This window comes from Ralstonia pickettii (assembly GCF_000607165.1).
Lineage (GTDB): Bacteria > Pseudomonadota > Gammaproteobacteria > Burkholderiales > Burkholderiaceae > Ralstonia > Ralstonia holmesii.
Genome location: NZ_JFZG01000020.1, coordinates 1 through 112,920 on the forward strand (window position 1 = coordinate 1; position 112,920 = coordinate 112,920).

The 112,920-nt window shown below is 64.0% G+C and carries 112 protein-coding genes and 1 tRNA gene (1 of these 113 only partly in view); 44 read left to right on the forward strand and 69 right to left on the reverse strand.

Going from position 1 to position 112,920, the window contains the following annotated elements:
* Positions 1 to 321 precede the first annotated feature (321 nt).
* On the reverse strand, positions 322 to 1,098 hold the full coding sequence (locus BG83_RS0116590) for an enoyl-CoA hydratase (RefSeq protein WP_024977763.1): 777 nt from the start codon (positions 1,096 to 1,098) through the stop codon (positions 322 to 324).
* 83 nt (positions 1,099 to 1,181) lie between these two features.
* Between BG83_RS0116590 and paaG the strand changes: the two genes are divergently transcribed.
* The 3 genes from paaG (at position 1,182) to paaK (ending at position 3,824) form a co-directional block, all read left to right on the forward strand.
* Positions 1,182 to 1,970: a 2-(1,2-epoxy-1,2-dihydrophenyl)acetyl-CoA isomerase PaaG gene (paaG, locus tag BG83_RS0116595; protein WP_024977764.1), complete on the forward strand. Its 789-nt coding sequence runs from the start codon at positions 1,182 to 1,184 to the stop codon at positions 1,968 to 1,970.
* Between the two features lie 10 nt (positions 1,971 to 1,980).
* Positions 1,981 to 2,442: a hydroxyphenylacetyl-CoA thioesterase PaaI gene (gene paaI, locus BG83_RS0116600; protein WP_024977765.1), complete on the forward strand. Its 462-nt coding sequence runs from the start codon at positions 1,981 to 1,983 to the stop codon at positions 2,440 to 2,442.
* Between the two features lie 77 nt (positions 2,443 to 2,519).
* A complete protein-coding gene (paaK, locus tag BG83_RS0116605; RefSeq protein WP_024977766.1) occupies positions 2,520 to 3,824 on the forward strand; it encodes a phenylacetate--CoA ligase PaaK in 1,305 nt (434 codons plus the stop codon).
* 9 nt (positions 3,825 to 3,833) lie between these two features.
* On the opposite strand, the gene BG83_RS0116610 is transcribed toward paaK, so the two are convergent.
* Positions 3,834 to 4,988 carry a murein transglycosylase A gene (locus tag BG83_RS0116610; RefSeq protein WP_024977767.1) on the reverse strand — a complete coding sequence of 385 codons (1,155 nt, stop codon included), beginning with the start codon at positions 4,986 to 4,988 and terminating at the stop codon, positions 3,834 to 3,836.
* Between the two features lie 74 nt (positions 4,989 to 5,062).
* Here BG83_RS0116610 and BG83_RS0116615 point away from each other — a divergent pair, with 74 nt between their 5' ends.
* Complete coding sequence (locus tag BG83_RS0116615) at positions 5,063 to 5,296, forward strand: hypothetical protein (RefSeq protein WP_024977768.1); 234 nt, start codon at positions 5,063 to 5,065, stop codon at positions 5,294 to 5,296.
* A gap of 7 nt (positions 5,297 to 5,303) precedes the next feature.
* Here BG83_RS0116615 and apaG read toward each other — a convergent pair whose 3' ends face one another.
* Entirely contained in the window at positions 5,304 to 5,678 is a 375-nt protein-coding gene (gene apaG / locus BG83_RS0116620; protein WP_024977769.1) for a Co2+/Mg2+ efflux protein ApaG, read from the reverse strand.
* 131 nt (positions 5,679 to 5,809) lie between these two features.
* On the opposite strand from apaG, the gene rpe reads away from it, so the two are divergent.
* From rpe to BG83_RS0116665, 9 genes are all read left to right on the forward strand, one after another.
* Positions 5,810 to 6,535 carry a ribulose-phosphate 3-epimerase gene (gene rpe, locus BG83_RS0116625; protein ID WP_024977770.1) on the forward strand — a complete coding sequence of 242 codons (726 nt, stop codon included), beginning with the start codon at positions 5,810 to 5,812 and terminating at the stop codon, positions 6,533 to 6,535.
* Positions 6,532 to 7,263, forward strand: coding sequence for a phosphoglycolate phosphatase (locus BG83_RS0116630; RefSeq protein ID WP_024977771.1), 732 nt, complete (start codon positions 6,532 to 6,534; stop codon positions 7,261 to 7,263). Before rpe ends, BG83_RS0116630 begins: the two co-directional genes overlap by 4 nt.
* 401 nt (positions 7,264 to 7,664) lie before the next feature.
* Positions 7,665 to 9,197, forward strand: coding sequence for an anthranilate synthase component I (gene trpE / locus BG83_RS0116635; protein WP_024977772.1), 1,533 nt, complete (start codon positions 7,665 to 7,667; stop codon positions 9,195 to 9,197).
* A 16-nt stretch (positions 9,198 to 9,213) separates the two neighbouring features.
* Positions 9,214 to 9,783, forward strand: a complete 570-nt coding sequence (locus BG83_RS0116640; RefSeq protein ID WP_024977773.1) for an aminodeoxychorismate/anthranilate synthase component II — start codon at positions 9,214 to 9,216, stop codon at positions 9,781 to 9,783.
* Positions 9,780 to 10,214, forward strand: coding sequence for a lysozyme inhibitor LprI family protein (locus BG83_RS0116645; RefSeq protein WP_419177609.1), 435 nt, complete (start codon positions 9,780 to 9,782; stop codon positions 10,212 to 10,214). The genes BG83_RS0116640 and BG83_RS0116645 overlap by 4 nt, the downstream gene beginning before the upstream one ends.
* Before the next feature lie 13 nt (positions 10,215 to 10,227).
* Complete coding sequence (gene trpD, locus BG83_RS0116650; protein ID WP_024977775.1) at positions 10,228 to 11,265, forward strand: anthranilate phosphoribosyltransferase; 1,038 nt, start codon at positions 10,228 to 10,230, stop codon at positions 11,263 to 11,265.
* A gap of 1 nt (position 11,266) precedes the next feature.
* The gene (trpC, locus tag BG83_RS0116655) at positions 11,267 to 12,070 is read left to right on the forward strand and encodes an indole-3-glycerol phosphate synthase TrpC (protein ID WP_024977776.1); all 804 of its coding nucleotides are present in this window, start codon (positions 11,267 to 11,269) and stop codon (positions 12,068 to 12,070) included.
* A 3-nt stretch (positions 12,071 to 12,073) separates the two neighbouring features.
* Positions 12,074 to 12,733, forward strand: coding sequence for a CYTH domain-containing protein (locus tag BG83_RS0116660; RefSeq protein WP_024977777.1), 660 nt, complete (start codon positions 12,074 to 12,076; stop codon positions 12,731 to 12,733).
* Entirely contained in the window at positions 12,730 to 13,521 is a 792-nt protein-coding gene (locus BG83_RS0116665) for a uracil-DNA glycosylase (RefSeq protein WP_024977778.1), read from the forward strand. The genes BG83_RS0116660 and BG83_RS0116665 overlap by 4 nt, the downstream gene beginning before the upstream one ends.
* A 13-nt stretch (positions 13,522 to 13,534) precedes the next feature.
* On the opposite strand, the gene BG83_RS0116670 is transcribed toward BG83_RS0116665, so the two are convergent.
* From BG83_RS0116670 to BG83_RS0116690, 5 genes are all read right to left on the reverse strand, one after another.
* Positions 13,535 to 15,751, reverse strand: a complete 2,217-nt coding sequence (locus tag BG83_RS0116670; protein ID WP_024977779.1) for an FUSC family protein — start codon at positions 15,749 to 15,751, stop codon at positions 13,535 to 13,537.
* A gap of 18 nt (positions 15,752 to 15,769) precedes the next feature.
* On the reverse strand, positions 15,770 to 17,626 hold the full coding sequence (locus BG83_RS0116675) for a M61 family metallopeptidase (RefSeq protein WP_024977780.1): 1,857 nt from the start codon (positions 17,624 to 17,626) through the stop codon (positions 15,770 to 15,772).
* A gap of 67 nt (positions 17,627 to 17,693) precedes the next feature.
* Positions 17,694 to 18,710 carry an MDR family oxidoreductase gene (locus tag BG83_RS0116680; protein WP_024977781.1) on the reverse strand — a complete coding sequence of 339 codons (1,017 nt, stop codon included), beginning with the start codon at positions 18,708 to 18,710 and terminating at the stop codon, positions 17,694 to 17,696.
* 78 nt (positions 18,711 to 18,788) lie between these two features.
* Positions 18,789 to 19,535, reverse strand: coding sequence for a DsbC family protein (locus BG83_RS0116685; RefSeq protein WP_024977782.1), 747 nt, complete (start codon positions 19,533 to 19,535; stop codon positions 18,789 to 18,791).
* 46 nt (positions 19,536 to 19,581) lie between these two features.
* On the reverse strand, positions 19,582 to 20,877 hold the full coding sequence (locus BG83_RS0116690) for a UbiH/UbiF family hydroxylase (protein WP_024977783.1): 1,296 nt from the start codon (positions 20,875 to 20,877) through the stop codon (positions 19,582 to 19,584).
* A gap of 366 nt (positions 20,878 to 21,243) precedes the next feature.
* Here BG83_RS0116690 and BG83_RS0116695 point away from each other — a divergent pair, with 366 nt between their 5' ends.
* From BG83_RS0116695 to BG83_RS0116705, 3 genes are read left to right on the forward strand one after another with little or no spacing between them, the layout of a single operon-like run.
* Positions 21,244 to 21,633, forward strand: coding sequence for a hypothetical protein (locus BG83_RS0116695; protein ID WP_024977784.1), 390 nt, complete (start codon positions 21,244 to 21,246; stop codon positions 21,631 to 21,633).
* A gap of 10 nt (positions 21,634 to 21,643) precedes the next feature.
* Positions 21,644 to 21,982, forward strand: coding sequence for a hypothetical protein (locus BG83_RS0116700; RefSeq protein WP_024977785.1), 339 nt, complete (start codon positions 21,644 to 21,646; stop codon positions 21,980 to 21,982).
* A gap of 24 nt (positions 21,983 to 22,006) precedes the next feature.
* Positions 22,007 to 22,480, forward strand: coding sequence for a lytic transglycosylase domain-containing protein (locus BG83_RS0116705; protein WP_024977786.1), 474 nt, complete (start codon positions 22,007 to 22,009; stop codon positions 22,478 to 22,480).
* 31 nt (positions 22,481 to 22,511) lie between these two features.
* Here the strand turns inward: BG83_RS0116705 and BG83_RS0116710 are convergent, their stop codons facing one another.
* Entirely contained in the window at positions 22,512 to 22,889 is a 378-nt protein-coding gene (locus BG83_RS0116710) for a flagellar protein FliT (RefSeq protein ID WP_024977787.1), read from the reverse strand.
* A 412-nt stretch (positions 22,890 to 23,301) separates the two neighbouring features.
* Here BG83_RS0116710 and BG83_RS0116715 point away from each other — a divergent pair, with 412 nt between their 5' ends.
* From BG83_RS0116715 to BG83_RS0116735, 5 genes are all read left to right on the forward strand, one after another.
* Positions 23,302 to 24,195 (forward strand): DMT family transporter, encoded by an 894-nt coding sequence (locus tag BG83_RS0116715; protein ID WP_024977788.1) that lies wholly within the window; start codon positions 23,302 to 23,304, stop codon positions 24,193 to 24,195.
* 118 nt (positions 24,196 to 24,313) lie between these two features.
* Positions 24,314 to 25,408 carry a redox-regulated ATPase YchF gene (gene ychF, locus BG83_RS0116720; protein WP_024977789.1) on the forward strand — a complete coding sequence of 365 codons (1,095 nt, stop codon included), beginning with the start codon at positions 24,314 to 24,316 and terminating at the stop codon, positions 25,406 to 25,408.
* A 339-nt stretch (positions 25,409 to 25,747) separates the two neighbouring features.
* Positions 25,748 to 28,036, forward strand: coding sequence for an ATP-binding protein (locus tag BG83_RS0116725; RefSeq protein ID WP_024977790.1), 2,289 nt, complete (start codon positions 25,748 to 25,750; stop codon positions 28,034 to 28,036).
* Between the two features lie 26 nt (positions 28,037 to 28,062).
* The gene (locus BG83_RS0116730; RefSeq protein WP_024972795.1) at positions 28,063 to 28,530 is read left to right on the forward strand and encodes a response regulator; all 468 of its coding nucleotides are present in this window, start codon (positions 28,063 to 28,065) and stop codon (positions 28,528 to 28,530) included.
* A gap of 26 nt (positions 28,531 to 28,556) precedes the next feature.
* Entirely contained in the window at positions 28,557 to 30,515 is a 1,959-nt protein-coding gene (locus BG83_RS0116735) for a response regulator (protein WP_024977791.1), read from the forward strand.
* 31 nt (positions 30,516 to 30,546) lie between these two features.
* On the opposite strand, the gene BG83_RS0116740 is transcribed toward BG83_RS0116735, so the two are convergent.
* The gene (locus tag BG83_RS0116740; RefSeq protein WP_024977792.1) at positions 30,547 to 30,789 is read right to left on the reverse strand and encodes a GlsB/YeaQ/YmgE family stress response membrane protein; all 243 of its coding nucleotides are present in this window, start codon (positions 30,787 to 30,789) and stop codon (positions 30,547 to 30,549) included.
* A 222-nt stretch (positions 30,790 to 31,011) separates the two neighbouring features.
* On the opposite strand from BG83_RS0116740, the gene hemA reads away from it, so the two are divergent.
* The 6 genes from hemA (at position 31,012) to BG83_RS0116770 (ending at position 36,084) form a co-directional block, all read left to right on the forward strand.
* Positions 31,012 to 32,319: a glutamyl-tRNA reductase gene (gene hemA, locus BG83_RS0116745; protein WP_024977793.1), complete on the forward strand. Its 1,308-nt coding sequence runs from the start codon at positions 31,012 to 31,014 to the stop codon at positions 32,317 to 32,319.
* A 108-nt stretch (positions 32,320 to 32,427) separates the two neighbouring features.
* Positions 32,428 to 33,510, forward strand: a complete 1,083-nt coding sequence (gene prfA / locus BG83_RS0116750) for a peptide chain release factor 1 (protein WP_012436504.1) — start codon at positions 32,428 to 32,430, stop codon at positions 33,508 to 33,510.
* Between the two features lie 182 nt (positions 33,511 to 33,692).
* Positions 33,693 to 34,061, forward strand: coding sequence for a hypothetical protein (locus BG83_RS0116755; RefSeq protein WP_024977794.1), 369 nt, complete (start codon positions 33,693 to 33,695; stop codon positions 34,059 to 34,061).
* Positions 34,062 to 34,158: 97 nt separating this feature from the next.
* On the forward strand, positions 34,159 to 35,061 hold the full coding sequence (gene prmC / locus BG83_RS0116760; protein WP_024977795.1) for a peptide chain release factor N(5)-glutamine methyltransferase: 903 nt from the start codon (positions 34,159 to 34,161) through the stop codon (positions 35,059 to 35,061).
* Positions 35,062 to 35,129: 68 nt separating this feature from the next.
* Entirely contained in the window at positions 35,130 to 35,441 is a 312-nt protein-coding gene (grxD, locus tag BG83_RS0116765; protein WP_024977796.1) for a Grx4 family monothiol glutaredoxin, read from the forward strand.
* Between the two features lie 19 nt (positions 35,442 to 35,460).
* The gene (locus BG83_RS0116770) at positions 35,461 to 36,084 is read left to right on the forward strand and encodes a UbiX family flavin prenyltransferase (protein ID WP_024977797.1); all 624 of its coding nucleotides are present in this window, start codon (positions 35,461 to 35,463) and stop codon (positions 36,082 to 36,084) included.
* Positions 36,085 to 36,106: 22 nt separating this feature from the next.
* On the opposite strand, the gene BG83_RS29700 is transcribed toward BG83_RS0116770, so the two are convergent.
* Both BG83_RS29700 and BG83_RS0116780 read right to left on the reverse strand, forming a co-directional pair.
* On the reverse strand, positions 36,107 to 36,277 hold the full coding sequence (locus tag BG83_RS29700; RefSeq protein WP_024977798.1) for a hypothetical protein: 171 nt from the start codon (positions 36,275 to 36,277) through the stop codon (positions 36,107 to 36,109).
* A gap of 121 nt (positions 36,278 to 36,398) precedes the next feature.
* A complete protein-coding gene (locus tag BG83_RS0116780) occupies positions 36,399 to 37,139 on the reverse strand; it encodes a hypothetical protein (RefSeq protein WP_024977799.1) in 741 nt (246 codons plus the stop codon).
* 333 nt (positions 37,140 to 37,472) lie between these two features.
* On the opposite strand from BG83_RS0116780, the gene BG83_RS0116785 reads away from it, so the two are divergent.
* The 5 genes from BG83_RS0116785 (at position 37,473) to BG83_RS0116805 (ending at position 42,996) form a co-directional block, all read left to right on the forward strand.
* Complete coding sequence (locus BG83_RS0116785; RefSeq protein WP_024977800.1) at positions 37,473 to 39,035, forward strand: glucan biosynthesis protein G; 1,563 nt, start codon at positions 37,473 to 37,475, stop codon at positions 39,033 to 39,035.
* A complete protein-coding gene (gene mdoH, locus BG83_RS0116790) occupies positions 39,008 to 41,596 on the forward strand; it encodes a glucans biosynthesis glucosyltransferase MdoH (protein WP_024977801.1) in 2,589 nt (862 codons plus the stop codon). Before BG83_RS0116785 ends, mdoH begins: the two co-directional genes overlap by 28 nt.
* A 189-nt stretch (positions 41,597 to 41,785) precedes the next feature.
* A complete protein-coding gene (locus BG83_RS0116795; RefSeq protein ID WP_024977802.1) occupies positions 41,786 to 42,094 on the forward strand; it encodes a hypothetical protein in 309 nt (102 codons plus the stop codon).
* Positions 42,095 to 42,263: 169 nt separating this feature from the next.
* Positions 42,264 to 42,752 carry an aminoacyl-tRNA deacylase gene (locus tag BG83_RS0116800; protein ID WP_024977803.1) on the forward strand — a complete coding sequence of 163 codons (489 nt, stop codon included), beginning with the start codon at positions 42,264 to 42,266 and terminating at the stop codon, positions 42,750 to 42,752.
* A 10-nt stretch (positions 42,753 to 42,762) separates the two neighbouring features.
* Positions 42,763 to 42,996, forward strand: coding sequence for a CDGSH iron-sulfur domain-containing protein (locus tag BG83_RS0116805; protein ID WP_024977804.1), 234 nt, complete (start codon positions 42,763 to 42,765; stop codon positions 42,994 to 42,996).
* Positions 42,997 to 43,032: 36 nt separating this feature from the next.
* Here the strand turns inward: BG83_RS0116805 and ettA are convergent, their stop codons facing one another.
* The 8 genes from ettA to BG83_RS0116845 form a co-directional block, all read right to left on the reverse strand.
* A complete protein-coding gene (gene ettA, locus BG83_RS0116810; protein ID WP_024977805.1) occupies positions 43,033 to 44,700 on the reverse strand; it encodes an energy-dependent translational throttle protein EttA in 1,668 nt (555 codons plus the stop codon).
* 150 nt (positions 44,701 to 44,850) lie between these two features.
* Positions 44,851 to 45,219: a cytochrome o ubiquinol oxidase subunit IV gene (locus BG83_RS0116815; protein ID WP_024977806.1), complete on the reverse strand. Its 369-nt coding sequence runs from the start codon at positions 45,217 to 45,219 to the stop codon at positions 44,851 to 44,853.
* Positions 45,220 to 45,861 (reverse strand): cytochrome o ubiquinol oxidase subunit III, encoded by a 642-nt coding sequence (cyoC, locus tag BG83_RS0116820; RefSeq protein ID WP_024977807.1) that lies wholly within the window; start codon positions 45,859 to 45,861, stop codon positions 45,220 to 45,222.
* A 3-nt stretch (positions 45,862 to 45,864) separates the two neighbouring features.
* Positions 45,865 to 47,844 carry a cytochrome o ubiquinol oxidase subunit I gene (gene cyoB, locus BG83_RS0116825; protein WP_024977808.1) on the reverse strand — a complete coding sequence of 660 codons (1,980 nt, stop codon included), beginning with the start codon at positions 47,842 to 47,844 and terminating at the stop codon, positions 45,865 to 45,867.
* 9 nt (positions 47,845 to 47,853) lie between these two features.
* Positions 47,854 to 48,840, reverse strand: a complete 987-nt coding sequence (gene cyoA, locus BG83_RS0116830) for a ubiquinol oxidase subunit II (RefSeq protein ID WP_080693692.1) — start codon at positions 48,838 to 48,840, stop codon at positions 47,854 to 47,856.
* Between the two features lie 629 nt (positions 48,841 to 49,469).
* The gene (locus tag BG83_RS0116835; RefSeq protein ID WP_024977810.1) at positions 49,470 to 51,113 is read right to left on the reverse strand and encodes an Nramp family divalent metal transporter; all 1,644 of its coding nucleotides are present in this window, start codon (positions 51,111 to 51,113) and stop codon (positions 49,470 to 49,472) included.
* 30 nt (positions 51,114 to 51,143) lie between these two features.
* On the reverse strand, positions 51,144 to 51,350 hold the full coding sequence (locus BG83_RS0116840) for a hypothetical protein (protein ID WP_024977811.1): 207 nt from the start codon (positions 51,348 to 51,350) through the stop codon (positions 51,144 to 51,146).
* Positions 51,351 to 51,570: 220 nt separating this feature from the next.
* Positions 51,571 to 52,983, reverse strand: coding sequence for a carbohydrate porin (locus tag BG83_RS0116845; RefSeq protein WP_024977812.1), 1,413 nt, complete (start codon positions 52,981 to 52,983; stop codon positions 51,571 to 51,573).
* A gap of 468 nt (positions 52,984 to 53,451) precedes the next feature.
* On the opposite strand from BG83_RS0116845, the gene BG83_RS0116850 reads away from it, so the two are divergent.
* The gene (locus BG83_RS0116850) at positions 53,452 to 53,781 is read left to right on the forward strand and encodes a hypothetical protein (protein ID WP_024977813.1); all 330 of its coding nucleotides are present in this window, start codon (positions 53,452 to 53,454) and stop codon (positions 53,779 to 53,781) included.
* Between the two features lie 71 nt (positions 53,782 to 53,852).
* Here the strand turns inward: BG83_RS0116850 and BG83_RS0116855 are convergent.
* The 6 genes from BG83_RS0116855 to petA all read right to left on the reverse strand — a co-directional run bounded on the left by BG83_RS0116855 (position 53,853) and on the right by petA (position 58,080).
* A tRNA-Thr gene (locus BG83_RS0116855) sits at positions 53,853 to 53,928 on the reverse strand.
* Between the two features lie 29 nt (positions 53,929 to 53,957).
* Positions 53,958 to 54,455, reverse strand: a complete 498-nt coding sequence (locus tag BG83_RS0116860) for a ClpXP protease specificity-enhancing factor (RefSeq protein ID WP_024977814.1) — start codon at positions 54,453 to 54,455, stop codon at positions 53,958 to 53,960.
* A gap of 70 nt (positions 54,456 to 54,525) precedes the next feature.
* On the reverse strand, positions 54,526 to 55,137 hold the full coding sequence (locus BG83_RS0116865; RefSeq protein ID WP_004634649.1) for a glutathione S-transferase N-terminal domain-containing protein: 612 nt from the start codon (positions 55,135 to 55,137) through the stop codon (positions 54,526 to 54,528).
* A gap of 150 nt (positions 55,138 to 55,287) precedes the next feature.
* Positions 55,288 to 56,031, reverse strand: a complete 744-nt coding sequence (locus BG83_RS0116870) for a cytochrome c1 (protein ID WP_024977815.1) — start codon at positions 56,029 to 56,031, stop codon at positions 55,288 to 55,290.
* A 37-nt stretch (positions 56,032 to 56,068) separates the two neighbouring features.
* The gene (locus BG83_RS0116875; protein WP_024977816.1) at positions 56,069 to 57,472 is read right to left on the reverse strand and encodes a cytochrome b; all 1,404 of its coding nucleotides are present in this window, start codon (positions 57,470 to 57,472) and stop codon (positions 56,069 to 56,071) included.
* On the reverse strand, positions 57,472 to 58,080 hold the full coding sequence (petA, locus tag BG83_RS0116880) for a ubiquinol-cytochrome c reductase iron-sulfur subunit (protein ID WP_024977817.1): 609 nt from the start codon (positions 58,078 to 58,080) through the stop codon (positions 57,472 to 57,474). The genes BG83_RS0116875 and petA overlap by 1 nt, the downstream gene beginning before the upstream one ends.
* A 245-nt stretch (positions 58,081 to 58,325) precedes the next feature.
* On the opposite strand from petA, the gene mscL reads away from it, so the two are divergent.
* Positions 58,326 to 58,754: a large conductance mechanosensitive channel protein MscL gene (gene mscL, locus BG83_RS0116885; protein ID WP_024977818.1), complete on the forward strand. Its 429-nt coding sequence runs from the start codon at positions 58,326 to 58,328 to the stop codon at positions 58,752 to 58,754.
* A 12-nt stretch (positions 58,755 to 58,766) separates the two neighbouring features.
* Here mscL and BG83_RS0116890 read toward each other — a convergent pair whose 3' ends face one another.
* On the reverse strand, positions 58,767 to 59,513 hold the full coding sequence (locus tag BG83_RS0116890; protein WP_024977819.1) for a Nif3-like dinuclear metal center hexameric protein: 747 nt from the start codon (positions 59,511 to 59,513) through the stop codon (positions 58,767 to 58,769).
* 19 nt (positions 59,514 to 59,532) lie between these two features.
* Here BG83_RS0116890 and BG83_RS0116895 point away from each other — a divergent pair, with 19 nt between their 5' ends.
* A complete protein-coding gene (locus BG83_RS0116895; protein WP_024977820.1) occupies positions 59,533 to 60,747 on the forward strand; it encodes a Do family serine endopeptidase in 1,215 nt (404 codons plus the stop codon).
* 426 nt (positions 60,748 to 61,173) lie between these two features.
* On the opposite strand, the gene BG83_RS0116900 is transcribed toward BG83_RS0116895, so the two are convergent.
* Together BG83_RS0116900 and BG83_RS0116905 are read right to left on the reverse strand one after the other, a co-directional pair.
* Positions 61,174 to 62,280, reverse strand: coding sequence for a porin (locus BG83_RS0116900; protein ID WP_024977821.1), 1,107 nt, complete (start codon positions 62,278 to 62,280; stop codon positions 61,174 to 61,176).
* A 333-nt stretch (positions 62,281 to 62,613) separates the two neighbouring features.
* Positions 62,614 to 63,753 (reverse strand): extracellular solute-binding protein, encoded by a 1,140-nt coding sequence (locus BG83_RS0116905; protein ID WP_024977822.1) that lies wholly within the window; start codon positions 63,751 to 63,753, stop codon positions 62,614 to 62,616.
* A 107-nt stretch (positions 63,754 to 63,860) separates the two neighbouring features.
* Here BG83_RS0116905 and BG83_RS0116915 point away from each other — a divergent pair, with 107 nt between their 5' ends.
* The 5 genes from BG83_RS0116915 (at position 63,861) to BG83_RS0116935 (ending at position 70,294) form a co-directional block, all read left to right on the forward strand.
* Positions 63,861 to 64,562, forward strand: a complete 702-nt coding sequence (locus BG83_RS0116915; protein WP_024977823.1) for a response regulator — start codon at positions 63,861 to 63,863, stop codon at positions 64,560 to 64,562.
* Positions 64,559 to 66,088 carry a sensor histidine kinase gene (locus BG83_RS0116920; RefSeq protein WP_024977824.1) on the forward strand — a complete coding sequence of 510 codons (1,530 nt, stop codon included), beginning with the start codon at positions 64,559 to 64,561 and terminating at the stop codon, positions 66,086 to 66,088. Before BG83_RS0116915 ends, BG83_RS0116920 begins: the two co-directional genes overlap by 4 nt.
* 122 nt (positions 66,089 to 66,210) lie before the next feature.
* Positions 66,211 to 67,317 (forward strand): ABC transporter substrate-binding protein, encoded by a 1,107-nt coding sequence (locus BG83_RS0116925; protein WP_024977825.1) that lies wholly within the window; start codon positions 66,211 to 66,213, stop codon positions 67,315 to 67,317.
* Positions 67,318 to 67,404: 87 nt separating this feature from the next.
* Positions 67,405 to 69,216, forward strand: a complete 1,812-nt coding sequence (locus BG83_RS0116930) for an ABC transporter permease (protein ID WP_024977826.1) — start codon at positions 67,405 to 67,407, stop codon at positions 69,214 to 69,216.
* On the forward strand, positions 69,209 to 70,294 hold the full coding sequence (locus tag BG83_RS0116935) for an ABC transporter ATP-binding protein (RefSeq protein ID WP_024977827.1): 1,086 nt from the start codon (positions 69,209 to 69,211) through the stop codon (positions 70,292 to 70,294). The genes BG83_RS0116930 and BG83_RS0116935 overlap by 8 nt, the downstream gene beginning before the upstream one ends.
* Before the next feature lie 85 nt (positions 70,295 to 70,379).
* On the opposite strand, the gene tatC is transcribed toward BG83_RS0116935, so the two are convergent.
* The 28 genes from tatC to BG83_RS0117075 all read right to left on the reverse strand — a co-directional run bounded on the left by tatC (position 70,380) and on the right by BG83_RS0117075 (position 96,751).
* Entirely contained in the window at positions 70,380 to 71,183 is an 804-nt protein-coding gene (tatC, locus tag BG83_RS0116940; protein ID WP_024977828.1) for a twin-arginine translocase subunit TatC, read from the reverse strand.
* 61 nt (positions 71,184 to 71,244) lie between these two features.
* Positions 71,245 to 71,757: a Sec-independent protein translocase protein TatB gene (gene tatB / locus BG83_RS0116945; protein ID WP_024977829.1), complete on the reverse strand. Its 513-nt coding sequence runs from the start codon at positions 71,755 to 71,757 to the stop codon at positions 71,245 to 71,247.
* 20 nt (positions 71,758 to 71,777) lie between these two features.
* Positions 71,778 to 72,035: a Sec-independent protein translocase subunit TatA gene (gene tatA, locus BG83_RS0116950; RefSeq protein WP_009241947.1), complete on the reverse strand. Its 258-nt coding sequence runs from the start codon at positions 72,033 to 72,035 to the stop codon at positions 71,778 to 71,780.
* 62 nt (positions 72,036 to 72,097) lie between these two features.
* Positions 72,098 to 72,472 carry a DUF4870 family protein gene (locus BG83_RS0116955; protein ID WP_024977830.1) on the reverse strand — a complete coding sequence of 125 codons (375 nt, stop codon included), beginning with the start codon at positions 72,470 to 72,472 and terminating at the stop codon, positions 72,098 to 72,100.
* A 31-nt stretch (positions 72,473 to 72,503) separates the two neighbouring features.
* Positions 72,504 to 72,878: a phosphoribosyl-ATP diphosphatase gene (locus tag BG83_RS0116960; protein WP_024977831.1), complete on the reverse strand. Its 375-nt coding sequence runs from the start codon at positions 72,876 to 72,878 to the stop codon at positions 72,504 to 72,506.
* Complete coding sequence (hisI, locus tag BG83_RS0116965) at positions 72,871 to 73,293, reverse strand: phosphoribosyl-AMP cyclohydrolase (protein ID WP_024977832.1); 423 nt, start codon at positions 73,291 to 73,293, stop codon at positions 72,871 to 72,873. The genes BG83_RS0116960 and hisI overlap by 8 nt, the downstream gene beginning before the upstream one ends.
* Positions 73,290 to 74,066, reverse strand: a complete 777-nt coding sequence (hisF, locus tag BG83_RS0116970; protein WP_037032054.1) for an imidazole glycerol phosphate synthase subunit HisF — start codon at positions 74,064 to 74,066, stop codon at positions 73,290 to 73,292. The genes hisI and hisF overlap by 4 nt, the downstream gene beginning before the upstream one ends.
* A gap of 47 nt (positions 74,067 to 74,113) precedes the next feature.
* Positions 74,114 to 74,857 (reverse strand): 1-(5-phosphoribosyl)-5-[(5-phosphoribosylamino)methylideneamino]imidazole-4-carboxamide isomerase, encoded by a 744-nt coding sequence (gene hisA / locus BG83_RS0116975; RefSeq protein ID WP_024977834.1) that lies wholly within the window; start codon positions 74,855 to 74,857, stop codon positions 74,114 to 74,116.
* 76 nt (positions 74,858 to 74,933) lie between these two features.
* Entirely contained in the window at positions 74,934 to 75,587 is a 654-nt protein-coding gene (gene hisH / locus BG83_RS0116980) for an imidazole glycerol phosphate synthase subunit HisH (RefSeq protein ID WP_024977835.1), read from the reverse strand.
* A gap of 8 nt (positions 75,588 to 75,595) precedes the next feature.
* The gene (locus BG83_RS0116985) at positions 75,596 to 76,219 is read right to left on the reverse strand and encodes a MarC family protein (RefSeq protein ID WP_024977836.1); all 624 of its coding nucleotides are present in this window, start codon (positions 76,217 to 76,219) and stop codon (positions 75,596 to 75,598) included.
* Between the two features lie 55 nt (positions 76,220 to 76,274).
* Positions 76,275 to 76,865 carry an imidazoleglycerol-phosphate dehydratase HisB gene (gene hisB, locus BG83_RS0116990; RefSeq protein WP_024977837.1) on the reverse strand — a complete coding sequence of 197 codons (591 nt, stop codon included), beginning with the start codon at positions 76,863 to 76,865 and terminating at the stop codon, positions 76,275 to 76,277.
* Positions 76,862 to 77,986, reverse strand: a complete 1,125-nt coding sequence (gene hisC, locus BG83_RS0116995; protein ID WP_024977838.1) for a histidinol-phosphate transaminase — start codon at positions 77,984 to 77,986, stop codon at positions 76,862 to 76,864. Before hisC ends, hisB begins: the two co-directional genes overlap by 4 nt.
* 16 nt (positions 77,987 to 78,002) lie before the next feature.
* Positions 78,003 to 79,331 (reverse strand): histidinol dehydrogenase, encoded by a 1,329-nt coding sequence (hisD, locus tag BG83_RS0117000; protein WP_024977839.1) that lies wholly within the window; start codon positions 79,329 to 79,331, stop codon positions 78,003 to 78,005.
* Complete coding sequence (gene hisG, locus BG83_RS0117005) at positions 79,328 to 80,017, reverse strand: ATP phosphoribosyltransferase (protein WP_009241938.1); 690 nt, start codon at positions 80,015 to 80,017, stop codon at positions 79,328 to 79,330. Before hisG ends, hisD begins: the two co-directional genes overlap by 4 nt.
* Positions 80,018 to 80,036: 19 nt before the next feature.
* Positions 80,037 to 81,302, reverse strand: coding sequence for a UDP-N-acetylglucosamine 1-carboxyvinyltransferase (murA, locus tag BG83_RS0117010; protein ID WP_024977840.1), 1,266 nt, complete (start codon positions 81,300 to 81,302; stop codon positions 80,037 to 80,039).
* A gap of 98 nt (positions 81,303 to 81,400) precedes the next feature.
* Positions 81,401 to 81,637: a BolA family protein gene (locus BG83_RS0117015; protein ID WP_024977841.1), complete on the reverse strand. Its 237-nt coding sequence runs from the start codon at positions 81,635 to 81,637 to the stop codon at positions 81,401 to 81,403.
* A gap of 176 nt (positions 81,638 to 81,813) precedes the next feature.
* Complete coding sequence (locus BG83_RS0117020; protein WP_024977842.1) at positions 81,814 to 82,602, reverse strand: ABC transporter permease; 789 nt, start codon at positions 82,600 to 82,602, stop codon at positions 81,814 to 81,816.
* A complete protein-coding gene (locus BG83_RS0117025) occupies positions 82,599 to 83,564 on the reverse strand; it encodes an ABC transporter ATP-binding protein (RefSeq protein ID WP_024977843.1) in 966 nt (321 codons plus the stop codon). Before BG83_RS0117025 ends, BG83_RS0117020 begins: the two co-directional genes overlap by 4 nt.
* Positions 83,565 to 83,814: 250 nt before the next feature.
* A complete protein-coding gene (locus BG83_RS0117030) occupies positions 83,815 to 84,126 on the reverse strand; it encodes an STAS domain-containing protein (protein WP_024977844.1) in 312 nt (103 codons plus the stop codon).
* A 74-nt stretch (positions 84,127 to 84,200) separates the two neighbouring features.
* Complete coding sequence (locus BG83_RS0117035) at positions 84,201 to 84,836, reverse strand: MlaC/ttg2D family ABC transporter substrate-binding protein (protein ID WP_024977845.1); 636 nt, start codon at positions 84,834 to 84,836, stop codon at positions 84,201 to 84,203.
* A gap of 152 nt (positions 84,837 to 84,988) precedes the next feature.
* On the reverse strand, positions 84,989 to 85,792 hold the full coding sequence (locus tag BG83_RS0117040) for a VacJ family lipoprotein (protein WP_024977846.1): 804 nt from the start codon (positions 85,790 to 85,792) through the stop codon (positions 84,989 to 84,991).
* Between the two features lie 3 nt (positions 85,793 to 85,795).
* A complete protein-coding gene (gene mlaD / locus BG83_RS0117045) occupies positions 85,796 to 86,317 on the reverse strand; it encodes an outer membrane lipid asymmetry maintenance protein MlaD (protein ID WP_024977847.1) in 522 nt (173 codons plus the stop codon).
* Positions 86,318 to 86,354: 37 nt separating this feature from the next.
* The gene (mlaE, locus tag BG83_RS0117050) at positions 86,355 to 87,122 is read right to left on the reverse strand and encodes a lipid asymmetry maintenance ABC transporter permease subunit MlaE (protein ID WP_024977848.1); all 768 of its coding nucleotides are present in this window, start codon (positions 87,120 to 87,122) and stop codon (positions 86,355 to 86,357) included.
* Positions 87,119 to 87,952 (reverse strand): ABC transporter ATP-binding protein, encoded by an 834-nt coding sequence (locus BG83_RS0117055; RefSeq protein WP_024977849.1) that lies wholly within the window; start codon positions 87,950 to 87,952, stop codon positions 87,119 to 87,121. The genes mlaE and BG83_RS0117055 overlap by 4 nt, the downstream gene beginning before the upstream one ends.
* Before the next feature lie 268 nt (positions 87,953 to 88,220).
* Entirely contained in the window at positions 88,221 to 89,270 is a 1,050-nt protein-coding gene (locus tag BG83_RS0117060) for a tripartite tricarboxylate transporter substrate binding protein (protein ID WP_037032055.1), read from the reverse strand.
* A 173-nt stretch (positions 89,271 to 89,443) separates the two neighbouring features.
* On the reverse strand, positions 89,444 to 90,907 hold the full coding sequence (locus BG83_RS0117065) for a glutamate synthase subunit beta (protein ID WP_024977851.1): 1,464 nt from the start codon (positions 90,905 to 90,907) through the stop codon (positions 89,444 to 89,446).
* A gap of 141 nt (positions 90,908 to 91,048) precedes the next feature.
* Positions 91,049 to 95,761 carry a glutamate synthase-related protein gene (locus BG83_RS0117070; RefSeq protein ID WP_024977852.1) on the reverse strand — a complete coding sequence of 1,571 codons (4,713 nt, stop codon included), beginning with the start codon at positions 95,759 to 95,761 and terminating at the stop codon, positions 91,049 to 91,051.
* A 264-nt stretch (positions 95,762 to 96,025) separates the two neighbouring features.
* Positions 96,026 to 96,751, reverse strand: a complete 726-nt coding sequence (locus BG83_RS0117075; protein ID WP_024977853.1) for a transposase — start codon at positions 96,749 to 96,751, stop codon at positions 96,026 to 96,028.
* A gap of 249 nt (positions 96,752 to 97,000) precedes the next feature.
* Here BG83_RS0117075 and BG83_RS0117080 point away from each other — a divergent pair, with 249 nt between their 5' ends.
* A complete protein-coding gene (locus BG83_RS0117080; RefSeq protein ID WP_024977854.1) occupies positions 97,001 to 97,675 on the forward strand; it encodes an OmpW/AlkL family protein in 675 nt (224 codons plus the stop codon).
* A gap of 219 nt (positions 97,676 to 97,894) precedes the next feature.
* On the opposite strand, the gene BG83_RS0117085 is transcribed toward BG83_RS0117080, so the two are convergent.
* The 8 genes from BG83_RS0117085 to pilM all read right to left on the reverse strand — a co-directional run bounded on the left by BG83_RS0117085 (position 97,895) and on the right by pilM (position 105,974).
* Positions 97,895 to 99,061, reverse strand: a complete 1,167-nt coding sequence (locus tag BG83_RS0117085; RefSeq protein ID WP_024977855.1) for a deoxyguanosinetriphosphate triphosphohydrolase — start codon at positions 99,059 to 99,061, stop codon at positions 97,895 to 97,897.
* A 19-nt stretch (positions 99,062 to 99,080) separates the two neighbouring features.
* The gene (aroB, locus tag BG83_RS0117090; protein ID WP_024977856.1) at positions 99,081 to 100,187 is read right to left on the reverse strand and encodes a 3-dehydroquinate synthase; all 1,107 of its coding nucleotides are present in this window, start codon (positions 100,185 to 100,187) and stop codon (positions 99,081 to 99,083) included.
* Positions 100,184 to 100,756 carry a shikimate kinase gene (locus BG83_RS0117095; RefSeq protein ID WP_200869053.1) on the reverse strand — a complete coding sequence of 191 codons (573 nt, stop codon included), beginning with the start codon at positions 100,754 to 100,756 and terminating at the stop codon, positions 100,184 to 100,186. Before BG83_RS0117095 ends, aroB begins: the two co-directional genes overlap by 4 nt.
* A 138-nt stretch (positions 100,757 to 100,894) precedes the next feature.
* On the reverse strand, positions 100,895 to 103,054 hold the full coding sequence (pilQ, locus tag BG83_RS0117100) for a temperature dependent type IV pilus secretin PilQ (protein WP_316684594.1): 2,160 nt from the start codon (positions 103,052 to 103,054) through the stop codon (positions 100,895 to 100,897).
* A 2-nt stretch (positions 103,055 to 103,056) separates the two neighbouring features.
* The gene (locus BG83_RS0117105; protein ID WP_024977859.1) at positions 103,057 to 103,602 is read right to left on the reverse strand and encodes a pilus assembly protein PilP; all 546 of its coding nucleotides are present in this window, start codon (positions 103,600 to 103,602) and stop codon (positions 103,057 to 103,059) included.
* Complete coding sequence (locus tag BG83_RS0117110; protein WP_024977860.1) at positions 103,599 to 104,258, reverse strand: type 4a pilus biogenesis protein PilO; 660 nt, start codon at positions 104,256 to 104,258, stop codon at positions 103,599 to 103,601. Before BG83_RS0117110 ends, BG83_RS0117105 begins: the two co-directional genes overlap by 4 nt.
* Positions 104,259 to 104,260: 2 nt before the next feature.
* On the reverse strand, positions 104,261 to 104,893 hold the full coding sequence (locus tag BG83_RS0117115) for a PilN domain-containing protein (protein WP_024977861.1): 633 nt from the start codon (positions 104,891 to 104,893) through the stop codon (positions 104,261 to 104,263).
* Positions 104,894 to 104,903: 10 nt separating this feature from the next.
* Positions 104,904 to 105,974 carry a type IV pilus biogenesis protein PilM gene (gene pilM / locus BG83_RS0117120; protein WP_024977862.1) on the reverse strand — a complete coding sequence of 357 codons (1,071 nt, stop codon included), beginning with the start codon at positions 105,972 to 105,974 and terminating at the stop codon, positions 104,904 to 104,906.
* Positions 105,975 to 106,426: 452 nt separating this feature from the next.
* On the opposite strand from pilM, the gene BG83_RS0117125 reads away from it, so the two are divergent.
* Positions 106,427 to 108,841, forward strand: a complete 2,415-nt coding sequence (locus BG83_RS0117125) for a penicillin-binding protein 1A (RefSeq protein WP_024977863.1) — start codon at positions 106,427 to 106,429, stop codon at positions 108,839 to 108,841.
* Between the two features lie 67 nt (positions 108,842 to 108,908).
* On the opposite strand, the gene cyaY is transcribed toward BG83_RS0117125, so the two are convergent.
* Complete coding sequence (gene cyaY, locus BG83_RS0117130) at positions 108,909 to 109,253, reverse strand: iron donor protein CyaY (protein WP_024977864.1); 345 nt, start codon at positions 109,251 to 109,253, stop codon at positions 108,909 to 108,911.
* Positions 109,254 to 109,391: 138 nt separating this feature from the next.
* Between cyaY and lptM the strand changes: the two genes are divergently transcribed.
* Together lptM and lysA are read left to right on the forward strand one after the other, a co-directional pair.
* Positions 109,392 to 109,625, forward strand: a complete 234-nt coding sequence (gene lptM, locus BG83_RS0117135) for an LPS translocon maturation chaperone LptM (RefSeq protein ID WP_004634541.1) — start codon at positions 109,392 to 109,394, stop codon at positions 109,623 to 109,625.
* A gap of 65 nt (positions 109,626 to 109,690) precedes the next feature.
* On the forward strand, positions 109,691 to 110,950 hold the full coding sequence (gene lysA / locus BG83_RS0117140) for a diaminopimelate decarboxylase (protein WP_024977865.1): 1,260 nt from the start codon (positions 109,691 to 109,693) through the stop codon (positions 110,948 to 110,950).
* Positions 110,951 to 111,013: 63 nt separating this feature from the next.
* Here lysA and msrQ read toward each other — a convergent pair whose 3' ends face one another.
* The 3 genes from msrQ to BG83_RS0117155 form a co-directional block, all read right to left on the reverse strand.
* Entirely contained in the window at positions 111,014 to 111,670 is a 657-nt protein-coding gene (gene msrQ, locus BG83_RS0117145; RefSeq protein ID WP_037032058.1) for a protein-methionine-sulfoxide reductase heme-binding subunit MsrQ, read from the reverse strand.
* Between the two features lie 7 nt (positions 111,671 to 111,677).
* Positions 111,678 to 112,673, reverse strand: a complete 996-nt coding sequence (msrP, locus tag BG83_RS0117150; protein ID WP_024977867.1) for a protein-methionine-sulfoxide reductase catalytic subunit MsrP — start codon at positions 112,671 to 112,673, stop codon at positions 111,678 to 111,680.
* 93 nt (positions 112,674 to 112,766) lie between these two features.
* Positions 112,767 to 112,920: the 3' portion of an anti-sigma factor family protein gene (locus BG83_RS0117155; protein WP_024977868.1), read on the reverse strand. Its footprint extends 707 nt past the window's final position; 154 of the gene's 861 nt are visible here — the last part of the coding sequence; its start codon lies off the right edge, out of view; it ends in the stop codon at positions 112,767 to 112,769.

Sequence of the window (112,920 nt, forward strand, 5' to 3'; positions counted from 1 at the left end):
CCGCCAACCACTCCTGAATTTCCAGCCAATCGCCAACCACACAATCGACCGCAAACCCGCCCCACTCCTGCTTCTCCACCACCCAACTCCACCGCCTCAACCTGCGTTTCGGCGCTGTGTTTTGCAGCGAGGGGCGAACTATAGGCGGGTTCTTGGAGGTTGGCAACACCTTTGTCGTTACGGGTTGATGACGAGTTCGTGAAGAATCGCCGCCAGCCCCGTCTGCGCCTAGGATTGCGGCCGCAAAGCACGCGCAAACGAGGCCGCGAATACTCGAGGTTGTTACTCGGGTATTCCCGAGATCACTCCGCTAAGCACTGCTTATTGGTGCTTGAACGCCGGTGCGCGCTTCTCGACGAAGGCGCGCATGCCCTCTTTCTGGTCTTCCGTGGCGAATGTGGAGTGGAACAGGCGGCGCTCAAGATGTACGCCTTCGCTGAGCGAGGTCTCGTAGGCCGCGTTGATCGACTCTTTGATCATCATGACCGTGGGCAGCGAGAACCCGGCAATGGTTTCTGCGGCTTGGATGGCTTCGTCGAGCAGCTTGTCTGCGGGGATGACGCGGGAGACCAAGCCGGCGCGCTCAGCTTCTTCAGCGCCCATCATGCGGGCGGTCAAGCAAAGATCCATGGCCTTGGCCTTGGAGACGGCGCGCGGCAGGCGCTGCGTGCCGCCGGCGCCGGGCATGGTGCCGAGCTTGATTTCTGGCTGGCCGAACTTGGCGGTGTCGGCGGCAAGGATGATGTCGCACATCATGGCCAGTTCACAGCCGCCGCCCAGCGCGTAGCCGGCCACTGCGGCAATCACCGGCTTGCGGATGCGGCGGATGGTTTCCCAGTTGCGCGTGATGTATTCGTTCTTATAGACCGTGGCGAAGTCGTATTCAGCCATGGCGCCAATATCCGCGCCCGCGGCGAACGCCTTTTCACTGCCGGTGATGACGATGGCACCGATGTTGGCATCGGCATCGAAGGTGAGCAGCGCGGCGCCAAGCTCATCCATGAGCGCATCGTTGAGGGCATTGAGCGCCTTCGGACGATTGAGCGTAATAAGACCGACGCGACCGCGCGTTTCAACCAGAATGTTTTCGTAGGACATGGAAGCTCCAGTTGGAATGGATGTAATATTAGCCGACCAACCGGTCGGTTAATCAATGAACCGATGACCGAGGAGGAGACAAGATGACTAGCCCGACCATGCTGCTTGACTGGCATGAACGCGTGGCAACCATCACGCTAAACCGGCCCGATCAGCTCAACAGCTTCACGGCCGGCATGCACCAGGAACTGCGCGACGCGCTGGACAAGGTGGAGCGCCAGCGGGCCCGCGCGCTGATCCTGACCGGAGCGGGGCGCGGTTTCTGCGCGGGGCAGGATCTCTCCGAACTCAATTTCACGCCCGGTCAGATGACCGACCTGGGTCAGCTCATCGACGAACAATTCAACCCGCTGGTGCGCCGACTGCGTGCCATGCCCCTGCCAGTGATTGCCGCTGTGAACGGCGTGGCCGCGGGCGCGGGCGCGAATCTGGCGCTGGCCTGCGACATCGTGATGGCTGCCGAGAATGCGTGCTTCCTGCAGGCCTTCGTGAAAATCGGGCTGTTGCCGGATTCGGGCGGGACGTGGTTCCTGCCGCAACGCATCGGTGTGGCGCGGGCGATGGGGCTGGCGATGCTTGGCGAGAAGCTGGACGCAAAGACAGCGCTCGCCTGGGGCCTGATCTGGGGCGTTTATCACGATGCCAAGATCCTGATGACCGAAGTGAATTGCATGGCCGACCACTTGGCCAAGCAGCCGACGCGAGCGCTGGCCGCCATCAAGCGTGCGATGCATGCGGCGCCCACCCAGTCGCTCGACGCCCAGTTGGATCTGGAACGCGACCTGCAGCGCGAACTCGGCAACTCTCATGATTACGCTGAGGGCGTCGACGCATTCCTCAACAAGCGCGTGGCGCATTTCACCGGCGAATAGAGGAATCTGCATGACCGAGACCACCCTCCACGATGCGCAGGCCCTGGCCGAGGCCGCCTGCAAGAGCATGTTTGACGCCGATGCCTGCACCCGCTGGCTTGGCATGCACGTGGAGGCGGTCGGGCCCGGCTATGCCCGCTTATCCATGACCGTGCGGCCGGAATTCCTGAATGGCCATCGCACGTGTCATGGCGGACTGATCTTCACGCTGGCCGATTCTGCCTTCGCGTTTGCCTGCAACAGCCACAATCACAACACGGTGGCGGCTGGGTGCAGCGTCGAATTTCTGCGGCCGGCGCATGGCGGCGATGTGCTCGTCGCCGAGGCAACCGAGCAGGTTTTGTCCGGCCGGCATGGCGTGTACGACGTTCGTGTCTCCAACCAAGCCGGTGAGGTGGTCGCCATGTTTCGCGGCAAGTCCGCACAGATTCGCGGCCACGTCATTCCCGTCTCCGACAGCAGCGAGGCCTAGCCGCACCATCGTTATAAAGATCCGAGATCGCGCCACCACAAGAGGACGCCGCACGACGGCATCCCGAGGAGACCCGCATGCGCCCCCGCTCGACCGACCTGCCGCTCGATCCAATCGAGACCGCCAGCCGTGACGCCATCCAGGCGTTGCAGCTTGAACGCCTGAAGCGCAGCTTGGCGCACGCGTATGAGAACGTGCCGGCCTACCGGGCCAAATTCGACGCGGCGGGCGTGCATCCGTCGGATTTGCGGTCGCTTGCCGATCTGGCGAGGTTTCCATTCACGACCAAGGCGGATTTGCGCGACAACTATCCGTTCGGCATGTTTGCGGTGCCACAGGATCGGATTGCGCGTATCCACGCGTCGTCGGGCACGACGGGCAAACCCACGGTCGTCGGCTACACGCTGGCGGATATCGATACGTGGGCCGGGTTGGTGGCGCGCTCGATTCGGGCGGCGGGAGCACGGCGCGGCGACAAGGTCCACGTGAGCTACGGCTACGGGCTTTTCACCGGCGGCTTAGGCGCGCATTACGGCGTGGAGCGCGCTGGGCTGACGGCCATCCCATTCGGTGGGGGGCAGACCGAGCGGCAAGTGCAGTTGATCGTCGATTTTCAGCCGCAGATCATCATGGTCACGCCCAGCTACATGCTGGCAATTGCCGACGAGTTCGAGCGGCAAGGCATGGACCCTGCCGCGTCGAGCCTGCAGATCGGCATCTTCGGGGCCGAACCGTGGACGCCCGAGATGCGCAGCGCCATCGAAGCGCGCATGGGGCTTTCAGCGGTCGATATCTACGGCCTGTCAGAGGTGATGGGGCCAGGCGTGGCCAGCGAATGCGCCGAGACCAAGGACGGCCCAACCATCTGGGAAGACCACTTTTATCCGGAGATCATCGATCCGGACACCGGCGAGGTGCTGCCCGACGGCGAGTTCGGCGAACTGGTGTTCACCTCGCTGACCAAGGAAGCGATGCCCGTGGTGCGCTATCGCACCCGCGATCTGACGCGTCTATTGCCGGGCACGGCGCGTCCGAGCTTCCGTCGCATGGAGAAAATCACCGGCCGCTGCGACGACATGATGATCGTGCGCGGCGTGAACGTGTTCCCCTCGCAGATCGAGGAATTAATCCTGAAGCACGCGGCGCTGTCCCCGCACTATCAATGCGTGCTCGGCAAGGAAGGACCGCTGGATACGCTGACGGTGCGGATCGAGGCGGCGCTGGGTGCGCCGGCTGACGCAGCCCAATCGGCGGGCCGCCAACTGGCGCACGACATCAAATCGTTGATTGGCGTGACAGCGGCGATCGAGACGTTGGCCAGCGGCGGGATCGAGCGCTCGGTCGGCAAGGCGCGCCGCGTGGTGGACTTGCGACGGGGTTAGTCCCTCTCTTTAGCGGGCGGCGACGCCGACGCTGCCACCCTTCGGCACGAGCACCCAAAGGCGGCCCGCCTGCTTCATGCGCCCGGCCAAGTCGCCCGCGGCATCGCCATGGCCGAAGTAGTAATCGGCACGGACGGCGCCGCGAATGGCTGAGCCCACGTCCTGCGCAAAAACGAGTTTCTGGATGGGATCGGTCGACAGCGGCTTGGTGGTCGACAGGAACACCGGGGAGCCCAGCGGAATGTAAGTCGGATCTACTGCAATCGAACGCTCGTCCGTGAGTGGCACGCCGAGCTTGCCGATCGGGCCGCCCGTGTTGCCCGGCGTCTCTGCAAAGAACACGTAGCGCGGGTTGATGTTGAGCATCTCCTCGACGCGGCCCGGATTGGCGCGTGCCCAGGCCTTGATTCCCTGCATGGTCGCCTGCACCGGTGTGATTTCACCCATGTCGAGCAGCCAACGCGCGAACGAGCGGAACGGCTGGTTGTTGGTCCCGCCCACGCCAAGGCGCATGATGCCGCCCTCTTCCAACTGAACCTGGCCCGAACCCTGGATCTGCAGGAACGCTGCTTCGACCGGGTCGTCCACCCAGACAATCTCTTGGCCCTGGAGCGCCGGACTGCGGATCAATTGCGCGCGGGCCGGCAGGGTCTTGCCGCGCCACGCAGCGGGCATGCGGTACAGCGGCGTCTGATAGGCCCCGTGGCGGGTGCGCGAGCCGCGCAGCAGCGGTTCGTAGTAACCGGTGATGAGGCCACTGTCGGTGCCGTCGTCCTTCACGACCCGATACGGCGTGAAGTTGTCTTCAAAGAAAACGCGCATGGCAATCGGATCGCCGGCATCCACCATCAGGCCGGCCGTGCACACACGCGACCAATCGGCGCGACGCTTCATTGCCTGGCAGTTCGACTGCAGTGCGGGCCAGGCGGAGGCGAGGTCATCGACAGTCCAGCCGGACACATCAGCCCAGGTGGCGGGAGCCAGATGCCCGCCGAGCGTGCCGGTGGGCGCCTGCGGCGCTTCGACGCGCGGCGGCGGCCCGCTCGTGCAAGCTGCCAGCATTGCGGCGACCAGGGCCGCGGCCAGGGAACCCATCCGCGCAGCCCATCGGCGGTGCAGGGCGTTGCCGGCTCGTGTCAATGCGTCCAAGGTTGCTGCTGTCATGCGTGTTCCATCCTGTCCGGTGCGGCCCCGGGCTTGGCTACAATGCCTCGCACCCGAGCTTCCCGCCGTCGACCATGAGCGAATTCTTTGAAAACCATCCGATGATGCTGTTCGGCCTGGAGGCCGGCGTGGCGCTGTTCCTGCTGATCTTCATCGTGATCTGGACGATGTCGGGCGCCAAGAAGCATCCGCGCCCACTGCGTGCGCCGCCCGAACACCCGTCGCGCCATAGCGATGCCGCCAAGCCTTCGGAATCGACCGCCGCCGCCCCGAAAGATTCGCAAGCGGCCAAATCCGACGCGCCCTGATTCCCGATCAGTGCAGCATGCGCGGCATCACCAGCGCAAATTCGGGGATGGGCGCCTCGAAGCGGTGACCGTCTTCAGCCACGCAGAAGTATTCTCCGCGCATCGTGCCCACGGGTGTCTTGATGGTCGCCCAGCTCGTGTATTCGAAAGACTCGCCCGGCGGCAGCAGCGGCTGGTGGCCAACCACGCCCAGGCCGTTCACTTCCTGCACCTGCTCGTCGGCGTCGGTGATCACCCAGTGGCGGGAAATGAGCTGGCTCGGCACGTCACCGGTGTTGCGGATGGTGATGGTGTAGGCGAAGGCGTAGCTGCCCTGTTCCGGCTCGGATTGCTCCGGCAGATAGCGCGTCCGGACCTGGACGGTGAATTCGTAGCTCGGCATGTCGATCCACAATCAGAATTGGCGCCCATTGTGCGGCATGGCTGTGGCAGCGGCAAGGCGCTGGCAGACGGCCGATCCGGCTAAAATGGCGGCCTCCTTTGCGCATCTGCGCGCCTTATCCGTCTCCCATCATGTCCGCAGCCATCGATCCGTCCGGTTTCCGCATTGCCCCGTCCATCCTGTCCGCCGACTTCGCCCGCCTTGGCGAAGAAGTGCGCCGCGTGCTCGAATCGGGCGCCGACTGGATCCATTTCGACGTGATGGACAACCACTACGTGCCGAACCTGACCGTCGGGCCGCTGGTCTGCGAGGCAATTCGCCCGCACGCGCAAAAGGACGGCAAGCCGGTGCCGATCGACGTGCACCTGATGGTCAGCCCGGTCGATCGCATCATCCCGGACTTTGCCAAGGCCGGCGCTGACCTGATCACGTTTCACCCGGAAGCTTCGGAGCACATCGACCGTTCGCTGGCGCTGATCCGCGACAACGGCTGCAAGGCTGGCCTGGTCTTCAACCCGGCCACGCCGCTGCACTATCTGGATCATGTGATGGATCGCCTGGACATGGTGCTCATCATGTCGGTCAACCCGGGCTTTGGCGGCCAATCGTTCATTCCGGAAGCGCTGAACAAGCTGCGCACCGTTCGTCAGAAGCTCGACGCATACCAAGACAAGACCGGCCGCAAGATCCTGCTTGAGATTGACGGTGGCGTGAAGGCAGACAACATCGCCGAGATTGCCAAAGCCGGCGCCGACACCTTCGTCGCGGGTTCGGCGGTGTTCGGCAAGCCGGATGCAGATGGCGGCTACCGTGGCACCGTGGGTGCGCTGCGCCAAGCGCTGGCCCCCCTGGCATGACGACGGGCGTGCTACCCGCCGGCCCTGTTCGCGCTGTCATCATCGACCTGGACGGGACGATGGTGGACACCGCGGGCGACTTCCACGCCGCCATCAATGCGATGTTGGAGGCGCTTGGCGCCACGCCGGACATGCCGACCGAGGAAGTCGTCGGCTACGTCGGCAAGGGCTCGGAAAACCTCGTGCGGCGCGTGCTCGATGCGCGCTTGCCACCGGCTCAGGCCAACAGCCGCTTTGCGGAAGGGCTAGAGGCGTACCAGCGCGCCTACATCGCCATCAATGGTCAACACGTGAACGTCTATGAAGGCGTGCGCGAAGGGCTGGCTGCACTGCGCGACATGGGCATCGCTCTCGCGTGCGTGACGAACAAGCCACACGATTTCACGCAGCCGCTTCTGGCGCAGCTCGGTCTGAACACGTATTTCGACCTCGTCTACCCGGGTGACGCCTTCCAGTATCGCAAGCCCGATCCGTACCCCATGCTGCGGGTGGCGGAGGCGTTTGGCGTGACCCCGACTGAAATCGTGGCCATTGGTGACTCGGAAAACGACGCTCGCGCGGCCCGCGCGGCCGGCATGCGCGTGCTGGCGGTGCCGTATGGCTACAACCACGGCCAGCCTATACAGCACGCAGGAGCCGATGCTATAGTCGACACACTTTTTGCGGCAGCTGAGTTGATCCGGCCCTATGCAGAGCCACACAACACCGTCTCTGCCGCTTCAAACTGACGATCCATGTTCCTGAATCGCAAACGCGTCGACGCTGGTGGTGACCGGGGGGCCTGGCCCTGGCGGCCCTGGCACGCCCTCGTCCGGGCGTAAGCGTTTGCACGGCTGCTGATCGTTCTTCCTCGGTTTCGGCACTCTGGCGCGTCACGAGCGCGCCGCCCAAACCACCCTCGCATCTCCTGCCCCAAACGCTGACCGCCCGCCGGTCTTCCGCTGGCCCGCTTTCGGCTGCGGACGACCCTTGCGGGATCGCACGGTCGCTTTTACGACGTTCGCGCGTTCCCATCCCTGATGTTCTGCTAACGTTCCGACGGCATCATTGACGCTCTTGCGTTTGCCGTGGAGCGAACGCATGCCGGTGGGCGCGCAACCGCCCGCCTGGCGAATCGACCTGACCGCTCATGACCGAACTCGAATTCAAATCGCTGGCCGACCAGGGCTACAACCGCATTCCGCTGATTGCCGAGGCTCTGGCCGACCTGGAGACGCCGCTGTCGCTGTATCTGAAGCTGGCGCAATCACACGACCGCGGTACGCATACGTTCCTGCTGGAATCGGTGGTGGGCGGCGAGCGCTTTGGGCGTTACTCCTTCATCGGCCTGCACGCGCACACGCTGCTGCGCGTCAAGGGCAACCACACCGAGGTGGTGACCGACGGCAAGGTGGTGGAAACGCACGACGGCAATCCGCTGGACTTCATCGCCGCGTTCGAGCGCCGCCAGAAAGTGGCGCTGCGCCCGGGCCTACCCCGCTTCTGCGGCGGCCTGGCTGGTTATTTCGGCTACGACGCCGTGCGCTTCATCGAGCCACGCCTGGCCGAAACCGCTCCGCCCGATGATCTGCAATTGCCCGACATCCAGCTCATGCTGTGCGAAGAGCTGGCCGTGATCGACAACCTGTCGGGCAAGCTCTACCTGATTGTCTACGCCGATCCGTCCAAGCCCGAGGCCTATTCACGCGCCAAGCAGCGCCTGCGCGCGTTGCGCACGAAGCTGCACCAGCCGGTGGATGTGCCGGTGACGTCGCCGTCGGTGCGCACCGACACCATCCGCGAGTTCGACAAGGCCGACTACATCACCGCCGTGCTCAAGGCCAAGGAATACATCGCCGCCGGCGACATGATGCAGGTGCAGATCGGCCAACGCCTGGTCAAGCCGTTCCGCGACGCACCGCTGTCGCTGTACCGCGCGCTGCGCTCGCTGAACCCGTCGCCATACATGTACTTCTACAACTTCGGCGACATGCAGATCGTCGGGGCATCGCCGGAAATTCTGGTGCGCCAGGAAGAACGTCGTGTGCCGGCTGCTGAAAACAACGGCAACGGCGCCGACGAATCCGCCCGCATCGTCACGATCCGCCCGCTGGCCGGCACGCGCCCGCGCGGCAGCACGCCCGAGCGCGATGCGGAACTCGCCACCGAGCTCCTCAACGACCCGAAGGAAATCGCCGAGCACGTCATGCTGATCGACCTGGCGCGCAACGACATCGGCCGCATTGCCGAAATCGGCTCCGTCAAGGTGACGGACCAGATGGTCATCGAGAAGTATTCGCACGTGCAGCACATCGTCAGTTCCGTCGAGGGCCGCCTGAAGCCCGGCATGACCAACATGGACGTGCTGCGCGCGACCTTCCCGGCCGGCACGCTCTCGGGTGCACCCAAAGTGCGGGCGATGGAGATCATCGACGAGCTGGAGCCGGTCAAGCGCGGCATCTACGGCGGCGCGGTGGGCTATCTCTCGTTCTCGGGTGAGATGGATCTGGCTATCGCCATTCGCACCGGCATCATCAAGGACGGCAATCTCTACGTGCAGGCCGCCGCCGGCGTGGTGGCCGATTCGGACCCGGATGCCGAATGGAGGGAAACCGAACACAAGGCGCGCGCCGTGCTGCGTGCCGCCGAGCAAGTGCAAGACGGCCTCGACGCCGATTTCTGAGGTCAAGGAGAACACCATGCTGCTGATGCTCGACAACTACGACTCCTTTACCTACAACATCGTCCAGTACTTTGGCGAACTCGGCCAGGACGTGCGCACGTTCCGCAACGACGAGATCACGATCGAAGAGATCGAAAAGCTGAACCCCGAGCGCATCTGCCTGTCGCCCGGCCCGTGCACGCCGACGGAAGCCGGCATCCTGGTTCCAGCCCTCAAGCACTTTGCAGGGCGCGTGCCCATCCTGGGCGTATGCCTGGGGCACCAGGCCATCGCAGATGCGTTTGGCGGACGAGTCATCCGCGCACAGAAGGTGATGCACGGCAAGGTCAGCACCATCGAAAACACCGGCGTGGGCGTGTTCGCCAACCTACCGAGGCATTTCAAGGTGACGCGCTATCACTCGCTGGCGATCGAGCGCGAAACGCTGCCGGACTGCCTGGAAATCACCGCCTGGACGGAAGACGGTGAAATCATGGGCGTGCGCCACAAGACGCTGCCCGTCGAAGGTGTGCAATTCCACCCGGAATCGATCCTGTCTGAACACGGCCATGCACTGCTTGGCAATTTCCTGAAGGAACGCGTCTGATGCGCCGCGCGTGCGCGGTCGTGGCCGCATTGATGGCAAGCCTGCCGGCAATGGCCAGTACGCTGGAAGCCTGCCGCGCGGCCCAGTCTGAAGCCGGCGGCGTCGCTCAATGCGTGCAAGGCGCACGCAAGGCAGCGCTGGCCGAACTGGCGACCGCGGAATCCGCCCGCCGCAACGACCTGCGCGCACGCATGAACCTGCGCGGCGGCATTGATCGGGGCGCCGCCATGGCCTTTGACCGCTCCGTGCGCGCACACCAACTCTATCGACAGGCCGAATGCGACCTGGAACGCCGCTTGGCTCGCAACACGCCCGATGCCGACCTGGCCGAAGCCGCGTGCGAGGCCGACCTGTCGCGTGAGCGCATCGGCGCCTTGCGCGACGTCGCACAGCCGGCCACCCCGGCTGCGGCTCCGGCAGCGCCCAACTGAATACGGAACGATCATGTCCATCACCCCGCAAGAAGCGCTCGTTCGCTGTATCGAGCACCGCGAAATCTTCCACGACGAGATGCTGCATCTGATGCGGCTCATCATGCGCGGCGAGATGTCGCCAGTCATGGCGGCCGCCCTCACCATGGGGCTGCGCGTCAAAAAAGAGACCATCGGCGAAATCGCGGCCGCTGCCACCGTCATGCGCGAATTCGCCACCAAGGTCGATGTGCCCGCTGAGGTGTCCGATCACTTCGTCGACATCGTCGGCACGGGCGGCGACGGCGCCAACACTTTCAACATCTCGACCGCCTCGATGTTCGTGGCGGCGGCGGCTGGCGCACGCATCGCCAAGCATGGCGGGCGCGGCGTCAGCTCCAAGTCCGGCAGCGCCGATGTGCTCGAAGCGCTGGGCGTCAACATCATGCTCACGCCCGAGCAGGTGGCCGAATCGATCGAGACGGCAGGCATCGGTTTCATGTTTGCGCCCAATCACCACCCCGCGATGAAGAACGTCGCCCCCATCCGCAAGGAACTGGGCGTGCGCACGATCTTCAACATCCTCGGGCCTCTGACCAACCCGGCCGGCGCGCCGAACATCCTGATGGGCGTGTTCCACCCGGATTTGGTCGGCATTCAGGTGCGTGTGATGCAGCGCCTGGGCGCGAAACACGCCGTGGTCGTCTACGGCAAGGACGGCATGGACGAGGTATCGCTGGGTGCCGCCACGCTCGTCGGGGAACTCAAGGACGGCGTGGTGACCGAATACGAAATCCATCCCGAGGACTACGGCATGCAGATGGTCTCCAACCGCAGCCTGAAAGTGGCCGATGCGGAGGAGTCCAAAGCCATGCTGATCGACGCGCTGGAAAACAAGCCCGGCACCCCGCGCGAGATCGTCTCGCTCAACGCGGGTGCAGCGCTGTATGCGGCCAACATCGCAGGCTCGATCGGCGACGGCATGAAGCTGGCCCGCGAGGCGATCGCCTCGGGCGCAGCGCGTGCCAAGCTCGACGAGCTCGTGCGCGTCACCAACCAGTTCAAAGCCTGATATGTCCGACATCCTGCAGAAAATCCTGGCCGTGAAGGCCGAAGAAGTGGCCGCCGCGCGCAAGCACCGTGACCTCCCGAGTGTGCGCGCAGAGGCCGAGGCCAACCGCACGGACAGCGCCCTCGGCCCCCGCGGCTTTGCCAAGGCGATGCGCGAGAAGATCGCCGCCGGCCACGCCGCCGTCATCGCCGAGGTGAAAAAGGCGTCACCGTCCAAGGGCGTACTGCGCCCGGACTTCCAGCCCGCCGACATCGCCCGCAGCTATGCCGAGCACGGCGCCGCCTGCCTGTCGGTGCTGACCGACGAGCAATTCTTCCAGGGCCACGCCGACTATCTGCGCGAAGCCCGCGCCGCCTGCGCGCTGCCCGCACTGCGCAAGGACTTCCTGGTCGATCTGTACCAGGTGTACGAGGCGCGCTCGTGGGGCGCAGATTGCATCCTGCTGATCGTTGCTGCGCTGGATCAGGGCCTGATGGTCGAACTCGAAGCGTGCGCGCTCGAACTCGGCCTGGACGTGCTGGTGGAAGTGCACGACGGCCATGAGCTGGACCGCGCGCTGCGCCTGCAAACGCCGCTGGTGGGCGTGAACAACCGCAACCTGCGCACGTTCGAAACCTCGCTCGACACCACGCTCGACCTGCTCAAGCACATGCCGGACGATCGCATCGTCGTGACGGAATCCGGCATCCTCACGCCGGACGACGTGCGCAAGATGCGCGCCGCCGCCGTCAACGCGTTCCTCGTCGGCGAAGCCTTCATGCGCGCCGAAGACCCGGGCGCCGAACTCGCCCGCCTGTTTGCCTGATCGATGGCCCGCGAGATTGAACTGAAGCTGGCCGTATCGGCCGGCACGCACGACACCCTGGTCGGGTGGCTGGACGCCCATGCGCAGGCGGCCGGCTCGGTGGAATTGGGAAACGTCTACTACGACACGGCCGACCAGGCGCTGGCACGCAACCGTGCCGCGCTGCGCGTGCGCCGTCAGGGCAGCCAATGGCTGCAAACGCTGAAGACCGCAGCAGTGAGTACGTCCGGTTTGAGCGCCCGCCACGAATGGGAGGTGCCGCTACAGAACGATGCGCTGTCCGTCGATGCCTTCGTCGCCAACAACGCCGCTGAGGCTGCTGATTATGTTCGGCCACACGCGGCTGCGCTCGCCCCGCTGTTCCGCACCGATTTCACGCGCCGCCTGTGGCATGTGCGTGCCGAGGGCGGCGAGATCGAGATTGCACTGGACGCCGGCGCCATCCTCATCCCCGGCACGCAAGCACGCGAGCCGATCGACGAACTCGAACTGGAGTGGAAGCCGACAGCCGGCAGCGCGCTCAGCGAAGACGCAATTGCCGAGCGACTACGCGCCTGGACCGAGACGCTGCACGCCGCTGTGACCGGACTCATGCCGCTGGACATCAGCAAGGCGCAACGCGGCTACCAGTTGCGCGCAAAAACCATCGGAGGCCAAGCGTGACGCGACGCGCCGATCCGGCGCAAGCCGCCCTCTTCGACGAACCCGCAGCAGACACGACCGCCGTGAGTTTCACCCCGCTGGCCCAGCAGTTCGACGCCCTGCCCGCCGATTGGAAGGCGCTCCTCACGCCTTGCATCGCGCAGACCAACTGGCCAGAGTTGTGCGCCTTTGTTGATGGCGAGCGGGCGGCGGGCAAGCCGATTTTTCCGACGGATGTCTTCCGCGCGTTGCACCTGACATCGGTGGACGATGTGCGCGTCGTCATCCTCGGTCAGGATCCGTATCACGGCACGGGCACCGTCGATGGCCGCGAGATTCCGCAGGCGCATGGACTGGCGTTTTCGGTGCCGGCCGGCGTGCGCGTGCCGCCGAGCCTGCGCAACATCTACAAGGAAATCGAAGCGGAATTCGGCTGCAAGCTGCCGGGCACGTCCGGCAACCTGGAGGGCTGGGCACAGCAAGGCGTGCTGCTGCTGAACACGGTGCTGACCGTCGAGCAAGGCCAAGCTGCGAGCCACGCCAAGCGCGGCTGGGAACGCATCACCGATTGCCTGCTGGAGCAGCTCGCGCGCGTCGGCCACAAGCGCGTGTTCATGCTGTGGGGCAGCCACGCGCAAGCCAAGCGCGCGCTGCTGTCGGACGGGCATCTGGTACTGGAGGCGCCGCACCCGTCGCCGCTATCAGCGCATCGCGGGTTTCTGGGGTGCGGGCATTTCAAGACGGCCAATGATTGGCTAGCGGCGCAAGACCAGCCAGCAATTGATTGGTTGAAGCCGCAGGTGGGCTGAGGTTGCGGGCCGCCTAATCCCTCGACGCCCGCAGTGCCCGCCCCAGCGCTCCACAACGCAGCGCGATCTTGGCCGTGTCGGCCCGCAGCGCCTGCAGGCGCCGCTCCAGCAAGTGCATCGCCGATAGCGAATCCGATTCTGCTGCCGCATCAACCATGCGGGAACGGGCGGATTTATCGGCGAAATCCGCAGCGCCCAATTCTTGCGTATCGCGCGGACGCACGCCCCAACCGCCTTCATGCACAGCCTGGTCGAAACGCTCCTTGGCGCGCGCCAGGCTTTCGAGCGCGGCCTCTGCCGTTTGCTCGACCAGCGCGCGGGTGTCGGCCTCGTCCAGTTCCTGCGCGCGCTGACGCATCAAGATGCGCACCGCCGCCACATGGGCGGCCACCAGGTAGTTCTGAACGATGAAGCGGTTCAGGTTGTCGACGGCGCGGTGGCGGCTCTTGGGCTCGTCCAGCATGCGCGCAAAGGCTGAGATCAGCCCCGTGAGCGATTCCATGTACTGCTTGCGCTGCACACGATAGGCAAAGTCATCCTTGAGCGTGCCGAGCAGCAGCTCGCGCGCGGCCTCAATAAAGCGCCGGTTGGTGCGCAGCACGTCGTCCACCAGCTTGGGCAGGTTGCGATATTCCCAGGCTGGCAGCACATAGCTGAAGGCGGTGGCGATGGCGGCCCCGATCAGCGTATCGACCAGCCGTTCACCAATGGCGCCCTTGCTGCCCGGCAGCAGCAGGTTGATCTGGATAAGCACCTGCACGCACGCCGCAATGGCCGTGTAGCGGTAGCGCACGGTGACGAACGCCGCGCTGGCCGCTGTCGACAGGTACAGCACACCCATCAGGATCCACGTCGAATGGGTGAAGCGCAGAATCACGGCCGCGATCACGCAGCCGATGAGCGTGCCGAGCACACGATCGAAATTGCGCTGGCGCGTCATGCTAAACGTCGGCTTGAGGATCACGACAATGGTCAGCAACACCCAGTAGCCGTGCGACGCATAAGGCAGGTGGTCGGCAATCCACAACCCGGCGGCCACCGCCATCGAGATGCGCAGCGCAAAGCGCAACACCGGAGACCGCCACGTCAGTTCTTCCAGCACCAGCCGCAGTTCGTATTTCTGGCGTGTGAGGAACGGCGTCATGTCCGGGCGCAGCAGCACCTGCGACGGTTCGACCTGCGTGTCGGTGGCGGCATGCAACTGCGCCATCAGGCGGATCGCGCCGCGCACCGTGGCCACCGATTCCTCCAGCGCAGCGATGGCTTCGATGGGCACGCCATGGTGGTTTCGCTGTAGATCAAGCAGCGCAGCCTCGATGGCGGCCATCTCGTGGTCGTACGACATCGGCGTGGGCGATGGGCGATCACGCCCGACGGCATAGGCAACGCCTTCGATGTCCAGGCGCATGCGCTCGATCAGCTCGCGCAGCAGACGCAACACCTCGGCATCGGCCAGCCATTGGCGCAGCACGGTGTAATCGGTGTTGGACGACAGCAGGTACTCATAAATGTCGAGCATCCGCATGTGGATCTGCACGAGGCGCCCGTCGCTGGAGGTACGGTTATCGCGGAAGACAAAATCGCGTGCCACCTGCTGCTTGTCGGCCACCGAAATCTGCTGGCGAACGAGCGCATTGAACTGCTCGTCGAAATCCTTGGATGCGTCGTAAAAGCCGGCTTTGCATTCCACGTACACGGCCAGTTCGTACAGGCATTCGGCCAGCACCTGCTCTTTAATGCGCCGCCGCTGGCCCCATGCCACCGCCATCGCAAAGGCCATGTAGCCGATGGCGCCGAGGAAGAACTGCAGGGTGTGTTCCACCGCTTCGCGGAAAGCGAATTCTTCGGTAAAGGTGAGCGTCATGACGAACAGCGCCGCAAACTGCAGCGGCATCGTCTTGTTGCCGTACGCCACCATGAGCCCCGCCAGGAAGCTCACCACCACGATCACCACCGGCAGGATCGCGTACGGCGTCACCACCGCCACGAGAAAGGTGACGGCGGTCGTCAGCAGCACGCACGCCATCATCTCGTTGAACTTGTGCCGCAGCGGGCTGGGCAGATCCATGAGGCTCGTGCACAGCGCGCCGATCGACACCACCATCGCGCCCTGCAAGTCCATCACCAGCAGTGCGAGCAGCGTCAGGCCGATCACGCCCGTGGCAGTGCGGATGCCGCGCGAGACGTAATGGCTGTAAAGAAAGGTGCGTGGATCGTGGACGTAATCCATCGGATCAGGCGGCGTGCGTCAGGCCGACTTGCCGCGCGCCACCTTGCGCGCTGCCGCCCGCTTGCCCAGCCAGGCCGAGCGCAGCGGCGACGGCTCCGTTGCCAGCGCCAGCGTGAACTGTGGCGTTGCATCGGCGGCGAGCGTCACGTTCAGCGTCATCAGTTCGTCGCGGCGGAACACGTGTACCGGCACGGTATCGCCGGCGCGATGGCGCGTGAGCGTCTTGTCGAGCTGGCCCGCCGGCACACGCAGGCCGTCCACTGCAACGATCAGATCGCCGGCGGACAAACCACCGCGCTGCGCCGGGCTGCCGTCGAAGACCTGCTGCAGCTTGACGAAGCCGTTCTCGGCGACGGTCTTGACGCCCAGCGCGAGCGCCGTATCGGCGGCCTTGCGCGTGGCGCTCACGCCCATCGCCTTGAAGAGCGCGGGCAGCGGAGGGTCATCACGGCCTTCGCTCAACTGGCGCACCAGCGTGCGCAGGCGTACACCGGTGGTTTCTTCCATCAGGCTGATCAGTCCGGCTTCGGTCACGCCGCGCTGCGTGTGCCCGGCGGCATAGAAATCACGGCCGTACGTCACCCACAGGGCGCGCATTACGTCGTCGAGCGAACGTTCGCCGTGGGTCTGCGTGCGGATCGTCAAGTCCAGCGCCAGCGCCACCAGGGAGCCCTTGGTGTAGTAGCTGACGATGGCGTTGGGTGCGTTTTCGTCCTGGCGGTAGTACTTCGTCCACGCATCGAACGAGCTTTCTGCCACGCTCTGCTTCAGGCGGCCGCTGCCGCGCAGCACGCCGTTCCACGTCTTGCCGAGCATCTCCAGATACTGCGCTTCAGAGATCAGGCCCGAGCGCACCAGCATCAGGTCGTCGTAGTAGCTGGTGAACCCTTCAAACAGCCACAGCAGCGGTGTGTGGACCTCGCGGTCGAGCGCGTATGGCACGAAGGTGGCCGGCTTGATGCGCTTGACGTTCCAGGTGTGGAAATACTCGTGGCTGACAAGGCCAAGGAAGGTGCGATAGCCCTCGGTGGTCTCATCGCGGCCGGTCACGGGCAGGTCGTTGCGCGCGCACATCAATGCGGTGCTGGCGCGATGTTCCAGGCCGCCGTAGCCGTCGGTGGTAACCATCGTCATGAAGACGTAGCGGCGGTTGCTGTCGAGGAACGGCGCCGTAGCGGTGTGCGGCTCGAACAGGCGGATCTGCGCTTCGCAGATGCGCTTGAAGTCGCGGGCAATGCGTTCCAGATCGAGATTCGGCACGCGGCCGGTAAAGACGGCGTCGTGCTGCGCGCCGCAGGCCTCGAACGACACCAGCTCGAACGTGCCCATCTCGACCGGGTGGTCGATCAGTTCGTCGTAGTCCGCCGCTTCGTACCAGCCGAAGCCGTAGCGCTTGGCGCCAGCCTTGCCCTGGACGCGGCCAGTGGCCTCGCGCAGCGCGGTGGCCACGCGCCAGCCCCGGTAGGCGTCTCCGGCGGGCGGCTGGATATCGACCAGGCAACGCTGGTCATCCGCGCCTTCCACACGCAGGAATACCGACGTGCCGTTGAAGAAGCCGTGCGTGGCGTCCAGATGCGCGGCGCGCACTGACAAGTCCCACGCATAGACGTCGTATGAAACCGTCAGCGGCCCGCTGCACGGGGCGGCCCACCACGTGTGCTTGTCAACCTTGGTCAGGCGCACCGGCCTGTCAGCCGACGATGCCTCGATCCGCACGATGTTGCGTGCGAACTCGCGGATCATGTAGCTGCCCGGAATCCACGCCGGCAGCGAAAAGCGCTGGCCTTGGCTGTCAGGCGCGTCAACCGTGACGGTGACGGTGAAAACGTGCGCCTCGGGCGCGGCGGGGGCGATGGTGTAGCGGATCGGCTTCATGGCGGACATTGTAGCGTTGCCGTCCCACGCTGCCGAAGGCAAATCGTCCGCAAACCGGCCTGCCAGCCTATCGGTTGACGTCGACCACAACGCGCCCGCGCATCTTGCCGGCCATGATGTCGTGTGCAGCGTCGATGGCCTCCGAGAGCGACACTTCGCGAGTGATGGCGGCCAGGCGATCGGGCAGCAGATCGGCGGCCAGGCGTTGCCACGCGGTCTGGCGCAACGCACGCGGTGCCATCACGCTGTCGATCCCGCACAGCGTTATGCCTCGCAGGATGAACGGCGCGACGGTGGCGGGAAAATCCATCCCCTGCGCCAGCCCGCACGCCGTGACGACACCGCCGTAGCGCACTTGTGCGCAGGCGTTGACCAGCGTGTGCGAGCCCACCGAATCGACCACCGCCGCCCAGCGCTCCTTCTGCAGTGGCTTGCCAGGGGCGGACAGCTCGGCGCGGTCGATCACCTCCGCCGCACCCAGCGCCTGCAGGAAATCGGCCTCGCTCGTCTTGCCGGTGGACGCCACCACGCGGTAACCCAGTTTGCCGAGCAGCGCGATGGCGATCGAGCCCACGCCGCCCGACGCGCCGGTCACCAGCACCTCGCCGTCGCCCGGTTTCACGCCGGCGCGCTCCAGCGCCAGCACGGACAGCATCGCCGTGTAGCCTGCCGTGCCGATCGCCATGGCCTGCCGCGCATCGAGCCCCGCCGGCAATGCCACCAGCCAATCGCCGGAAAGCCGCGCCCGCTGCGCCAAGCACCCCCAGTGCGCCTCGCCGACGCCCCAGCCGTTGAGCACGACCGAATCGCCCGTCCTCCAGTCCGGGTGCGAGGAATCGAGCACCACTCCCGCGCCGTCGATACCGGCCACCATTGGCCATTTGCGCACGACGGGACCTTTACCGGTGATGGCCAGGCCGTCCTTGTAGTTGATGGTCGACCAGTCCACGCGGATCAGCACGTCGCCAGCGGTCACGTCGTTGGCAAGCGCTTCGGGCGTGGACAACGCCGCGTCATCGAGGTCGACGATGTGGGCCAGCGGCCCGCCATCCTGCTTTTCCAGCATCAGCGCGCGAAACGACATGCCAAGTCTCCGAGGGTGAGGTGAATGCAAGCGCCCAAAGAAAAAGCGCCGGATCTACCGGCGCTTCCTTCGTGCGAATTAAGACTTCTTGAGCGCGGCGAACTTGCGCTCCAGCGTGGCCGCATCGATCAGGCCAGGGGCACGGGTGCCATCCGGGAAGATGATGGCCGGCGTGCCGGTCACGTTGAGCTGCTGGCCAAGCTTCAGGTTGGCTTCCAGTGGTGTGTCACAGGTACCGGCGCCGCCCGGGGCGGTCTTGGCGGTCATCCAGTCGCGCCAGGCCTTGGCGCGGTCAGCCGAACACCAGATCTGCTTGGCCTTGGTGTTCGAGTCTTCCGACAGGATCGGGAACAGGAAGGTGTAGACCGTGATGTTGTCGACCTGCGTGAGCATCTGCTCCAGCTTGTGGCAGTAAGGGCAGTTCGGATCGGAGAACACGGCGATCTTGCGTGCGCCGTTGCCCTTGACCCATTTCACGGCGCGGTCCAGCGGCAAGTCGGACCACTTCACGCGGTTCAGCTCAGCCAGGTGCTCTTGCGTGAGGTTGGTAGCGGTCTGCGTATCAAGCAGGTCGCCGTTGAGCACGTAGCGGCCGGTGGCGTCGCTGTAGACGACCTGGCTGCCGAGGTTGATTTCGTACAGGCCAGCCAGCGGCGACTTGGTGACGCTTTTGATCTCCACGTTCGGGCCCAGGGCCTTCTGTACCGTGGCCTTGACCTTGTCCAATGCGGGCTCGGCAGCACCGGCGCTCAACACATAGCCCGCGCCAATGGCTGCCACGGCCACCGCAGAGGCGATGGCCGCCACCCGAATACGAAACGACATAACGACTCCTGGAACCCCGAAAAACCACAAACCCGCTGAGACTGTCTCAGCCGAGTGCGTGCTTGATCAACAAGCGTTTGATAAATGGTGTCATACCCACCATGCGCATCCCCGCGTTGCGTACCGTACGGGGCAGCGCGCCCGGCAGGGCGAACAGTTTGTGCAGACCATCGGTGGCGGCCGTGAGCGAAAGCAGGTCTTCGCGGCGGGCGCGCTCGTAACGGCGCAGCAACCTCAGATCGCCATGATCGCGCATGGTTTCACGTTCCGCCATCACCTGGCCAATTTCGGACACATCCCTAAGCCCGAGGTTCATGCCCTGCCCGGCCAGCGGATGAATCACATGGGCTGCATCGCCCACCAGCGCCACACGCGGCGCGACCGCCCGGCTGGCGTGTTGCAGCACGAGCGGGAAGCCCTGCGCAGGCGTGATGTTCGATAGGCGTCCAAAGCGTGCGGCGATGGCGCCACCGGCCGCGGCTTCCACGGCGCGGCACAGCGCCTCCGGCGACAGCGCGAGCAGCTCGCGGGCGTGGTCTTCGCTGGCGGACCACACCATCGACACGCGCCGATCTGGCAACGGCAGCATCGCGAGGATCTCGCCGCGCAACGGGGCGGTGTCATCCGCCGCGGCGGCCTGCTCGGCGGATGCACCCAGGAACCATTGCCACGCGGTGTCCTGATGCCAGCGCTCGGCCTGGAAGTTGGCGACCACGCCAAGCTGCCGATACGGCTTCGCTTCAGCCTGGATGCCGGCCTGCTGGCGCACCCATGAATTCTTGCCGTCGGCGCCGATCACGCATTCCGCGCGGATCGTCTGCCCGTCGGCCAGCGTCAGCCGCACGGCATCGGCTTCCATTTCGAAGCCGGTGGCGGCGTGCGGGAAGGTCTGCACCGTGTGGGCGAAGCGCAGTGCGGTTTCCAGTGCGCGCTCGACCAGCGACGATTCAGCAATCCACGCCAGTTGCGGCGTGCCGGCGGCGTAGGCGGAAAAATGCAGGTCGGGGTGGGCGTGCTCGCCGCGTGCGGCAGCGTCGTCGCCGAAGATCCGCATGTCGTGCACAGGCTGCACGCGCGTCATGTCGAGCGCCGGCCAGATGCGCAACTGCTCCAGCAGCGCCTGGGAGCTGGACGAGAACGCGTAGACACGCGCATCCCAGGCATCCGGCCCCGACGGTGCGGAGGCTGGCGCGGGCGGCGCGATATGCGCAATGCGCAAGCCGATCTGCGCCAGCCGCAGCGCACAGGCGCGCCCGACGATGCCGCCGCCCACCACGGCCAAGTGGTAAGGCGCTGCCTCTTTGGGCGCAGCCTTGGAAGAGGAAAACGCGGGTGTATTCATGGTGCGCCGATTATAGCGGCGGGGGGTGTTCCAGCCTTGTGGCCGCGCAAATGTGTCACGGCCCACACTTTGCGCCGTGGCATCCCGGCTCGGTGTTTACGCGCACCACCGGCCTGGCAAGACGTTCGCATCACCCCCGCCTATTGCAGCGTACCGCGCATATTCATCGGCTTGATATGGCGTTTGCGCCGCATATGTGCCAAACACGTCGCCTGCACACAAACCCGCAATGTGATGCCACTTTCACCTTGAATCCGGGCCTCAAGCCATCCGTCGGGATGGACGATAAAAGCCGGGTAATTCGACGTTTTGACACGCGCGACCCGCCGATACAGTGCGGGTCCGATCCACGCATTCCTCATCGCCATGTGGACTTTTTCCGAACGCTCCGCCGCATCGCTGACGCTGGCCGCGCTGCTGGCACTGGCCGGCTGCGCGCAAATGCCTGCCCAGACGCCGCCCCCGGTGGCCCGCACCGCGCCCACGGGCGAAGTCATGACCTTCGCCATCCCGCCCGATGCACTGGGCGCGCATGACCCGCAACTGACCGCCGTGCTGACCAAGGCCGGCGCGTTGGCCGCAGCGCAGAAACGCCCGGCGACGATCCAGGTAGCCGCGCTGGCGCAGGATTTCCGTTATCTGAACCAGGCGCTGTGGAACGGCGTGCCCGCGCAGCGCGCCGGCTACGTCCGCCTGGAAAACCTGACCGTCAGCGCCAGCCAGCCGTACAGCGTGACGATCCGCACGCAGGATTAAGAGGACCGTCATGCGTATGCACCATCTGCTTTTCCCGCTCACCGTTGGCCTGTTGGCGATACCGGCCGCATCGACCCTTGCCGCACCGCCCGACGCATTGATGCCGGCGACGGCCGCAGCGCCCGACCGCGTCTATCCGCCCCTGCCCTCGCTGGCGATGCTACCGCCCGGCGGCGGTGCCGAAATCGAAGCCGCGCCCGCCGTACACACGCGCGGCGGCAAGCGCAAGGTTGTGACCACGCAGTGGCGCAAGGCGACCGAGCCGGTGCCGCGCATGGTGGTGTCGGAGGCATCGCATACGTATCTGGCCGGTATCGAGCGGCAGCTTGAAGTGGCCCTGCAGAAGTAACCAACGATCGCCGTCGGAGCCGTCATGCCCCTCGCCCGCCCTCTTCGCTTGAACTGCAGCCGCCTTGGCGCGGCGCTTGTGCTGGCCGCCTCCAGCGTTGCTGCGCACGCCGCCTCGGGCGATTGCTTCGAGCAGGCCGGCGCCTATCAGGGCGTCAACCCGACGGTGCTGCGCGCGATCGTGTGGTTTGAATCGAAGGGCGATGCGGGCGCTGTCCACCGCAACGCCGATGGCTCGGTCGACATCGGCCAGGCGCAGATCAACTCGATCCACTTCAGTACGCTGGCCCGCTACGGCGTGCCGCGCCGTGCGCTGACCGACGCCTGCGTCAACGTGTTCGTGGCGGCATGGCTGCTCAAGCAAAAAATGGTTCGCCATGGAAACACGTGGCGGGCCATCGGCGCGTATCACTCGGAAACGCCTGTCCACCGCGACGCCTATGCGCGCAGCATCCAGCGGGTGCTGATGTCGTGGGGAGAATTGCGGGCCGACCGCTGAATCGGGTCCGGCCTCCGAACCGCTCTGCTGCTCAGTAATACGAGACGGCGGAGTACGCCTGACGTGCGCCAATGGCACGGCGCTCGCCGCTCACCAAGCGCATCAGTTCATCCTGACGCGGGCAGACCAGCGCACGCACACGGGCGTCGTTGGCCAGAATGCGCATCATCAGGTCGCGCTTGCGTTGCGCTTCTTCGTGCGACAAGGCCGGGCGCAGGCCGTGGCCCAGGCGCTCCATGTGGGCCGCGCATTCGCGCTCAAGCAAGCTCACTTCGTCCCAATCGCCGCGTTCGGCAGCATCCACCATGTCTTCGGACAGGCTCGCGATGGCCTCGTAGCAGGCAAACAGGCCGGCGCTGTCGGAAACCGTATGGATCGGGCGGGCGGCGGTGGCGACGGTCCAGGACATGCTGTGCTCCAGAATCAAACGTGTTGTTTGCGGGAAGCCAGTGCAATAGGCATGCCCGGCGGGCCGCAGCCGTCTCCAGCTCGCGCGGAAACGGCGCTCAAGCCTTTGCCGGCTTGGCCTCGCAGGATACGGAGGGCATCTGGTGGCAGGCATCGCGGGCCCGAAAAGCAGCCGCCTCAAGCGAAGTTGTTACGTTTCTGGAACGTAACGCGTAACGGGGCCCGTAACGCCGTCCCCCCCCTCGCCCATGCAGCCGGGAGGCGCCTTGTCTGACCGAAGGCGCCTTCTAGAATGAGGACATCGCGCCGCTCCCGCGCGGTCTGTCGCCCGAAGAATTGGACACGTGAATCACGTCGACATTCCCTGGCCAGGCATCTCTGGCGCGCCGATTGCCCATCGCATGAGAACTCACATGGACCAGACGAACGACGTGCACCCCGCCCTGCGCACGGTGCTGCTCACCAGCATCACCATGGTGGCGTTCGCGTCGAACTCGCTGCTGTGCCGGCTGGCGTTGCAGCACGCTGCCATCGATGCGGCGAGCTTTTCCAGCATCCGGCTGGTGTCGGGCGCCGTCGTGCTGGCCGTCCTTGCGCGGGCGAGCGCGGGGCGGGCGCCGCCAGCGCGTGCTGATTGGGCTGCCGCGACGATGTTGTTCCTCTACGTCGCGTTCTTCTCGTTTGCGTATCTGACGCTGAGCGCAGGCACCGGCGCGCTGATTCTGTTTGGCGCGGTGCAGCTCACCATGCTGGCGGCTGGCCTGCGTGCCGGCGAACGGTTCGAGGCCCTTGGTTGGGCGGGTTTTGCGCTGGCGGCAGGTGGGCTCGTCTATCTCGTATCGCCCGGCGTGACAGCGCCGACGCCGCTGGGTGCCGCGTTGATGACGGTGGCGGGCATCGCCTGGGGCGTGTATTCCCTGCGCGGGCGCGGGCTCGACAATCCGCTGGCTGCCACTGCCGGCAACTTCCTGCGCGCCGCGCCCATGGCGCTTGCGCTGAGCCTGTTGCTGTATGGCCGCGCACACGCCAGCCCGGCCGGTATCCTGCTCGCGCTCGCCTCCGGCGCGCTCACTTCGGGCATCGGCTATGTGATCTGGTACGCCGCGCTCAAAGGGCTGTCGGCGATCCGTGCGGCGGCGGTGCAACTGTCGGTGCCGCCCATTGCGGCGTTCGGCGCGGTGCTGTTCCTGGCGGAGCCGCTGACACCGCGCCTGGCTGCCGCCTCCGCCGCCATCCTCGGCGGCATTGCCCTGGTGCTGGCCAGCCGCACGCAGCGCAAGCGCGCCGAAGCGGCATCCCAGGGCTAGACGCCATCCGGAGCGGTTACAATCACGCCTTTCCGTGAACGACGCGCACAGCCCGGATTCCGCTGTGCTGCCGCCTCCCCCGCGTCACGCAACCCCTTGATTTAGAGCCTTTTTCACCATGAGCCTCCAATGCGGCATCGTTGGTCTGCCGAACGTCGGCAAGTCGACCCTGTTCAATGCCCTGACCAAAGCCGGCATCGCTGCCGAGAACTACCCGTTCTGCACGATCGAGCCCAACGTAGGCGTGGTGGAAGTGCCGGACGTCCGCCTGCAAGCGCTGGCCGACATCGTCAAGCCCGAGCGGGTGCTGCCGGCGGTGGTCGAGTTCGTCGACATTGCGGGCCTGGTGGCGGGCGCCTCCAAGGGTGAAGGCCTGGGCAACCAGTTCCTGGCCAACATCCGCGAGACAGATGCCATCACGCACGTGGTGCGCTGTTTCGAAGATGAAAACGTGATCCACGTCGCAGGCAAGGTCGACCCGATCGCCGACATCGAGGTCATCAACACCGAACTGGCCCTCGCTGACTTGGCCACGGTTGAAAAGGCACTGCAGCGCTACACCAAGGCCGCCAAGTCGGGCAACGACAAGGAAGCCGCCAAGCTGGTCGCGGTGCTGGAAAAAGCACAGAAGGTGCTGGACGAAGCCAAACCCGTGCGTGGCCTGAACCTGACCGACGACGAGTGGGCAACCATCAAGCCGCTGTGCCTGATTACCGCCAAGCCGACCATGTACGTCGCCAACGTGCGCGAAGACGGCTTCGAGAACAACCCGCACCTGGACGCCGTGCGCAACTACGCCGCGCAGACGAATTCGCCGGTGGTGGCCGTCTGCGCTGCCATCGAAGCCGAAATCGCGGATCTGGATGACGCTGACAAGGCTGAATTCCTGGCCGACATCGGCATGGACGAACCCGGCCTGAACCGCGTGATCCGCGCGGCCTTCAAGTTGCTCGGCCTGCAAACCTACTTCACCGCCGGCGTGAAGGAAGTGCGCGCCTGGACGATCCACATCGGCGACACGGCCCCGCGCGCCGCTGCGGCCATCCACACCGACTTCGAACGCGGCTTCATCCGCGCCCAGACGATTTCGTACGATGATTTCATCCAGTTCAAGGGTGAACAAGGCGCCAAGGAAGCTGGCAAGATGCGCGCCGAAGGCAAGGAATACATCGTCAAGGACGGCGATGTGCTGCACTTCCTGTTCAACGTCTGATCAGCACAAGCACAACGAAAAAGCCCCGCAATTGCTGCGGGGCTTTTTTCATGGGGACGCGAGTATGCAAGCCTGGGTAACAGGCCCGCCAGGGTACCGTCCAGCCTTGTAACGTTGAGGCGGCCCAGCATCACTTTTTTACATGCGGGAAGGACCGATGACGCGGCTTCAGTGCTCCACCGGGCGCATCGTCATGCCGTTTTCGCGTGTCGGGCACGTCGCTTGCGTAGCGCACAGCGGATACGCTGAACCCCGGCAGGCCGCTTCCGCCCGGGGCAGCCCGCCGCCCCCGCCAGGCATTCAGCCAAGGCCTTCGGGGCGGCGCACTCGCCCAACGCCATGAGTTCGCAATCGCCTCCGCCCTTGTCCGTAGTTGACGACATCGACGCCTCGCCCGGCATCGGCAGCCACGCTGCCATCCAGTCGCGCGGGGTGTTGCTGTGCCTGTCCGAACCCGATTTACGCATCCACCAGGCGAGTGAAAACCTGCAGGCCGCGCTGGGTACGCCACTGGCCACTGCGCTGCAGGCCCCCGTCGACCGTGTGATCGGCACCGCCGGCCGCAAGTTGCTGGAGCACGCCCTGGGCACACACAGCATCGACGGCCATCCGCTGTATATCGGCACGCTGCAGACGCCGCACGGCCACGCGCTCGACGCGGTGATGCACCGGCACAAGCGCACTCTGATCTTGGAGCTGGAACCCGCGGTGCATGCGGCCGACGGCGCGTTTGCATCAATGTACCCGCTGGTGCGCACCTTCATCGCCAGCCTGCAAGCCGTCGGCACGGTCGATGCGCTGACGGACCTCGCCGCCCGCGAAGTCCGCCGCCTTACCCGCTTTGGCCGCGTCACGATCTACCGCATTGACCGCGATGGCTCCTTGCAGGCACTGGCCGAAGCGCGCGACAAGGCCTATGACACGCTGGTGGGCACGCACCTGTCGGACGCCGGCATGACGCCCGAACTGCGCAGCCTGTATAGCCACAACCCCTTGCGGCTCGTGGCAGACGTCGACGACACGCCGGTGGGGCTGGTGCCCCCGCTGCATCCGTCCACGGGGCGCACGACTGATCTGACGTACGCTGCCTTGCGCGCGGCGTCCGAGGCGCAGCGCGAAACCATGCGCCGCATGGGCGCGAAGGCCTCGCTCACGCTGGCGCTTACGGTGCGCGGGAACCTGTGGGGCATGATCGCATGCCACCATGCGACGCCCTGTTCGTTGTCGTTTGAAGTGCGCACGGCATGTGAACACCTCGCACAGATTCTGTCGCTGCAGATCGAAGCGAAGGAAGACCGCGCCGAGATCGCCCACCGGCTGGAACTGCGACGCATCCTGGTGCGCCTGCTGGCCGCGATGGCCGATCGCGACCATTTCCACGAAGGCCTGATCGAACATCCCGCCGATCCGCTGCGCTTTGCCTCGGCCAGCGGCGCCGCCATCGTGCGCCAGGGCGAGTGCGTGCGCATCGGTGCTGCGCCTGACGAAGACAGCATCGTGCGCCTGACCGAATGGCTGGCCAATGAGCACCCCGGCGAGGTCTTCCACACCGACCGCCTGCCCACCACCTATCCGGACGGCGCCGCGCTGCGGCCCCAGGCCAGCGGCGTGCTGGCCGTGCAGGTTTCGCAACTGCATCGCCACTACGTGCTGTGGTTCCGCCCCGAAACTCCGCACACCGTACGCTGGGTGGGCGACGCACCGGAATTGGCCAGCGACCACGCAACCGGGCACATGCTCGGTCGCACGCACCATTGGCAAGAGCAGATCGCGCACACCTCGCGCCCGTGGCGCACGAGCGAAGTGGAAACTGCCGCGGAGTTCCGCTACGCCGTGCTCAACATCGTGCTGCGCCGCGCAGAAGAAGCCGCGGAGTTGACGAGCGAGCTGCGCCGCGCCAATCACGAGCTGGAAGCGTTCTCGTATTCCGTTTCACATGACTTGCGCGCCCCGCTGCGACACATTGCCGGCTATGCCGAACTGCTCGACGAGATGGAGGGTGAGCACGTCTCGGCGCGCGGGCGGCACTTTCTGCAGACGATCTCGGAGTCGTCGCGCTTTGCGGGCAAGCTGGTCGACGATCTGCTCACCTTCTCGCAGATGGGCCGGGGCGCGCTTCACCTGACCGATGTCGACCTCGCCCAGCTCGTGCGCGGCGTCGTGCGGGACCTGACGTTAGACCAGGGGCGCCGCCATATCGAGTGGAACATCGCCGCGTTGCCCGTGGTGCGCGCCGACCCGGCATTCCTGCAACTGGCGATGCGCAATCTGCTCTCCAACGCCATCAAATACACGCGTGACCGTGATCCGGCACGCATCCATATCGACGCCGAACAGACCGACGCAGAAACCATCGTGCGCATTGCCGACAACGGCGTGGGCTTCTCGATGGAATACGTGGCCAAGCTGTTCGGCGTGTTCCAGCGGCTGCATCGCATGGACGAGTTCGAGGGCACCGGCATCGGCCTGGCCAATGTGCGGCGCATCATCGATCGCCATGGCGGCCGCACATGGGCCGAGGGCGAGCTTGACCGCGGCGCGACGTTCTACTTCGCGCTGCCGCGCACGCCCGACCCGCAGGTGGCATCCGGGGCGGGCCAGCGCACACCCATGACTCGCGATGCCTGATCGTTCTTTCCACGTTCATTGTCACCATGCTCAAACCCATCCTGCTCGTCGAAGACAACCCAAACGACCTCGAGCTGACCTTGCTGGCGTTGGAACGCAGCCAGCTTGCCAACGATGTGGTCGTCACCCGAGACGGCGCTGAAGCGCTGGATTACCTGCACGCGCGCAATCTTTACGCGCAACGCGTACCGGGCAACCCGGCCGTGGTGCTGCTCGACTTGAAGCTGCCGAAGGTCGACGGCCTGGAAGTGCTGGCCGAGATTCGCGCCACGCCCGCGCTCAAGAGCCTGCCGGTGGTCATGCTCACCTCGTCGCGCGAAGAAACCGACCTGCTGCGCAGCTACGAGCTGGGCGTCAACGCCTATGTGGTCAAACCGGTGGAGTTCCGTGCGTTTGTCGATGCGATTGCCGACCTGGGCGTGTTCTGGGCGGTGCTCAACGAACCGCCGCCCGGCTCCACCCGGGCGCGCCGCACGTTGCTGCCGGCGAGCTAGCCGCCCCATCCGGAGCATTCGCCCCCATGCCCAATCTGCAACTGCTGCTAGTCGAAGACAATCCGCTCGACGCAGAACTGACGCGCGCACGGCTGGAAACCGCCAACCTACAGGCCGACACCACGCTGGTCGACAACGAGTCCGACTTCATCGCCCAGCTCAGCACACGGACCTTCGACGCCATCCTGGCCGACTACATGCTGCCGCAGTTCACGGGTGCGGAAGCGCTCGACATTGCGCGTCGCATGGCGCCGCAAACGCCGTTCATCTTCGTATCGGGTGCACTGGGCGAAGAGCACGCGGTGGACATGCTCAAGCGCGGCGCCACCGATTACGTCATCAAGCAGCGCCTGCAGCGCCTGCCCGTGGTGCTGTTGCGCGCGCTGGCCGAAGCCGCCGAACGCCGCCAGCGCATCGCTGCCGAAGCGGCCCTGCGCGAGGCGGAAACGCACTTTCGCCTGCTGATCAACGCGCTCAAGGAGCACGCTGTGCTCTCGCTAGACCCGCAGGGCATCGTGCGCACCTGGAACGCGGCGTCGCGCAGCATTCTCGGCTATGCGCGCGAGGACATCCTCGGCAAGTCGGCCGAGATTCTGTATCCGCAGGCTGCGCGCGAGGCCGGTGAATTCCAGCGCAAGCTCGAACGCGCGCGCCGCGAAGGCAGCCTCACCGACGACCGCTGGATGCTGCGCAAGGACGGCACGCCGTTCTACGCATCGAGCGTGGTCACCGCCATCCACAACGAGACCGGGCAACTGGTCGGCTTCTCCAAGATCATCCGCGACTCCACGGAAGAGCGCATCGCGGCCGACGCCCTGCGCCGTGCAAAGGAAGAAGCCGAGACCGCCAATCACGCCAAGGACCACTTCCTGGCCGTGCTCTCGCACGAACTGCGCACGCCACTCACGCCAATCCTGACCGCCGTGCATCTGCTGGAACTGCGCCAGGATTTGCCAGCGTATGTGGTCGCACAGCTCGAAGTCGTGCGCCGCAATGCCGAGCTGGAAGCGCGCCTGATCGACGACCTGCTCGACATCACCGGCATTGCACGCGGCAAGCTGGCGGTGAGCTTTGCGCTGGTCGATTTGTATCCGCTGCTGGAGAGCACGCTGGAGATGTCGCGCAACGACATGCAGGCCAAGCGGCTGTCGCTCAAGACGCGCTTCGAGGCGGGCCGCAGCCGGCTGTATGCCGACGGCGCACGCATCCAGCAGGTGATCTGGAACCTGGTACGCAACGCCGTCAAGTTCACGCCAGAAGGCGGCGCCATTGAGGTGCGCGTCTGGAACCCGTCGCCCGCCACCGTGGCCGTGGCGGTGAAGGACAACGGCATCGGCATTGAGCTCGACGCACTGCCGCGTATCTTCTCGGCGTTCGAGCAGGCCGATGCATCGATCACGCAGCGCTTTGGCGGGCTGGGCCTAGGTCTGGCGATTGCCTACGCGCTGGTGCAGAAGCATGAAGGCTCGCTGATTGCCGAGAGCGCCGGCCGCCACGAGGGTGCCACATTCACGCTCACTCTGCCCCTGGCCACCGAGATGGTGCAGCTCGAGACACCGCCCTCGCCGCCCTCGCCACGCGCCCAACCGACGCGCGGCCTGCACGTACTGCTGGTGGAAGACAACGCCGATACAGCCGAAGCCATGTCGCAGATGCTGGAAATCCTCGGCCACAGCGTCGCCGTAGCCAATGGCGCCCGCACGGCCATGCAAGCCGCTGAATCTGGCACGTTCGATCTGCTGATCAGCGATATTGGTCTGCCAGACGGCAGCGGCCTGGACGTGGTGCGAGTTTTTGCCGAGCGGCAAGCCGCACCGTCGATTGCGATTACGGGCTACGGCATGGAAGAAGACATCGCCCGCTGCCGCGACGCGGGCTTTACGGATCACCTGACCAAACCCGTGGACTTCAAGCGGCTGGAAACGCTGATGGCCGGCTATCTGGCCGCGCGCGATGCGCGCACTGCCGGCCTGGGCGCGGGCTGAACCGCGCCAGAATGCCGCAGGACACTCGCCCCTAGCGGCGCAACAGGCCCCACGCGGCGGGCAGCAGCATGGCGCCCACTACGGCGGCCGTCCAGGCCATGATCTGCCCATCGGCATAGAGGTGGGCAAACTGGCCGCTGTAGTAACCGAACAACGCGCCAATCCCGCCCGTCGCCAGCGCAGCCCCCCACCCCAGGCGTTTGCCTGCGGGATGCAACCAACGCGCCGCGACGCCCACCGCCAGCCCGATCCACAGCGGCCCGATCCACCCCATGCCTGTTCTCCGTATTGCCCTTGAGCGATTCAACTGGACGCGTACCTTAGCGCAGGACGCTGCAGAAGGCCACGCTGACCCACCGCGCGGCGCGTGACGAATAACCGACATTCATTCACACACACCACCAGATTTGACCTGGGTCCTGCTCATCCGGGGGCCGGGCGTTATAATCCAGAGTGCTCAAAATTCGTGCCGTCCCCATTTAACCGGCCGCCCCACATGCAGTTGCTGACGCTCGGAATCAACCACCACACTGCGCCGCTTTCCCTGCGCGAGAAGGTGGCGTTTCCGCTCGAGCAGCTCAAGCCCGCGCTGGGCACGCTGCGCCAGCACCTGCCGCACCTCAGAAGCACGGCCGAAGCTGCCATCCTTTCCACCTGTAATCGCACTGAAATCTACTGCGCCACCGACGGCAACTTGCCCGAGCAGACCGCGCACGAGCATGCGATTCGCTGGCTGGCACAGCACCACAACATCGATCCCGGCGAACTCGCGCCCCATGTGTATTCGCTCGGGCAATCGCTCGCGGTGCGCCACGCGTTTCGCGTGGCCAGCGGGCTCGATTCCATGGTGCTGGGTGAGACGCAGATCCTTGGCCAGATGAAAGACGCCGTGCGCACCGCCACCGAAGCGGGCGCCCTGGGCACGTACCTGAATCAGCTATTCCAGCGCACCTTTGCGGTGGCCAAGGAAGTGCGCGGCACGACAGAGATCGGCGCGCATTCCGTGTCGATGGCCGCTGCCGCTGTACGCCTGGCGCAACGCATCTTCGAATCGATCGCCGATCAGCGCGTATTGTTCATCGGCGCCGGTGAGATGATCGAGCTGTGCGCCACGCACTTCGCCGCGCAGACGCCACGCGAGGTGGTGATCGCCAACCGCACGCTGGAACGCGGCGAGAAGCTCGCCGAATCGCTGTCGAACCAGGGCCTGAACGCCCGCGCCGTGCGCCTGGCCGAACTGCCGACCAAGCTCGCTGAGTTCGACATCGTTGTTTCGTGCACCGCCAGCACGCTGCCCATCATCGGCCTGGGTGCCGTGGAGCGCGCCATCAAGCAGCGCCGCCACCGCCCGATGTTCATGGTCGACCTGGCCGTGCCGCGTGACATCGAACCCGAAGTCGCGCGTCTGTCCGACGTATTCCTCTACACCGTGGACGACCTGGGCGCCATCGTGCGCGAAGGCAACGCGCTGCGGCAGGCCGCCGTGGCGCAGGCCGAAGCCATCATCGACACGCGCGTGCTGAACTTCATGCACTGGCTCGATGCGCGCAGCGTGGTGCCCATCATCCGCGATCTGCATGCGCAGGCCGAAACGCTGCGCCAGGGTGAACTGGAACGCGCCCAGCGCATGCTTGCGCGCGGCGATGATCCGGCGCTGGTGCTCGAAGCGCTGTCGCAAGCGCTGACCAAGAAATTCCTCCACGGCCCGACGCATGCGCTCAACCACACGCAGGGCGAAGGCCGCGAACAGCTCATCGACCTGCTGCCGGCGTTGTTCCGCCAGTCCAGCCACTCCGAGCGCTAGCGGCCAGCGCATCACACGCGCGCCGCATGTTTTCACTCCGGCACGCAACTTCTGGCGCGGTATCATGCGCCGCCTTCGCTTCCAGCGTTTCCCACCGCGACTGCCCGAATGAAGCCCAGCATGCTGTCCAAGCTCGACCAACTGGCCGAGCGCATCGTCGAAATCAACGCGCTGCTCGCGCGTGAAGACGCCACCGCCAACCTCGACCAATACCGCAAGCTCACGCGCGAGCACGCCGAGCTGGAGCCCGTGGTCGCACAATTTGCCGCGTGGAAGCAGGCCGAGGAAGACATCGCCACCGCGCAGGAACTGGCGGCCGATCCGGACATGAAGGCGTTTGCCGAAGACGAACTCCGCGCCGCGCGTGAGCGCATGGAATCCCTCGAAGGCGAGCTGCAACGCCTGCTGCTGCCCAAAGACCCGAACGACCATCGCAACATCTTCGTGGAAATCCGCGCCGGGACGGGCGGCGATGAATCCGCACTCTTTGCCGGCGACTTGCTGCGCATGTACACGCGCTACGCCGAACGGCAGCGCTGGCAGGTGGAGATCGTGAGCGAATCGCCGTCGGACTTGGGCGGCTACAAGGAAGTGATTGCGCGGCTGGTGGGCGAAGGCGCGTACTCGCGCCTGAAGTTCGAATCTGGCGGCCACCGCGTGCAGCGCGTGCCGGCCACCGAGGCGCAGGGGCGCATCCATACGTCGGCCTGCACCGTGGCGGTCATGCCGGAAGCCGATGCGCTGGCCGACATCCAGATCAACCCGGCGGATTTGCGCATCGATACATTCCGCGCATCCGGCGCGGGCGGCCAACACATCAACAAGACGGATTCCGCCGTGCGCATTACCCACTTGCCGACCGGTCTGGTGGTGGAATGCCAGGATGACCGCAGCCAGCACCGCAACAAAGACCGCGCCATGCAAGTCCTGGCTGCGCGCCTGAAGGATCGCCAGGAGCGCGAAGCGCAAGCCAAGGAAGCCAGCGCCCGCAAGAGCCTGATAGGCTCGGGCGACCGCTCCGACCGCATCCGCACGTACAACTTCCCGCAAGGCCGCGTGACCGATCACCGCATCAACCTGACGCTGTACAAGATCGACGCGATCATGGACGGCGACATCGACGAACTTGTGGGCGCATTGGCGGCCGAGCATCAGGCGGAACAACTCGCAGCGCTGGGCGAAGACGCCTGATCGCCCAATCGTTAAAAAAGCGCGCCTGCCGTAACATCCGCTTGCGTTTGATACAGCTTTGCGCGATGGCGCGCCGGCCTCGCGTTCCTATAATCGATCTCGATCACGCCGAGTGCATCGCCGGTCGCATCCGGCAAGCACTCACCAACAAGCGCGGCAACATCACGATTAGGAGAATCGCAATGCGTACCCAACTGCTGGCCATCACTGTCGCCACCTCCCTCGCACTCGGTCTGGCCGCCTGCGGCAAGAAAGACGACGCCACCGACCAAGCCGCCAAGAGCGCGATGGAGCAATCGAAGGACGCCGCCAAACAGGCGCTCGACAACGCCGGCACCGCCGTGAGCAAGGCCGCCGACGCCGCCAAGGTGGAACTTTCACAAGCGGCGTCGGATGCGCAGGTCTCTGCATCGGGCGCGCTGGCCCAGGCCAAGGATGCCGCCAAAACCGCGGCCGACAAGACGGCCGATGCCGCCAAGGTTGCAGCCGACAAAACCGCTGACGCCACGAAGGAAGCGGCCAACAAGGTCAAGGACGCGACCAAGCAATAAACGCTGCTTAACCGCACCGACCCGCTCGCGGGCCCGCGCCACTTCGGCCGGGCCCGTGTTATTTTGTGCGCCCGATCTTCGCTGCTAGCCTGTTGCCGTGTCGTCTGCTCCCGTCATTTCGCCCGAAACCCTGGCTCGCGTGTCCGACGCGCTGGCAGTGCTGGCAGGCGCCGGCTTGCCTGCGCTGGAAGCACGGATGCTGGTCTCGCACGTGACAGGCCTGTCGCGCGTGCAACTCATCACGCAAGACACCTGCGCCATCGACGTAACGGCGCGCACGCGGATCAGCGAACTCGCCACACGCCGGCTGGCTGGCGAGCCGATGGCCTATCTGCTGGGCGAACGTGAATTCTTCGGCCGCACGTTCAAGGTGACGCCAGCCGTGCTGATTCCGCGGCCCGATACTGAATTGCTGGTCGAACAGGCGCTGGACCGTCTGGAAGAACACGATGCGCCGGCCGTGCTCGACATGGGCACGGGCAGCGGCATCATCGCCATCACGATTGCGCTGGCGCGGCGCGACGCGCGCGTATGGGCCACCGACGCCTCCTCCGACGCGCTGGCCGTGGCGATCGACAACGCCAAGGCGCTCGGTGCCGCCAACGTCCAGGCTGCGCTGGGCGACTGGTACAGCGCGCTGGCCGAAGCCGATGCGCCGGCCGCCTTCGACTTGATCGCCAGCAACCCGCCCTACATCGCCGCCACCGACGCGCACCTCGACCAAGGCGACCTGCGCTTCGAGCCCGCCAGCGCCCTCACTGACCACGATGACGGCCTGCGCCACCTGCGCAGCATCGTCGCAGGGGCGCCTGCGCGGCTCGTCTCCGGCGGCTGGCTGCTGCTTGAACACGGCTACGACCAAGGCGAACCTGTGCGTGCGCTGCTGGGCGGCGCGGGCTTCGCCAACGTCTTCACGGCGCAAGACCTGGCCGGCCACGACCGCTGTAGCGGCGGGCAATGGCTGGATCAAAACGCCGGTGCGCGTTCCTCGCTAAAATAGACAGGTTTTCCAATGTGGATGTCAGCTCGGACACCCAGCTGCCGCCCCTCACCAAATCGAGTCTCCCCATGAGCACCACGCACGAAAAGATCGACCAGATCGTCAAAGGCCACCCCGTCGTCCTCTTCATGAAGGGCACGGCGCAATTTCCGATGTGCGGCTTCTCGGGTCGCGCCATCCAGATCCTGAAGGCCTGCGGCGTAGACCGGCCGCACACCGTCAACGTGCTGGAAGACGATGAAATCCGCCAGGGCATCAAGGACTACGCCAACTGGCCGACCATTCCGCAGCTCTACGTCAAGGGCGAATTCATCGGCGGTTCGGACATCATGATGGAGATGTACCAGAGCGGCGAACTGCAGCCGCTGCTGGCTGCTTGAGCTCCGTTCTCGTTTCAGCGTGACCTCAACCCTGAACGCAGCGACCCAAACGCCACCTGTGCGCCGCATCATCGTGGCCATCACGGGGGCGTCGGGGGCAATCTACGGTGTGCGGCTGCTGCAGGTTCTGCAGGGCCTGCGTGAATCAGCGGGGGTGGAATCGCACCTGCTGATGTCGCCCGCAGGGCTGATGAACGTGCAGCACGAGCTGCACATGGCACGCGAAGAAGTAGAAGCGCTGGCGCATGTCGTGCATAACGTGCGCGATATCGGGGCGACCATTGCCAGCGGCTCGTTTGCCGCGGAAGCGATGGTGGTGGCGCCCTGCTCGATGAAGACGCTGGCGGCCGTTGCGCACGGCCTGTCGGACAACCTCATTGCCCGCGCGGCCGACGTCACGCTCAAAGAGCGTCGCCGCCTCATTCTGATGGTGCGCGAAACGCCGTTGAATCTGGCGCACCTGCGCAACATGACGGCCGTTACAGAGATGGGCGGAATCGTGTTCCCGCCCGTGCCGGGCTTCTACCAGCGCCCCAAGACGATCGACGACTTGGTCGACCACACGGTCGGGCGCGTGCTGGATCTGCTTGGCTTGCCGCAGACGTTGGCGCCGGGCTGGCCTGGCTTGCGTTCAACGGACTAGACGCAGATCAGCCAACGGCCGATCAGCGGTGGCGGTAATTGAAGTACACCGACGGTCCACCCCAATAACCGCCGTAATAGGCCGGATAAGCCGGTGCGACATAGACCGGCGCAGGGGCCACGGCCACCGGTGCCGGATACACCGCACAACCCCCAAGCGTCGCGGCCAACAAGGCCAGAGCCACGATTTTCATGATTAGCGTCCTTCGGCCCCGCTAGTGGAGCCATGTGGACGTTATAAGCCGAGGCGAGCGACGCCGGCGTCATGCGGGTGTAAGCGGTGTAACCGAAAACTACGAACGTGTGTCCGTAAGCTCACTGCTTAGGCGTCGGTTTGCCTGGAGAGGGCTTGGCCGTCGCGGCGGGTGCCGAAGCCGCCACACCGGACGCAGCAGCCGGCTTGGGCGCATTCGGATCGACTTCCGCACGCATCTGGTCCATGACCGCCCCGGCACGCGGCGCCCAAAGGAATTCCACCGTGCCGTTCTGCGGCTCTTCGGGAATCGCGTACATCGTGATGATGGTCTGATGGCCTGCCCAGCGTGCACGCAGCGAATCGACCGTTTTGCCAGACTTGAGCTTGAGTGGCGCCTTGCCTTCCTGCGCGGGCTTGCCGTAGCGATCGGACAGGGCCTGGAAGACGCGCTGCTCGGTATCGACGCCGCGCGTCGGCACGAACATGCCGGCGATGTTGCCATCCTGGTCAATCAGGAGCACAGCCTGCGGCCCATCCATCAACTCGGGGCGCGATGCCTGAGGCACGCCCAGCGAGCGCGTGCGGCCATGCGATTCAAGCGCGTCGGAGCAATATTCGGCGACATCCTTGCCGCCATTCGCGCGTACGTCTTCGCACGAGGGCAGCTTGCGCAGCGGCTTGCCGAGCGGGAAGGCATCGAGCAGCACCGCTACGTCGCCGGGATCGCGCACTGCCTTAGCTGGTGCTGCAGCCTTGGGAGCCGCCTTGGCTGCAGGTGCGGCAAACGCCCCAGGCGCGAGCAACGAGGTCGAAAAGGCAAGCGCGGCGGTTGCCGTGGCGCGTCGCGTCCAGCAGGTCATGCGAACTCCATGGAGGAAAGAGCCGAGAGTGTGCCACGCGGGAATCGCGGCACACAGGAAAGCGTTCTGACTGCCGGCCGGCGGTGCGCGTTCCCCTCAACCGAACGGCTGACCCACCACAGACCGCCTGATTACACGCCATTTGACGCGGATATCGGCCCGATGCGGCGAGAAACATTATCAAAATGTTGCCGGTTTTGATCTCGGAAAGGTACGGCGGGTAAAATCTTGGCGGCACAGACGAATGACCGGCAGGACCGAAGCGTCACGTTCCTCGGCCCGCCGCATAGACGCGATCTCATTTTGAACATTCCCTCCGCTGTTTCCTCCCGCATGCCGGGGGCCGCTCGCGCGGCACGCACCCGTTCGGTAGCCGGCTATGCGCGGCTGGCCGTGGGCCTGCTGGCGCTGGCTTCGGCGCATGCTGCGCTGGCCTTCGGTTTCAACGATGTGGCCGTACGCGCCAAGCAACTGGCCTCCAAGCCGTACCAGGCGCCCGCCGACACCCTGCCCCGAGAACTACGCGAACTGCGCTACGACCAGTACCGCGAAATTCGCTTCAAGTCCGACCAGGCGTACTGGCGCCGCGACAAGCTGCCGTTCGAACTCGGCTTCTTCCACGAGGGTTCGTACTACGACCAGCCTGTGAAGATCAACGAAGTGTCGCCCGCCGGCGTGCGCGAAATCCGCTTCGATCCGCGCCTGTTCGACTACGGCCCGGTCAAGCTCGACCCGAAGCAGTTGCAGAAGCTCGGCTTCGCCGGCTTCCGCGTGCATTACCCGATGAACACGCCCAAGTACAAGGACGAGGTCATCGTGTTTCTGGGCGCGTCGTACTTCCGCGGCATCGGCAAGGGGCAGGTCTACGGCCTCTCCGCGCGCGGGCTGGCCATCGACACCGCACTCAATTCGGGCGAAGAATTTCCCCGCTTCACCGATTTCTGGATCGAACGCCCTGCCGCCAACGCGAAAGAGCTGACGATCTACGCGCTGCTCAACTCGCGCCGCGCCACGGGTGCCTACCGCTTTGTCATCAAGCCGGGCAGCGACACGGCGGTCGACGTCAAGGCACAGCTGTACATGCGCGAGAACGTGAGCAAGCTGGCCATCGCCCCGCTCACCAGCATGTTCTTCTTTGGCGAGAACCAACCGGCACCGGCGCTGGATTTCCGCCCCGAAGTGCATGACTCCGACGGCCTGTCGGTGCTTTCCGGCACGGGTGAATGGATCTGGCGTCCGCTGACGAACCCCAAGCGCCTGCTGGTCAGCTCGTTCGGGACGACCAATCCGGGCGGCTTCGGCCTGATGCAGCGTGACCGCGCGTTCTCCAGCTACCAGGAAATCGGCGACCGCTATGAACTGCGCCCGAGCGCGTGGGTCGAGCCTGTCGGCAAATGGGGGGCGGGCCGCGTGGAGCTGGTGCAGATTCCGACGCCAGACGAGACGAACGACAACGTGGTCGCCTACTGGGTGCCCGAAAACCCGCCCAAGCCGCATCAGCCGTTCAATCTCGAATACCGCCTGCTGTGGCAGAAAGACGCCGACAAGAAACCGGCGCTGGCATGGGTTACGCAGACGCGCCGCTCGCACGGCTGGACAACCAAGCGCCCCGACGAGCGCAAGCCCGACGATACGATCGCCTTCGTGGTCGACTTTGAAGGCCCCGCGCTGGCGAAGCTCGCGCCGAATGCACCGGTTGAGCCGGTGTTCTCGGCAGATGCCAACGGCAAGATCGAATCGATCTTCGGCCAACCCAACACCGCGACCGGCGGCTGGCGCGTGACCGTGCGCCTCAAGCGGGTCGACGACGATAAACCCGTCGAAATGCGCGGCTACCTGCGCAGCGGCGGCACCGGACTCTCTGAGACGTGGAGCTACCTGTTACCTCCGGGCTGAACGTGACGACAGCCCAGACTGGCGGTGCCGCTGGCACTGCCCCCTCCACCAGCCCTGCCACAGCGCAGTCTGTGGCCGACCATTACCTTGAAGCGCTGCCGCTGGCGGCCGACGCGCGTGCTGCGCTGCTGCGCAACGCGAACATCACGGCCGGCGACGACGATGCGGCAGCGCTCGCCAAGCTGCATCACGCACTGGCCAGGCTGGACCCGGCGCAGACGACCTCCCTCGACGCCGATGCGCCGGCCTACGCTTCTGTAGGCTCGCGTCTGGATGCTGCCTATGGCGCCACGCGCGCCGATGCCACGTCGACGGAGCCCTCTGCCGAGCCCGCGCCGCCGCTTGAGCACGACAGCCAAGGCCGCATCCACCTGGATACCGGGCCTACGCCTGCGCGTCGCTCGATGGTGCCGTGGCCATGGGTGCTGGGGCCGATCTGGCGCACCCGCAAGGCCATCGACCGTTGGATGCACGGCGGCAAGAAGCCGGTGCCGTACGAAGCGCCCGACTCGCCGGACCCGAAGGGCATCTGGCGCTTCGTCGGCTCGCGCCGTCGCCTGACGCTGCTGGCGCTGATGATCGCGCAGACCGTCGCTGCCACGTGGGCGATGAGCACGGTGCTGCCGTACCACGGCGCCGACTGGCTCGAGGCCATCATCATCGTGCTGTTTGCGGTGCTGTTCTGTTGGGTGTCGGCAGGCTTCTGGACAGCCATCACCGGCTTCCTGCTGCTGGCCTTCCACGGCGACCGGTTCGTCATCTCGCGCCGCGCCACGCCCGACGCCACGATTCCGGACGACGCGCGCACGGCCATCGTCATGCCGATCTGCAATGAAGATGTGCAGCGCGTGTTCGCGGGGCTGCGCGCGACGTACGAATCGTTGCAGCGCACGGGGCATCTGGAGCACTTCGACTTCTTCGTGCTATCGGACTCCGGCGACCCGGATATCCGCACCGCAGAAGCCGATGCGTGGCTGCATATCTGCCGCGCGCTCGATGGTTTCGGCCGCATCTTCTACCGTTGGCGCCGCCACCGCGTGAAGCGCAAGAGCGGCAACATCGACGATTTCTGTCGGCGCTGGGGCGGCAAATACCGCTACATGATCGTGCTCGACGCCGACAGCGTGATGAGCGGCGATTGCCTGACGCGCCTCGTGCAGTTGATGGAAGGTGCGCCTAGCGCGGGCATCATCCAGACCGCCCCACGCGCCGCCGGCCGCGACACGCTGTACGCGCGTATCCAGCAGTTCGCCACGCGCGTGTACGGGCCGCTGTTCACCGCCGGCCTGCACTACTGGCAGCTCGGCGAATCGCACTACTGGGGTCACAACGCCATCATCCGGCTGGACCCGTTCATCAAGCACTGTGCGCTGGCGCCGATTCCGGGCAAGGGTTCGCTTTCGGGCGAGATCATGTCGCACGACTTTGTCGAAGCCGCGCTGATGCGCCGCGCCGGCTGGGCCGTGTGGATCGCCTACGACCTGGACGGCAGCTACGAAGAAATGCCGCCCAACCTGCTCGACGAGCTGGGCCGCGACCGCCGCTGGTGCCACGGCAACCTGATGAACTTCCGCCTGTTCGGCGCGCCAGGCTTCCACCGTGTGCACCGCGCGGTGTTCATCACCGGGGTGATGGCCTATCTGTCGGCGCCACTGTGGTTCCTGTTCCTGATCCTGTCGACGGCCCTGCTGGCCAAGCACACGCTGATCGCGCCGGAGTACTTCACGCAGCCGCGCCAGCTCTTCCCGATCTGGCCGGAGTGGCATCCGGAAAAAGCAGCCGCGCTGTTTTCCGCCACCGCCACCGTGCTGTTCCTGCCGAAGATTTTGAGCGTGCTGGTGCTGTGGGCGCAGGGGCCGAAGCGCTTTGGCGGGGCGATCCACCTGGCGTTGTCGATGGCGATTGAGGCGGCGTTCTCGGTGCTGGCCGCGCCGGTGCGCATGCTGTTCCACACGCGCTTCGTGACGGCCGCGTTCCTCGGCTGGAAGGTGCACTGGAAGTCGCCGCCGCGTGAGGACGCGCAAACCCATTGGGGCGACGCCGTACGCCGCCATGGCCTGCACACCGTGATCGGCATCGTCTGGGCTGCGATCGTGTATTGGCTGAACCCGAGCTTCCTGTGGTGGCTTTCGCCAGTCGTGGGCGCGCTGATCGTGTCGATTCCGCTGTCGGTGTTCTCCAGCCGCGTGAGCCTGGGCCGCCGCATGCGGCGCCTGCGCCTGTTCATGATCCCCGAGGAAGTGCGCCCGCCGCGCGAACTCCGCGCCACGCGCAAGCACCTGCGCAATGCGCCCCCGATGCCGGACTTCCGCCAAGCCGTGGTCGACCCCGTCACCAACGCACTGATGTGCGCGATTGGCACCGCGCGCTTTCCGCACGACCGACGCCTGATTGCTGTGCGGGAGGCACATGTGCGTCACGCACTGGAAGTCGGTCCCGACAAGCTCACGGGCAAGCAGAAGCTGGTGTTGCTGTCGGACCCGTTCGCTCTGTCAGCGCTGCACCTGGCGGTGTGGTCGTCACCTGAACAGCGAACGGCCTGGGAGCCTGCACAGGGCTGAACAAGCCGCCTCACGTGAAATACCGCGCCCCACCAGTGTCTTGCCGGTGGGGCGTTTTACTTCCCGTTACATCCGTAGGATTTGCGTATCACCTGAAGCGCCCGGCGGTTCATAGAATGGCATCACGAACTTGATACACGAAGTCGACGGCACATCAGCCCCGGCCTCGCAACCGTAAGGAGAAGCATCATGAAACGCACACTGCTCGCATTCGTTCTGGGCGGCGCCGCGCTGTGCGCCTCGACGGCGGCGTTGGCCCATGTGGACGTCGGCGTGTCGATCGGCGTGCCTGCGCCGGTGTACGTGGCCCCGGCCCCTGTCTATGCACCGCCGCCTGTGGTGTATCGCCCTGCCCCGGTGTATGCCCCCGCTCCGGTCGTCTATGGCGGCTACTACCGCGACCGCGACGACTGGCGTGAGCGCGAATGGCGCCGTCACGAGTGGCGCGAACGCGAATGGCACCACGATCACGGGTGGCACCGCGGCTGGGACCGCTAACGCCTGACGCCTAACGCGAACAGGAAGCCACATCGGCACACGGGCCGCTCGCACGAGCGGCCCGTTACTTTTGTACGCTCGACTGCCTGCGCAATCCGCAAACCGACCTATGCTGACGTAGCGGCCACTGCAATCCCGCCACCGGTCGCACAGCACACGGGAGGACGCCATGTCGATCTCCAGCACCCTCGACGGCTGCCTGCGCAGCAAGGGCTGCCTGTACGAGGTGATTCGTCATCCGCATACCCACACGAGCACTGAAACCGCACAATCTGCGCATGTCCCGGGCGACCGTCTGGCCAAGACGCTGCTGCTCGAAGACAAGCTTGGCTATGTTGCGGCCGTGTTGCCATCCACGTATCACCTGCATCTGTCCGAGCTACAAAAGGAATCGGGCCGCTTGGACCTTACGCTGGCCGATGAATCGGAGTTGCGCGAAGTCTTCCGGGACTGCGATGCAGGGGCCGTTCCGCCCGTGGGCATGGCCTACGGCATGCCGACCTACATCGACAGCAGCCTGATGACCCACGGCGACGTCTACTTTGAAGCTGGCGACCACGAAAACGTCGTGCATATGGACATGGACCAGTTCATGGCCTTGATGCGCGACGCCAAGCCCGCTCATTTCGCGTATCGCATGCAGGGCATCCTCTTCTGAGGAGACGGCCATGGCCGACGACGTGGTCATCACGGTCCGCAACAACGGGCCGTATCACATCAAGGGAAGCTTCCGGATCGTCACCCAGGGCGGACGCGAATTACCGGTGGAGGAAGGGCAGGCATGGCTGTGCCGCTGCGGGCACTCGTTGAACAAACCGTTCTGTGACGGCTCGCACAAGCGCGTCGAGTTTGACAGCAACCTCGACGCGCCTGCGCCGGTTGAGGCAGACCGGTCACCGTAAGCGGGAACGCGGGCCGAAAGACCCGCGCGTCCCCGCTTAGCGCGTAACGGGCTTGTAGCGGATCCGCTTGGGCTTTGCGCCCTCCTCGCCCAGACGCTTCTTCTTGTCGGCTTCGTATTCCTGGTAGTTGCCCGGGAAGAATTCGACGTGCGAATCGCCTTCGAAGGCGATGATGTGCGTGGCGATGCGATCGAGGAACCAGCGATCGTGCGAAATCACCATCACGCAGCCGGCGAATTCGAGCAGCGCATCTTCCAGTGCGCGCAGCGTTTCCACATCGAGGTCGTTCGAAGGTTCATCCAGCAGCAGCACGTTGCCGCCCGAGATGAGCGTCTTGGCCAGATGCAGGCGTCCACGCTCGCCGCCCGACAGCGTGCCGACGTGCTTCTGCTGATCCCCACCCTTGAAGTTGAAGCGGCCGATATAGGCGCGCGATGGCGTCTCATACCGACCCACCGTCAGGATGTCGGACCCGTTCGAAATCTCTTCGAAGACGGTCTTGTCTGCGGACAGCGCGTCGCGGCTCTGGTCAACGTAAGCCAGCTTGACCGTCGGACCGATCTTGATGGTGCCCGAATCCGGTTGCTCCTTGCCCGTGATCATGCGGAACAGCGTCGACTTGCCGGCGCCGTTCGGGCCAATGATGCCGACGATCGCGCCCGGCGGAATCGTAAAGCTCAGGTTGTCGATCAGCAGGCGATCGCCATAGCTCTTGCTGACGTTGGTGAATTCGATCACTTCATTGCCCAGACGCTCGCCGGCCGGGATGAAGATTTCCTGCGTTTCGTTGCGCTTCTGGTATTCCTGGCTGTTCAACTCGTCAAAGCGAGCCAGACGCGCCTTCGACTTGGCCTGACGGCCCTTCGGGTTCTGGCGCACCCATTCCAGTTCTTTCTTCAGCGCCTTCTGGCGGGCCGATTCGCTCGACTCCTCCTGCTTCAGGCGCGTCTCTTTCTGATCGAGCCACGAGCTGTAATTGCCCTTCCAGGGGATACCGTGGCCGCGGTCGAGTTCGAGAATCCACTCGGCGGCGTTATCGAGGAAGTAGCGGTCGTGCGTCACGGCCACCACGGTGCCCGGGAAGCGCGTGAGGAACTGTTCAAGCCAGTCCACCGATTCGGCATCGAGGTGGTTGGTCGGCTCGTCGAGCAGCAGCATGTCGGGGCGCGACAGCAGCAGCTTGCACAGCGCGACACGACGCTTTTCACCGCCCGAGAGGTGCTCGATCTTGGCGTCCCACGGCGGCAGGCGCAGTGCATCGGCGGCAATTTCCAACTGCAATTCCACGTTGTCACCGGCACCAGCGGCGATGATGGCTTCCAGGCGCGCCTGCTCTTCGGCCAGCTTGTCGAAGTCGGCGCCTTCCTCGGCGTACGCGGCGTAGATCGCTTCGAGTTGCTTTTGCGCGTCCATCACTTCGCCCAGGCCGCTTTCAACCTCTTCACGCACGGTCTTGGCGGGATCGAGCTGCGGCTCCTGCGGCAAGTAACCGATGTTCAGGTTGGGCATCGGCGTGGCTTCGCCCTCGATATCCTTGTCGAGGCCGGCCATGATCTTGAGCACGGTCGACTTGCCCGAGCCGTTCAGACCCAGCACGCCGATCTTGGCGCCCGGGAAAAACGACAGCGAGATGTCCTTGAGGATCTGGCGCTTGGGCGGAACGATCTTGCCCACGCGGTTCATGGTGAAAACGTACTGTGACATGGCGGAATTGCGGGGGGAAACGCAGAAATGGCGAACCCGGCGAGTTTAACAAAGCCGGGGCATGGCAAACCCAAGGCTCAAGGCCGCACGAGCAAAAGAAAAAGGCGCCCACCAGGGGCGCCCTTCCGATGCATCGGAGGCCAGGCCTCGTTACATCGTCATCATGTTGGCGTTCATGTTATGCATGACCCACAGCGAGCCGACAATGACGATCGCCAGGATCAGCAGCGTGAACAGGAAGGCCATCACGTTCCAGCGCTGGGCGGACGAGCCGTCCAGGTGCAGGAAATAGATCAGGTGCACGACGATCTGCACGACCGCCAGGGCCATCACCGTCACCAGCACCGTCTGGTGCGAGTAGCCGCCGTCCATCACCATCTTGAACGGAATGGCCGTCAGGATCACCGCCAGCACGAAGCCGATCAGGTAGCCCTTGACGGTGGCATGGCCAGCGCCGCCCGCTGCATGACCGTGGGCATCATCGTGGGCAATGCCCGTCGAAACGTTGGTCTGTTCCATTTACATCGCTCCCAGCAGATACACGACGGTAAACACGCCGATCCACACCACGTCCAAGAAGTGCCAGAACAGGCTCAGGCACGACAGGCGGGTCGATTGGGTCGGGGTCAGCCCTTTGCGGCTGATCTGCCACATCAGGACGATGATCCACAGCATGCCGCTCGCCACGTGCAGGCCGTGCGTGCCGACCAGCAGGAAGAACGACGACAGGAACGCGCTGCGGCTCGGGCCCGCGCCTTCTGCAATCAGGTGGTGGAACTCGTTGATTTCCATGCCGACGAACGCGGCGCCCAGCAGCAAGGTGATGCCCAGCCACAGCATCACTTGGTCCTTGCGGCCGTTCTGCAGGCTGATCATCACCATGCCGTAGGTGATGGACGACACCAGCAGGATGCCGGTTTCGATTGCCACATACGACAGATCGAAGAGTTCCTTGCCCGTCGGGCCGCCCGCCGTCGCACCGCGCAGGACGCAGAACGTGGCAAACAGCGACGCGAAGATGATCAAGTCGCTCATCAGGTACACCCAGAAGCCGAAGACCTTGGTGTCTGCGGCATCGTGGTGGTGCGCATGGTCATGCGCGTGGTCGTGGCCCTGCGCGTGACCGTGCGCGGCGTGACCGTCTAGAACATTGGAAGCCATGGTTTAAGCCTGCGAACCGATACGTTGGAAGTAGGCCGACTCGGTCTCGTGAACCTCGTGGGCGGGCACGTAGTAATCGATGTCGTCGTTGTTGCTGCGGAGGATGAAGCTGCCGATCATGCCGACCAGACCCAGCACGGCCATCCACCAGATGTGCCAGATCAGCGCGAAGCCCATCACGATCGAGAACATGCCAATGAAGAAGCCGGCGCCGGTGTTCTTCGGCATGTGGATCTTTTCGTAGCTCGGCGCGACCTGCGTCAGCACTTCACCGCGCGCCTTCATGTCTGCAAAGGCGTCGATGTCATGGATGACCGGCACGCGGGCGAAGTTGTAGTGCGCCGGCGGCGACGACGTCGCCCACTCCAGCGTACGGCCACCCCACGGGTCGCCCGTCAGATCGGCCAGCGCATGACGGTTGCGGACGCTCACGAAGATCTGGATGAGCTGCGAAGCGATACCGCAGGCGATGATCGCGGCGCCGATCACAGCGACGATCAGCCACGGTTGCCATGCCGGGTTGTCGGTATGGTTCAGACGACGCGTCATGCCCATGAAGCCCAGCACGTACAGCGGCATGAACGCGGTGTAGAAACCCACGAACCAGCACCAGAAAGCGCGCTTGCCCCACTTCTCGTCCAGCTTGAAGCCGAAGGCCTTCGGGAACCAGTACGTGATACCAGCCAGGTAACCGAACACCACGCCACCGATGATGGTGTTGTGGAAGTGAGCGATCAGGAACAGGCTGTTGTGCAGCAGGAAGTCAGCGCCCGGCACGGCCAGCAGCACGCCGGTCATGCCGCCGATCACGAAGGTGATCATGAAGCCGATCGTCCACAGCATCATCGAGTTCAGCTCGACGCGGCCGCGGTACATCGTGAACAGCCAGTTGAAGATCTTCACACCCGTCGGGATCGAGATGATCATCGTCGCGATACCGAAGAACGCGTTGACGTTCGCACCTGAGCCCATGGTGAAGAAGTGGTGCAGCCACACCAGGAACGACAGCACGGTGATGCCGGCGGTCGCCCACACCATCGACGTGTAGCCGAAGAGCTTCTTGCGCGAGAACGTCGAGACGATTTCCGAGAACATGCCGAAGGCCGGCAGGATCAGGATGTACACCTCGGGGTGGCCCCAGATCCAGATCAGGTTCACGTACAGCATGGCGTTACCGCCGCCACCGTTCGTGAAGAAGTGCATGTCCAGGTAGCGGTCGGCACCCAGCAGCGCCAGCGCCACGGTCAGCACCGGGAAGGCGGCCACGATCAGGATGTTGGCGCACAGGGCAGTCCAGGTGAAGATCGGCATGCGCATCAGCGTCATGCCCGGCGCGCGCATCTTGAAGATGGTCGCGACGAAGTTCACGCCGGTCAGCAATGTCCCGAGGCCCGATATCTGCAATGCCCAGATGTAGTAGTCGACCCCCACGCCCGGGCTGTACGCCAGCTCCGACAGCGGCGGGTATGCCAGCCAACCGGTGCGAGCGAATTCACCCACGCCCAGCGACACGTTGATCAGCACCACACCTGCGGCAGCCAGCCAGAACGACAGCGTGTTCAGGAACGGGAATGCCACGTCGCGCGCGCCAATCTGCAGCGGCACGATCAGGTTGATCAAGCCCGTCATCAGCGGCATGGCCATGAAGAAAATCATGATCACGCCGTGCGCGGTGAAGATCTGGTCGTAGTGCTCAGGCGGCAGATAGCCGGCACCGCCGCCCGAGGCGACCGCCAGTTGCGAGCGCATCATGATGGCGTCGGCAAAGCCGCGCAGCAGCATCACGATGGCCAGAATGCAGTACATCACGCCGATCTTCTTGTGATCGACCGAGGTGATCCACTCATTCCAGAGGTAGGTCCACTTCTTGAGATAGGTGATCAGGCCGAACACGCCCGCGCCACCCAACAGAATGGCCGACACCGTCACGACCACGATGGGCTCGTGCAGCGGAATGGCCTCCAGACTCAACTTGCCAAACATCGTCAACTCCTAGGAATTCTTGGCCGCGCTCTTGGGCGCAGGCAGGGCGGACTGCACCGGCAGCGGACGCGTTGCCGCCTCAGCCGTGGCCGTCGTGCAGTTGGCGCCTTCGAGCGCCTCGTCGAGCGTCAGGACCTTGTCCCCTTCGCCCATCTTGTCCATGTATTTGTGCAGGATGCTGTGATACAGCGTCGGGTCGACCGAGGCGTACGCCGCCGGCGGCACCTTCTCGCTCGGCTTGGACAGCTCGGCGTAGCCTTCCTTGGTCAGGTTCTGCGACGACTCACGAACCTGCTTGACCCAGGCGTCGAACTCTTCGTTCGTCATGGCCGTGGCCTTGAACTTCATGCCAGTGAAGCCCGAGCCGCTGTAGTTCGATGACATGCCGTCAAACACACCGGTCTCATTGGCGATCAGGTGCAGCTTGGTCTGCATGCCCGCCATGGCGTACACCTGGCTGCCGAGCTGCGGGATGAAGAACGCGTTCATCACCGTGTCGGACGTGATCTTGAAGTTGATCGGGGTGTTGGCCGGGAACGCCAGCTGATTGACCGTCGCGATCTTCAGTTCCGGATAGATGAACAGCCACTTCCAGTCGAGCGAAACAGCCTCGACCGTGATGGGCTTCACATCCGATTCGATCGGCTTGTACGGATCGAGCGCGTGCGTGGACTTGTAAGTGATCACGCCCAGCACGATGATGATCAGGCAGGGGATCAGCCACACCACAGCCTCGATGGCGTTGGAGTGCGACCAGTCCGGCTCGTAGCGGGCCTTGGTGTTGGACGCGCGGTACTTCCACGCAAACACCAGCGTCAGCACGATCACGGGGATGACCACCAGCAGCATCAGGCCGGTCGCCACCAGGATCAGCGTCTTTTCTTCAGCCGCAATCATCCCCTTCGGGTCCAGGACCGTCAGGTTGCAACCCGCCAGCAGGAGCGGGAGGCTTGCGGCGAGGAGCCGCTTCATATGTGGAACGAGTGTGTTCTTCATGTCTTGCACAATTGCGCCGGCGATGCTTCCGGACATCACGGGAGCCCAGCAGCCCAGACAGCGGCCACAGGCGGAAAAACGCGGGAAATGAGAAAAGATCGAACTACCGGCACCCCGAATACGCCTGGGTGCAGCAGCGGATCTTCGATCACATCGGGCGCCGGTCAGGGAGAAGCTGAACCCAACGCCCTCAGTTGGCGAGGCGGGCTTCGCTCATGTCGGGCACGGGCGAAGTCGAGCGCCGCCGCGTCGCACAAAGCGGCGGACGACAGATCGGGGGCGTTAAAGGTCGGAGCAGGCACTACGTCATGCGCCCGTTGGGGGAGCGCGGTTGGGAGTGGAATGCGGGCGCGATCTTACCGCCAGATGGCGCTCCGGATCGTGCTATGTGCTCAGGCAAATAGAAAACGGCGTCGATTGACAAGTGATGCCCTCGCCGTACGGCTAGGGTTTACGTGGCTTTGCGGGTAAGCAAATCGAAAGTGCATGTTGTTGCACTGCGACAATCAGCCACAGTGGTGCGCACCCGACGTTGCCCCCAGATGTGCGCCCAAATGCGGGATCCATGATGAGAACACTTCGCATCTGGGAGGGCCACCAAAGTGACCCTCTCATCCCTTGAGACTGCGTCACTGGCTGATTAGCCCAGCGATCCGCACCAGCACCAGCCCCGCCGCCACTGCAAGGTAACCGCGCAGCACGAACATCCACGTGCGCTTGAGTGGCGTCCAGCGCGCGGGCGTGAGTTGCTCGAGCGGGGGCATCGTCCAGTGGTCACGATCCAGCACGCTCACGCGCTGCGGATGATGCGGCCGATGGGTACGTCGCTCGATACGCCATAGCACGAGCGACATCACCACCGCGATCAGGGTGCCGCCGATCAGGATGGCGCCAATCTCGAATTCGCCAATGCCCGGGAACAGCACCGCGGCAGTAAGGATGACCGACAACATCACCAGCACAGCCACCACACCGCCGGTGAAGATGTTCATCGCGCGGCCGTTCGTCCACGGGCCCAGCACGGCCTTGTCGTTGCATAACAGCAGCAGGAACACTGTCGCACTCGGCAACAGCACCCCGGCCAGGGATTGCACGGCATTGGTCAGCAAACCGAGCGGCACGCCTGGCGTCAACACCAGCCCTGCTGCCAGCAACGTCAGCCCAAAGTACACGGCGTAGAAGCCCTTGGCCTCCGTCGGCTTGCGATGCAGCGAATGCCGTACGGCAAACACATCGCCAATCGCATACGCGGTCGACAACGACACCGCGCACGCGCCGATGATGCTGGCGTCCAGCAGCGCAATCGCGAACAGCACGCCGGCCCAGCGGCCCGAGTGGCGCTCCAGGCCGTGCGCCGTGCCGAGCGCATCGGTGTAGTTGCCGAACTCGGGCGTGCCGTGGAAGGCCTGGGCACTGAAAGCGATCATCGCCACCGCCCCAGCAATCACGAGGACGATGCCGAGCCACAGATCGGCGCGTTCATAGCGGATGAAACGCGCGGTGATGCGCTTGTCGATCACGTAGCTCTGCTGGAAGAACAACTGCCAGGGCGCCACGGTCGTCCCCACGATGGCAATGATCAGCAACATCACCTCGGCCAGCGGTGCACCCGCTGGCAGCGCCGGCACGAAGAAGTCGTGTGCCACCTGCCCCATCGGCGGATGCGCCATCACGAACACCGGGATGAGCGTGAGGCTGCCCGCCACCAGCACCAGCGCAAAGCGCTCGAAGCGGCGGAAATCTCCGGTAGACGCGGCCAGCATCACCAATGCCGCCGCCGCGCACACGCCCCAATGTCGCGGGATGCCGAGGTACTCAAGCGCCAGGCTGATGCCGATGAACTCCGTCACGAGCGTCAGCGCGTTCACCAGGAACAGATCGATGACGGAGAAACTGCCCCAGAACTTGCCGAAGCGCGCAAAGATCAACCGCGCATGGCCAACGCGCGTGACGGCGCCCAGCCGCAGCACCATCTCCTGGTTCACGTACAGCACCGGAATGAGCAGCAACAGCGTCCACAGCAGCGTGGTGCCGTAGTTCTGCCCGGCTTGCGTGTATGTGCCGAAGGCGCCGGCGTCGTTGTCGCCGACCATCACGATCAGACCAGGCCCGAGGATGGCGAGCAGCGTGCGCAAGCGCGCGCGCCAGCTATTGCGGGCGCCCGTATCGTGGTGCGCGATGGTGCCGAGCGCACCGCGAATGTCGCCCACATGGGCATCGTCTAGCGCGGCATGACGTGGTGGTGCGTCGATGCCCGAAGCGAATTGGGTCATGTCGACCTCCGTTTGTGTGGTGTTGTTGGATTACCAGTACGTGCGCGACAGGCGCACAGCCGCTGCGGCGTAACCGTGGTTGGAAAGCGGCTGACCGCCGTCACCTGCCCGGCGATTGGAGGTCACAGGTACGGCGTCGGTGCGCTCAGGTGCAGCAGCGCGTGGCTGCACGAACACCGAGCTGAACGGCAGTGCGATCGCCGAGAAACGACGGGCGGGAACATTGAATTTGCGCATGACACACTCCTGGCCACGTGCGCATACGTACGCCACGCAGCAATCGCCACGCGGGACACGCGCGGCGGCCTAGTCGGAACGATCAAGGAGCGATGCAGACACCGCTGCCTTGCCGGGGCGGCAAGTCAGCAGCAGGGAACAACCGTGCGGCGGACTCGCCTAGCAGAAAAAAGACGTTCGGTAAGGTCGACTCGGACTGTCCATATGGGTCCTCCTACGGTTAGAACTCGGCGTGGACACGCACGCCCACAAACTTCGCCGGACCGCGATCGCGGTTGTAGCCCGGGTTCTGAATGAGCTGGAAATCCGGGCTGATCGCCAGGACCTTGGTTATCTGCAAGCTGTAGAACAGTTCCAGCACGCGCTCGGGGCCATAGTTCAAGCCGCCATCGCCAAGGAACGCGCCGCTGCCGCCCGCGGCCAGATAGGCGCGGTGATCCGGCCCCAGCATATTCACCGCGACGGCCACGCCCAGCACATCGTTCGTACGTTGCCAAGCGGCGCCCTTGAGCAATCCGCCAAACGAGACGCTCCGGCCGACTTCGGTAAAGGCGTACGTTTCGGTCTTGTCGTCGGACCAGTTCAGGCGTGCGAACAGGCCGAGGTTGTCGCCGGCTTTCTGTTCGAACGAGACGCCAACGCCCAGCTTTGCGTGCGCCTTGCGCACCAGCCCGACATCGGGCGCTGCACCAATGACCGCGCCCAGCGCCATCGCATCGTCAAACCGGCCCATGCGCGCCTGGTTGCGCCAACCGAGCAACCGCGCCGTGCCTTCCTGACCGAACAGCGTGTAGCGCTTCTCCAGCTCGAGGATGTCGCCGTAGTGCTTGAGGAAACGCGTGTCGAGTGGCAAACCGTTCGATTGCTCCGGCTGCAGGAAACGGCCGGCGCGCACGGCCCAACCGTTCTCGCTATCGATGTACTCAAGCGCCACGCCCCAGTTGTAGCCACGCGCATCGGCGGGGTAGTCGAACGACGGATGCGCCATGAACGACCAGTTCAAGAACTGCGTGCGCGGGTCTTGCGCATAGGACACCGCATCGAACACATCGGGCACGGCAAAGTTGCCGGCAGTCAGCACCACGCGGCGCTTGTCGACGACGTTGGCGAACTGGTTGAAATCGGCGTCGACCTTTTCCGTGCCGCCATCCAGACCCCACGTCTGGCGCAGGAAAGTGCGAGCACGATACAGCGTGGGATTCGTCCCGGCCGTCTTGGCCAGCTCCCCGTTGGGCAAGCCGCCAAGGCCATGCAGCTCAGAAAACGCCACGCCCTGCGCGACCTCCGGGTTGAAATGGAACTCGGCGCCCTTCCACAAGCGCATGCCTAGGTCGAGCGTGGCCGTGAAGGAATAGCTTTTGGCGCGCGCGGCGCCGAGGCTGTTACCGCCGCTGTACGCAGCGTCGAATGCAGGTTTGCGTTGCCACACATAGGTGGTTTGGCCATGGAAACCGAAACGGTCGTCCAGTTCGCCGCTGGCGATGCGTGGAAAGTCATCCGCTGAAGGGGGTACACCCGCCGCCTGCGCCATCGACATCACCGACACAACGGCCGCCGCGCCCATCAGCACACGAACCCAAACCAGCGGACACACCGCCACCCAAACGTACTCCAGCGTCGAAAGAAACAGCATGAGACCTCCCCCGCCCGTTTCTCTGACAGGCGTAGGCGAACGCCGGCCACGCCGCATCATGGCGCGCGCAAACGCACGCAGCCACGCGGCTGTGCCGGATACAACAATCGAATTCAGGAAGTGACTTGCGTAGAGAACCTACGCAAGCGCCACCGCCCGCCGTGCAATACGGCTAGGCAGTGGTGAGGCGCGAAGACGGTGCGCCGAGACTGTCTAGCCGTTCAATGTGCGATCGAGGATCGACTAGAACAACTGTCCATGGAGATGCACTCCGTAGCTATGACGGGGCGCAGAGTAACAAAGTCTCGTTGACGGCGGCAAGCGTTTTCTTGGAGGTGTCGCGAAGCCCATTGCACGGCGGCAACAACCCGATGTGCGGCGCCTCGCAAGTCGGTATCGGTACACTGCAATCGCGATCGAGCGCATCACGTGAGAGTGCTCGCCACAGCGATATCAGACGGAGGTTGTATGACGCGCTTAGCAATGCTGCTCACCACGATTGCCGCAATGGCAGGCATGGTCGGTTGCTCGACGGCAGGCTTAGAACACACCAAGAATGCGGGGGAATCCAAGATGGCCGAGCACACATCGCCTGCCGCCACGTGCCAGACAGCCGCCAGTTCCGATGACGCCTTGATCGGCAAATCCGAACAAGAGGCCGCCTCCTTGCTCAGCGGCTGCCTCTGGCGCATCAGCGAGCGCGACGGCAAAGCCCTGCCCGGCACGATGGACTACCGAGAAGAGCGCCGCAATCTGGGCATTCAGGGCGGCAAGGTAATCTGGGTGCAGCGCGGTTGAAGCTCGCAAAGTTGAACGGGCCACCGGACAAAAGAAAACGGCCTCCGCAAGGGAGACCGTTTTCGTGATGCTGGTGCCGGCTGCAGGACTCGAACCCGCCACCTGATGATTACAAATCAACTGCTCTACCAGATGAGCTAAGCCGGCAAAGAAACGCGATTCTAACCTAACACGCGTTACTTGACGACCTTTAGCGCCGGCTTTCCACCGATGCGCGGCACATTCGGTGGTGTCGGTTCGTCTTCCGGGCCGGTTTCCGCTTCGACAGGGACCGGCGCAGGCACCGACTCAGAGTCCACCGCGGCTAGCTTGGGCGGCGGATTGTTCTCGCGTTCGGTTGCAGCCTGCGTCGTCGGTGTACTGCGTTCCACCGGGAATGCCATACCCTGCCCGTTCTCGCGCGCATACACCGCAAGCACGTTTTCGATTGGCACCTCGATCTTGCGCGAGACGCCCGAGAAGCGTGCGTGGAACGTGATCCACTCATTGCCCATGTCGAGCTGGCTGGTCGCGTCAAAGCTCACGTTCAGCACGATCTCGTCGTTTTTGACGAACTCGCGTGGCACGTTGGTGCTGTTGTCGACGAAGACAGCGATGTACGGCGTGAAGCCGTTATCCGTGCACCATTCATAGATGGCACGGATCAGATAAGGCTTGGTGGATGTTTCCGACATGATGAAATCAGTGACCGTTGGGCGCGGTCCCGCGCAGGTTCAACCTGAGCGTGGCCCGACCCAGCGGCAATCAGCGGCGCATGACCTTTTCCGACGGCGTCAGCGCTTCAATATACGCCGGGCGGCTGAAGATACGCTCAGCGTATTTCATCAGCGGGGCCGCATTCTTGGAGACTTCAATACCGTAGTGGTCCAGGCGCCACAGCAGCGGTGCAATCGCCACGTCCAGCATCGAGAACTCTTCGCCCAACATGTACTTGTTCTTCAGGAAGATCGGAGCCAGCTGCGTAAGGCGGTCACGGATAGCCGCACGTGCCTTCTCGTGATTCTTCTCGGCCGCCTTGCCCTTTTCGTTCTCGAGCACGGAAACGTGCGTGAACAGTTCCTTCTCGAAGTTGAACAGGAACAGGCGGGCGCGGGCGCGCTGCACCGGATCGGCCGGCATCAGTTGCGGGTGCGGGAAGCGCTCGTCGATGTACTCGTTGATGATGTTCGACTCGTACAGAATCAGGTCGCGCTCAACCAGGATGGGCACCTGGCCGTACGGGTTCATCACCGCGATGTCTTCCGGCTTGTTGAAGAGATCGACGTCGCGAATCTCGAAATCCATGCCCTTTTCGAACAGGACGAGGCGGCAACGCTGCGAGAACGGGCAAGTGGTGCCCGAGTACAAGACCATCATGGTTGTAGTTCCTTGGCGCATGGGCCGGGGGCGGCCCTATGACGGTACAGCCGTGACGACAAATGACATCGCCACGGCACAAAAAGCGAAAAGGCAAAGGGCTAGAGCCAGTTCTCCACCGGCCTAGCCCTTGCCCGGAAAACACGGATTTTACTTGATGTCCTTCCAATAGGCCGCATTCAGGCGCCAGGCCAGCACGAAGAACACGCCAATGAACAACAATACCCAGACGCCGAGGCGCTTGCGCAGGTTGCCCGCGGGCTCAGCCATCCAGTCCAAATAGCTGACCAGATCGGCCACCGCCTGGTCATATTCGACCTTGTTCATCTTGCCTGGGACCGTCACTTCAAGGCCAACGAGCTTCTTCTCGGCCTCGCCGTGCTCGGACTTCACTTCGGCATACTTCGGCACTTGCTGGCCTTGCAGTTCCCACAGCACATGCGGCATGCCGACCTTGTCGAAGACCAGGTTGTTCCAGCCGGTCGGACGCGTGTCGTCACGGTAGAACGTGCGAAGGTAGGTGTAGAGCCAGTCGCTGCCGCGCGCCCGGGCAATCACCGATAGGTCTGGCGGTACGGCACCAAACCACTTCTTCGCGTCCTCGCGGTCCATGGCGATGTGCATCGTGTCGCCGACCTTGTCTGACGAGAACAGCAGGTTTTGCTTGATCTGCTCTTCACTCAAACCGATGTCGCGCAGGCGGTTGTAGCGCATCGCGCTGGCGCCGTGGCAGTTCAGGCAGTAGTTGACGAACAGCTTGGCGCCGCGCTGCAGCGCGGACGTGTCGCTGGACTGGTTGGGCGCCGGATCGAGCGGCACGCCGCCCTCATTGGCCATCACGGGCGCGGCAAACACGAGACCGGCCAAGGCGAAAATCGCAAGCAGCTTTTTCATTCTTGTGTCCTTCATGGGTCCTTGTGCTCGGCTCGAATCAGTGCGGCGTGAACGTGACGCGCTCAGGCACTGGCTTGAACGTCCCGATCTGGCTCCAGATCGGCATCGCGAGGAAGAACGCGAAGTACAGAATGGTGCCGATCTGCGAGATGATCGAACCGACCGGGCTTGGCGGCTGAATACCCAGGTAGCCCAGCACCGCAAAGGCGATCACGAAGAGGATCAGCAAAGTCTTGTGGAAGCCCGGGCGATAGCGGATCGACTTGACCGGCGAGTGGTCAAGCCACGGCAGGAAGAAGAAGATCACCACTGAACCGCCCATCACGACCACGCCCCAGAACTTCGCATCGATGAACTTGAAGCCCAGTGCCAGGATCACGGCCACAGCCACAGCTACCACTTTGACATTCATGCTCTTCGTACGAGCGAACAGCAGACCCAGCATGATCGCGATGAAGCCCCACAGCCACGGCAGGAAATCCGACGTGGTCGCGCGCAGCATCGAGTAGAACGGCGTGAAGTACCAGACCGGCGCAATGTGCAGCGGCGTCTTGAGCGAATCTGCCGGGATGAAGTTGTTGGCTTCCAGGAAGTAGCCGCCCATTTCCGGCGCGAAGAACACGATCGCGCTGAAGATGAACAGGAAGACCGCCACACCGACGATGTCATGCACCGAGTAATACGGGTGGAACGGAATGCCGTCCAGCGGAATGCCGCGCTCGTCCTTCTTGGCCTTGATCTCAACGCCGTCCGGGTTGTTCGAGCCCACTTCGTGCAGCGCGATGATGTGCGCCACCACCAAGCCCAGCAGCACCAGCGGCACCGCGATGACGTGGAATGAGAAGAAGCGGTTCAGCGTCGCGTCCGATACCACGTAGTCACCGCGAATCCACAGCGACAGGTCCGGGCCGATCAGCGGGATGGCGGAGAACAGGTTCACGATCACCTGCGCGCCCCAGTACGACATCTGGCCCCATGGCAGCAGATAGCCCATGAAGGCTTCGGCCATCAGGCACAGGAAGATCAGGCAACCGAAGATCCAGACCAGCTCGCGCGGCTTACGGTACGAGCCGTACAGCATGCCGCGGAACATGTGCATATACACGACGATGAAGAACGCCGAAGCGCCGGTCGAGTGCATATAGCGCACCAGCCAGCCCCACGGCACCTCGCGCATGATGAACTCCACGCTTGCATAGGCAACGGGGATGCCAGCGGCGTTGAGCGTGCCGTCCGGCTTGTAGTTCATCACCAGGAAGATGCCCGTGACGATCTGGATCACCAGCACCAGCAGCGCCAGCGATCCGAAGAAATACCAGAAGTTGAAATTCTTCGGCGCGTAGTACTCCGACAGATGCGCCTTCCACAGCTCGGATGCCGGGAAGCGTGCATCGATCCAGCCCAGCAGCCCGGTTGTCTCCACCTTCTTCTCGGCCATGATCAAGCCTCTCCTTTCTCGTCTTTACCGATCACCAGCTTCGTGTCGGACAGGAACATGTACGGCGGAACGTCGAGGTTCTGCGGCGCGGGCTTGTTCTTGAACACGCGGCCAGCCAGGTCGAACGTTGAACCGTGACACGGGCAGACGAAGCCGGGGTCTCCGGCAAGCTGCACGTTGGCGCCCACGGGAAACGGACCAGACGGGGAGCAACCAAGATGCGAGCAGATGCCGACCACGACCAGCAGGTCTTTATGCTCGGCACGGGAGCGGGTTTCGTTCTTGCAGTAGTCCGGCGTCTTCATGGTGAAGGGCACGTCGGACTTGGGGTCGGCGACTTCGTTATCGGTCTTCTTGAGCGATTCCAGCATGTCGGGCGTGCGTTTGAGCAGCCAGACCGGCTTGCCGCGCCATTCCACCACCTTCATCTGGCCGGGGGCCAGGTCACTCACGTCGGCCTCTACGGGCGCGCCCGCTGCACGGGCTTTTTCAGATGGTGCGAATGTGCAAACGAAAGGGGCCGCAACCGCAACCCCTCCCACACCACCAGCCACGGACGTCGCAATCAATAGATTACGGCGACCCTTGTCCACGTTTTGCTGGTCACTCATTCAAGACCCCAGGATGAGAAATCAAGATAGATTCGCGTCAACCGAAAATTATACCCGAGCGTACCGAGCGAACGATAGCGGTCGCGGGGCGCAGCGGTTATAGATATAGTGAACACGCCGATCGCCCGCCAGCCCAATGCTGACAAGGCTTTGGCATGGCTCTTGCAGCCTCGCTTTCAACAATTCAGGTCAACCGTTCGTTAGCTTGACCGTTTGTCTCGAATCAAACAATCCGGAGAAAACCGATGGCACTGATGCAAGACTTCAAGAAATTCGCGATGCGCGGCAACGTGATCGACCTGGCAGTGGGGGTGATCATCGGTGCGGCGTTCGGCAAAATCGTCGATTCGCTCGTCAATGATCTGATCATGCCGCTGATCGGCCGCATCGTTGGCAAGCTGGATTTCTCGAACCTGTTCATCCAACTGGCAGAGGCGCCCGCGGGTGTGCCGCACACCCTGGCCGATCTGAAGAAGGCTGGCGTACCGGTCTTCGCCTACGGCAACTTCATCACCGTGGCGGTCAATTTTCTGATTCTGGCGTTTATCGTGTTTCTGATGGTGCGCGCCATCACGCGAATGATCGACGCCAACCCGCCGGCAGCACCCGCTGAAACGCCGGAAAACATCCTGCTACTGCGCGAGATTCGCGACAGCCTGAAGACCAAGCCGTAATCGGACGTCGAATCACACCGGATTCGGGATATCGATGAAGGTGTGACGCACGCCGAAGCGCTCGGCCAGGTGATTGCCGAGCGCCCGAACGCCGCCGCGCTCGGTGGCGTGGTGGCCCGCACCGATATAGGCAACACCCGATTCGCGCGCCAGATGCGTGGTCTGCTCCGACGCCTCACCGCTCAGATACACGTCCACACCGGCGGCCACGGCAGCATCAAACCAGCCTTGGGCACCCCCCGTGCACCAACCGACTGTGCGCACCGGACGACCCTCCTCGCCGATCACGAGGGGCGCCCGATTCAGCTTGGCCGACACCGTCTGCGCGAAAGCGCCCAGCGTGGTCGCTTCGGCAAGCGTACCAATCCAGCCAAGTTCATCGTCGCCGAACCGGCCCTGGGGCGAGATGCCCAGCAACGCACCCAGCTGCGCGTTGTTGCCCAGTTCAGGATGCGCATCGAGCGGCAGGTGATACGCGAACAGGTTGAGATCGTGCGCCAGAAGTTGCTTCAGGCGCGCATGCTTCTGCCCCACGACACGGCCGTCCTCGCCCTTCCAGAAATAACCGTGATGCACGAGGATGGCGTCGGCACGGGCTTCGATGGCGGCTTGGATCAGCGCCAGGCTGGCGGTCACCCCCGTCACGATATGCGTAATGGTGTCGCGCCCTTGTACCTGCAGACCATTGGGGCAATAGTCCCGAAAACGGGCCGCCTGTAACAGGTCGTTCAAGTACAATTCAAGTTCTTTTCGATCCATTTGGACTCAATTTCGCTCTATGTTGCGCCGCTTTTGGCTGTTTTTCGCGCAAGCCGTCACGGTCGTCCTGGCCGTCTGGTTTGTGATCGCCACGCTCAAGCCTGATTGGCTGCAGCGCGGCAAGGTGGCAGTGCAATCCGGCTCGCCAATTGTTGCGCTTAAGGAAGTCGCTCCGCTCGGCCACGGCGGCACCTCGAGCAACTCCTACGCGGAGGCCGCCAAGGTCGCCATGCCTGCGGTGGTCAACATCTTCAGCAGCAAGAACGCGCCGAAGCGCGGCAATAACCCGCAGGCCAGCGCAGATCCGTGGTTTCGCTTCTTCTTCGGAGACCGCGCCCCGGAACAACGCCAGGAACCCACGGCCAGTCTTGGCTCGGGCGTGATCGTCAGCTCGGAAGGCTACATTCTAACGAACCACCACGTGGTGGACGGCGCCGACGAGATCGAAGTCGCCCTGACCGACGGCCGCAAGGCCAACGCCAAGGTGGTCGGCTCCGATCCCGAAACCGACCTGGCCGTCCTCAAGATCAACCTGCCGAATCTGCCCGCCATCACGCTGGGCCGGCTGGAGAACGTGCGCGTCGGTGACGTGGTGCTTGCCATCGGCAACCCGTTCGGCGTGGGCCAGACGGTCACGATGGGCATTGTCTCTGCCTTGGGTCGCAGCCACCTGGGCATCAACACCTTCGAAAACTTTATCCAGACCGACGCTGCGATCAACCCAGGTAACTCAGGCGGCGCGCTGGTCGATGCCGACGGTAACCTCCTAGGGATCAACACGGCGATCTACTCGCGCTCAGGTGGCTCGCTAGGCATCGGCTTCGCGATTCCGGTATCGCTGGCCAAGCAGGTGATGGAATCCATTATCTCGACCGGTAGCGTGGTGCGCGGCTGGATCGGCGTTGAGCCGCAGGATGTGACGCCGGAAATTGCAGAGTCATTTGGCTTGTCGCGCAAGGATGGCGCGCTGATTGCCGCCGTGGTTCAAGGTGGCCCCGCAGACAAGGCGGGCCTGCGCCCGGGAGACATTCTCACCAGTGTCAACGGTGGACCGATCCTGGATACGACGGCGCTGCTCAACAGCATCGCTCAGCTTCAACCGGGTGCGGAAGCCAAAGTAACGGTATCGCGCAAAGGCAAGGCGGTGGAACTGACTATCGTCGTCGGCAAGCGCCCGCCGCCGACGCGTCGCAACGTACCGATGCCCTCGCAGGACGACGAAGAACAACAGTAAGCGGCAGGTGTCGGAACACACTAACGGCGGTCATATGTGCCGCCGTTTTTTTATGCGCGCACGCTTGAGCATCAAGCCAGCACGTTGGTGGGCCGAGAGCCGCCTTGACGCCGCCGCGCCCGCTCAACGCAACGAGCGATCCGACGTACCAACCGCTGCGCTGCCGCGTTGATACGAGTTGCCTTTGTTCCGCGCTGCTGAGAGCCCCGGGGGCGTATGCCGTCGCAAAGCAGCAGGCGTGACGCCCCGCTGTCGCTTGCCTGCGCTCCTACATCATCAACTGAAGCTTGCACACCAGCCAGGCCACCCTTGGCAGCGTTTCAGCTGGAGGTGCGCTGCGAATCATTCGCACAAAGAAAAACGCCGATCCCTTTCGGAATCGGCGTTTAACCGTTTAATTCGATGCGCCCTTACGAGCGCGTCAAATTAGAACTTGTGACGCAGGCCGACGGTAGCGCCGAACTGGTTGTTGCTGTTGTTCGGGCCCGAGAACACTTGGTTGCCGCCCGTCAGCGTCGTGCCAGCGTAGCCAGTGTCGTTCAGACCCATCACGCCCAGACCCGAGCCGCCGCTGTTCTTAGCATAGGCCACGTTGAAGTAGGCGTCGGTGCGCTTCGACAGAGCGTAGTCGGTACCGACCACGAACAGCCACGGGTTGCCCGTACCGCTGTTCTTGAACTGTTGGTAGTAAGCCGTACCCGTCAGCGACAGAGCCGGAGTAGCTTGGTAACCCAGGCCAGCCCAGTACAGGTTCGAACGCAGGTTGCCGTTGCCAGCAACAGTTGCGTAGTTAGCCTTGTACCAACGGTAGCCAGCGTACAGCTTGGCCGGGCCGAAAGCGTACGTACCAGCGATCGTGGCGCGTTGTTCGCGGTTGTCGCTACCAACGGTCGTCGAGTTGGTCTGGTCGTACACTGCGCCGATACCCAGCGGGCCGCCAGCGTAGTTAGCACCCAGGCTCCACTCGCGGCCGGTCTTGTTGCTGCCAGCCACTTCGTTGCCGTTGTAGTTGAACGAGTACAGACCGGAGACGCTCAGGCCACCGAACGTGCCGACGTACTTGACGGCGTTGTCAGCACGACCAGCGAAGAACGCGTCTTGCGAGGCCAGCGAGTAACGCGTGGCGATTGCCATCGGGTCATACATCAGCGAGAAGTCGTACAGCAGGTTTTGCTGACGACCCAGGGTCAGTTGACCCCACTGGCCTTGCAGACCGACGTAGGCGTTACGACCGAACAGACGGCCACCTTGAGCCGACGTACCCGTGTCCAGGTTGAAGCCGCTTTCCAGGTTGAAGATACCCTTCAGGCCACCGCCCAGGTCTTCAACACCACGCAGGCCCCAACGCGAGCCCGACAGGCCGCCCGAATCCAGACCAAAACGCGAGCCGCTGCTGCCAGCGGTAGCGCCCGGCACCTTGTTTGCGTAGGTCAGACCAGCGTCGACCACGCCGTACAGGGTCACGGAGGATTGTGCATAGGCGCCACTGGCGGCCAGAGCTGCAACAGCAGCTGCAAACAGTTTCATCTTCATATCGACACTTTCCTTGTCAACTGATTGGGAAATCTTGACTGTCCTTATGGACGACGCAGATACCTCACGTCTGACCGCATTATGTGCCAGCGTTGACTGATTCCGGAAACCCTTTCTGGCTCTGGGCCGCGATTTGCGGCCAAGTTGTTGCTCATGGGCAACACGCGCCAAGCCTCGTGGAGAGGGGGGCGCGACCCGCTTTTTGCGCGGTGGCACAGGGGTTGGCGGGCGATTGTCACCCCCTTCCTGTGCAGCAAATTTGGCGGTCGGCGACAGCTCTGAATTGTCGCCTTCGCACCACGTTACGGCAATAAGTGCTTCTTTATTCTCTTTTTATCGACCGAGTGCGGCGTGCCATCGCTTTAAGAAATCGGCACGGCGGAGCTGATCTTGATGGGCGAGTAAACCCGGGCCGACGGGAATGGGTCGATGCGTGTTTCCAAGTTCGGCGAGCAGGCGCTTGGCGGTGAGCCCAGTCTCAACGTCCTGGCGCAGCGAAAACAAGAACGCGCGGTCTGCCATCACGCTCTGGCCATCACGCGAGAGCATGAAGTCGAGCCAGAGGCGCGCGGCGTTCGGGCGGGCAGCACGCCGCGCGATGAAGGCAACGCGCGTAGCCACCAGCGTGTAGTCGGTCGGCATCTTGATGGCGAGCGCCGGGTTGCGATCGGCGTAGCGCGCGGCGTACGAGCCGATCACGTTGTAGGCGAGCAGGCTTTCGCCCGACGCGACGCGCTCCAGCATCGCGGCCGTGGTGATGTATAGATTGACGTTGACGCCACCTAATGCCTTGGCAACATCCCAGAACACCGGCGTGGTGCGCGCGTCTTCGGCGGCGAAGAGGAAGGCCGAGCCGGAGTGCTCGATGTCGTACGAGGCGACGCGACCGCGCAGCAAGTCACGATGGCCATTCAGAATGCGGGCGAAATCGGCATGGGTCGAAGGAATCAACTCCGCCGGCAGCTGGCGCGTGTTGTAGACGAAGACGACCGGCTCGTAGCTCGTCCCGTACGCCTCGTTCTTCCAGATGGCCCACGACGGCAGGTAGGGCCGTTCGGGCGATGCGTACGAGAGTGCGTGGCCGTCGTTCACCAGCTTGAACTGCTCGGGCATGGCCGAACTCCAGACCACATCGGCGCCCGGCGACTTGGCGGCGAATTCAGCGAGGAAGCGGCGGTAAATGTCGTCGCTGTTCTGCTCGCGGTAGTCGACGGTGATGCCGGGGTAGCGCGTTTCGAAGGCGCGGATAAGCGGGTACGCCGCTGAGAAATCCGTCGTGGAATACACCGTGACACGGCCTTCGCGGCGCGCGGCGTCGATCATCGCGCCGTAATCGCGCGGGTAGTACGAAGGCAGCTCCGGCGCCGGACGGGCCAGCCACTGCGCGTGCGCCCCGCGCGCGACGACGCCGCTTGCAGCCAGCAATGTGGCGGTCTGAAGCCAGCGGCGACGGGAATTGGGGATGGACGACATGCCGGTTGAAGCTCAACTGGAGCCGCATCAGGTGGACGGTGTGATGGGGATGCGGGCGCCACGCATTATCATGAAAATGTAGCCAGAACGATATTGAGAGACACCCGATGCGGATTTTGCTGGTGGAGGATGAGGAAGAATTGGCCGCATGGCTGGCGCGCGCGCTGGCGCAAAGCGGCTTCGTGATCGAGCGCGCGGCCGATGGAGTCATCGCGGAAGCCTTCCTCGGCTCTGGAGAATTTGACGCGGTGGTGCTGGACCTGCGCTTGCCGCGCAAGGATGGCTTTGCCGTACTGGCCGACATGCGCGCGCGCGACGACCGCACGCCGGTATTGATCCTCACCGCGCAGGGCGCGCTGGACGAGCGCGTGCGCGGGCTCAATGCCGGCGCGGATGATTTCCTCACCAAGCCGTTCGCGTTGTCCGAGCTGGAAGCGCGGTTGATGGCGCTCATCCGCCGCAGCCGCGGTCGGGCGTTCCCGCGTCTGCGTTGCGGGCCGCTGGAGTTCGACACCGGACGCAAGGCATTCCTGCTGTCCAGCGAGCCACTGTCGCTCACGCCGCGTGAGCACGCCGCGCTGTCGGCGCTGCTGCACAAGACCGGCCAGCCGATCAGCAAGGTGCATCTGTTCGACAAGGTCTTCAACCTGGACAGCGATTCCAGCCCAGACGCAGTCGAGGTGGTTGTGCACCGCCTGCGCAAGAAGCTGGCGGGCACGGGCGTGCAGATCGTCACCGTACGCGGGCTAGGCTACATGCTTGAAGCCGGCGATGGTGAAGCGCCTACCGCCGGCGATAGCAGCGCATGATGCAGCGGCTCGCCTGGCTTCGGCTGCCGCGCAGCCTGAAACTCACGCTGCTCTGGTTGCTGCTGCCGGGGCTGGTGGGTGTGCTGGCCATCGACATCGTCTCGGCGTACCAGGCGCTGCGTAGCGCGACCGATCGCGCGTACGACCGCGCCCTGCTCGGCTCGGTGCGCGCCATCGAGAACGGCGTGACGATCGAGCGCGGGCAGGTCCAGGTCAACGTGCCGTATGTGGCGCTGTCCATGTTCGAATCGACCGCCCAGAGCAATGTCTATTACCGCGTCGCTTTCGAGCCCTTGCCCGGCAAGGCGCCGGAAGCCGCGCTGACCGGCTACGACGATCTGCCGCTGCCCGTCACGCGGCTGGAAAACGACACCCCGCTCTTCTACGACGCGATGTACCACGACGAGCCCGTGCGCGTGGCCGCCGTGGCCAAGCCGCTGTATCAGCCCGGGCTGCCGGCGCGCATCGTCATTCAGGTGGCGGAAACCATCGAGACGCGGCGCGCGCTGCAACAGGCGGTGTGGCGCGGTACGCTGCTGCGCGATGCGGCGCTGGTGGCGGTGAGCGCCGCGCTGTTGTGGCTCGGCGTGACTGTCGCGCTGCGCCCGCTCAATCGCCTGGCACGCAGCATCGGCGTGCGCGCGTCGGATGACCTGCGGCCGCTCGACGCCACGGACGTGCCAGCCGAGGTGCGTCCGCTGGTCAACGCGATCAACCACCACATTCATCGCTACGCCGAACTTGCGGAGGCGCAAAGCCAGTTCCTTGCCGATGCGTCGCACCAGTTGCGCACGCCGCTGGCCGTGCTGCTCACGCAAGCCGAATACGCGCTGCGCGAAACCGACCCGGCACGCGTGCGCGAAAGCCTGTCCGCCATCATCGCGCGCCTGCAGTCAACGAACCGGCTGACCACGCAATTGCTCGCTCTTGCGCGCGCACGACATGCGGGACAGGATGCGCCGGCCGAAATCTTTGACTTTGGTGAATTGGCACGCGACGTGGTGGTCGACGCACTGCCGCTGGCGCGCGAAAAACAGCAGGACCTCGGGTGGGATGACGGCGGCCTCGCCATGACGCTGCCCGTCATCGGCTACCCGGCCTTCCTGCGCGAGGCGCTCTCCAACCTCGTGCACAACGCCATCCGCTACACGCCGGCAGGCGGACGCATCACCGTACGCGCCACTGCGGAAGGCGATGCCGCCCTGGTCTGCGTGGACGACACCGGGCCCGGCATGAACGCTGACGAGCGCGCACATGCGTTCCAGCGCTTCCGCCGTGCGCACGAGGGCGGAAGTCGCTCGGGTAAACCCAAAGTCGCGCCCAAAGACGCCCGCTATGCCGCCGAAGGTTCCGGCCTCGGTCTGGCCATCGCACGTGCCTATGCCGCGCGTAGCGGCGGGCAAATCGAGCTAGCAGACGGCGAGCCGAACGAGCACGGTGGCGTCGGTTTGTCGGCGCGGATTCGCGTGCCGCTGGCGGCTGCGACAGCCCCCACCGAACATGCTGCGACGCAGCAGACGCAATGAAAGCGTGACGAAAGCGCGCGATTTCTATAATCCGCCGCACCTGGGGCCATCCGTCCGAGCTACACGCAGCAAGCCATAAGTAGCCGGCCCCATACCATCACAAGCAAACAGGAGACAAACCCATGCTTCGTGGACGCTTTACGCCTGCGCACGCCGCTCTCGCTTCGATCGCGGCTGCCGCACTGACCCTCAGCGCCGCCGCCTTCGCGCAAGTCCCGGCCGGCTACCCCGCCAGCTATGCAGATACCATCGCCGCCGCCAAGAAGGAAGGCAAGGTGGTGGTGTATGCGACGACCGACACCAAGGCTGCAGATCCGCTGATCAAGGATTTCGAGTCGCTCTACCCGGGTGTGAAGGTCGAGTACAACGACATGAACAGCAGCGAGCTGTACAACCGCTTCATCAGCGAGCAGGCTGCCGGTGGCGCCTCGGCTGACATGATGTGGAACTCGTCGATGGACTCGCAGCTCAAGCTCGCGCAGACCTACGCGATGAAGTACGACTCGCCGGAAGTGCCGAACCTGCCGAAGTGGGCAGTCCACAAGGGCATCGCCTATGGCACGACGTATGAGCCGGCCGTGTTCCTGTACAACAAGCGCCTGGTCAAGGATTCGGAAGTGCCGCAAACGCACGCCGATTTCGCCAAGCTGGTCGCCAGCCAACCCGAGCGCTTCAAGAACAAGGTCACGACGTACGACATCGAGAAGTCTGCCGTGGGCTTCATGATGGCGGCGCAAGACAATCTGGATTCGCCGCAGTACTTCGACTTCGTCAAGGCAGTGGGCCCGAACCTTGTGCTGCAGTCCTCCACCGGCACGATGATGGAGCGCGTGGCCTCGGGTGAAAACCTGGTGGCGTACAACATCCTCGGTTCGTACGCGATTGCGCGCGCCAAGAAGGATCCGTCGATCGGCATCGTCTATCCGAAGGACTACACGCTGGTGGTGTCGCGCGTGGCGATGATCGCCAAGAAGGCGAAGAACCCGAACGCGGCCAAGCTGTGGCTGGACTACATCCTGTCCAAGCGCGGCCAGGAAATCCTCGCCAACAAGTCGGATCTGCACTCGCTGCGTGAAGACGTGACGGGCGAAGCCACCGCCGCCGGCCTGAAGAAGATTCTCGGCAGCAGCATCAAGCCGATTCCGGTTGACGAATCCATCCTGGCGTTCCTGGAACCCAAGAAGCGCCTGGACTTCATCAAGCAATGGCGCACCGCCGCCGGCCGTTGATCTGATCCGCTGATCACCGGCACCCTTCTCATCTGACCGACCTGCCGGCGCCATCCGTATCTGGCGCCGGCTCCTCCTGGAGGCACCATGCGTTCTCTAGCGCAAGACCGTGCCGCCGCTCGCCAAGTCACCCTCAAGCGCTCGCCCTGGACGCGTGTGGGACAGGCTTTGCCGCGCGGCGTGGTCATTCTGCTTACCGCGCTGGCGATTTTCACGCCGCTGGCGCTGATCTTCTACCAGAGCTTTCTGTCCGCGCCGTTCTTCATGCCCGACGCGCTGGCGGGGCTGGATGCATATCGCTTCATCTTTACGGATTCGGATTTCTGGCAGGCCTTTGAGAAATCCACCGCGCTCGCTTTCGGTCTGGCGGTGATCTCGGTACCGCTGGGCGGCATCCTGGCGTTCCTGATGGTGCGTTCGGACTTGCCCGGCCGCCGCGTTCTCGAACCGCTGCTGATGATTCCGGTGTTCGTCTCGCCGATGGTGCTGGCGTTCGGCTACGTGGTGTCCGCCGGACCGGTAGGCTTCTACACCGTGTGGTTCAAGAGCGTGTTTGGCGGTGCGCCGTGGAACGTGTATTCGTTCACAAGCATCATCATCATTGCCGGCCTGACGCACGTGCCCCACGTGTATCTGTATGTTTCGTCGGCGCTGCGCAGCCTCGGTTCTGACGTGGAAGAAGCCGCTCGTATCGCGGGGGCATCGCCGCTGTCGGTGGCACTCAACGTGAGCCTGCCGATGGTGCGCCCTGCCCTGCTGTACGCAGCCGTGCTGGTGACATTCCTGGGCTTCGAGGTGTTCGGCCTGGTGCTCGTGCTGGGTGATCCGGAAGGCCACCTCGTGCTGGCGACCTATCTGTATAAGCTGACGAACAAGCTCGGCACGCCGGCATATCACCTGATGGCGGCCGTGGCGGTCTGCCTCGTGATGGTGACGTTCCCGCTGGTGCTGCTGCAACGCTACATGCTGAAGTCGGCCAACCGCTTCGTCACGGTCAAGGGCAAGGTCACGCGCAGCCGTCCGTTGCCGCTGGGCAACTGGCGCTGGCCGGCGTGGGCGGTTGTGGTGCTGTGGTTTTTCGTAACGGTGGTGGTGCCGCTCTCGGGTATCGCGCTGCGCGCCTTCGTGTCGAACTGGGGTGAAGGCGTGTCGCTGGTCGAGGCATTCTCGACCACGGCGTTCCAGCAGATCTTCGAGCAGCCGCAGTTCCTGCGTGCGATGGTCAACACGGTGCTGATCGGCGTGATCGGCGGCGCGCTGGCCGTGGGCTGCTACACGTGCATCGGTCTGGCCATGCACCGCAAGCCGGATGGCTGGACGCGCTTTCTCGATTACAGCGTGCTGGTGCCTCGTGCCATTCCGGGTCTGCTGGCGGGTCTGGCGTTCCTGTGGGTGTTCCTGTTCGTGCCCAACTGGATCGAGACCGGCCTGACCGACAGCGGCCTGCCCTTCGCCAACTGGATCATCGAGAACATCGTGCCGAGCCTGCGCGACCTGCGCAGCACGATCTTCAGCGTGTGGATCGCTTACACGGTGGTGTGGCTGGCCTATGGCCTGCGGTTGATCTCGGCCGCGCTGCTGCAAGTCGGTCCGGAGCTGGAAGAAGCCGCACGCTCGGTGGGCGCCACCCGTGCCCGCACCACGCGCGACGTGACCGTGCCGCTCACGCGCTACGGCCTGCTCGGCGCTTGGCTGCTGATCTTCCTGATTTTCGAGCGCGAGTATTCGACCGGTGTGTACCTGCTGTCGCCGGGCACCGAGACGATCGGCTCGATGCTGGTTTCCCTGTGGGCGGGCGGCGCCATCGATATCGTTGCCGCGCTGTCCTTCGTCAATATCGTGCTGGTGGCCGTCGGCCTCGGCATCGCACTGCGTTTCGGAGTGAAGCTCCATGATTGAACTCACTGTCAACGACCTGCACCTGCAATACGGCAACAACCCGGTTCTCAAGGGTGTCTCGATGCAGCTGCAGAAGGGCGAGGTCGTCTCGCTGCTGGGCCCGTCGGGTTCGGGCAAGACCACGCTGCTGCGTGCTGTCGCCGGCCTCGAGCAAGCGAGCCAGGGCACTGTCCAGATCGGCGATCGGGTCATGTTCGACGGCGCCAAGAAACTCGACGTGCCGGCCGAAGGGCGCAACCTGGGCCTGGTGTTCCAGTCGTACGCCCTGTGGCCGCACAAGACCGTGGCCGAGAACGTCGCCTATCCGCTCAAGCTGCGCAAGACACCTGCCGCGCAGATCAAGGAACGCGTGCAAGCGGTGCTGCAGCAACTGGGCCTCGGCCATCTGGGCGAGCGTTTCCCGAGCCAGCTCTCCGGCGGCCAGCAGCAACGCGTGGCCATCGCCCGCGCGCTGGTCTACAACCCACCTGTGATCCTGCTCGACGAGCCGCTCTCGAACCTCGACGCCAAGCTGCGCGAAGAAGCCCGCGCCTTCCTGCGCGAGCTGATCGTGCGCCTGGGCCTTTCAGCCCTGATGGTCACGCACGACCAGAGCGAAGCGATGGCCATGTCCGATCGCATCCTACTGCTGAACAACGGCGTGATCGAACAGCAGGGCACGCCCGAGCAGATGTACGGCGCGCCCGAAACGCTCTTCACCGCCGAGTTCATGGGCAGCAACAACCGCATCAACGGCAAGATCGCCGAAGTGCGTGACGGCATGGCCCGCCTGGTGGACGAGACTGGCGGCTGGTCGCTGTGGGGTGTGGCGCGCGGTGATTTGAAGCCCGGTGCATCAGCGCACGGCGTGATCCGCCTCGAGCAGGTGCGCGTGGGCGTCGACAACGCCGACAACACCATCCACCTGCCGCTCGCAACGCGCATGTATCTGGGCGACCGCTGGGAATGCCTGTTCCGTGCCACCGACGACAGCGGTGCGACCGGCACAGGCCTGCGCGCCTACTCCGCCAGCGCCCCGAGCGACGGCAAGTACGCACTGACCTTCCCGCGCGAACAGTTTTGGCTGTACGCCGCTTAAGGCAACAGCCGTAACAGCGGATTCATCGGCAACAAAAAAGGCAGCCTCGGCTGCCTTTTTCTTTGGCTGATGCCGGGTCGGCCCGTCAGTCTTTTACCACCGGCAAGTGCTCTGGATTGTTCTCCGGAGCCGTGGTCTTACGGATAAAGATTGCCGCCAGGATCAGCCCCAGCTCATACAGCAGCCACAGCGGCACCGCCAGCAGCAACTGGGACATCACGTCAGGCGGCGTCACCACCGCAGCGATCACGAACGCACCCACCACCACGTACGGCCGCGCCTGCCGCAGCTTCTCCAGACTCACGATGCCAAAGCGCACGAGCACCATCACGACCACCGGCACCTCGAAGGTGATGCCGAAGGCAAGGAACGTGGTCATCGCAAAGCTCAGATACTTGTCGATGTCGGTCGACATCTCGGCGCCCAGCGGCGCGTTGTAGTGCGCCATCACCTTGAACACCGTTGGGAAGACCAGGAAATATGCAAATGCCACACCGCACAGGAACAGCACATAGGTGCTCACCACCAGCGGCATGATCATCCGCTTCTCGTGCGTATATAGCCCCGGCGCCACAAAGCGCCAGATTTGGTACAGCACCCAGGGCAGGGCGATGAGGAAGGCGGCCAGCAGCGTCACCTTCATCGGCACGAAGAACGAGCCGGTGACATCCGTCACGATCATGTGGCCATTCTTGGGCAACGCCTGGATCAGTGGTCGAGAGAACAGATTGAAGATATCCGGAGCCCAGTAGACCAAGCCCAGAAAGACCAGCAGCACGCCGGCGCCCGCCTTGACGATGCGCTCGCGCAGTTCGACCAGATGCGAGATGAAGGTTTCCTGCGCGCCGTCCTCGGGCGACTCTTGCGGATCGAGCGGAGCGGCACTCATGTCGGGTGGGAAAGAGGGAAGTCAGGACGCGGCACCGCAGACACGGCTCGCGCCCGGAAGATCATTCGAAGAAGGAGCGCGCACGCGACTGTGCGGCAACGATGGGCGGACGATGACGCTTGACGCGTGCCGCGCCCGATTGCGCCCACATGCGTACGCCCTGCTTCTGGCGGTACCACCTGGGCATCGAGAGCTGCTTGTTGCGCCAGCTGTTGCGGCCGTTGCGCGACTTGCCCGGTGCCGGGCGCCAGTCCGGGGCGGAGGTCGCCGTTTGCGCGGGATCACCAAGCGCCTCGTTCAGGCGTTCGTTGATCTCGGTCGTGTGCTTGCTGACCTCCTGGTGGATGGTCTGCTCGACATTGCGCGCGGCCTGCTCGAAGTCGGTGCGCATCTTGCGCAGCTCCTCAAGCTCGATTTCACGGCTGACCTCAGCCTTCACGTCGGCGATGTAGCGCTGTGCGCGGCCAAGCAAGGCGCCAGCGGTGCGCGCCACTTTGGGCAGACGCTCCGGCCCGATGACGACGAGCGCCACCATGCCAATCAGCGCCAGCTTGGAAATGCCGAGATCGATCATCGGTCAGCGCGCGTCGGTGTTCAGCCTTGCTTGGACTTGTCGCGCGCTTCGACGTCGATCGTCGTCGAATCGTGCAGCTCGCGCGGCGGCTGGCCGGCGGTCTGTTGCGGTTGTTGCGAACCCGCGGGCTTGTCTTCCTGCCCTTCGCGCATGCCGTCCTTGAAGCCCTTCACGGCGCTGCCCAGATCCGAACCGATGTTGCGCAGCTTCTTTGTGCCGAAGACCATCATGATGATGACCAGCACGATCAGCCAGTGCCAAATGCTAAAGGAACCCATGTCCTACTCCCACGTAAATGCGGCTGGTGGCGTCGCAACGGTGGCGACGCCATTGGTTGATTTTACGGATTTGCGTACATCGGCTTGCTGTCATTCAGATACAGCCAACCTTTCACAATACGATACAGCATCCAGATGCCCAGAGCCCACAAGACGGCAAAGCCGATGAAGGCCACGGGAATGAGCAGCACGCCGATCACACCCCACAATACGCACCACCAGAACGAACGGATTTGCCAACGGAAGTGCGACTCATACAGCGTGCCCCGCACATCGTCGCGCTTAACATACCCGACGATGATGGCAATCAATGCAGTGATACCGCCGGTCAGCCAAAAAATGGCGTAGAGCGCATACAGAATATGCGTCAGGCGACGCAGCCCTGCCAAGCGCTCCGCGTCGTCCGTCACCGCCACTGCTGCTCCGTATTTGTCCACGCTGCCCCCCTGCGACGATTCGTCACCGTAGTCAGTCACCCGCCGCGTCGCGCGCCTGCGACTTGCGCAGCGCCTTCTCTTCCAGGCCGGAAAGCCCTTCGCGGCGCGCCAGCTCACTGACGACGTCATCCGGCGTGAGGTTGAAGTGCGACAGCAACACCATGGTGTGGAACCACAGATCGGCCACTTCGTAGACGACCTTGCTGCGCGCCTCGTCGGTCATGCCTGCGGCGCGGGCGTCCTTGGCCGCCATGACCGTCTCGGTGGCCTCTTCGCCGATCTTCTTGAGGATGGCATCGTCGCCCTTGTTGAACAGGCGGGCGATGTAGCTCTTTTCCGGGTCGCCGCCGTTGGCGAGCTTGCGGGATTCGAGCACCTCGCCCAGGCGGCGCAGGGTGTCACTCATGATTGTGGCCGGGCTTGCCGGCGTAGATATCGTCGGGGTCCTTGAGCACGGGCTCGACGGTATGCCAATCGCCGTCCTCCACATTGCCTTCGAACTTCTGGAAAAAGCACGCGTGGCGGCCAGTATGGCAGGCGATGCCGCCGATTTGTGTGACGCGGAGCAAGACTACGTCTTCGTCGCAGTCGAGGCGGATTTCGTGCACCTTCTGGATGTGGCCGGACTCCTCGCCCTTGTGCCACAGGCGCTTGCGCGAGCGCGACCAGAACACGGCCTCGCCGGTTTCCACGGTCTTCTGCAGTGCCTCACGGTTCATGAAGGCGAACATCAGGACGTCATTGCTGCCCTGCTCCTGCACGATCACCGGTACCAATCCGTTGTCGTCCCAGTGGACCTTGTTCAGCCACTTCTTGCTCATAGTCCGATCCGTACTGGAATGCCCTGCTCTGCCATGAATTGCTTGGCCTGGCCGACGGTGTATTCGCCGTAATGGAAGATGCTGGCGGCCAATACCGCATCGGCGTGACCTTGCTGGATGCCGTCTGCCAGATGCTGCAGGTTGCCGACGCCACCTGAGGCGATGACCGGCACCGGCACTGCGTCCGACACGGCGCGCGTGAGTTCCAGATCGAAGCCGGCCTTGGTGCCGTCCCGGTCCATGCTGGTGAGCAGGATTTCGCCCGCGCCACGCTGCGCCATTTCACGTGCCCATGCCACGGCGTCCAGGCCTGTGCCTTTGCGGCCGCCGTGCGTAAAGACTTCCCAGCGCGGTGCCTCGCCTTCGCCCGACACTTTCTTGGCGTCAATAGCCACGACAATGCACTGTGCGCCATGGCGGGCGCTGGCGTCCGAAACCAGCTGCGGATTCGACACCGCAGACGAGTTCATGCTGATCTTGTCCGCACCGGCATTGAGCAGCCGGCGGACGTCTTCCAACGCGCGCACACCGCCGCCCACCGTCAGCGGAATGAACACCTGCGAAGCCACCGCTTCGATGATGCCCAGCATCAGGTCACGCCCGTCCGACGTGGCCGTGATGTCGAGGAAGGTGATTTCGTCGGCGCCCTGCTCGTCGTAGCGGCGTGCGATTTCGACGGGGTCGCCCGCGTCGCGCAATTCGACGAAATTGACGCCCTTGACCACCCGGCCGTTGGTCACGTCCAGGCAGGGGATGATTCGTTTGGCTAGCATGATGAGTCGGGCGCCGGAGCGCCCGTTGTGCACGGCTGGATCAACGATCAGGCCGCGCCGAGTTTGTCCGCGAGGGCTTGCGCTTCCTTGAAGTTCAGGTCGCCGGAGTAGATCGCGCGACCACAGATCACGCCTTCCACGCCATATTCTTCGACCGCGCAAAGATGGTCGATGTCCTTCAGGTTCGACAGGCCGCCACTGGCAATGACCGGAATCTTCACCGACTGCGCCAGCTTGACGGTGGCATCGATGTTGATGCCCTGCAGCATGCCGTCGCGGCCGATATCGGTGTAGATGATGCCTTCGACGCCGTAGTCTTCGTACTTCTTGGCGAGGTCAGCGACTTCGTGGCCGGAGAGCTTGCTCCAGCCGTCGGTCGCCACCTTGCCGTCCTTGGCGTCGAGCCCGACGATGATGTGACCACCGAACGCCGTGCATGCGTCCCGCAGAAAGCCCGGGTCCTTGACCGCCGCCGTGCCGATGATCACGTACGACAAGCCATCGTCGAGCCAGCGCTCGATGGTGCCCAGATCGCGGATGCCCCCGCCGAGTTGCACGGGAATCTCATCGCCCACCTCGGCGAGGATGGCCTTGACGGCCGCCTCGTTACGCGGCTTGCCCGCGAAAGCGCCATTCAGATCGACAAGGTGCAAGCGGCGCGCACCCTGCTCGACCCAATGCCGCGCCATGGCAGCAGGGTCTTCCGAGAATACGGTGGCTTGATCCATATCGCCTTGTTTGAGGCGCACACACTGACCGTCCTTCAGGTCGATGGCCGGGATGAGCAACATAAGCGTGACGACAGAGTTGAGGGGAAAAGATTAAAAAGGGCGAAAAATGGATTCGATTGCGACGCCACGGCGGGCATCACGGATTCCAGTGCACGAAGTTCCGGTAGATCTGCAGGCCCGCTTGCGCACTTTTTTCCGGGTGAAACTGTGTTGCAAAAATATTATCCCGGGCGATGGCGGAGGTAAACCGCACGCCGTATTCGGTCTCTCCGACCGATTCGTCGGCGTTGGCAGGCCGGGCGTAGTAGCTGTGCACGAAATAGAAGTAGCTCTGATCCGCCACACCTTCCCAGAGGGCGTGGGCACGACTCTGGTGCACGCGGTTCCAGCCCATCTGAGGCACTTTGTACCGTGAACCGTCCGGCTGCAACTGGCCGTCAAGGTCAAAGCGGACCACATCGCCTTTGATGAGGCCCAACCCTTCGGTGTACTGCTGCCCGAGGCGTGCCTCTGTGCTGCGCTCAAGCAGCATCTGCTCGCCCACGCATACGCCGAGCATCGGCTTGCTGCGCGATGCCTCCAGCACAGCGTCGCGCAGGCCGGACTGGTCGAACGCGGCCATGCAGTCGGGCATGGCGCCCTGCCCCGGCAGCACCACCCGGTCGGCCGAACGAATTTCATCCGCTTGCGCACTGATGCGCACATCAGCCTCTGGAGCAACGGCCATCAAGGCTTGCGCTACCGAGCGCAGATTGCCCATACCGTAATCGACGATTGCGATCTTAGTCATGACTTAACTTAGGCCCTAAGTACGGGCAACAGGGTTTTCAGCCCATCAACGATGAATTCCACGGCCAGCGCCGCCAGGATCAAACCCATCAACCGCGTACCGACGTTGATGCCGGTGCGACCGATCACACGGGCGATCGGCTCGGCCGCGCGCAACACGATCCAGACCACGGCCGCGATCGCAACACCGACCCCAGCCAGGAGAAACAAGTCCCACCAATGCTTGGTCTTGCCAGCGTAGACGATGACCGTGCTGATCGAGCCGGGGCCCGTGAGCAGCGGAATCGCCAGCGGCACAACCGCAATGCTGGCCTTGGCACCGGCCTCGTCCTCTTCTTCGGGCGTGGCCTTGGTGCGGCTGGTCTGCGCATTGAGCATGTTCAGCGCGATCATGATCATGATGATCCCGCCGCCGACCTGCAGCGAGCCCACCGAGAACCCGAAAAAGCTGATGATCTGCTCGCCAAGCAACGCAGACAGGCCAATCACGATCGCCACCGAAATCGACGCGACCTTGATGGTGCGGCGCTTTTCTTCATCCGTCTGGCTCTCGGTCAGGCTGATGAAGAACGGGATCGCCCCGATCGGGTTGATCAGCGCGAGCAGCGAGAAAAAGCTTTTTGTCAGATCCATCGGATCGGCGGCCGGTTTTGGAGTCGGGTAGGCGCGGCCAGGCCGACGCAGTGATTTACAGGGCGCCCTTGGTCGACGGAATCGTGCCGGCAGCGCGCGGGTCGATCTCCACCGCCATGCGCAGCGCGCGTCCAAAGGCCTTGAACACGGTCTCGATCTGGTGGTGTGCGTTGACGCCGCGCAGGTTGTCGATATGCAGCGTCACGCCAGCATGGTTGACGAACCCGCGGAAGAATTCGATGGACAGGTCCACGTCAAAATTGCCCACGCGTGCACGCGTGAACGGCACGTGGAACTCCAGGCCCGGACGGCCGGAGAAGTCGATGACCACGCGCGACAGGGCTTCGTCCAGCGGCACGTAGCTGTGGCCGTAGCGCACGATGCCCTTCTTGTCGCCGATGGCTTTGGCGACGGCCTGGCCCAGCGTGATGCCGACGTCTTCCACGGTGTGATGATCGTCGATATGGGTGTCGCCGGTGGCCGAGACGTCCAGGTCGACCATGCCATGTCGGGCGATCTGGTCGAGCATGTGGTCGAGGAAGGGGACGCCGGTGTTCAGCGTTTGCTTGCCCGTGCCGTCCAAATCAAGGGCGACGCGGATCTGCGTTTCAGAGGTGTTGCGAGTGACCTCGACACGGCGGCTCATGGGGCTTCCTGCATCGATGCGGCAAAGGCATCGATAAATTGCGCGTTTTCTTCGGGATTGCTGACCGTCACGCGCAGACAGTTGGTCAGCAACGGGTGCATTTTACTGACGTTTTTAATCAGAATCCGCCGATTGAGCAGGCGCTCGAACAAAGCGGCGGCATCGGGCACGCGCAGCAGGATGAAATTTGCCGCGCTCGGGAACACTGTCACGCCCGGTTGGGCCGACAGCGCATCGATCAACTTGGTGCGCTCGGCGCGCAGGGTCGCTGCCTGGGCATCCAGCACATCCACGTGTTCGAGCATGAACTGGGCAGTCGCCTCGGTCAGCACATTCACGTTGTACGGCGGACGCACCTTGTCCAGCTCGGCGATCCACTTCGGGTGGCCGGCCACGTAGCCGAGGCGGATGCCGGCCAGGCCCAGCTTCGAGACCGTGCGCATCACCAGGAGGTGATCGAAATCGCGCAGGCGCGGCATCCAGCTATGTTGCGCGAACGGCTGGTACGCCTCGTCGACCACCACCAGGCTCTGGCACACGGGGCCGCGAGCGGCGCGGATGATCGCGTCCATGTCGGCCGCGTCGAACAGATTGCCGGTCGGGTTATTCGGATACGCCAAGTAGATGACGGCGGGCTGGTGCTCGGCCATGGCGGCCAGCATGGCTTCACGGTCGAGCGTCAGGTCCGCCTTGAGCGGCACGCCGACGAAGTTCAGGCCCAGCAACTGCGCCGACATCGCATACATCACGAAGCCCGGCACGGGCGCCAGCACGGTCGCACCGGGCTTGGCCGCGGCAATGGCGATCAGGCTGATGATCTCGTCCGAGCCGTTGCCCAGCAGCACATCGGCGCCGGCCGGCACGTGCATCACCTGCTTGAGCTGCGCCTTGAGCGCGTCGGCGGTCGGCACCGGGTAGCGATTGAGCGCGACTTCGGCCAGGCGCTTGCCCAGCGCGTCGCGCAGCATCGCCGGCAGCGGATACGGATTCTCCATCGCGTCCAGCTTGACCATGCCGGTCGCGTCGGGCACGTGGTACGCACCCATGGCGCGAACGTCGTCGCGCACGATGCGGGCGAGCAGGTCATCCAGAGAGGCTTGGGCCGGAGCGGTGGCGGTCATCGTTGTGCGGCGAGTGTTATTCGGAGGCGGGGCGTTGCAGGCGATATTCAGCGCTGCGGGCATGCGCCTGCAGGCCTTCGCCGTAGGCCAGCTCGGCAGCAATCTCGCCCAGCATCTGCGCGCCGGCTTCGCTCACCTCGATCAGGCTGGAACGCTTGATGAAGTCGTACACGCCCAGTGGCGATGAGAAGCGCGCCGTGCGCGAGGTCGGCAACACGTGGTTCGGACCCGCGCAGTAATCGCCCAGCGATTCGCTGGTGTACTTGCCGAGGAAGATCGCGCCGGCGTGGCGGATGCGCTCGGCCCACTGGCGCGGGTTCTCTGCCGAAATCTCCAGATGTTCGGGCGCGATGTCGTTGGCGATGTCGCACGCCTCTTCCATGTCGCGTACTTTGACGAGCGCGCCACGGCCCGACAGCGATTCGGCAATCACGCTACGGCGCGGCATGTCTTCGAGCTGGCGGTTGATGCTGGCTTCCACCTGCGCGATGAACTCTGCGTTCGGGCACAGCAGGATCGACTGGGCCAGTTCGTCGTGCTCGGCTTGCGAGAACAAGTCCATCGCCACCCAATCCGGATCGGTCGTGCCATCGCAGATGACGAGGATTTCCGACGGACCGGCAATCATGTCGATGCCAACCGTGCCGAACACGCGACGCTTGGCAGCGGCCACATAGGCGTTACCCGGGCCGACGATCTTGTCGACGGCGGGGACGGTGTCGGTGCCGTAAGCGAGCGCACCCACAGCCTGCGCGCCGCCGATGGTGAACACGCGGTCGACGCCGGCAATGCAAGCAGCAGCCAGCACCAGCTCATTGCGCACGCCACCCGGCGTGGGCACCACCATGATGATTTCCTTGACGCCGGCCACGCGAGCCGGAATCGCATTCATCAACACCGACGACGGGTATGCCGCCTTGCCGCCCGGCACGTAAATGCCCACGCGGTCGAGCGGCGTCACTTTCTGGCCGAGCACCGTGCCATCGGCTTCGGCGTATTCCCAGCTGTGCGTGCCGCACTCGATCTTCTGCTTCTCGTGATACGCGCGCACGCGGGCAGCAGCGGCTTCCAGTGCCGCGCGGCGCTTCGGCTCCAGGCCATCCAGCGCGGCTTGCAGGGTGGCTGGCGACAGTTCCAGCGCGGCCACGCTGTCGGCTTCGATGCGGTCGAAGCGGCGCGTGGCCTCCAGCACGGCGGCATCGCCGCGCGCCTTCACGTCGGCCAGGATCTGCGCGGCGGCGCGGTCGATGGCTTCGTCTTCGCTCGCCTCGAAAGCGAGCACCTGGCGCAGCTGCGCCGCGAATCCGGCTTCGGTCGAATCCAGCTTACGGATGGTCAGGCTCATGCGGCTTCCCCAACGCGCGCGTCCGTCGCGGAGGCGCGCTCGAAAGCGTCGAGGATGGGCGCCAGCCGGTCGCGCTTGAGTTTCAACGCAGCCTGGTTGACGACCAGCCGGGAAGATATCTGCACGATCTCTTCCACCTCGACGAGGTTGTTCGCGCGCAGCGTGCCGCCCGTGCTGACCAGGTCGACGATGGCGTCAGCCAGGCCCACCAGCGGGCCCAGCTCCATCGAGCCATACAGCTTGATCAAGTCGACGTGCACGCCCTTCTTGGCGAAGTGCTCGCGCGCGGTATTCAGATACTTCGTCGCCACCGACAGGCGCGCGCCCTGGCGCACCGCGTTGGCGTAATCGAAGCCCTTGGGCACCGCCACCGACATGCGGCAGCGGGCGATGTTCAGGTCGATGGGCGCATACAGGCCGGCCATGCCGTGCTCCATCAGCACGTCGCGGCCGGCTACGCCGAAGTCCGCCGCGCCGTATTGCACGTAGGTCGGCACGTCGGACGCACGCACGATGATCACGCGCAGCGCCGGATCCGACGTCGGCAGAATCAGCTTGCGCGAGGTTTCCGGATCTTCGGTCACCTCGATGCCGGCGGCCTTCAGCAGCGGCAGCGTCTCTTCAAAGATGCGCCCTTTGGACAGCGCCAGCGTGAGCTGGTTGGAGGCGGACTGGAATGCGTTCATGGCCGGCGGGTTCCTTACCTTACGCTTGAATGCGGCGGATCTTGGCGCCGACAGCGGACAGCTTGTCTTCGATGCGGTCGTAGCCGCGGTCGAGGTGATAGATGCGGTCGACCAGCGTCTCGCCCTGCGCGATCAAGCCGGCAATGACGAGGCTGGCCGAGGCGCGCAGATCGGTCGCCATGACGGTCGCACCCGACAATTGCTCGACGCCCGTCACCACCGCCGTCTTGCCATCGATGACGATATTGGCGCCCAGGCGGTTCAGTTCCTGCACGTGCATGAAGCGGTTTTCGAAGATGGTCTCCGTTACCGTGGCGGAACCTTCAGCAATGGCGTTGAGCATCATGAACTGCGCCTGCATGTCGGTGGGAAACGCCGGGTATTCCGACGTGCGGAAGCTCACTGCCTTGGGGCGGCCCGTCATCTGCACACGGATCCAATCGTCGCCTGTGGCGAGCGTCACGCCAGCTTCGCGCAGCTTGTCGAGCACGGCATCCAGAATGCCGGGCGGCACGCCGCGCAGCGTCACGTCGCCGCCGGCCGCAGCCACGGCACACAGGAACGTGCCGGCTTCGATGCGATCGGCAATCACCGTGTGGGCGGCGCCGTGCAGCGCTTCAACGCCCTGGATCACCAGGCGGTCGGTGCCGATGCCTTCGATGCGCGCGCCCATCTTCACGAGCAGGTTGGCCAGGTCGGTGACTTCGGGCTCGCGCGCTGCGTTTTCCAGTACGGTTTCGCCGTCGGCCAGCGCAGCGGCCATCAGCAGGTTTTCGGTGCCCGTGACCGTCACCATGTCAGTGACAATGCGCGCCCCACGCAGGCGCTTGGCGCCTTCAGGCAGCTTGGCTTCGATGTAGCCGTGCTCGATGACGATCTCGGCGCCCATCAGTTGCAGGCCCTTGATGTGCTGATCGACCGGACGCGCGCCGATGCCGCAACCGCCCGGCAGCGACACACGCGCATGGCCGAAACGCGCCAGCAGCGGGCCCAGCACCAGGATCGACGCACGCATGGTCTTCACCAGGTCGTACGAAGCTTCCGGCGTGTGGATGGTCGCGGCGTCGAGCGTGAGGTGGTGACCGTCGAGCGCACCTTCCACGCCCATCTGGCGCAGCAGTTTGAGCATCGTACGCACGTCTTGCAGGTTCGGCACGTTGCTCAGCGCCAGCGGCTCGGCCGTCAGCAGCGCGGCGCACATGATGGGCAGCGCGGCGTTCTTGGCGCCAGACACGCGGATTTCGCCCGACAACGGGCCATTGCCTTCGATCAGCAGTTTGTCCATGAGCGAGACGTCTCGTCGATCACTTTGAGAGGGGCGCTCAGCGAGCGCGAGGTCGGAATCGGTTGAAACGGTAACCGGGGTGGGATCAAGCTCGGCCATCAGGACTGCCACTCCGCCGGGGTGAGCGTCTTCATGGAAAGCGCGTGGATTTCCGCGCGCATCCGCTCACCCAGCGCTGCGTAGACGAGCTGGTGACGCTGGATCAACCGCTTGCCTTCAAATTGCCCGCTGACGATGGTGGCAAAAAAATGCTGGCCGTCGCCCTCCACTTCGAGGTGCTCGCACGGCAGACCGGTTTCGATGTACTGCTTGACTTGTTCGGGTGTGGGCAACATAGCCGTCCCTTCTCCAAAAACGTTAGGCAAACCCTGCAAAGCTACTGCGCGCCCCGAGCTTGGCCCTGCGATGCTCGCCGTACTCGTGTACGGCTGTGCTTCTCGGGTCAATCTCGGATCGCTCGCTATGCTTTTCAGGGTTTCCCAAGGGTGGTGCGCATGTTTTATGTGACGCATCAATGGCGCAGCTTGTAGCCCGTGCGCAGCATCTGCAGGGCCACTCCCCCCACCACGACCAGCGCGATCAGCATCACGCCGAGGCTCGTCGTCACCGGCACATCGGACACACCGAAGAAGCCGTAGCGGAAGCCGTCGATCATGTAGAAGAACGGGTTGGCGTGGGATACCGCCTGCCAAAACGGCGGCAGCGAATGAATCGAATAGAACACGCCGGCCAGGAAGGTGGCCGGCACGATCAAAAAGTTCTGGAACGCCGCAAGCTGGTCGAATTTTTCAGCCCAGATGCCCGCGATGAGCCCCAGCGTGCCCAGCACGCTCGCGCCCAGCACCGCAAACACGATGATCCACAGGGGCTGCGCGAAGTGCAGATGCGCAAACAAGGTCGTCACGACCAGCACGCCCGTACCCACGGCCAGACCGCGAATCACAGACGCGCACACGTACGCGCCAAACATTTCCCAGTGCGACAGCGGCGGCAGCATGATGAACACCAGGTTGCCGGTGATCTTCGACTGGATGAGCGAAGACGAACTGTTTGCGAATGCGTTCTGCAGCACACTCATCATCACCAGACCGGGCACCAGGAAAGCGGTGTAGCTCAGCTGGTCGAACACCTTGACGCGATCTTCCAGCACGTGACCGAAGATCAGCAGATACAGAAGCGCGGTCAGGACCGGCGCGGCCACGGTCTGGAAGCTCACCTTCCAGAAGCGCAGCACCTCCTTGTAAAGCAGCGTGCGGAAACCGACCCAACGGCCCGGCAAGCTCTCGGGAATGGCGCTCATGCGGCGGGCTCCAGCGCAGAATCGGGAATGGCAGGCGCTTGAGGCCCGACCGGCAAGCCACCTTCGCGGCGCATGATCTGCACGAACACGTCTTCCAGATCAGCCTTGGCGACTTCCATGTCGTCGATCTCGCAGCCGGCGAGGCGGCACGTGGAGAGAATCTGTTCGACTTCGCCATAGCCCGACAGGCGCAAGCGCACACCGCGCTCGCCGTGGTTGCCCGGCAGGCGCAGGGCTTCCAGCGACGCGGGCAGCGCTCCCTTCGCAAAGCTCAGCACCAATTGCAGCCCGGCAAATTGCGAGAGCAGATTCGCCGTGCGATCGAGCGCCACCACTTCGCCAAACTTGAGCATGGCGATGCGGTCGCACAGAGATTCGGCTTCTTCCAGGTAGTGCGTGGTCAGCACGACGGTATGGCCTTCGCGGTTCAGCCGCGAGATGAATTTCCACAGCGTCTGGCGCAACTCGACGTCCACGCCGGCGGTCGGCTCGTCCAGCACGATCACGGGCGGGCGGTGTACCAGGGCCTGCGCCACCAGCACGCGGCGCTTCATGCCGCCCGACAGCGCGCGCATGTTGGCGTCTGCCTTACTGGTGAGGTCCAGGTTGGCCATGACCTCATCGATCCAGTCGTCGTTCTTGGTCAGGCCGAAATAGCCCGACTGCAGGCGCAGCGTCTCGCGCACCGTGAAAAACGGATCGAACACCAGTTCCTGCGGCACCACGCCGAGCTTGCGGCGCGCCATGCGGTAGTCGGAAACAACGTCGTGACCGAGCACACGTACGTGGCCGGAATCGGCACGATTCAGGCCCGCGAGGATGGAGATCAGCGTGGTCTTGCCCGCGCCGTTGGGGCCCAGCAGGCCGAAAAACTCGCCCTGCTCGACAGACAAGCTCACGCCCTTTAGCGCTTGCAACGACTTGTAGCGCTTGCGGACGTCAGCGATTTCGATGGCTTTCATGGCCGACAAAGTGAACTACTCTGCGCATCCCAGGGCCGTGGATCGACAAGACCGTGACGGCCGCGGATACCGCACACGGCGGCTGCAGAGCGACAAACCCAGAATTATAGGGGAACTGCACCAACTCACGGCGCCACAGCTAACGACGCCGAACCGCGAATGCCGAGGGCGCGCGCAACGCCCCGACCGGAGCGCGGCATCGCGATGATGGGTTCGGGGCAATCACCCCGCGCCCACACCGGACGCCGCCTCAATGTCGAGCGTGATGGTCGGCGGCAGGGGCCGGCGCGACGGCCAGCAGAGACTCCACGCCGTACAGCGTGGCGAGGTTGGACAGCGCTTGCGGAGCGCCTGCGATATCGAGCGCGATACCGGCATCCTGTGCGGTGCGCTGCCATGACAGCAGCACCGCCAGCGCAGACGAATCGACCTGCGACAAGCCGGCGCAATCGACGTGCAGTGCGGCAATGCCGGCTTCGCGCGCTTGGCCGAGCTGAGCCTCGCCCTCGCGCAGAACGCGCGGCGCTTCGCGGTGAGTCAGCGGGCCGGACAAGGTCAACATGGTGGAAATGGATGCGTCAGAAAAAGAAACAGCGGCCAGAGTTGACCGCTGTGTCGATTCTACCGGAAGGCTGCTTACTTTGCCGGAGCCTTCTCGAGCTGCGTGTTGCGCTCGTTCAGGAAGCTCACCAGGCCGGCCACGCCGCCCCGCTTGCTGATGACATCGGCAAACTGGTTCTTGTACGTTTCAGACAGCCACAGGCCGCTGATGTTGATGTCGTACACCTTCCAGCCACCGGCCGTCTTTTCCAGGCGGTAATCCAGGGCCACCGGCTCGCCGTTGTTGTTCACGGTCGAACGCACCACCACGTCGGTGTCATCCGCGGCCGCACGGAACGGCTTGTACGAAACGGTTTGGTTCTTTACGTTCGACAGCGCGCCGGCGTAAGTGCGGATCAGCAACGTTTTGAAGCTTTCCTGAATCTGCTGCTGTTGCTCCGGCGACGCCTGGTTCCAGAAGCGGCCCATGGCGATCTGCGTGGTGCGCTTGAAATCGGCGCGCGGCACGATCTTCTGGTCGACGAGCTGGTACACCTTGGTCATGTTTCCGCCACGCAGCTCCGGATCGCTCTTGATGGTGGTGAGCACGTCGTCCACAGCCGTCTTGACGGTGGCCTGTGCATCCGCCTCCTGAGCGTGGACCGGCGCGGCTGCCACGGCGGCCGTCAGCGTGAGACCGGCGAACAGGGAGCGGAGAAGCTTCTTCAACATATCGCGTCCTTATAGTGTGATTTTCGGGTCGCTTGCGGCACATTCGCCGCAATCTTGTTGGCGATTAGAACAGACCGCCCGCAGGCAAGTTCGTGCGGGCCGGCCAGTTTTACGCCTTGTCACCTTTGAGGCGACCTTGTTACGTGTACCGATCAGCGACGGAATACCGGCCAGTTGGGGGTGAAGCGCTGGTACGGCGAGACCGTGGCGTCACCGGTATCCGGTGATTTCTTGTTGTCCTGATCTTCCGGCAGGTTGCCGTCATAGATCAGGTAGCGGCGGCGCTGCAGATAGGCGTCGCGCAAGAAGGTGTATTTGTCGACAGCGGCCTGTTCGAGCACGTTGCTGGCCCCAAGCAGGTTCGCACGCACGTCGACCACGCGCAGGGCGGCCAGCGAGTAGGTGACTGCGCTGTCGTGCCAGTACGTGAGCGGATCCATCTGCCAGTCCACCAGGAACCCCACAGTGTCACGTGCGGTGCTCGGACCAAGCAACGGCCAGACGACGTACGGACCCGACGGCACACCCCATACACCCAGTGTCTGGCCGAAGTCTTCCTTGTGCTTGGGCAGGCCGGCGTCCGACGCGATGTCGATCAGACCACCCAGACCCAGCACCGTATTGATCGCCACACGCATGGTGTCTTCCAGCGCGGCCGTGCCCTTCAACTGCAGCAGGTTGTTGACGGCCGAATAGACATCGCCTGCATTCGAGAAGAAGTTCGACACCGCCGTGCGCGCCGGCGACGGCACCACATCGACATACGTTTGCGCAACCGGCTTCAGCACGCCCTTGTCTAGGTCCTCATTGATGCGGAAGACTTCGCGATTGAACGGCTCGATCGGATCGGCCGGATTGGCATTCGGCCCGGTGGCACAGCCGGCCAGCAGCGAGGCGCCTGCAGCCACGGCCAGCGCAAAGCCGCGCAGCGTACGGATGGATGTTGTTGTTTTCATGGTTTATTTGCTCCCACTGCCCTCGGCCGGCTTGGCTCCGCCAGCACTGCCATTAGCGCTGCCGGCACCGGCATCCGCGGCCTTGCTGTAAAGGAACTGGCTGATCAGGTTTTCCAGCACCACCGCCGACTGCGTCATCGTGATCTTGCTGCCGCTGGCAAGCATGGCCGAGTCGCCGCCCGGTTCAATACCGATGTATTGCTCACCCAGCAGACCCGAGGTCAGGACCTTGGCCGAACTGTCTTTCGGAAACTGATAACGCTGATCCATATCGAGCACGGCGATTGCCTGGTAGCTCTTGTCGTCGAAGAGGATCTGCGACACACGGCCGACCACCACACCCGAACTCTTGACCGGAGCCCGCACCTTCAAACCGCCGATATTGTCGAAGGCCGCTTTCACCTGGTAAGTCTTGGCAAACGAGAACGAGCTCATATTGCCCGCCTTGAGCGCCAGGAATAGCAGCGCAATGATGCCCACCAGAACGAATAGGCCGACCCAGAAATCGAGGACGCTTTTACGCATGATCTTTTCTCGTTGAACGCTAACGACAACCGGCGGCTCAGCTGAACATCAGTGCCGTGAGCACGAAATCCAGCGCCAGCACGGTGAGCGACGCGATCACCACCGTCCGGGTAGTCGCGCGCGAGACGCCTTCCGGCGTGGCCTTGGCCTCATAGCCCTGGTACAGCGCAATGAAGGTGACCGCCACACCAAACACGACACTCTTGATGACGCCGTTAAGCACGTCGTCCATGACATCCACGCCGGCCTGCATCTGCGACCAGAACGCCCCAGGGTCCACGCCAATCAGCCCGACCCCGACGAAGTATCCGCCCAGAATACCCACCGCACTGAAAATCGCGGCCAGCAGCGGCATGGCAATGAAACCCGCCCAGAAGCGCGGCGCCAGCACGCGGGCTAGCGGATCGACGGCCATCATTTCCATGGCGATCAGTTGCTCGCCGGCTTTCATCAAGCCGATCTCGGCCGTGAGCGAGGTACCGGCACGACCGGCAAACAGCAGTGCCGTCACCACCGGCCCCAGTTCGCGCACCAGCGACAGCGCCACCAGCAGGCCCAGCGCCTGCTCGGAGCCGTATCGGTTAAGTGTGTTGTAACCCTGCAAGCCAAGCACGAAACCAACGAACAGGCCCGATACGGCAATGATGATGAACGAATCATTGCCGACGAAGCGCAGTTGCTCGATCACCAGGCGCGGGCGGCGAAGCACATCGCCGGAAGCGCCAATGAGCGAAATCAACGTGCGCGCGGCGTAGCCGAAGCGGCTGACCAGCACCAGGACAAAGCGGCCGATGGTAGAGATCACCGTGCGCCTCCGTTCTTGCCCAGACCGAAGTCATCGGCCAGGGGCGCCCCAGGATAGTGGAACGGCACAGGGCCGTCCGCCTCGCCACGCACGAACTGGCGCACGAACGGATCGGTCGACGCGGTGAGCTCAGCCGGCGTGCCCTGCGCGGCAATGCTACCGTTGGCGATGAAGTAGACGTAATCGGCGATGCGGAACGTCTCCTGCACGTCGTGCGAGACGATGATGCTGGTCGCGCCCAGCGCGTCGTTCAGCTTGCGGATGAGCGAGGCGGTCAGGCCCAGCGAGATCGGGTCCAGCCCGGCGAACGGCTCGTCGTAAAGGAGGAGCGACGGATCGAGCGCGATCGCCCGCGCCAATGCCACGCGCCGCGCCATACCGCCGGAAATCTCCGAGGGCATCAGGTCGCGCGCACCGCGCAGGCCGACGGCGTTGAGCTTCATCAGCACCAGATCGCGGATGAGCAGTTCGGGCAGTTCGGTATGTTCGCGCAGTGGAAATGCCACATTGTCGAACACGGACAGATCGGTAAACAGCGCTCCGAACTGGAACAGCATGCCCATCTGCCGGCGTGCCGCGTACAGCTCACGCTTGCCCATGGCGCCGATGTCCTGGCCGTGTACGCGGACTGTGCCGGCGGCAGCGGCCACTTGGCCGCCAATCAAGCGCAGAATCGTCGTCTTGCCGCAACCGGAGCCACCCATGACGGCCACCACGCTGCCCCTGGGCACGCGCATGCACAGGCCGGACAGAATGCGCCGCGCGCCTGGCTGATAGGCGAAATCGACCTGATCGAGTTCGACAACGGCGTTGGAAGGCTGGGTGGACACGGTAGAGATCGGTGCAGAGGGCTCGGCAGGTTGGCGGCTTCATGCTGCCGCATCTCGTTGTCTTGACTTCCGCGGGCTCGCCAAAAGAGGTGGCTTCGCGCGGCCCGCCATTATAGGTGGAAACCCGCGTAGCCCGTCAGTCACGCCTTGCTTACCGACAGTTAGTGTGGCTTGTTCGCCGCGCCGCGGGTTTTCGGCCCTTGCGGGTTGCTGAAAGTGGTGCGCCTGCGAAGTTGGGCTGGCGCTGCAGACCGGCAGTGGAAGTGGCCTATTCGCCGCTATCGAGCCGTAGATCGGCTTGGCGAATCACCCCCTGCCAATGCGTGGCATCACGGCGCACGGCTTGGGCAAACGTGTCGGGGGCATCCCATTCCGGCTCGAAGCCGCCAGCACGCAACGTAGCGTGGACGTCACCTGAAGCGACGGCGCGACGCAGTTCGGCCGCCGCGCGCATCGACAAAAGCCGGGGGGTGCGCGCGGGCATGAAGGTGCCGATCCAGGCGCTGCGATCGAATCCGGCGAGACCGCCTTCGCGTAGCGTCGGCACGGCGGGCGCGAAGCGCGAGCGAGCTCCCCCCGTCACCCCGAGCAACCGTAGCTGGCCATTGGCAGCGGCTGCCGCCACGCTCGGATAGCAGGCGAAACATGCCGACATGCGTCCGGCCAGGATCTGTTGCACGAGCCCCGCTTCACCGCGAACGGCCACATGCGGCGCATGGAAAGCGTAGTCGCGCACAAACTGCTCGGCGACAAGGTGCGACCACGTGCCGACGATATCCGAGCCGCAATTGACCGTGACGGACTCGCCGCGCGCCTGCGCAAGCAGATCGGTGATGGAGTAGATCGGCAAGCGCGCATCGACAGCGAGAAACAGCGGCAGCGTGGCCACCATCGCTACCGGTTGGAAGTCACGCAGCGGGTCATACGACGCTGGTTCCAGCGCGGGCTGAGCGACGAACGTGGTCTGTTGAAGCAGCAAGGTATGGCCATCAGATGGCGCGCGGGCAACGGCCTCACCGGCGGCCATGCCATTGGCTGCGGGGCGATCCTCGACGCCCACCTCGCGGCCGACCTGCTGTTGCAGTTGCGTCGCCAGTGCCCGGGCGAGCGCATCAAACGCACTGCCTTCCGCCGCCGGCACGACCAGACGCAGCGGTTGCGAGGGATACCCTTGCAGCAATGCATGCGCGGGCGACGTCAGCATTGCCGGCAGCACACCCAGCCACGCAAGCGCCCGCCGCCGCTGCCGGTCCGGCATATGCGGCACATCGGGCGCGTGGGGCACATCAGCACGCACATTGCGGGCACGAGGTCGCATGAGGCAGGTTGGGATCACGAGGAGATCTCATTCTAGAAATCCGCCCGTCCGCCCTGCACTCATGTAAACCATGTCGACGTAAACCATGAGGCATGACGCGCGCGCCAAAACACGTGCGTCACAAATAAAAAGGCCCGCCAAGGCGGGCCTGAGTCATCCGGTCAACCGCGTGGTCAGCGCGGCAGTTCCGAATGGCCCATGAGAAACGCGTCGACCGAGCGGGCGGCTTGGCGGCCTTCCCGGATGGCCCACACGACGAGCGACTGGCCGCGGCGCACATCACCGGCGGCGAACACCTTCGGCACGTTGGTGGCGTAGGCGTTGTCGCCTTCGGTGGCGGCACGCGCATTGTTGCGCGCATCCTTCGTCACGCCGAAGGCATCCAGCACGCCGCCGACCGGGTTCGTAAAGCCCATCGCCAGCAGCACCAGATCGGCCTTGAGCGTGAACTCGCTGCCTGCAACTTCGGCCATCTTGCCGTCCTTCCACTCCAGGCGCACACCGGTGAGGCCCGTCACGCGGCCGTTTTCACCGATAAGCGCCTTGGTGGCGACCGACCAGTCGCGCTCGCAACCTTCGTCGTGCGACGACGACGTGCGCAGCTTGATCGGCCAGTACGGCCACACCAGCGGCTTGTTCTCTTCTTCGGGCGGACGCGGCAGCAGTTCGAACTGCGTGACCGACGCGGCGCCATGGCGGTTGGACGTGCCCACGCAGTCCGAGCCCGTGTCGCCACCGCCGATCACGATGACGTGCTTGCCATCGGCGCGGATCGGGTTCGGCGCATCGCCGGCCACTTCCTTGTTCTGCGGGATCAGGAATTCCAGCGCGTAATGCACGCCGTCCAGATCACGGCCCGGCACCGGCAGATCGCGCGGCACTTCCGAACCGCCCGTCAGCACGACGGCGTCGAATTGCTTAAGGATGTCGTCGGCAGAGATCATCTCCCGCGCGTCGTTGGTGATGCCGGCCGGAACCGTCTTGTCGCCCACCATCACGCCGGTGCGGAAGGTCACGCCCTCGGCTTCCATCTGTTGCATGCGGCGGTCGATCTGTGCCTTTTCCAGCTTGAAGTCGGGGATGCCGTAGCGCAGCAGGCCGCCAATGCGGTCGTTCTTTTCGAACAGCGTCACATCGTGACCGGCGCGCGCCAGTTGCTGCGCAGCAGCCATGCCCGCAGGGCCCGAGCCGACCACGGCCACGGTCTTGCCGGTCTTGTGCTTCGGCACTTGGGGCGCGACCCAGCCTTCTTTCCAGGCCTTGTCGATGATGGCGTGCTCGATCGACTTGATGCCCACCGGCAGTTCGTTGATGCCCAGCGTGCAAGCCGCTTCGCACGGCGCCGGGCAGATGCGGCCCGTGAACTCAGGGAAGTTGTTGGTCGAGTGCAGCACTTCAATCGCCGTCTTCCAGTCCTGGCGATACACCAGATCGTTGAAGTCCGGGATGATGTTGTTGACCGGGCAGCCGTTGTTGCAGAACGGAATGCCGCAGTCCATGCAACGTGCGCCCTGGATCTTGGCTTCGTTGTCCGCCAGCGCGAACACGAACTCCTTGTAATGCTTCACGCGCGCTTCGGGCGCTTCGTATGCCTCGTTCTGGCGGGGAAATTCGAGAAAACCGGTCGCCTTGCCCATGGTGTCCTTCCTGACCCGATGCTGCTCTGCTGGCACAGTCGTGCTAGCCAGGCAGTCGGGCCTGTCTTGTGAGGTTGCGTTGTATTCGGTGGTGGCGAATGGCCGATCGCGCGGATCAACCATTCGCCGAGTCGAGGGGAATCAGGCTGCGATCTGTTCGCGGCCGGCTTCCTGTTCGCGCTCGTATATCTCGGCCAGGGCGCGCTTGTACTCGGTCGGGAAGACCTTGACGAAGCGGCGACGGGCGTTGTTCCAGTCGGCCAGCAGTTCCTTGGCACGCTCGGAACCGGTGTAGCGGAAGTGCTTTTCCACCAGCGCCTTGAGCAGGTGCTCGTCTAGCACGCGCTCGCCGTTCACCTTGTGCCAGGTCGCCGAGGTATGTGCCTTCTCCTGGTCAGCTGCCGACAGCACGGATTCCAGTGCGACCTGCGCCGTGTTGCAGCGCTTGTCGAACAGGCCGTCTTCGTCATAGACGTAGGCGACGCCACCCGACATGCCTGCCGCGAAGTTGCGGCCGGTGATGCCCAGCACGACGACGGTGCCACCGGTCATGTATTCGCAGCCGTGGTCGCCCGTGCCTTCCACCACCGTGGTGGCGCCGGAGTTGCGCACCGCGAAGCGCTCGCCGGCCACGCCGTTGAAGTACGCCTCACCGGCCAGCGCGCCGTACAGCACGGTGTTGCCGACGATGATGTTGTTGGTCGGCTCACCGCGGAACTCGTGCGGCGGACGCACGATCACGCGGCCGCCCGACAGGCCCTTGCCCACGTAGTCGTTACCGTCGCCCACCAGGTCCAGCGTCACGCCGTGTGCCAGGAACGCGCCGAACGACTGGCCGGCCGTGCCCTGCATCTGCACGTGGATCGAGTCATCAGGCAGACCTTCATGGCCGTAGCGCTTGGCCACTTCGCCCGACAGCATCGCGCCCACGGTACGGTTGACGTTGCGCACCGGCTGGATGAACGACACGCGCTCGCCCTTTTCCAGCGCAGCCTTGGCCTTCTCGATGAGCTGGTGATCCAGCGCGCGGTCCAGGCCGTGGTCTTGCACGTCGACTTGGTAGCACGGCTCGCCTTCCTTCTTGGCCGGCTGATAGAAGATGCGCGCGAAGTCCAGACCGCGGGCCTTCCAGTGTTCGATGCCGGACTTCGTGTCGAGCAGGTCCGCGCGGCCGATCAGTTCGTTGAACGTGCGGATGCCCAACTGCGCCATGATTTCGCGCACTTCTTCGGCCACGAAGAAGAAGTAATTCACCACATGCTCGGGCTTGCCCGAGAACTTCTTGCGCAGCACCGGATCCTGCGTCGCCACGCCCACCGGGCAGGTGTTCAGGTGGCACTTGCGCATCATGATGCAGCCCTCGACCACCAGCGGTGCTGTAGCGAAGCCGAACTCGTCCGCGCCCAGCAGCGCGCCGATTACCACGTCGCGGCCGGTCTTCATCTGGCCGTCGGCCTGCACGCGGATGCGGTTGCGCAGGCCATTGAGCATCAGCGTCTGCTGCGTCTCGGCCAGGCCCAGTTCCCACGGCGTGCCGGCGTGCTTGATCGACGACCACGGCGAAGCACCGGTACCGCCGTCATGGCCCGCGATCACCACGTGATCGGCCTTGGCCTTGGCGACACCTGCAGCCACCGTGCCCACGCCCACTTCCGACACCAGCTTGACCGACACGTCCGAACGCGGATTCACGTTCTTCAGGTCGTGGATAAGCTGCGCCAGATCCTCAATCGAGTAAATGTCATGGTGCGGCGGCGGCGAGATCAGGCCCACGCCCGGCACCGCATAACGCAGCTTGCCGATGTAGTCCGTCACCTTGTGGCCGGGCAGTTGGCCGCCTTCGCCAGGCTTGGCGCCCTGCGCCATCTTGATCTGGATCTGATCAGCCGAAGCCAGGTACTCCGCCGTCACGCCAAAACGGCCCGACGCCACCTGCTTGATCTTCGAGCGCAGCGAATCGCCTTCCTGCAGTTCCAGATCGCGCTCGACCACTTCGCGGCCGATCACGTCCGACAGCTTCGTGCCCTGCTTGATGGGAATGCCGCGCAGTTCATTGCGGTAACGGCGCTCGTCTTCGCCGCCTTCACCCGTGTTCGACTTACCGCCGATGCGGTTCATCGCCACGGCCAGCGTGGTGTGCGCTTCGGTCGAAATCGAACCCAGCGACATGGCGCCGGTAGCAAAGCGCTTGACGATATCCTTGGCGGATTCCACTTCTTCCAGCGGGATCGCGCGTGCCGGGTCCACCTTGAACTCGAACAGACCGCGCAGCGTCATGTGGCGCTTGCTCTGATCGTTGATCAGGTTCGCGTATTCCTTGTACGTCTGGTACGAATTCGCGCGCGTCGCGTGCTGCAGCTTGGCGATCGAATCCGGGGTCCACATGTGCTCTTCGCCGCGGACGCGATAGGCGTATTCGCCACCAGCGTCCAGCATGTTCGCCAGCACCGGTGCATCGCCAAAGGCGTCACGGTGCAAGCGCAGCGCTTCTTCGGCCACCTCGAAGATGCCGATGCCGCCCACGTTCGATGCGGTGCCGTGGAAGTACTTGTCGACCAGTTCACGCGACAGGCCGATTGCTTCGAAGATTTGCGCGCCCGTGTACGACATGTACGTCGAGATGCCCATCTTGGACATCACCTTGTGCAGGCCCTTGCCGATCGCCTTGGTGAAGTTGTAGATGGCTTTCTCGGCGGTCAGGCCCAGACCCGGCGCCAATTCGGCCAGCGTCTCCATCGCCAGATACGGATGCACGGCTTCTGCGCCGTAGCCGGCCAGCAGCGCGAAGTGGTGCACTTCGCGGGCCGAACCCGTTTCGACGACCAGACCGGTGCTCGTGCGCAAGCCCTTCTCCACCAGGTGATGGTGGATGGCGGACGTGGCCAGCAGCGCCGGAATGGCAGCCTGCTTCTCGTCGACCGCGCGGTCCGACACGATCAGGATGTTGTAGCCCGACTTGACCGCGTCAACCGCCTCGGCGCACAGCGAGGCCAGACGCGCTTCGATGCCTTCCTTGCCCCACGCCACCGGGTAGCAGATGTCCAGCTCGTAAGCCATGAACTTGCCGCCGGTGTAGTGCTCGATGTTGCGGATCTTCGCCATGTCCTTGAAGTCCAGCACGGGCTGGCTCACTTCAAGACGCATCGGCGGGTTGATGTTGTTCAGCTCAAGCAGGTTCGGCTTCGGCCCGATGAACGAGACAAGCGACATCACCACGTTTTCGCGGATCGGGTCGATCGGCGGGTTCGTGACCTGCGCGAACAGTTGCTTGAAATAGTTGTAAAGCGTCTTGTTCTTGGACGACAGCACGGCCAGCGGGCTGTCGTTACCCATGGAGCCTGCAGCCTCTTCGCCGTTGGCGGCCATCGGGGTCATCAGGAACTTGACGTCTTCCTGCGTGTAGGCGAAGGCCTGCTGGCGGTCCAGCAGCTTGGCGGCCGGCTTGGTCTCGGCGGCCACGTCTTCGGGCTTCGCGTCCAGCTCATCGAGCTTGATGCGCACGGCATCGATCCAGCTCTTGTAGGGCTTGGCGTTGGCCAGGTTGTCCTTGAGTTCCTTGTCGTCGATGATGCGGCCCTGCTCCATGTCGATCAGGAACATCTTGCCCGGCTGCAGACGCCACTTCTTGACGATGCGCGACTCGGGAATCGGCAGCACGCCGGCCTCCGAGGCCATCACAACCATGTCGTCGTCGGTCACGTAATAGCGCGCCGGACGCAAGCCGTTACGGTCGAGCGTTGCGCCGATCTGGCGGCCGTCGGTAAAGCAGATGGCGGCGGGGCCGTCCCACGGCTCCATCATCGCGGCGTGGTATTCGTAGAAGGCGCGACGGTTGTCGTCCATCAGCGTGTGCTGTTCCCACGCTTCCGGAATCATCATCATCATCGCCTGGGCCAACGGGTAGCCGGCCATCGTCAGCAGTTCGAGGCAGTTGTCGAACGATGCGGTATCCGACTGGCCCGGATAGATCAGCGGCCACAGCTTCGGCAGATCATCGCCCAGCACCGGCGACGAGATGCCGCCCGTACGCGCGTTGATCCAGTTGACGTTGCCCTTGACGGTGTTGATTTCGCCGTTGTGCGCAACCATGCGGTACGGGTGCGCCAGCTCCCAGGCCGGGAACGTGTTGGTCGAGAAACGCTGGTGCACCAGCGCCAGCGCCGACACCGTACGCGGGTCTGCCAAGTCCTGGTAATAGCGGCCCACCTGTTCGCACAGCAGCAGGCCCTTGTAGACGATCGTGCGCGCCGACATCGACGGCACGAAGTATTCCTTACCGTGCTTGAGCTTGAGTGCCTGGATGGCGTGGCTGGCAGTCTTGCGGATCACGTACAGCTTCCGCTCCAGCGCGTCGGTGGTCATGATGTCGCGCCCGCGCCCGATGAAAATCTGGCGGATCACCGGCTCGGTCTTCTGGACCGTCGGCGACATCGGCATGGTCTTGTCGACCGGAACATCGCGCCAACCCAGCACGACCTGGCCTTCCAGACGCACGGTGCGCTCGAGTTCCTGTTCGCAGGCCAAGCGCGACGCGTGCTCCTTCGGCAGGAAGATCATACCGACGCCGTATTCGCCGGCCGGCGGCAGGTTGATGCCCTGCTTCGCCATTTCTTCACGGAAGAACTGGTCGGGAATCTGCAGCAGGATGCCCGCGCCGTCGCCCATCAGCGGATCAGCACCGACCGCGCCTCGGTGGTCGAGGTTATGCAGGATGCGCAAACCCTGCTGGACGATCTCGTGGCTCTTCTTGCCCTTGATGTGAGCGACGAAGCCGACGCCGCAAGCGTCATGTTCATTGGTCGGGTCGTACAGACCCTGGGCCGACGGTGCGGCGGGGAAGGAATGTTGTTCCACGGCGATCTTCCGAGGTTGTGGGTACTTCGCGCCGTCGTAGAAGGCCCTCGCGATCGTGCGGATGCGGTGGCAGACAAGCAATGGCGCGCCGCACCATGAATGCGGGGTGGAACGAATATAAAAGAGCAGCCTGTAACAGGCAAAAGTTTTTAAATGGGGTCGGAGTAAATTAATAAATGCACGACAACAGTGCGGGTTTATTAATGGGGACAGATTAAATTCGAGCGCAGTGATGAGGCTGTGCGTGACGGCCCCGCCACCCTACTATTCAGTGCGCGCGCTGTCCTCCGCGCCCACTTCTGCGGGTTGGCGAGGCGGTCGCCCCTTCGGCAGGGGCGCAACGCGGCGACCACCGGCGCGCGCCAGTGTCGCGAGAAACGCCTCGTTTCCGAGTGGCCAGCCGCTGTGCACATGCTGGCGAATCTTCGCAAGCTGGTCTGAACCCAGACCTTCATGCCACAACGTTCGATAGCGCGATTGGCGCTCGAAAGGCGTGTTGCCAAGACGCCAGTAGCAATAGTGGTCACTCACCCACGGAATGGATTGAATGCCCACATGATGCCGATACGTGCTCCATCGGTCGTCTTCCGGCGTGCTGACCAGGCCTGCGCGCACCGCGTTGGATTCCACATACAACAGTATCGGCAGCACCCATTCGGCCGGGTCCAGTACGGTCGAGCGGAAACGCCCTTCCCATAGCGTTCCGCTGCGATCAGCGGCGGCGTTGAAGTACCGCGTATAGCGCCGTCCGACCGCCTGCAGCGTGCGCGAAAGGCTGTCCGCCACCTTGGGCGTTCCCACCAGATGCACGTGATTCGGCATCAGCGAGAAACCATGGACAGCGAAGTCGTGCTCGCGTGCGGCCATGCGCAACGTATCGAGATAGAACGCGTAGTCGTCGTCGCCGCGAAAAACGATCTGGCGGTTGTTGCCGCGCTGCAACACGTGCACAGGGACATCGGTGGGACTGAGGCGAGGCAGGCGGGCCATGGAAAAGACATGCGGCGAAAAGCGCCATCGTAGCCCGAAGCCGACGAATCTGTCCCCACTTTTCAGTGGGCAAACGCTTGCATGCCGGTTGTCGTCGAGGGGCGACGGCAGAGTTTGCGTGCCGTCAAATCGGTGGCCCTACGCGCTATCGACGACAGGGAGAACTTGATCCCGAGCAAACCGGCCAAGCGACTTCCCCGCGAGACTGGCTCCCATCACATCACGAGACGACACGAGAGGGAGCGATTCATGGCTTTTCACCGCCTAGCCGCTGTTGCTGTAGCCGCCGGAATGCTTGCCGCCGGATTCAGCCAGACCGCCTTTGCGCAGAGCACGGATTTGGCGCCGGCCACCGGCAACTGGATGGTGCGTCTGCGCGCCGTCAATCTGACAGCCGCCAACAAATCCGACGCGGTGCCCGCACTGGCCATTCCGGCTGACGCCATTCAGATCAACAACAAGGTCCTGCCCGAGCTGGACATCTCGTACTTCTTTACGCCACACCTCGCGGCCGAACTGATCCTGACCTACCCGCAACAACAGGACGTCACGGTCATGCAAAGCGCGCTGGGCGGCCCGACCAAGATCGGCAGTTTCCGCCACTTGCCGCCCATCCTGACGATGCAGTACCACTTCACGCCCGAGTCGCGCTTCAAGCCGTACGTGGGCGCTGGCATCAACTACACGCGCATCTCGAATGTAAATCTGCAGGTGCCCGGCGTTGGTTCTCTGGACCTGAGCAAGAACAGCTTCGGCCCCGCGCTGCAGGTCGGCTTCGACTATCGCCTGACCGAACGCCTCTACTTCAACGTCGACCTGAAGAAGACCTGGATCAGCGCCGACGTGAAGATGGCCGGCCAGACCATCAGCAAGGTCAAGGTTGACCCATGGCTGCTGGGCGTCGGCCTGGGTTATCGCTTTTAAGGGAGGGCGATCAGCGAACTGACACTGTCCTGATCGACTTTTACCGACGTGCCGCAGGGGCCGTCGACGGCGGGGGCGCTCGTCGGCGGTGGTTGGCGCGTTCGGCCCGGCATGCGTTGGGGCGGCCGGGCATTTTTTTTGGGCGTTTGATTTTGATCTGGTTTCAGATCGCTTGGGAGCCAGGCGATCGGATAGCGGCTCGACCGTTACTGCCGTTACTCAAACCGCATCCACGGCAAAGATGCGGCGATGCTCCTTGATGGCGTAACGATCCGTCATGCCAGCGATGTAATGCGCAATCCAGCGCGGCTGCTCTTCGGGGTTGGCTTTCGCCTGGTACTGCGGCGGCAGCAGGCGCGGGTCTTCCATGAAGACGCGGAACAGATCGTCGATGATGCGGCGCGCCTTCGCGGCCATGCGCATCACGAGGTAATGCCGATACAGGTTGTCAAACAGGAAGCGCTTGAGCGCGCGCGCCTCTTCACGCATCGGCTCGGAGAAGGCAACGAGCGCCGGCGCGGCACGCACATCATCGATACATTGCGGCGCAACGTCAGCAATGCCGGCACGCGTGGTACCGATCAGATCGACGATCAGCGCGTTGATGATGCGGCGAATGGTTTCGTTGATCAGGCGCCGGCCGCTGACATCCGGGAACGCGGCCTCGGCTTCACGCCGGTGGATAGCCCACAGCGGCACGCCTTCGAGTTGCTCCAGCGTAATCAGGCCGGAGCGCAGGCCATCGTCGATATCGTGGTTGTTGTACGCGACCTCATCAGCGAGATTGGCAAGCTGGGCTTCCAGCGAGGGCTGCTGACCTTCGAGAAAGCGCCGCCCCAGGTCACCAAGCGTGGCCGCGTTATTGCGCGAGCAATGTTTGAGAATGCCCTCGCGCGTCTCGAACGTGAGGTTCAGGCCATCGAAACCGCCGTAGCGCTCTTCCAGCCGATCGACCACCAACAAGCTCTGCAGGTTGTGTTCGAAGCCGCCATACGGCTTCATGCAGTCGTTGAGCGCGTCCTGCCCAGCGTGGCCGAATGGCGTGTGACCCAGATCGTGTGCCAGCGAAACCGCTTCGACCAGGTCTTCGTTCAGGCGCAGACTGCGCGCAATCGAACGACCAATCTGCGCGACCTCCAGGCTGTGCGTGAGCCGCGTCCGGAACAGGTCGCCCTCGTGGTTCACAAAGACTTGCGTCTTGTATTCGAGGCGCCGAAACGCGGTGCTGTGGATGATGCGATCGCGGTCACGCTGGAACTCGGTGCGCGAGGTGGAGGGCGGCTCGGCGTGCACGCGGCCGCGCGTCTGCGCTGAATGTGCGGCGTAAGGGGAGAGATGGCCTTCGAGGTCGAACGGCGCGGACGGCAAATCAAATCGGTCGTTCATCGGGCCATCTCGTCTTGCCTCAGGCGACGGGCGCTTCGGTCGGTGGTCGCAGCACGGCGTGCTGCAAGGTGGCGCGCAAGTCGGCATCGGGCACCGTAGTCACGAACGCCTGGCCCAGCTTGCGCAGCAACACGAATTTGATCTCGCCGGCTTCGGCCTTCTTGTCGACGCGCATCAGCTCGATGAAGCGATCGACGCCCAGGTCCGGTGCCACCGTCGGCAGATCAGCCGCACGCGTGAGTGCAGTGATGCGGTTGCGCGTGTCGATATCGATAAAGCCCAGGCGATGCGACAGGTCCGCCGCCATCACCATGCCGCAGCCGACGGCTTCGCCGTGCAGCCATTCGCCGTAGCCCAGGCCAGCCTCGATGGCGTGGCCGAAGGTATGGCCGAAATTGAGCGTGGCACGCAGGCCGGTTTCGCGCTCGTCCTGCGCCACGACGGCCGCCTTGATGCGCACCGAGCCCCGCACGGCTTCGGACATCAGGTCGGCATCGCAATCGTTGAGGCCCTTGATGTTCTGTTCGATCCAGGCGAAGTAATCGGCATCGGCGATTGCACCGTGCTTGATGACCTCGGCCATGCCGGCAGCCAGCTCGCGCGCAGGCAACGTGCGTAGCGTATCGATGTCGGCCAGCACCACCTGCGGCTGGTGGAACGCGCCGATCATGTTCTTGCCCAGCGGGTGGTTGATACCCGTTTTGCCGCCCACCGAGGAATCGACCTGCGACAGCAGCGTCGTCGGTACCTGAATGAACGGCACACCGCGCATGTAGCAGGCCGCGGCAAAGCCGGTCATGTCGCCGATCACGCCGCCGCCCAGCGCGATCAGCGTGGTCTTGCGGTCTGCACCGGCCGTCAACAGCGCATCAAATATCCGGTTGAGCGTGTCCCACTTCTTGAACGACTCGCCATCGGGCAGCACAACCGTGTCGACGGCCTTGCCAAGCGCGCGAATGGCTTCTTCGACCTTGGCCGCATACAGCGGCGCGACGGTCTCGTTGGTGACGATCACGGCACGCGCGCCGCGAATGTGGGGGGCGAACAACTCGGCCTTGGACAGCAACCCCGAGCCGATATGGATCGGATAGGCGCGATCGCCGAGGTCAACATCAACGGTAATCATGACTGAGGGGAGACTTGCGAGGAGGTGGAGGCGCCCGCAGGCGGCGCCACAATGCCGGCCACCTCGAGTTGCATCAGCACCATATTAACAAGCTGGGCGACGGTGGGCTTGCCCGTTTCGATGACAAAGTGCGCCACCTCACGGTATAGCGGATCCCGGATCGCATGCAGTTCTTCAAGCTTGGCACGCGGGTTTTCGGTCTGCAGCAGTGGCCGGTTCTTGTCGTGCCGCGTGCGCAGGTACAGGTCATGCGGATTGGCGCGCAGGTAGATCACGGTCCCGCGCTCGCGCAGGAGCGCGCGATTCTCGGCACGCAGCACCGCACCGCCGCCCGTGGCGAGGACGACGCCATCGCGCGAGGTGAGTTCGTCGATCATGTGGGTTTCGCGATCGCGGAAACCCACTTCGCCCTCGTGCTCGAAAATGATCGGCACACGCACGCCGCAGCGCGCTTCGATCTCATGATCGGAGTCGAAGAACGGCAGATCGAGCCGACGCGCCACCGCCCGGCCGACCGTGGTCTTGCCCGCGCCCATCAAGCCGACGAAAAATACGTTGGAAACAGACAAAATCGCGTGAAATCAGGAATTTGAGCTTGATTGTAGTGGCATTTGGTCACCATCCAGCACAAACCCGGCAGCAGGACACAAAAAAGCCCGGCGCTCCACTCAGGAGGCCGGGCTTTCAGATCGCGATACCGCCGCCGATTACTTCAGCGACAGTTGATCGGACAGCACACGCGGCGTCAGGAAAACCAGCAGCTCGGTGCGGTTGTTGATCTTGCTCGTGCTCTTGAACAAGTTGCCCAGCACCGGAATATCGCCCAGCAACGGCACCTTGTTGATGTCGGTCCGCTCGTTCTGCGTGTAGATACCGCCGATCACGACCGTGCCGCCGTTCTCGACCAGCACCTGCGTCTGTACGTGTTTGGTGTCGATGGCAAAGCCGTTGGTGGTCTGGATACCCACGCTGTCCTTGTTGACGTCCACATCCAAGAAGATGTTGCCATCCGGTGTGATCTTGGGCGTCACTTCCAGCTTCAGGTTGGCCTTCTTGAACTGCACCGAAGTCGCACCGGAAGAGGTCGCCTGTTGGTACGGAATTTCAGTACCTTGCTCGATCAGCGCCTTGATGTTGTCGGCAGTGACCACGCGCGGGCTCGAGACGATCTTGCCGCGACCATCAGCTTCCAGCGCAGACAGCTCCAGCGCCAGGAAACGGCCGGCACCGGCATTGAACAAACTCACGGCCACGCTGGCTGCATTCACGCCGTTGATGCCGTTGGCGGGGAAGCTGATCGCCGGGCTGTTGTCCCACGTGGCGCCTTGCGTAACCGGCGACACCACGTTGGTGTAGGTGTTGCCGTAACCGGCGCCATTCGTCTTGGAGGCAAAGCCCAGCTTGGCACCCAGGTTGCGACTGAACGTGTCGTCCGCCTCAACAATGCGCGCCTCGATCATCACCTGACGAACCGGGATGTCGATCTTCTGGAGGAACGCCTGCACCTCTTCGAGCTTGCTCGGGATGTCGGAGACGAACAGTTGATTCGTACGCGTATCCGCCGTGAGCGAGCCACGCTTGGACAGAATCCGCGAAGTCGCGGCGCCACCGGCTGCACCGCCCGCACCACCTGCGGCACCAGCACCCAGCAGCATGTTGCGCACATCCCCTGCGTTCTGATAGTTCAGTCGGAACACTTGGCTGCGTAGCGGCTCCAGCTCGGTCACTTGCTGTTGCGACTCCAGCTCGGCCTTTTCCTTCGTGGCCAGTTCACCACGCGGGGCCACCCACAGCACGTTGCCGTTGCGACGCGACGCCAGGCCCTTCGAATCGAGCACGATCTGCAGTGCCTGATCCCACGGCACATCCTTCAGACGCAGCGAAAGGGTACCCGTCACGCTGTCGCTGGTCACGATGTTGAGGTTCGTGAAGTCGGCGAAGACTTGCAGCAACGAACGCACATCGATGTTCTGGAAGTTCAGCGACAGCCGCTCACCACGGTAGCCCGGGCCGGAAATCAGCTTGTTCGGGTCTTCCTTCGTCGGGCGCACTTCCACCACGAACTGCGTGTCGGTCTGGTACGAGCTGTACTGCCAGTTGCCACGCGGCTCGATGATCAGACGTGCGCCAGTGCCGTTATCGGTGGCACGCATGGCCTGCACGGGCGTGCCGAAATCGCTCACGTCGTAGCGACGACGCAGCGACTGCGGCAGCGTCGCACCGACGAAGTCCACCACGAGGTTCTGGCCTTGCTGGGCGATGTTGATCGCCGAGTTGGCAGTCGACAGGTCGACCACCACGCGGCCGGCAAGATCCTCGCCGCGGCGGAAGTCAACGTTGCGCACCGCCGGGCGCTCGGCGCCTGCGACGGGTGTCGGGGCCGAGAAGGTCGGCGCTGCGACTGCCGCCGCCACCGGCGCAGCTTGCAGCGTCAGCACGTACTGGTTACCGCGCACTTCCGACTTGTACTGCGTCTGGCGCGACAGATCGAGCACGACGCGGGTACGGTCGCCGATCTGCACGACGTTCGCCGAACGCAGCAGCTTGCCGCCATATTGGTAATTGGCGCGGCCTTGCGCGAAGGTCGCCCCGAAGAAGTCGATGGCGATGCGCGCAGGCTGCTGCGTGCTGAACTCCACCGGCTTCTGCGTCGGCGCGCTCTTGAGCGTGACCGTCACCACGGTGGATTCACCGGCCGTGGCCTGCTCCACCTTTTCGATCGTGTTGCCGGAGACTGCCGCCGCAGGGGCTGCCTGCTGAGCGACGGCCTGACCAGCCAACATGAACATGCACAGCGAAAGCCATGCCACCGCGCCCCCCCGGGCCACTCGGGTTGCCTGCGACAGGCCGCCCTTCACAAGACGCATCGTCATTGCGCGCTCTCCTGAACTTTCAGGGTCGTCATTTTTTCTTTCCATTCGGTCGTGCCTTCGCGCACCAGCTCACGCAGGGTGAGTTCCTGGTCTCCGATGCGGACGATGCGACCATAGTTTTGTCCGATGTACTGCCCCACGTGCACATGCTGCGTCTTGTCCCCGACAGACAGGACGGCTTCCGTCTCGCCATTGCGCTTCATCGTCCCGACCAGCTTGAAGGCTTCCAGCGGATAGTCTTCCAGCGGCTCGCGACGGCGATTCGGTTCCGGCGATTCGTTCTGCGCGCGCGAAAGCTCTGCCACCTTCTGCACGCTGAACGGATCAGTCTGCTTGGTGGTCGTGTATTCGCGCGGCGCGTAAGGCTTGGGCTCAGGCAGCGGCTGCACGGTCGTACTGACGCTCTGGCGCGCTTGCTGCATCCATTGCTGCAATTCATCGTCTTCGCTCGCGCCGCAGGCCGTCAGCACGACGGCCAGGCACAGGGGCGACAGACGCAGAACGTGCGACATGCGGCGACGGCTCATGGTGCGGCCCCTCATTTGGCGCCTCCCTTGGCAGCGGCATTCGCTTTGCGCTGAGCCGCTTGCTCATCCGCGTCGAGTGCCCGGTAGGCCTCAGCGCGCGTTTCCATCACCATGCCGCCATCCTTGGTACCCGTCAGCGAGATGTTCTGCAGCGTAACGATGCGTGACAGCGCCGCCACGTCGGCAGCAAACAGCGCCATATCGTGATAGCGGCCATTCACCTTCACGGCGACCGGAATCTCAGCGTAATAAGGCTTGATCACGGCGGCAGCGGGGCGGAACAGGTCGAAGGTCAGGCCACGCGCGATACCGGCATGGTTAACGTCGGCCAGCAGCGCGTCCATTTCGGTCTTGTTGGGCAGTTGCAGCTCAAGCTTGGCGACACGCTGCTCCACCTCGGCCTTCTGCTTGCGCAGCGCTTCGAGGTTCACCACCTGTGCGAGCTTGCTTTGGTATGCCGACTTGAGGTTGTTCTGTTCGGTACGCTTGGCGTCCCGCTCGTCAAACTTGCCGCTCCAGTAGAACTGCCAACCCAATCCGATCACCAGCACGGCGGAGAGAATCATGAACAGGATGCGCGGCGCGATCGGCCACGTTTCCGGCTCATTCAGGTTCAGGCCACGGAACTGGCTGACCAGGTCTTCCAGCGAAATTTCGGTCGAGAGCGCCATGGTTATTTCCCCGCCGTGGCCGCGCCCGGCTTGGCCGGCGCTACCGGCTCGGCCTTCCATTGGAAGCGGATCGTGAAGTTGAACAGGCGGCGCTGTTCCTTCAGGTTGTTCGTCATGGTGGTGGCCACCGATTCACCCAGCTCGGCGTGATCCAGCCAGGGCACCGCACCAAGGTTACGCAGCAGGTCCGACACGCGTTCGTTGGACTGCGCCACACCCGATACGGTGTAACGCTCGCCATCCTGCTTGAGCGAGGTGAGATAGATGCCGTCCGGCACCTGGCGCACCAGTTCTTCGAGCAACTGCACCGGGCGGTTGCGCTGGTTCTGCAGGCTTTCCACCGCTTGCTGACGTTGCAGGAGGTCGTCGATGTCCTTCTTGAGGGTGTTGACCTCAGCGATCTGCTTGTCCATCTCCGCGTTTTTTTGCGTGAGGATGTCGTTGATGCGTTGCGCCTCTTCGGTCTGGTGATCGATCACCATGCCACCCAGGAACACCACCACAGCGCCCGCAACGGCAGCGCCGCCCAGGCTCATGAAGACTTTCTTGCGCTTACCGGCACGCCGCTCTGCGTGATACGGCAGCAGATTGACGTTCGGGAGCGCATTTACGGCATTCGCGCTTTCATTGGCCATCGTCGACTCCTTATTGCAGCCCGCGCAGGGCAAGACCCGCGCTGACGATGTAGGCCGGCAGATCGCGCTGCAAATAGCGCGCATTGACGTTCTTGGCCGCGCCCATGTTCGCGAACGGATTGGCCAGCGTCGTATTGATCTGCGTCTGTTGCTGGATTGCAGTCTGCACACCCAGCAGCGATGCGTGACCGCCCGAGAGCACGATCTCGTCCACGCGACCGACGCTCGAGGTCGACAGGAAATTCTGGATCGCCTGACCGACTTCCATGGCCAGCGTCTCGAGCGAGGGCTTGAGCAGCTGGCTGCGGTATTCGTCGGGCAGCGTGTTCTTCCGCTTCTTCACCTCGGCCTTGAGTAGATCCAGGGAAAACAGACGCGAGATGCTTTGCGTGAGCTGGTCGCCCGAGCCGGACATCGGCTGGTCGTACAACTCCTTCCAGCCTTGATAGAACAGTGCGTGCGAGCGTGCACCGCCCAGGTGGAACATCGCCACGACGGGCATGTCGCGCGTCTCGGTTTCGGTGGCGTCCGGCTTGACGGCCAGCATGTGCGTCATGGCGCGCTGGATGGCGTTCTCTTCCACATCCATGACGATCGCTTTCAGACCGGCCATCTCGGCGGCAGTCACGCGCTCGGTCACGCGCTCGGAAACCGTTGCCGTGACGCGCACGCCAACCCCGCCTTCGGTTTCGGACGGGCCGATCACGACATAGTCGAAATTGACGTTCTGCGAGGGCGGAAACAGCCGATTGGCTTCGCTCTCGACCTGCACGAAGAGCTCGTCTTCGGTCAGGTTGTCGGGCAGGCTAACGGTTTGCGATTCCGTCAGGCTTGCAGGAATGGCAAGCACGGCTTCCTTACCGCGAATGCCGGCCTTGGCGATGGCACGCTTGAGCGCATTGCCCACCGCATCGATATTCACCAGATTGCCGTCGGCGACGGCACTGCGTTCAATCAGCTCGCTGGCGCATTTTTCGAGACGGAAATCCCCCTGCTTGCCGTTGGCGGATAACTCCACCACCTTGACGCTGGAAGACCCGATATCTATCCCGACGATATTGCGGCGCAGCAGGCCGGACAACAAACCCCGTCGCACAGAGACACCCCACCGTTTATAGTTTTTTGAACCCTGGCGCCCGTCGCAAATCCAACGTGCGCCATAGCCTGCTTAGATTTGCTGCTGGATTCTCACAAAATCCTTTAGAACAGGCAAACGCTCAGGCGGACCGCGATGCATTTCGCGCCAAGCCATTCGCAAAGCGTTGTCAAAACCCCACGGTCGGGGGATACCCCTTTCGTCTGACTTGATTTCCGCTCCGTCTACTTCTAACGGCGGATTCTTAGCCGCCTTGAATCAAGGCACGGCGGACGCACAATTTGCTCGCGCCGCGAGCATGACGCGGCGCACAAGTGCAGTCTCGTGCGCTGACGTGACACTGGTTACGTGCTGTTACGTCCGATGCCGCAGGCCCCTGGAAGCCTCGACGATATAATCGCCGCCACGCTGACTGACACCCCCGGTGCCCACCTGTAATGGCTACTGCCCAAACCACCCCAGCCTCGCCCAAGCCGCCTAAAGCCCGCCGCCCGCTGTGGGCGCGACTGCTTCTCTGGATGCTCGGCCTGTTCGTTGCTATGGGGGTCGTCGGAGCGCTGCTGCTGGGCTATGCCCTGCTCGTCGCCGCGCCCAACCTCCCGTCGCTCGACGCCATCACCGATTACCGCCCGAAGATCCCGCTGCGCGTGTACACCGCCGACAACGTCCTCATCGGCGAATTTGGTGAAGAGCGCCGCAGCTTCGTGCCGATCACGCAGATGCCCGACGTGATGAAGCGCGCGGTACTGGCCATCGAGGATGACCGTTTCTACGAGCACGGCGGCGTCGACTTCATCGGCGTGCTGCGCGCGGGCCTGGCGAACCTGCACGGCGGCCTGTCGCAAGGCGCGTCGACCATCACGATGCAGGTGGCGCGCAACTTCTTCCTGTCGAGCGAAAAGACGTACACGCGCAAGATCTACGAGATGCTGCTCTCGTACAAGATCGAGGCGAGCCTGACAAAGGATCAGATCCTTGAGCTGTACATGAACCAGATCTACCTGGGTCAGCGTGCGTACGGCTTTGCCAGCGCCGAGCAGATCTACTTCGGCAAGAACATCAAGGACATCACCCTGGCCGAAGCGGCCATGCTGGCCGGCCTGCCCAAGGCGCCGTCAGCGTACAACCCGGTGGTGAACCCGAAGCGCGCCAAGGTGCGCCAGGAGTACATCCTGCAGCGCATGCGCGACCTGCACTACATCACGCCGGAACAATACGATCAGGCGATCCACGAGCAATTGCCGGTGCGCGGCGAGGGTCATGAGTTCGACGTGCACGCCGAATACGTGGCCGAAATGGTGCGTCAGCTCATGTACGCGCAGTACCGCGAAGAAACCTACACGCGCGGCCTGAATGTCTACACCACGCTGCGCAAGGCCGACCAAGACGTCGCGTATCAATCCGTGCGCCGCGGCATTCTCGACTACGAGCGCCGTCACGGCTATCGCGGCCCCGAAGCGTTCATCGATCTCCCCTCCGACGCAGAAGATCGCGAACAGGCCATCGACGACGCCTTGCTTGAACATCCGAACAGCGACGATCTGCAATCGGCCGTGGTGGTGAGCGTGACGCCCAAGCTGGTGCGCGCGACGATGCTGACCGGTGAGACGATCGACCTGGCGGGCGATGGCCTGCGCTTTGCACAGGCTGCCCTGTCGAACAATGCACAGCCGAAGATCAAGCTGCGCCCGGGCGCGGTGATCCGCGTGATTCAGGATACGAAAACGCAGAAGTGGTCGATCACGCAGTTGCCGGAAGTGGCATCGGGCTTCATCTCGCTGGACCCGCAGACGGGCGCGATCTACTCGATGGTCGGCGGCTTCGATTTCAACCGCAGCAAGTTCAACCACGTCACGCAGGCGTGGCGCCAGCCGGGTTCGAGCTTCAAGCCGTTCATCTATTCGGCGGCGGTGGACAAGGGTTTCTCGCCGTCTACGGTCATCAACGACGCGCCGCTCTCCATCCCGACCGGCGACACCGGCGGCCAGGTGTGGGAGCCGAAGAACTACGGCGGCGGCTATGACGGCCCGATGACGATGCGCCGCGCGCTGCAGAAGTCGAAGAACCTGGTGTCGGTGCGCATCCTGCGCGCGATTGGTACGCAGTACGCGCAGCAGTACATCACGCGCTTCGGGTTCGACGCCGATCGGCACCCGGCTTATTTGCCGATGGCGCTGGGCGCAGGTTCGGTGACGATGCTCCAGATGGCAAGCGGCTACTCGGTGTTCGCCAACGGCGGCTACCGCGTGAACCCGTACATCATCGATCGCGTGGTGGATGCGCGCGGCACCGTCGTGCAGCAGAGTCATCCGATGACCGCCGGCAAGGACGCCGTGCGCGTGATCGACCCGCGCAACGACTTCATCATGGATTCGCTGCTGCGCAGCGTGGTGTCGGGCGGCACGGGCTACCAGGCCAAGGTCAAGCTGGGCCGCAACGACATGGCCGGCAAGACCGGCACCACCAACGACTCGTTCGACGCCTGGTTCTGCGGCTATACACCCAAGGTGGTCGGCGTGGCCTGGATGGGCTACGACAACCCGCGCAGCCTGGGGGATCGCGAAACCGGTGGCGGCCTGGCCCTGCCGATCTGGATCAACTATATGAGCTACGCGCTCAAAGGTGAGCCCCAGACCGAGCGCCAGCCGCCTGAAGGCGTCGTGCAGATGGCCGGCGACTGGGCCTACGAGGAATACGCCAACGGTCAGGGCGTCGCTTCGGTGGGCCTGGGCGATGCCATGCCGGGAGCATCCTCACCGGCCGGCGACCAACCGCAGCAGCCTGGCGTCAACCTGGCGCCGACGCAGGAACAGGAGAAGCAGAAGATTCTCGACATGTTCCGAGGCAACTGAACTTCGCGCCAACGAAAAAGCCGCCCTTCGGGGCGGCTTTTCTTTTGGTCCGACGAGAACGTTGCGCTCAGTCGGCGGCCAATGTCACATCCACATCGCTTTGCTGGCTGACATAGCGTGACAGCGCGACGTACAGCTCTTCCTTGCTGCGCGTGTCGACCCAGCGGCCGTCGTCACTGCGGCGGAAGTGGAAACCGCCGGCACGCGCTGCCACCCACAGTTCCTGCATCGGCGCCTGGCTGTTAATGATGATCTTGGAGCCATCGTCGAATTCAAGCGTGAGCACGTTACCGGTACGGGTGACCTCGATGTCGGCATCGGCCTCCTCGGCGGCCGTTTCGACGATGCTTTCGATGCGGGTGAGTTCCGCTTCAGCCAGCGCCAGGAACTCCGATTCGCTCAGGGGGGGCATGCTACACTCCAAAATCTTGCGCGGACGTTGCGTGGCGGCCATTTGCGGCCCTTCCTGACCAGCAGGCGCCTCGTCCCATATGACTCCGATCGCCGCAAGGGTTACACCCCTGGGGCATCCTTTCTGCACCATCATCCGATGATACGAACCGCCGCCATTGTAGCCACTGTCGGCCTGACCCTGACGGTCGCAGGCCTATCCGGCTGCGGGATTCGCGGGCCGCTGTACATGCCCAAGGTGCCGCCAGCGCCAACCGCGCCGCAAACCACGGACCCCGGCATCGCCGGGCCGAACGCCGTGCCGCAGCCGCCGGTGCCGGGCGCCAAACCCGCAGCCGCCGATGCCGCCAGCGCGGTACCCGCGAACCGCTGATCCAGCCCCTTTCTACTCAACCGGCGCCGCCCCTATCTGGTGCGACGCCCAGAATGTTTCCACTCATGTCCGAGTCCCTGATTCGCCAGGAAGGCGCGCTGATGATCGAAGGCGTCGCGCTGGACGCGATTGCCGCGCAGTTCGGCACGCCCACCTACGTGTACTCGCGCGCCGCGCTCACCGCCAACTATCGCGCCTACGCCGCCGCCTGCGAAGGCCGCAACGCGCATGTGCAGTACGCCATGAAAGCCAACTCGAACCTGGCCGTGCTGCAGGTGTTCGCACAGCTTGGCGCAGGCTTTGACATCGTGTCCGCAGGCGAACTCAAGCGCGTGCTGGCCGCCGGTGCGCCGGCTGCGAAAGTGGTGTTCTCGGGCGTGGGCAAGAGCGCGGACGAAATGCGCTTCGCGCTGGAAGTCGGCGTGGCGTGCTTCAACGTGGAGTCGATTCCCGAACTGCACCGCCTGAACGACGTGGCCGCCTCGATGGGCAAGGTCGCGCCCGTGTCGCTGCGCATCAACCCGGACGTCGACGCCAAGACGCACCCGTACATCTCGACGGGCCTGAAAGGCAACAAGTTCGGCGTGGCGTTTGACGAAGTCCTGCCGACCTACCGCACGGCCGCTGCGATGCCGAACCTGCGTGTGGTCGGCATCGACTGCCATATCGGCTCGCAAATCACCGAGGTGTCGCCGTATCTGGATGCGCTGGACAAGGTGCTCGACGTGGTGACCCAGCTGGACGCCGAGGGCATCCGCTTGTCCCATATCGATGTGGGCGGTGGCCTGGGCATCACTTACACCGACGAGACGCCGCCGGACATCACCGCCTTCGCGCGCACGCTGCTCGACCGCGTCGAGCAACGCGGCTTTGGCGATCGCACCGTGCTGTTCGAGCCGGGCCGCTCGCTGGTCGGCAACGCGGGCCTGCTGCTCACGCGCGTCGAATACCTCAAGCCTGGCGCGAGCAAAAATTTCTGCATCGTCGATGCGGCGATGAATGACCTCGCCCGCCCGGCGATGTACGAGGCGTATCACCACATCGTGCCGGTGCGCGAAGGCCAGAGCGCGCCCGTCGTCTACGACGTGGTGGGTCCGGTATGCGAATCCGGCGACTGGCTCGGCCGCGACCGTTCGCTGGCAGTGCAGCCTGGCGATGTGCTCGCGATCCTGTCGGCCGGCGCGTACGGCTTCACGATGAGTTCGAACTACAACACGCGCAATCGCGCGGCCGAAGTCATCGTCGATGGCGACAAGATGCACCTGGCACGCGAGCGCGAGTGCTTTGAAGACCTGATCCGCGGCGAGCATCTGTTTCCGGCGTAAGCCTGCACCGCAAGAAAAAAGCCGACGCACAGACGTCGGCTTTTTTCATGGGCGCGACCAGCATCAATCGCGCGCGGGCATAGCTGCTCCGGCCATCGCAGTGCGCGGCGAGCGCCACGCCCACCAGACCCGCAGGCCAAGCAGCACCGCCATCACCGCCGCGTAGATCGACACCTCGGCAAAGTCGTGCTTACCTGCCTTGTGCCACCAGTAGTGAAGGATACCCAGCACGCCGGTCACGTAGACAAGCCGGTGCAGCCACTGCCAACGCTTGCCGCCGAGCCTGCGCACCATCGCGTTGGTCGACGTGGCGGCCAGCGGAATCATCAGCACGAACGCCGCAAAACCAACAGTGATGAAAGGCCGCTTGACGATGTCCTTGAGCATCGACGCAGGGTCGAGTCCGCGATCAACCAGCAACCAAATCAGGAAGTGAATCGAGCCGTAGAAGAACGTGTACAGCCCAAGCATGCGGCGAAGCCGAATCAGCCAGTTCATGCCCGTGATCCGGCGCAGCGGCGTGATGGTCAGCGTGCAGCACAGCAGCACCAGCGTCCACGTACCGGTCGAGCGCGTGACGAACTCCAGAGGATTCGGCCCGAACTGATCGGTCGCGCCCAGGAAGACGATGCGCAGAAAGGGCACAAGCGCAACGACCCACACGATCGCCTTCACCACACGCAACTGCTTGGGCGGCAACATCGGCGGCAGCAGTGTCATGTCGGCCTCAGAAGTTCTTGCGCAGGTCCATGCCCGCGTAGAGCGGCGCGACCTGCTCGTAGCCGTTGAACATCAGCGTCTTGCGCTTGGGCGCGAACAGGCCGCCAAAGCCGCCTTTGTCCTCGCCGATGCGGCGTTCAGTGGCTTGGCTCCAGCGCGGATGATCCACGGTCGGGTTCACGTTGGAATAGAAGCCATATTCGTTGGCCGCAGCAAGGTTCCAGCTCGTTGGCGGCTGCTTGTCGACAAAGCGGATCTTGACGATGGACTTCGCACTCTTGAAGCCGTACTTCCACGGCACGATCACGCGCACGGGCGCACCGTTCTGGTTCGGCAGCACCTGGCCGTAGAGCCCGAAGGTGAGCAGCGCCAAGGGATGCATCGCCTCGTCCAGGCGCAGGCCTTCGCTATACGGCCACTCCAGCACGGGGCTGCTGATCCCGGGCATCTGCCGCTTGTCGGCCAGCGAGATGAACTTGACGTACTTGGCGCTGCCCTGGGGCTCCACCCGCTTGATCAACTCGGCCAGCGGAAAGCCCACCCAGGGAATCACCATCGACCAGCCCTCGACGCAACGCAGGCGATAGACGCGCTCTTCCATCGGCGCGAGCTTCATCAGGTCGTCCAGATCGTAGGTTTTGGGCGTCTTCACCAAACCTTCCACGCTGACTTGCCATGGGTGCGGGCGCAGCGTGCTGGCATAGCGCGCCGGGTCGGCCTTGTCGGTCCCGAACTCGTAGAAGTTGTTGTACGTGGTGACTTGGTCGTATGGGGTGGCTTTCTCCACGGTCGTGTACGCCGGATTCGGCTTGCCGGCCAACTTGGTCAGCAGCGGGTTGGCGGCGAAGGCCTCGCGCGACGCCCACGGCGCCAGCGTTGTGCCGGCGGCACCCATGGCGGCAGCGGCCAAAAAGCGGCGGCGCTGCTCGAAGATGTGCTGCGGTGTGATCTCGCCGGCGGGAATGTCGTCGCCACGCAGCCAGCGGTCTGTCTTGATCAACATGATTCGTGGTCCTCGTCGTGCGGGAACGGTGTCCCATGTGCGTTGGTCGTGCCCGCGCCGCCAACCTGACAAAGCGCGGGAAAAAAAATGGCGCTATTCATGGCGGGGCGCTGGTCCGGTGAATTCGCTGTACTGCCGATAGACCACCTGGGCCACTTCCAGCAACTGCGCACGCACCAGCGGGCCGGCCACCGCAAACCCCAGACCGTGGTCCGCCCAATAAAACGCCATCGGTGGCGGGTGATCC

Coding starts and splice junctions, on each gene's coding strand:
- BG83_RS0116590 (WP_024977763.1), bottom strand. CDS start 1,098: ATGTCCTACGAAAACATTCTGGTTGAAACGCGCGGTCGCGTCGGTCTT.
- paaG (WP_024977764.1), top strand. CDS start 1,182: ATGACTAGCCCGACCATGCTGCTTGACTGGCATGAACGCGTGGCAACC.
- paaI (WP_024977765.1), top strand. CDS start 1,981: ATGACCGAGACCACCCTCCACGATGCGCAGGCCCTGGCCGAGGCCGCC.
- paaK (WP_024977766.1), top strand. CDS start 2,520: ATGCGCCCCCGCTCGACCGACCTGCCGCTCGATCCAATCGAGACCGCC.
- BG83_RS0116610 (WP_024977767.1), bottom strand. CDS start 4,988: ATGACAGCAGCAACCTTGGACGCATTGACACGAGCCGGCAACGCCCTG.
- BG83_RS0116615 (WP_024977768.1), top strand. CDS start 5,063: ATGAGCGAATTCTTTGAAAACCATCCGATGATGCTGTTCGGCCTGGAG.
- apaG (WP_024977769.1), bottom strand. CDS start 5,678: ATGCCGAGCTACGAATTCACCGTCCAGGTCCGGACGCGCTATCTGCCG.
- rpe (WP_024977770.1), top strand. CDS start 5,810: ATGTCCGCAGCCATCGATCCGTCCGGTTTCCGCATTGCCCCGTCCATC.
- BG83_RS0116630 (WP_024977771.1), top strand. CDS start 6,532: ATGACGACGGGCGTGCTACCCGCCGGCCCTGTTCGCGCTGTCATCATC.
- trpE (WP_024977772.1), top strand. CDS start 7,665: ATGACCGAACTCGAATTCAAATCGCTGGCCGACCAGGGCTACAACCGC.
- BG83_RS0116640 (WP_024977773.1), top strand. CDS start 9,214: ATGCTGCTGATGCTCGACAACTACGACTCCTTTACCTACAACATCGTC.
- trpD (WP_024977775.1), top strand. CDS start 10,228: ATGTCCATCACCCCGCAAGAAGCGCTCGTTCGCTGTATCGAGCACCGC.
- trpC (WP_024977776.1), top strand. CDS start 11,267: ATGTCCGACATCCTGCAGAAAATCCTGGCCGTGAAGGCCGAAGAAGTG.
- BG83_RS0116660 (WP_024977777.1), top strand. CDS start 12,074: ATGGCCCGCGAGATTGAACTGAAGCTGGCCGTATCGGCCGGCACGCAC.
- BG83_RS0116670 (WP_024977779.1), bottom strand. CDS start 15,751: ATGGATTACGTCCACGATCCACGCACCTTTCTTTACAGCCATTACGTC.
- BG83_RS0116675 (WP_024977780.1), bottom strand. CDS start 17,626: ATGAAGCCGATCCGCTACACCATCGCCCCCGCCGCGCCCGAGGCGCAC.
- BG83_RS0116680 (WP_024977781.1), bottom strand. CDS start 18,710: ATGTCGTTTCGCGCGCTGATGCTGGAAAAGCAGGATGGCGGGCCGCTG.
- BG83_RS0116685 (WP_024977782.1), bottom strand. CDS start 19,535: ATGTCGTTTCGTATTCGGGTGGCGGCCATCGCCTCTGCGGTGGCCGTG.
- BG83_RS0116690 (WP_024977783.1), bottom strand. CDS start 20,877: ATGAATACACCCGCGTTTTCCTCTTCCAAGGCTGCGCCCAAAGAGGCA.
- BG83_RS0116695 (WP_024977784.1), top strand. CDS start 21,244: ATGTGGACTTTTTCCGAACGCTCCGCCGCATCGCTGACGCTGGCCGCG.
- BG83_RS0116700 (WP_024977785.1), top strand. CDS start 21,644: ATGCGTATGCACCATCTGCTTTTCCCGCTCACCGTTGGCCTGTTGGCG.
- BG83_RS0116705 (WP_024977786.1), top strand. CDS start 22,007: ATGCCCCTCGCCCGCCCTCTTCGCTTGAACTGCAGCCGCCTTGGCGCG.
- BG83_RS0116710 (WP_024977787.1), bottom strand. CDS start 22,889: ATGTCCTGGACCGTCGCCACCGCCGCCCGCCCGATCCATACGGTTTCC.
- BG83_RS0116715 (WP_024977788.1), top strand. CDS start 23,302: ATGGACCAGACGAACGACGTGCACCCCGCCCTGCGCACGGTGCTGCTC.
- ychF (WP_024977789.1), top strand. CDS start 24,314: ATGAGCCTCCAATGCGGCATCGTTGGTCTGCCGAACGTCGGCAAGTCG.
- BG83_RS0116725 (WP_024977790.1), top strand. CDS start 25,748: ATGAGTTCGCAATCGCCTCCGCCCTTGTCCGTAGTTGACGACATCGAC.
- BG83_RS0116730 (WP_024972795.1), top strand. CDS start 28,063: ATGCTCAAACCCATCCTGCTCGTCGAAGACAACCCAAACGACCTCGAG.
- BG83_RS0116735 (WP_024977791.1), top strand. CDS start 28,557: ATGCCCAATCTGCAACTGCTGCTAGTCGAAGACAATCCGCTCGACGCA.
- BG83_RS0116740 (WP_024977792.1), bottom strand. CDS start 30,789: ATGGGGTGGATCGGGCCGCTGTGGATCGGGCTGGCGGTGGGCGTCGCG.
- hemA (WP_024977793.1), top strand. CDS start 31,012: ATGCAGTTGCTGACGCTCGGAATCAACCACCACACTGCGCCGCTTTCC.
- prfA (WP_012436504.1), top strand. CDS start 32,428: ATGAAGCCCAGCATGCTGTCCAAGCTCGACCAACTGGCCGAGCGCATC.
- BG83_RS0116755 (WP_024977794.1), top strand. CDS start 33,693: ATGCGTACCCAACTGCTGGCCATCACTGTCGCCACCTCCCTCGCACTC.
- grxD (WP_024977796.1), top strand. CDS start 35,130: ATGAGCACCACGCACGAAAAGATCGACCAGATCGTCAAAGGCCACCCC.
- BG83_RS29700 (WP_024977798.1), bottom strand. CDS start 36,277: ATGAAAATCGTGGCTCTGGCCTTGTTGGCCGCGACGCTTGGGGGTTGT.
- BG83_RS0116780 (WP_024977799.1), bottom strand. CDS start 37,139: ATGACCTGCTGGACGCGACGCGCCACGGCAACCGCCGCGCTTGCCTTT.
- BG83_RS0116785 (WP_024977800.1), top strand. CDS start 37,473: ATGCCGGGGGCCGCTCGCGCGGCACGCACCCGTTCGGTAGCCGGCTAT.
- BG83_RS0116795 (WP_024977802.1), top strand. CDS start 41,786: ATGAAACGCACACTGCTCGCATTCGTTCTGGGCGGCGCCGCGCTGTGC.
- BG83_RS0116800 (WP_024977803.1), top strand. CDS start 42,264: ATGTCGATCTCCAGCACCCTCGACGGCTGCCTGCGCAGCAAGGGCTGC.
- BG83_RS0116805 (WP_024977804.1), top strand. CDS start 42,763: ATGGCCGACGACGTGGTCATCACGGTCCGCAACAACGGGCCGTATCAC.
- ettA (WP_024977805.1), bottom strand. CDS start 44,700: ATGTCACAGTACGTTTTCACCATGAACCGCGTGGGCAAGATCGTTCCG.
- BG83_RS0116815 (WP_024977806.1), bottom strand. CDS start 45,219: ATGGAACAGACCAACGTTTCGACGGGCATTGCCCACGATGATGCCCAC.
- cyoC (WP_024977807.1), bottom strand. CDS start 45,861: ATGGCTTCCAATGTTCTAGACGGTCACGCCGCGCACGGTCACGCGCAG.
- cyoB (WP_024977808.1), bottom strand. CDS start 47,844: ATGTTTGGCAAGTTGAGTCTGGAGGCCATTCCGCTGCACGAGCCCATC.
- cyoA (WP_080693692.1), bottom strand. CDS start 48,840: ATGAAGAACACACTCGTTCCACATATGAAGCGGCTCCTCGCCGCAAGC.
- BG83_RS0116835 (WP_024977810.1), bottom strand. CDS start 51,113: ATGACCCAATTCGCTTCGGGCATCGACGCACCACCACGTCATGCCGCG.
- BG83_RS0116840 (WP_024977811.1), bottom strand. CDS start 51,350: ATGCGCAAATTCAATGTTCCCGCCCGTCGTTTCTCGGCGATCGCACTG.
- BG83_RS0116845 (WP_024977812.1), bottom strand. CDS start 52,983: ATGCTGTTTCTTTCGACGCTGGAGTACGTTTGGGTGGCGGTGTGTCCG.
- BG83_RS0116850 (WP_024977813.1), top strand. CDS start 53,452: ATGACGCGCTTAGCAATGCTGCTCACCACGATTGCCGCAATGGCAGGC.
- BG83_RS0116860 (WP_024977814.1), bottom strand. CDS start 54,455: ATGTCGGAAACATCCACCAAGCCTTATCTGATCCGTGCCATCTATGAA.
- BG83_RS0116865 (WP_004634649.1), bottom strand. CDS start 55,137: ATGATGGTCTTGTACTCGGGCACCACTTGCCCGTTCTCGCAGCGTTGC.
- BG83_RS0116870 (WP_024977815.1), bottom strand. CDS start 56,031: ATGAAAAAGCTGCTTGCGATTTTCGCCTTGGCCGGTCTCGTGTTTGCC.
- petA (WP_024977817.1), bottom strand. CDS start 58,080: ATGAGTGACCAGCAAAACGTGGACAAGGGTCGCCGTAATCTATTGATT.
- mscL (WP_024977818.1), top strand. CDS start 58,326: ATGGCACTGATGCAAGACTTCAAGAAATTCGCGATGCGCGGCAACGTG.
- BG83_RS0116890 (WP_024977819.1), bottom strand. CDS start 59,513: ATGGATCGAAAAGAACTTGAATTGTACTTGAACGACCTGTTACAGGCG.
- BG83_RS0116895 (WP_024977820.1), top strand. CDS start 59,533: ATGTTGCGCCGCTTTTGGCTGTTTTTCGCGCAAGCCGTCACGGTCGTC.
- BG83_RS0116900 (WP_024977821.1), bottom strand. CDS start 62,280: ATGAAGATGAAACTGTTTGCAGCTGCTGTTGCAGCTCTGGCCGCCAGT.
- BG83_RS0116905 (WP_024977822.1), bottom strand. CDS start 63,753: ATGTCGTCCATCCCCAATTCCCGTCGCCGCTGGCTTCAGACCGCCACA.
- BG83_RS0116915 (WP_024977823.1), top strand. CDS start 63,861: ATGCGGATTTTGCTGGTGGAGGATGAGGAAGAATTGGCCGCATGGCTG.
- BG83_RS0116920 (WP_024977824.1), top strand. CDS start 64,559: ATGATGCAGCGGCTCGCCTGGCTTCGGCTGCCGCGCAGCCTGAAACTC.
- BG83_RS0116925 (WP_024977825.1), top strand. CDS start 66,211: ATGCTTCGTGGACGCTTTACGCCTGCGCACGCCGCTCTCGCTTCGATC.
- BG83_RS0116930 (WP_024977826.1), top strand. CDS start 67,405: ATGCGTTCTCTAGCGCAAGACCGTGCCGCCGCTCGCCAAGTCACCCTC.
- BG83_RS0116935 (WP_024977827.1), top strand. CDS start 69,209: ATGATTGAACTCACTGTCAACGACCTGCACCTGCAATACGGCAACAAC.
- tatC (WP_024977828.1), bottom strand. CDS start 71,183: ATGAGTGCCGCTCCGCTCGATCCGCAAGAGTCGCCCGAGGACGGCGCG.
- tatB (WP_024977829.1), bottom strand. CDS start 71,757: ATGATCGATCTCGGCATTTCCAAGCTGGCGCTGATTGGCATGGTGGCG.
- tatA (WP_009241947.1), bottom strand. CDS start 72,035: ATGGGTTCCTTTAGCATTTGGCACTGGCTGATCGTGCTGGTCATCATC.
- BG83_RS0116960 (WP_024977831.1), bottom strand. CDS start 72,878: ATGAGTGACACCCTGCGCCGCCTGGGCGAGGTGCTCGAATCCCGCAAG.
- hisI (WP_024977832.1), bottom strand. CDS start 73,293: ATGAGCAAGAAGTGGCTGAACAAGGTCCACTGGGACGACAACGGATTG.
- hisF (WP_037032054.1), bottom strand. CDS start 74,066: ATGCTAGCCAAACGAATCATCCCCTGCCTGGACGTGACCAACGGCCGG.
- hisA (WP_024977834.1), bottom strand. CDS start 74,857: ATGTTGCTCATCCCGGCCATCGACCTGAAGGACGGTCAGTGTGTGCGC.
- hisH (WP_024977835.1), bottom strand. CDS start 75,587: ATGACTAAGATCGCAATCGTCGATTACGGTATGGGCAATCTGCGCTCG.
- BG83_RS0116985 (WP_024977836.1), bottom strand. CDS start 76,219: ATGGATCTGACAAAAAGCTTTTTCTCGCTGCTCGCGCTGATCAACCCG.
- hisB (WP_024977837.1), bottom strand. CDS start 76,865: ATGAGCCGCCGTGTCGAGGTCACTCGCAACACCTCTGAAACGCAGATC.
- hisC (WP_024977838.1), bottom strand. CDS start 77,986: ATGACCGCCACCGCTCCGGCCCAAGCCTCTCTGGATGACCTGCTCGCC.
- hisD (WP_024977839.1), bottom strand. CDS start 79,331: ATGAGCCTGACCATCCGTAAGCTGGATTCGACCGAAGCCGGATTCGCG.
- hisG (WP_009241938.1), bottom strand. CDS start 80,017: ATGAACGCATTCCAGTCCGCCTCCAACCAGCTCACGCTGGCGCTGTCC.
- murA (WP_024977840.1), bottom strand. CDS start 81,302: ATGGACAAACTGCTGATCGAAGGCAATGGCCCGTTGTCGGGCGAAATC.
- BG83_RS0117015 (WP_024977841.1), bottom strand. CDS start 81,637: ATGTTGCCCACACCCGAACAAGTCAAGCAGTACATCGAAACCGGTCTG.
- BG83_RS0117020 (WP_024977842.1), bottom strand. CDS start 82,602: ATGAGCGCCATTCCCGAGAGCTTGCCGGGCCGTTGGGTCGGTTTCCGC.
- BG83_RS0117025 (WP_024977843.1), bottom strand. CDS start 83,564: ATGAAAGCCATCGAAATCGCTGACGTCCGCAAGCGCTACAAGTCGTTG.
- BG83_RS0117030 (WP_024977844.1), bottom strand. CDS start 84,126: ATGTTGACCTTGTCCGGCCCGCTGACTCACCGCGAAGCGCCGCGCGTT.
- BG83_RS0117035 (WP_024977845.1), bottom strand. CDS start 84,836: ATGTTGAAGAAGCTTCTCCGCTCCCTGTTCGCCGGTCTCACGCTGACG.
- BG83_RS0117040 (WP_024977846.1), bottom strand. CDS start 85,792: ATGAAAACAACAACATCCATCCGTACGCTGCGCGGCTTTGCGCTGGCC.
- mlaD (WP_024977847.1), bottom strand. CDS start 86,317: ATGCGTAAAAGCGTCCTCGATTTCTGGGTCGGCCTATTCGTTCTGGTG.
- BG83_RS0117060 (WP_037032055.1), bottom strand. CDS start 89,270: ATGCGACCTCGTGCCCGCAATGTGCGTGCTGATGTGCCCCACGCGCCC.
- BG83_RS0117065 (WP_024977851.1), bottom strand. CDS start 90,907: ATGGGCAAGGCGACCGGTTTTCTCGAATTTCCCCGCCAGAACGAGGCA.
- BG83_RS0117075 (WP_024977853.1), bottom strand. CDS start 96,751: ATGGCCCGCCTGCCTCGCCTCAGTCCCACCGATGTCCCTGTGCACGTG.
- BG83_RS0117080 (WP_024977854.1), top strand. CDS start 97,001: ATGGCTTTTCACCGCCTAGCCGCTGTTGCTGTAGCCGCCGGAATGCTT.
- BG83_RS0117085 (WP_024977855.1), bottom strand. CDS start 99,061: ATGAACGACCGATTTGATTTGCCGTCCGCGCCGTTCGACCTCGAAGGC.
- aroB (WP_024977856.1), bottom strand. CDS start 100,187: ATGATTACCGTTGATGTTGACCTCGGCGATCGCGCCTATCCGATCCAT.
- pilQ (WP_316684594.1), bottom strand. CDS start 103,054: ATGCGTCTTGTGAAGGGCGGCCTGTCGCAGGCAACCCGAGTGGCCCGG.
- BG83_RS0117105 (WP_024977859.1), bottom strand. CDS start 103,602: ATGAGGGGCCGCACCATGAGCCGTCGCCGCATGTCGCACGTTCTGCGT.
- BG83_RS0117110 (WP_024977860.1), bottom strand. CDS start 104,258: ATGGCGCTCTCGACCGAAATTTCGCTGGAAGACCTGGTCAGCCAGTTC.
- BG83_RS0117115 (WP_024977861.1), bottom strand. CDS start 104,893: ATGGCCAATGAAAGCGCGAATGCCGTAAATGCGCTCCCGAACGTCAAT.
- BG83_RS0117125 (WP_024977863.1), top strand. CDS start 106,427: ATGGCTACTGCCCAAACCACCCCAGCCTCGCCCAAGCCGCCTAAAGCC.
- cyaY (WP_024977864.1), bottom strand. CDS start 109,253: ATGCCCCCCCTGAGCGAATCGGAGTTCCTGGCGCTGGCTGAAGCGGAA.
- lptM (WP_004634541.1), top strand. CDS start 109,392: ATGATACGAACCGCCGCCATTGTAGCCACTGTCGGCCTGACCCTGACG.
- lysA (WP_024977865.1), top strand. CDS start 109,691: ATGTCCGAGTCCCTGATTCGCCAGGAAGGCGCGCTGATGATCGAAGGC.
- msrQ (WP_037032058.1), bottom strand. CDS start 111,670: ATGACACTGCTGCCGCCGATGTTGCCGCCCAAGCAGTTGCGTGTGGTG.
- msrP (WP_024977867.1), bottom strand. CDS start 112,673: ATGTTGATCAAGACAGACCGCTGGCTGCGTGGCGACGACATTCCCGCC.